General features: G+C 43.9%; 119 protein-coding genes, 1 tRNA gene, 2 rRNA genes and 1 pseudogene (2 of these 123 only partly in view). 104 read left to right on the top strand and 19 right to left on the bottom strand.

The features are described from left to right. Together sdaAA and sdaAB are read right to left on the bottom strand one after the other, a co-directional pair. Positions 1–180, bottom strand: partial view of an L-serine ammonia-lyase, iron-sulfur-dependent, subunit alpha gene (sdaAA, locus tag J1C86_RS11480; RefSeq protein ID WP_002899542.1) — the start only. Its footprint begins 693 nt before the window's first position; 180 of the gene's 873 nt are visible here — the first part of the coding sequence; its start codon is at positions 178–180; the stop codon falls past the left edge of the window. 8 nt (positions 181–188) lie between these two features. Further along, on the bottom strand, positions 189–860 hold the full coding sequence (gene sdaAB / locus J1C86_RS11475) for an L-serine ammonia-lyase, iron-sulfur-dependent subunit beta (protein ID WP_002908339.1): 672 nt from the start codon (positions 858–860) through the stop codon (positions 189–191). Between the two features lie 274 nt (positions 861–1,134). Here sdaAB and mnmA point away from each other — a divergent pair, with 274 nt between their 5' ends. The 15 genes from mnmA to J1C86_RS11400 all read left to right on the top strand — a co-directional run bounded on the left by mnmA (position 1,135) and on the right by J1C86_RS11400 (position 17,335). Further along, positions 1,135–2,280, top strand: a complete 1,146-nt coding sequence (mnmA, locus tag J1C86_RS11470) for a tRNA 2-thiouridine(34) synthase MnmA (protein WP_260468042.1) — start codon at positions 1,135–1,137, stop codon at positions 2,278–2,280. 139 nt (positions 2,281–2,419) lie between these two features. Further along, positions 2,420–4,327, top strand: a complete 1,908-nt coding sequence (gene mnmG / locus J1C86_RS11465) for a tRNA uridine-5-carboxymethylaminomethyl(34) synthesis enzyme MnmG (protein ID WP_125408035.1) — start codon at positions 2,420–2,422, stop codon at positions 4,325–4,327. A 157-nt stretch (positions 4,328–4,484) separates the two neighbouring features. Further along, complete coding sequence (locus J1C86_RS11460; protein WP_002908336.1) at positions 4,485–6,506, top strand: DHH family phosphoesterase; 2,022 nt, start codon at positions 4,485–4,487, stop codon at positions 6,504–6,506. Continuing rightward, entirely contained in the window at positions 6,503–6,955 is a 453-nt protein-coding gene (gene rplI, locus J1C86_RS11455; protein WP_002908335.1) for a 50S ribosomal protein L9, read from the top strand. Before J1C86_RS11460 ends, rplI begins: the two co-directional genes overlap by 4 nt. A gap of 26 nt (positions 6,956–6,981) precedes the next feature. Continuing rightward, positions 6,982–8,337, top strand: coding sequence for a replicative DNA helicase (dnaB, locus tag J1C86_RS11450; protein WP_002894241.1), 1,356 nt, complete (start codon positions 6,982–6,984; stop codon positions 8,335–8,337). A 2-nt stretch (positions 8,338–8,339) separates the two neighbouring features. After that, positions 8,340–8,615, top strand: a complete 276-nt coding sequence (locus tag J1C86_RS11445) for a Veg family protein (protein ID WP_002894239.1) — start codon at positions 8,340–8,342, stop codon at positions 8,613–8,615. Positions 8,616–8,711: 96 nt separating this feature from the next. Continuing rightward, positions 8,712–9,335 carry an HAD family hydrolase gene (locus tag J1C86_RS11440; RefSeq protein WP_032912352.1) on the top strand — a complete coding sequence of 208 codons (624 nt, stop codon included), beginning with the start codon at positions 8,712–8,714 and terminating at the stop codon, positions 9,333–9,335. 275 nt (positions 9,336–9,610) lie between these two features. Next, positions 9,611–10,390 (top strand): ABC transporter permease, encoded by a 780-nt coding sequence (locus J1C86_RS11435; protein ID WP_002908332.1) that lies wholly within the window; start codon positions 9,611–9,613, stop codon positions 10,388–10,390. 44 nt (positions 10,391–10,434) lie between these two features. Continuing rightward, complete coding sequence (locus J1C86_RS11430; protein WP_185755807.1) at positions 10,435–11,433, top strand: ABC transporter substrate-binding protein; 999 nt, start codon at positions 10,435–10,437, stop codon at positions 11,431–11,433. Beyond that, on the top strand, positions 11,433–12,155 hold the full coding sequence (locus tag J1C86_RS11425) for an ABC transporter ATP-binding protein (protein ID WP_125408031.1): 723 nt from the start codon (positions 11,433–11,435) through the stop codon (positions 12,153–12,155). The genes J1C86_RS11430 and J1C86_RS11425 overlap by 1 nt, the downstream gene beginning before the upstream one ends. 262 nt (positions 12,156–12,417) lie before the next feature. After that, positions 12,418–13,029, top strand: coding sequence for a 30S ribosomal protein S4 (rpsD, locus tag J1C86_RS11420; RefSeq protein ID WP_002899562.1), 612 nt, complete (start codon positions 12,418–12,420; stop codon positions 13,027–13,029). A gap of 199 nt (positions 13,030–13,228) precedes the next feature. Then, a complete protein-coding gene (locus tag J1C86_RS11415; protein ID WP_002908329.1) occupies positions 13,229–14,260 on the top strand; it encodes an NAD-dependent epimerase/dehydratase family protein in 1,032 nt (343 codons plus the stop codon). Continuing rightward, positions 14,235–15,062: an MBL fold metallo-hydrolase gene (locus tag J1C86_RS11410; protein ID WP_185757503.1), complete on the top strand. Its 828-nt coding sequence runs from the start codon at positions 14,235–14,237 to the stop codon at positions 15,060–15,062. Before J1C86_RS11415 ends, J1C86_RS11410 begins: the two co-directional genes overlap by 26 nt. Continuing rightward, positions 15,031–16,290: a F390 synthetase-related protein gene (locus J1C86_RS11405; RefSeq protein ID WP_185757502.1), complete on the top strand. Its 1,260-nt coding sequence runs from the start codon at positions 15,031–15,033 to the stop codon at positions 16,288–16,290. Before J1C86_RS11410 ends, J1C86_RS11405 begins: the two co-directional genes overlap by 32 nt. 100 nt (positions 16,291–16,390) lie before the next feature. Continuing rightward, the gene (locus J1C86_RS11400; protein ID WP_061591918.1) at positions 16,391–17,335 is read left to right on the top strand and encodes a 3-oxoacyl-[acyl-carrier-protein] synthase III C-terminal domain-containing protein; all 945 of its coding nucleotides are present in this window, start codon (positions 16,391–16,393) and stop codon (positions 17,333–17,335) included. Positions 17,336–17,438: 103 nt separating this feature from the next. On the opposite strand, the gene J1C86_RS11395 is transcribed toward J1C86_RS11400, so the two are convergent. After that, positions 17,439–17,969 (bottom strand): TetR/AcrR family transcriptional regulator, encoded by a 531-nt coding sequence (locus J1C86_RS11395; protein ID WP_125409010.1) that lies wholly within the window; start codon positions 17,967–17,969, stop codon positions 17,439–17,441. Between the two features lie 231 nt (positions 17,970–18,200). Continuing rightward, positions 18,201–18,593: a DUF4947 domain-containing protein gene (locus J1C86_RS11390; protein WP_260468041.1), complete on the bottom strand. Its 393-nt coding sequence runs from the start codon at positions 18,591–18,593 to the stop codon at positions 18,201–18,203. Between the two features lie 241 nt (positions 18,594–18,834). On the opposite strand from J1C86_RS11390, the gene J1C86_RS11385 reads away from it, so the two are divergent. The 3 genes and pseudogenes from J1C86_RS11385 to J1C86_RS11375 all read left to right on the top strand — a co-directional run bounded on the left by J1C86_RS11385 (position 18,835) and on the right by J1C86_RS11375 (position 23,381). Next, positions 18,835–21,258, top strand: a complete 2,424-nt coding sequence (locus tag J1C86_RS11385) for a YhgE/Pip domain-containing protein (RefSeq protein WP_125408021.1) — start codon at positions 18,835–18,837, stop codon at positions 21,256–21,258. A gap of 189 nt (positions 21,259–21,447) precedes the next feature. Further along, positions 21,448–22,102: pseudogene (locus J1C86_RS11380) on the top strand (VTC domain-containing protein). 19 nt (positions 22,103–22,121) lie between these two features. Further along, positions 22,122–23,381, top strand: a complete 1,260-nt coding sequence (locus J1C86_RS11375) for a carbohydrate-binding domain-containing protein (RefSeq protein WP_185757501.1) — start codon at positions 22,122–22,124, stop codon at positions 23,379–23,381. Positions 23,382–23,460: 79 nt separating this feature from the next. On the opposite strand, the gene J1C86_RS11370 is transcribed toward J1C86_RS11375, so the two are convergent. The 4 genes from J1C86_RS11370 to J1C86_RS11355 form a co-directional block, all read right to left on the bottom strand. Beyond that, on the bottom strand, positions 23,461–24,414 hold the full coding sequence (locus J1C86_RS11370; protein WP_125408017.1) for a S66 family peptidase: 954 nt from the start codon (positions 24,412–24,414) through the stop codon (positions 23,461–23,463). A gap of 145 nt (positions 24,415–24,559) precedes the next feature. Then, on the bottom strand, positions 24,560–25,600 hold the full coding sequence (locus J1C86_RS11365) for a DUF4097 family beta strand repeat-containing protein (protein WP_002913904.1): 1,041 nt from the start codon (positions 25,598–25,600) through the stop codon (positions 24,560–24,562). Further along, complete coding sequence (locus J1C86_RS11360; RefSeq protein WP_125408015.1) at positions 25,593–26,192, bottom strand: DUF1700 domain-containing protein; 600 nt, start codon at positions 26,190–26,192, stop codon at positions 25,593–25,595. Before J1C86_RS11360 ends, J1C86_RS11365 begins: the two co-directional genes overlap by 8 nt. Then, on the bottom strand, positions 26,167–26,505 hold the full coding sequence (locus J1C86_RS11355; RefSeq protein ID WP_002899377.1) for a PadR family transcriptional regulator: 339 nt from the start codon (positions 26,503–26,505) through the stop codon (positions 26,167–26,169). Before J1C86_RS11355 ends, J1C86_RS11360 begins: the two co-directional genes overlap by 26 nt. 258 nt (positions 26,506–26,763) lie before the next feature. On the opposite strand from J1C86_RS11355, the gene J1C86_RS11350 reads away from it, so the two are divergent. The 6 genes from J1C86_RS11350 to J1C86_RS11325 are packed head-to-tail and all read left to right on the top strand — an operon-like array spanning position 26,764 to position 31,751. Continuing rightward, the gene (locus J1C86_RS11350) at positions 26,764–26,895 is read left to right on the top strand and encodes a teichoic acid D-Ala incorporation-associated protein DltX (protein WP_125408013.1); all 132 of its coding nucleotides are present in this window, start codon (positions 26,764–26,766) and stop codon (positions 26,893–26,895) included. A 19-nt stretch (positions 26,896–26,914) separates the two neighbouring features. Beyond that, entirely contained in the window at positions 26,915–28,465 is a 1,551-nt protein-coding gene (gene dltA / locus J1C86_RS11345; protein WP_125408011.1) for a D-alanine--poly(phosphoribitol) ligase subunit DltA, read from the top strand. Continuing rightward, complete coding sequence (dltB, locus tag J1C86_RS11340) at positions 28,462–29,706, top strand: D-alanyl-lipoteichoic acid biosynthesis protein DltB (protein ID WP_125408009.1); 1,245 nt, start codon at positions 28,462–28,464, stop codon at positions 29,704–29,706. Before dltA ends, dltB begins: the two co-directional genes overlap by 4 nt. 19 nt (positions 29,707–29,725) lie before the next feature. Next, positions 29,726–29,965, top strand: coding sequence for a D-alanine--poly(phosphoribitol) ligase subunit DltC (gene dltC / locus J1C86_RS11335; protein ID WP_002894204.1), 240 nt, complete (start codon positions 29,726–29,728; stop codon positions 29,963–29,965). Next, positions 29,958–31,226: a D-alanyl-lipoteichoic acid biosynthesis protein DltD gene (dltD, locus tag J1C86_RS11330; RefSeq protein WP_125408007.1), complete on the top strand. Its 1,269-nt coding sequence runs from the start codon at positions 29,958–29,960 to the stop codon at positions 31,224–31,226. The genes dltC and dltD overlap by 8 nt, the downstream gene beginning before the upstream one ends. A gap of 39 nt (positions 31,227–31,265) precedes the next feature. Then, entirely contained in the window at positions 31,266–31,751 is a 486-nt protein-coding gene (locus tag J1C86_RS11325; RefSeq protein ID WP_125408005.1) for an N-acetyltransferase, read from the top strand. A gap of 30 nt (positions 31,752–31,781) precedes the next feature. Here J1C86_RS11325 and J1C86_RS11320 read toward each other — a convergent pair whose 3' ends face one another. From J1C86_RS11320 to J1C86_RS11310, 3 genes are all read right to left on the bottom strand, one after another. After that, positions 31,782–32,609, bottom strand: coding sequence for a Cof-type HAD-IIB family hydrolase (locus J1C86_RS11320; protein ID WP_125408003.1), 828 nt, complete (start codon positions 32,607–32,609; stop codon positions 31,782–31,784). Between the two features lie 32 nt (positions 32,610–32,641). Beyond that, positions 32,642–33,388 (bottom strand): DeoR/GlpR family DNA-binding transcription regulator, encoded by a 747-nt coding sequence (locus tag J1C86_RS11315; protein ID WP_125408001.1) that lies wholly within the window; start codon positions 33,386–33,388, stop codon positions 32,642–32,644. Between the two features lie 161 nt (positions 33,389–33,549). Continuing rightward, positions 33,550–33,945, bottom strand: coding sequence for a hypothetical protein (locus J1C86_RS11310; protein WP_002907568.1), 396 nt, complete (start codon positions 33,943–33,945; stop codon positions 33,550–33,552). 253 nt (positions 33,946–34,198) lie between these two features. Here J1C86_RS11310 and J1C86_RS11305 point away from each other — a divergent pair, with 253 nt between their 5' ends. Then, a complete protein-coding gene (locus J1C86_RS11305; protein ID WP_125407999.1) occupies positions 34,199–34,807 on the top strand; it encodes a DNA-3-methyladenine glycosylase in 609 nt (202 codons plus the stop codon). 148 nt (positions 34,808–34,955) lie between these two features. Here J1C86_RS11305 and J1C86_RS11300 read toward each other — a convergent pair whose 3' ends face one another. Then, positions 34,956–36,122: a CynX/NimT family MFS transporter gene (locus J1C86_RS11300; RefSeq protein ID WP_125408849.1), complete on the bottom strand. Its 1,167-nt coding sequence runs from the start codon at positions 36,120–36,122 to the stop codon at positions 34,956–34,958. 38 nt (positions 36,123–36,160) lie between these two features. Further along, the gene (locus tag J1C86_RS11295; protein WP_002910979.1) at positions 36,161–36,682 is read right to left on the bottom strand and encodes a TetR/AcrR family transcriptional regulator; all 522 of its coding nucleotides are present in this window, start codon (positions 36,680–36,682) and stop codon (positions 36,161–36,163) included. 169 nt (positions 36,683–36,851) lie between these two features. Here J1C86_RS11295 and J1C86_RS11290 point away from each other — a divergent pair, with 169 nt between their 5' ends. The 23 genes from J1C86_RS11290 (at position 36,852) to J1C86_RS11180 (ending at position 61,537) form a co-directional block, all read left to right on the top strand. After that, the gene (locus J1C86_RS11290; protein WP_125408848.1) at positions 36,852–37,739 is read left to right on the top strand and encodes a cation diffusion facilitator family transporter; all 888 of its coding nucleotides are present in this window, start codon (positions 36,852–36,854) and stop codon (positions 37,737–37,739) included. A gap of 1,126 nt (positions 37,740–38,865) precedes the next feature. Next, positions 38,866–40,548 carry a GspE/PulE family protein gene (locus tag J1C86_RS11285; protein ID WP_125408847.1) on the top strand — a complete coding sequence of 561 codons (1,683 nt, stop codon included), beginning with the start codon at positions 38,866–38,868 and terminating at the stop codon, positions 40,546–40,548. A 1-nt stretch (position 40,549) separates the two neighbouring features. Next, a complete protein-coding gene (locus J1C86_RS11280) occupies positions 40,550–41,614 on the top strand; it encodes a type IV pilus twitching motility protein PilT (RefSeq protein ID WP_011837691.1) in 1,065 nt (354 codons plus the stop codon). A gap of 3 nt (positions 41,615–41,617) precedes the next feature. Beyond that, a complete protein-coding gene (locus J1C86_RS11275) occupies positions 41,618–42,844 on the top strand; it encodes a type II secretion system F family protein (protein ID WP_125408846.1) in 1,227 nt (408 codons plus the stop codon). A gap of 169 nt (positions 42,845–43,013) precedes the next feature. Beyond that, complete coding sequence (locus J1C86_RS11270) at positions 43,014–43,493, top strand: prepilin-type N-terminal cleavage/methylation domain-containing protein (RefSeq protein ID WP_125408845.1); 480 nt, start codon at positions 43,014–43,016, stop codon at positions 43,491–43,493. 144 nt (positions 43,494–43,637) lie between these two features. Next, positions 43,638–44,117 carry a prepilin-type N-terminal cleavage/methylation domain-containing protein gene (locus J1C86_RS11265; protein ID WP_125408845.1) on the top strand — a complete coding sequence of 160 codons (480 nt, stop codon included), beginning with the start codon at positions 43,638–43,640 and terminating at the stop codon, positions 44,115–44,117. 145 nt (positions 44,118–44,262) lie between these two features. After that, a complete protein-coding gene (locus J1C86_RS11260; RefSeq protein WP_125407920.1) occupies positions 44,263–44,706 on the top strand; it encodes a prepilin-type N-terminal cleavage/methylation domain-containing protein in 444 nt (147 codons plus the stop codon). Between the two features lie 123 nt (positions 44,707–44,829). Beyond that, complete coding sequence (locus J1C86_RS11255; protein ID WP_125332633.1) at positions 44,830–45,318, top strand: hypothetical protein; 489 nt, start codon at positions 44,830–44,832, stop codon at positions 45,316–45,318. Between the two features lie 26 nt (positions 45,319–45,344). Then, a complete protein-coding gene (locus tag J1C86_RS11250; protein WP_125407918.1) occupies positions 45,345–46,649 on the top strand; it encodes a VWA domain-containing protein in 1,305 nt (434 codons plus the stop codon). A 12-nt stretch (positions 46,650–46,661) separates the two neighbouring features. Further along, entirely contained in the window at positions 46,662–48,149 is a 1,488-nt protein-coding gene (locus J1C86_RS11245) for a type II secretion system protein (RefSeq protein WP_125407916.1), read from the top strand. Between the two features lie 44 nt (positions 48,150–48,193). After that, the gene (gene pilM / locus J1C86_RS11240; RefSeq protein ID WP_111676819.1) at positions 48,194–49,606 is read left to right on the top strand and encodes a pilus assembly protein PilM; all 1,413 of its coding nucleotides are present in this window, start codon (positions 48,194–48,196) and stop codon (positions 49,604–49,606) included. Further along, entirely contained in the window at positions 49,606–50,187 is a 582-nt protein-coding gene (locus tag J1C86_RS11235; RefSeq protein WP_002894178.1) for a PilN domain-containing protein, read from the top strand. The genes pilM and J1C86_RS11235 overlap by 1 nt, the downstream gene beginning before the upstream one ends. Further along, positions 50,171–51,757 (top strand): hypothetical protein, encoded by a 1,587-nt coding sequence (locus J1C86_RS11230; protein WP_002899351.1) that lies wholly within the window; start codon positions 50,171–50,173, stop codon positions 51,755–51,757. Before J1C86_RS11235 ends, J1C86_RS11230 begins: the two co-directional genes overlap by 17 nt. A 289-nt stretch (positions 51,758–52,046) precedes the next feature. Continuing rightward, positions 52,047–53,756 carry an SSA_2305 family type IV pilus system protein gene (locus J1C86_RS11225; protein WP_427150803.1) on the top strand — a complete coding sequence of 570 codons (1,710 nt, stop codon included), beginning with the start codon at positions 52,047–52,049 and terminating at the stop codon, positions 53,754–53,756. 55 nt (positions 53,757–53,811) lie between these two features. Further along, positions 53,812–54,900 carry a hypothetical protein gene (locus tag J1C86_RS11220; protein WP_002922899.1) on the top strand — a complete coding sequence of 363 codons (1,089 nt, stop codon included), beginning with the start codon at positions 53,812–53,814 and terminating at the stop codon, positions 54,898–54,900. 7 nt (positions 54,901–54,907) lie between these two features. Next, on the top strand, positions 54,908–55,972 hold the full coding sequence (locus tag J1C86_RS11215) for a VanW family protein (protein WP_061589442.1): 1,065 nt from the start codon (positions 54,908–54,910) through the stop codon (positions 55,970–55,972). Then, positions 55,969–56,781 carry a prepilin peptidase gene (locus tag J1C86_RS11210; protein ID WP_002922912.1) on the top strand — a complete coding sequence of 271 codons (813 nt, stop codon included), beginning with the start codon at positions 55,969–55,971 and terminating at the stop codon, positions 56,779–56,781. The genes J1C86_RS11215 and J1C86_RS11210 overlap by 4 nt, the downstream gene beginning before the upstream one ends. Positions 56,782–56,816: 35 nt before the next feature. Further along, entirely contained in the window at positions 56,817–57,416 is a 600-nt protein-coding gene (locus J1C86_RS11205) for a glucosaminidase domain-containing protein (protein ID WP_002894168.1), read from the top strand. A 167-nt stretch (positions 57,417–57,583) separates the two neighbouring features. Continuing rightward, positions 57,584–58,498 carry a hypothetical protein gene (locus tag J1C86_RS11200; RefSeq protein WP_125407912.1) on the top strand — a complete coding sequence of 305 codons (915 nt, stop codon included), beginning with the start codon at positions 57,584–57,586 and terminating at the stop codon, positions 58,496–58,498. Positions 58,499–58,546: 48 nt separating this feature from the next. Continuing rightward, the gene (locus tag J1C86_RS11195; RefSeq protein ID WP_002911005.1) at positions 58,547–59,437 is read left to right on the top strand and encodes a hypothetical protein; all 891 of its coding nucleotides are present in this window, start codon (positions 58,547–58,549) and stop codon (positions 59,435–59,437) included. Positions 59,438–59,488: 51 nt separating this feature from the next. Beyond that, positions 59,489–60,523 carry a SepM family pheromone-processing serine protease gene (locus J1C86_RS11190; RefSeq protein WP_002894161.1) on the top strand — a complete coding sequence of 345 codons (1,035 nt, stop codon included), beginning with the start codon at positions 59,489–59,491 and terminating at the stop codon, positions 60,521–60,523. A 196-nt stretch (positions 60,524–60,719) separates the two neighbouring features. Further along, positions 60,720–61,316, top strand: coding sequence for a DUF3796 domain-containing protein (locus J1C86_RS11185; protein ID WP_125407910.1), 597 nt, complete (start codon positions 60,720–60,722; stop codon positions 61,314–61,316). Between the two features lie 2 nt (positions 61,317–61,318). Further along, on the top strand, positions 61,319–61,537 hold the full coding sequence (locus J1C86_RS11180; RefSeq protein ID WP_004189475.1) for a helix-turn-helix transcriptional regulator: 219 nt from the start codon (positions 61,319–61,321) through the stop codon (positions 61,535–61,537). A gap of 109 nt (positions 61,538–61,646) precedes the next feature. Here J1C86_RS11180 and rpmG read toward each other — a convergent pair whose 3' ends face one another. Together rpmG and rpmF are read right to left on the bottom strand one after the other, a co-directional pair. Continuing rightward, positions 61,647–61,796 (bottom strand): 50S ribosomal protein L33, encoded by a 150-nt coding sequence (gene rpmG, locus J1C86_RS11175; RefSeq protein ID WP_001265622.1) that lies wholly within the window; start codon positions 61,794–61,796, stop codon positions 61,647–61,649. Between the two features lie 15 nt (positions 61,797–61,811). Then, positions 61,812–61,994, bottom strand: a complete 183-nt coding sequence (rpmF, locus tag J1C86_RS11170) for a 50S ribosomal protein L32 (RefSeq protein ID WP_002894148.1) — start codon at positions 61,992–61,994, stop codon at positions 61,812–61,814. 288 nt (positions 61,995–62,282) lie between these two features. Here rpmF and ilvD point away from each other — a divergent pair, with 288 nt between their 5' ends. After that, positions 62,283–63,986 (top strand): dihydroxy-acid dehydratase, encoded by a 1,704-nt coding sequence (ilvD, locus tag J1C86_RS11165; protein ID WP_032907459.1) that lies wholly within the window; start codon positions 62,283–62,285, stop codon positions 63,984–63,986. Between the two features lie 82 nt (positions 63,987–64,068). On the opposite strand, the gene J1C86_RS11160 is transcribed toward ilvD, so the two are convergent. Further along, on the bottom strand, positions 64,069–64,410 hold the full coding sequence (locus tag J1C86_RS11160) for a metal-sulfur cluster assembly factor (protein WP_011837671.1): 342 nt from the start codon (positions 64,408–64,410) through the stop codon (positions 64,069–64,071). A gap of 181 nt (positions 64,411–64,591) precedes the next feature. Between J1C86_RS11160 and hisS the strand changes: the two genes are divergently transcribed. The 16 genes from hisS (at position 64,592) to J1C86_RS11080 (ending at position 85,084) form a co-directional block, all read left to right on the top strand. Further along, positions 64,592–65,872, top strand: a complete 1,281-nt coding sequence (gene hisS, locus J1C86_RS11155; protein ID WP_125407908.1) for a histidine--tRNA ligase — start codon at positions 64,592–64,594, stop codon at positions 65,870–65,872. Positions 65,873–66,039: 167 nt separating this feature from the next. Continuing rightward, complete coding sequence (locus tag J1C86_RS11150) at positions 66,040–66,327, top strand: WXG100 family type VII secretion target (protein WP_032909143.1); 288 nt, start codon at positions 66,040–66,042, stop codon at positions 66,325–66,327. A 234-nt stretch (positions 66,328–66,561) separates the two neighbouring features. Then, positions 66,562–69,465 (top strand): type VII secretion protein EsaA, encoded by a 2,904-nt coding sequence (gene esaA, locus J1C86_RS11145; RefSeq protein ID WP_125407906.1) that lies wholly within the window; start codon positions 66,562–66,564, stop codon positions 69,463–69,465. A 6-nt stretch (positions 69,466–69,471) separates the two neighbouring features. Continuing rightward, on the top strand, positions 69,472–69,930 hold the full coding sequence (gene essA, locus J1C86_RS11140; protein WP_002907520.1) for a type VII secretion protein EssA: 459 nt from the start codon (positions 69,472–69,474) through the stop codon (positions 69,928–69,930). Between the two features lies 1 nt (position 69,931). Beyond that, the gene (locus J1C86_RS11135; RefSeq protein WP_002907519.1) at positions 69,932–70,171 is read left to right on the top strand and encodes an EsaB/YukD family protein; all 240 of its coding nucleotides are present in this window, start codon (positions 69,932–69,934) and stop codon (positions 70,169–70,171) included. Position 70,172: 1 nt separating this feature from the next. After that, positions 70,173–71,432, top strand: coding sequence for a type VII secretion protein EssB (gene essB / locus J1C86_RS11130; protein ID WP_075202709.1), 1,260 nt, complete (start codon positions 70,173–70,175; stop codon positions 71,430–71,432). A 2-nt stretch (positions 71,433–71,434) separates the two neighbouring features. Next, complete coding sequence (gene essC, locus J1C86_RS11125) at positions 71,435–75,835, top strand: type VII secretion protein EssC (RefSeq protein ID WP_125407904.1); 4,401 nt, start codon at positions 71,435–71,437, stop codon at positions 75,833–75,835. A gap of 18 nt (positions 75,836–75,853) precedes the next feature. Next, positions 75,854–76,222, top strand: a complete 369-nt coding sequence (locus J1C86_RS11120) for a hypothetical protein (RefSeq protein ID WP_125407902.1) — start codon at positions 75,854–75,856, stop codon at positions 76,220–76,222. A gap of 12 nt (positions 76,223–76,234) precedes the next feature. Beyond that, a complete protein-coding gene (locus J1C86_RS11115) occupies positions 76,235–78,364 on the top strand; it encodes a hypothetical protein (RefSeq protein WP_125407900.1) in 2,130 nt (709 codons plus the stop codon). Positions 78,365–78,374: 10 nt separating this feature from the next. Next, positions 78,375–79,358: a hypothetical protein gene (locus J1C86_RS11110; RefSeq protein ID WP_125407898.1), complete on the top strand. Its 984-nt coding sequence runs from the start codon at positions 78,375–78,377 to the stop codon at positions 79,356–79,358. 14 nt (positions 79,359–79,372) lie between these two features. After that, positions 79,373–79,786, top strand: coding sequence for a hypothetical protein (locus tag J1C86_RS11105; protein ID WP_125407896.1), 414 nt, complete (start codon positions 79,373–79,375; stop codon positions 79,784–79,786). Between the two features lie 168 nt (positions 79,787–79,954). Further along, positions 79,955–80,167, top strand: coding sequence for a hypothetical protein (locus tag J1C86_RS11100; protein ID WP_002901839.1), 213 nt, complete (start codon positions 79,955–79,957; stop codon positions 80,165–80,167). A gap of 169 nt (positions 80,168–80,336) precedes the next feature. Beyond that, positions 80,337–82,091 carry an aspartate--tRNA ligase gene (gene aspS / locus J1C86_RS11095; protein WP_125407894.1) on the top strand — a complete coding sequence of 585 codons (1,755 nt, stop codon included), beginning with the start codon at positions 80,337–80,339 and terminating at the stop codon, positions 82,089–82,091. Next, positions 82,078–83,013, top strand: a complete 936-nt coding sequence (locus tag J1C86_RS11090) for a YitT family protein (RefSeq protein WP_011837659.1) — start codon at positions 82,078–82,080, stop codon at positions 83,011–83,013. The genes aspS and J1C86_RS11090 overlap by 14 nt, the downstream gene beginning before the upstream one ends. A gap of 182 nt (positions 83,014–83,195) precedes the next feature. Next, a complete protein-coding gene (locus tag J1C86_RS11085) occupies positions 83,196–84,473 on the top strand; it encodes an MATE family efflux transporter (RefSeq protein ID WP_125407892.1) in 1,278 nt (425 codons plus the stop codon). Next, entirely contained in the window at positions 84,470–85,084 is a 615-nt protein-coding gene (locus J1C86_RS11080; RefSeq protein WP_125407890.1) for an HAD-IA family hydrolase, read from the top strand. The genes J1C86_RS11085 and J1C86_RS11080 overlap by 4 nt, the downstream gene beginning before the upstream one ends. Before the next feature lie 47 nt (positions 85,085–85,131). On the opposite strand, the gene J1C86_RS11075 is transcribed toward J1C86_RS11080, so the two are convergent. Both J1C86_RS11075 and J1C86_RS11070 read right to left on the bottom strand, forming a co-directional pair. Beyond that, positions 85,132–85,608 carry a YcxB family protein gene (locus J1C86_RS11075; RefSeq protein ID WP_125407888.1) on the bottom strand — a complete coding sequence of 159 codons (477 nt, stop codon included), beginning with the start codon at positions 85,606–85,608 and terminating at the stop codon, positions 85,132–85,134. Positions 85,609–85,685: 77 nt separating this feature from the next. Further along, positions 85,686–86,228: a histidine phosphatase family protein gene (locus tag J1C86_RS11070; RefSeq protein WP_125407886.1), complete on the bottom strand. Its 543-nt coding sequence runs from the start codon at positions 86,226–86,228 to the stop codon at positions 85,686–85,688. 98 nt (positions 86,229–86,326) lie between these two features. Here J1C86_RS11070 and polA point away from each other — a divergent pair, with 98 nt between their 5' ends. From polA to J1C86_RS11055, 3 genes are all read left to right on the top strand, one after another. After that, complete coding sequence (polA, locus tag J1C86_RS11065; protein ID WP_125407884.1) at positions 86,327–88,969, top strand: DNA polymerase I; 2,643 nt, start codon at positions 86,327–86,329, stop codon at positions 88,967–88,969. A 268-nt stretch (positions 88,970–89,237) separates the two neighbouring features. Further along, positions 89,238–89,675: a CoA-binding protein gene (locus J1C86_RS11060; RefSeq protein WP_125407882.1), complete on the top strand. Its 438-nt coding sequence runs from the start codon at positions 89,238–89,240 to the stop codon at positions 89,673–89,675. Position 89,676: 1 nt separating this feature from the next. Beyond that, positions 89,677–90,156 (top strand): kinase, encoded by a 480-nt coding sequence (locus tag J1C86_RS11055; RefSeq protein ID WP_125407880.1) that lies wholly within the window; start codon positions 89,677–89,679, stop codon positions 90,154–90,156. Between the two features lie 17 nt (positions 90,157–90,173). Here the strand turns inward: J1C86_RS11055 and J1C86_RS11050 are convergent, their stop codons facing one another. Then, complete coding sequence (locus J1C86_RS11050; RefSeq protein WP_125407878.1) at positions 90,174–91,049, bottom strand: DUF975 family protein; 876 nt, start codon at positions 91,047–91,049, stop codon at positions 90,174–90,176. A gap of 152 nt (positions 91,050–91,201) precedes the next feature. Between J1C86_RS11050 and tgt the strand changes: the two genes are divergently transcribed. From tgt to J1C86_RS10870, 36 genes are all read left to right on the top strand, one after another. Beyond that, the gene (tgt, locus tag J1C86_RS11045) at positions 91,202–92,344 is read left to right on the top strand and encodes a tRNA guanosine(34) transglycosylase Tgt (RefSeq protein WP_002898736.1); all 1,143 of its coding nucleotides are present in this window, start codon (positions 91,202–91,204) and stop codon (positions 92,342–92,344) included. A 25-nt stretch (positions 92,345–92,369) separates the two neighbouring features. After that, positions 92,370–93,008 carry a uridine kinase family protein gene (locus J1C86_RS11040; protein WP_125407876.1) on the top strand — a complete coding sequence of 213 codons (639 nt, stop codon included), beginning with the start codon at positions 92,370–92,372 and terminating at the stop codon, positions 93,006–93,008. 186 nt (positions 93,009–93,194) lie between these two features. After that, positions 93,195–93,926 (top strand): hypothetical protein, encoded by a 732-nt coding sequence (locus J1C86_RS11035; protein ID WP_125407874.1) that lies wholly within the window; start codon positions 93,195–93,197, stop codon positions 93,924–93,926. Between the two features lie 357 nt (positions 93,927–94,283). Beyond that, positions 94,284–94,592: a 30S ribosomal protein S10 gene (gene rpsJ / locus J1C86_RS11030; RefSeq protein WP_002894478.1), complete on the top strand. Its 309-nt coding sequence runs from the start codon at positions 94,284–94,286 to the stop codon at positions 94,590–94,592. Between the two features lie 84 nt (positions 94,593–94,676). After that, the gene (gene rplC, locus J1C86_RS11025) at positions 94,677–95,303 is read left to right on the top strand and encodes a 50S ribosomal protein L3 (protein WP_002894479.1); all 627 of its coding nucleotides are present in this window, start codon (positions 94,677–94,679) and stop codon (positions 95,301–95,303) included. Positions 95,304–95,327: 24 nt separating this feature from the next. Beyond that, entirely contained in the window at positions 95,328–95,951 is a 624-nt protein-coding gene (gene rplD, locus J1C86_RS11020) for a 50S ribosomal protein L4 (protein WP_002894480.1), read from the top strand. Next, positions 95,951–96,247 (top strand): 50S ribosomal protein L23, encoded by a 297-nt coding sequence (locus J1C86_RS11015; RefSeq protein ID WP_002894481.1) that lies wholly within the window; start codon positions 95,951–95,953, stop codon positions 96,245–96,247. The genes rplD and J1C86_RS11015 overlap by 1 nt, the downstream gene beginning before the upstream one ends. Positions 96,248–96,264: 17 nt before the next feature. Next, a complete protein-coding gene (rplB, locus tag J1C86_RS11010; protein WP_002894482.1) occupies positions 96,265–97,098 on the top strand; it encodes a 50S ribosomal protein L2 in 834 nt (277 codons plus the stop codon). A gap of 85 nt (positions 97,099–97,183) precedes the next feature. Further along, positions 97,184–97,465 (top strand): 30S ribosomal protein S19, encoded by a 282-nt coding sequence (gene rpsS / locus J1C86_RS11005; RefSeq protein WP_000533766.1) that lies wholly within the window; start codon positions 97,184–97,186, stop codon positions 97,463–97,465. A gap of 11 nt (positions 97,466–97,476) precedes the next feature. Further along, positions 97,477–97,821, top strand: coding sequence for a 50S ribosomal protein L22 (gene rplV, locus J1C86_RS11000; protein ID WP_002894484.1), 345 nt, complete (start codon positions 97,477–97,479; stop codon positions 97,819–97,821). 12 nt (positions 97,822–97,833) lie between these two features. Next, on the top strand, positions 97,834–98,487 hold the full coding sequence (gene rpsC / locus J1C86_RS10995) for a 30S ribosomal protein S3 (protein WP_002894486.1): 654 nt from the start codon (positions 97,834–97,836) through the stop codon (positions 98,485–98,487). A 3-nt stretch (positions 98,488–98,490) separates the two neighbouring features. Further along, complete coding sequence (rplP, locus tag J1C86_RS10990; protein ID WP_000960948.1) at positions 98,491–98,904, top strand: 50S ribosomal protein L16; 414 nt, start codon at positions 98,491–98,493, stop codon at positions 98,902–98,904. Between the two features lie 9 nt (positions 98,905–98,913). Then, entirely contained in the window at positions 98,914–99,120 is a 207-nt protein-coding gene (gene rpmC, locus J1C86_RS10985; protein WP_002894488.1) for a 50S ribosomal protein L29, read from the top strand. 23 nt (positions 99,121–99,143) lie between these two features. Further along, a complete protein-coding gene (gene rpsQ, locus J1C86_RS10980) occupies positions 99,144–99,404 on the top strand; it encodes a 30S ribosomal protein S17 (RefSeq protein WP_000440801.1) in 261 nt (86 codons plus the stop codon). A 25-nt stretch (positions 99,405–99,429) separates the two neighbouring features. After that, positions 99,430–99,798: a 50S ribosomal protein L14 gene (rplN, locus tag J1C86_RS10975; RefSeq protein WP_002894494.1), complete on the top strand. Its 369-nt coding sequence runs from the start codon at positions 99,430–99,432 to the stop codon at positions 99,796–99,798. A 75-nt stretch (positions 99,799–99,873) separates the two neighbouring features. Beyond that, positions 99,874–100,179 (top strand): 50S ribosomal protein L24, encoded by a 306-nt coding sequence (gene rplX, locus J1C86_RS10970; RefSeq protein WP_002894497.1) that lies wholly within the window; start codon positions 99,874–99,876, stop codon positions 100,177–100,179. A gap of 23 nt (positions 100,180–100,202) precedes the next feature. Then, positions 100,203–100,745, top strand: a complete 543-nt coding sequence (gene rplE / locus J1C86_RS10965) for a 50S ribosomal protein L5 (protein ID WP_002894499.1) — start codon at positions 100,203–100,205, stop codon at positions 100,743–100,745. 17 nt (positions 100,746–100,762) lie between these two features. Continuing rightward, entirely contained in the window at positions 100,763–100,948 is a 186-nt protein-coding gene (locus J1C86_RS10960; RefSeq protein ID WP_001085697.1) for a type Z 30S ribosomal protein S14, read from the top strand. A gap of 284 nt (positions 100,949–101,232) precedes the next feature. Beyond that, positions 101,233–101,631: a 30S ribosomal protein S8 gene (rpsH, locus tag J1C86_RS10955; protein ID WP_002899666.1), complete on the top strand. Its 399-nt coding sequence runs from the start codon at positions 101,233–101,235 to the stop codon at positions 101,629–101,631. 189 nt (positions 101,632–101,820) lie between these two features. Continuing rightward, positions 101,821–102,357 (top strand): 50S ribosomal protein L6, encoded by a 537-nt coding sequence (rplF, locus tag J1C86_RS10950; RefSeq protein WP_125407872.1) that lies wholly within the window; start codon positions 101,821–101,823, stop codon positions 102,355–102,357. Positions 102,358–102,442: 85 nt separating this feature from the next. After that, the gene (rplR, locus tag J1C86_RS10945) at positions 102,443–102,799 is read left to right on the top strand and encodes a 50S ribosomal protein L18 (protein WP_009659213.1); all 357 of its coding nucleotides are present in this window, start codon (positions 102,443–102,445) and stop codon (positions 102,797–102,799) included. A 17-nt stretch (positions 102,800–102,816) separates the two neighbouring features. Continuing rightward, positions 102,817–103,311, top strand: a complete 495-nt coding sequence (gene rpsE, locus J1C86_RS10940; protein ID WP_002894506.1) for a 30S ribosomal protein S5 — start codon at positions 102,817–102,819, stop codon at positions 103,309–103,311. 13 nt (positions 103,312–103,324) lie between these two features. Then, a complete protein-coding gene (gene rpmD / locus J1C86_RS10935; protein ID WP_002894509.1) occupies positions 103,325–103,507 on the top strand; it encodes a 50S ribosomal protein L30 in 183 nt (60 codons plus the stop codon). 155 nt (positions 103,508–103,662) lie between these two features. Next, positions 103,663–104,103, top strand: coding sequence for a 50S ribosomal protein L15 (gene rplO / locus J1C86_RS10930; RefSeq protein WP_002901833.1), 441 nt, complete (start codon positions 103,663–103,665; stop codon positions 104,101–104,103). Positions 104,104–104,115: 12 nt separating this feature from the next. Next, positions 104,116–105,423 carry a preprotein translocase subunit SecY gene (secY, locus tag J1C86_RS10925; RefSeq protein ID WP_125407870.1) on the top strand — a complete coding sequence of 436 codons (1,308 nt, stop codon included), beginning with the start codon at positions 104,116–104,118 and terminating at the stop codon, positions 105,421–105,423. A gap of 173 nt (positions 105,424–105,596) precedes the next feature. Continuing rightward, on the top strand, positions 105,597–106,235 hold the full coding sequence (locus J1C86_RS10920) for an adenylate kinase (protein WP_125407868.1): 639 nt from the start codon (positions 105,597–105,599) through the stop codon (positions 106,233–106,235). A 117-nt stretch (positions 106,236–106,352) separates the two neighbouring features. Next, positions 106,353–106,571 carry a translation initiation factor IF-1 gene (gene infA, locus J1C86_RS10915; protein ID WP_001029883.1) on the top strand — a complete coding sequence of 73 codons (219 nt, stop codon included), beginning with the start codon at positions 106,353–106,355 and terminating at the stop codon, positions 106,569–106,571. Between the two features lie 22 nt (positions 106,572–106,593). Then, positions 106,594–106,710: a 50S ribosomal protein L36 gene (rpmJ, locus tag J1C86_RS10910; RefSeq protein WP_001808836.1), complete on the top strand. Its 117-nt coding sequence runs from the start codon at positions 106,594–106,596 to the stop codon at positions 106,708–106,710. A 17-nt stretch (positions 106,711–106,727) separates the two neighbouring features. Next, on the top strand, positions 106,728–107,093 hold the full coding sequence (rpsM, locus tag J1C86_RS10905; protein ID WP_002894516.1) for a 30S ribosomal protein S13: 366 nt from the start codon (positions 106,728–106,730) through the stop codon (positions 107,091–107,093). A gap of 19 nt (positions 107,094–107,112) precedes the next feature. Then, a complete protein-coding gene (gene rpsK / locus J1C86_RS10900; RefSeq protein ID WP_001118385.1) occupies positions 107,113–107,496 on the top strand; it encodes a 30S ribosomal protein S11 in 384 nt (127 codons plus the stop codon). Positions 107,497–107,541: 45 nt separating this feature from the next. After that, positions 107,542–108,480, top strand: coding sequence for a DNA-directed RNA polymerase subunit alpha (locus tag J1C86_RS10895; RefSeq protein ID WP_002894519.1), 939 nt, complete (start codon positions 107,542–107,544; stop codon positions 108,478–108,480). An 11-nt stretch (positions 108,481–108,491) separates the two neighbouring features. Then, positions 108,492–108,878: a 50S ribosomal protein L17 gene (rplQ, locus tag J1C86_RS10890; protein ID WP_002894521.1), complete on the top strand. Its 387-nt coding sequence runs from the start codon at positions 108,492–108,494 to the stop codon at positions 108,876–108,878. Positions 108,879–109,125: 247 nt separating this feature from the next. After that, positions 109,126–110,385 (top strand): gamma-glutamylcysteine synthetase, encoded by a 1,260-nt coding sequence (locus tag J1C86_RS10885; protein ID WP_125407866.1) that lies wholly within the window; start codon positions 109,126–109,128, stop codon positions 110,383–110,385. 235 nt (positions 110,386–110,620) lie between these two features. After that, positions 110,621–112,168: ribosomal RNA gene (locus tag J1C86_RS10880) — 16S ribosomal RNA — on the top strand. Positions 112,169–112,232: 64 nt separating this feature from the next. Beyond that, positions 112,233–112,305, top strand: a tRNA-Ala gene (locus J1C86_RS10875). Positions 112,306–112,432: 127 nt separating this feature from the next. Continuing rightward, positions 112,433–113,704 (top strand): 23S ribosomal RNA (locus tag J1C86_RS10870); it runs 1,629 nt beyond the window's last position. Together the 16S and 23S rRNA genes with 1 tRNA gene alongside form the textbook arrangement of a ribosomal RNA operon.

Genomic DNA, 113,704 nt, shown 5'->3' with positions numbered 1-113,704 from the left:
CTCATCGAGTCCAAGAAGGACAGAGGCTTTCATGACTTCCAGATTGCGATGCATCAACCGCAGGACTTCATCTCTTTCACGACCAGTCAATTCATACTCGGTAGCAATCATCAATTCAGCAACATTTCCTTGGTAATCCAAGTCAGCTTGCTCTACCAATTCTTTGATGGAATAAAACATATTTTCTCCTATTTAAAGAAATTCACATTATGCAGATGAGGAATATTGCGAATTTCATCGATGGCTTCCTCACAGCTGCGGCTGTCAACTTCAATAATCATAATCGCCTTTTCCCCAGCTTTCTCACGGGTGACATTCATCTGAGCTATATTGATATTGTAGCGTGACAGAGCTTCGGTGACATGGGCAATCATACCAGGGACATCCTGGTGGACAATAATGATGGTCGGAGTATTCATGCTCAGAGATACTGAAAAGCCATTCAGCTCTGTTACTTGAATGTTGCCGCCACCGATAGAGACTCCAGTCACACTGATTGTTTTATGGTCATTTTTGATTGTAATCTTTGTCGTATTTGGGTGAGGAGCATTGCTATCCTTTTGAATCGTCCAGACAATCTTGATGCCACGTTTATGGGCAATTTCAAGGCTGTTAGGAATCTCTGGATCATCTGTATCCATACCTAAAATCCCTGCTACAAGAGCTAAGTCAGTTCCGTGACCTCGGTAGGTTTTGGCAAAAGAGTTAAAGAGCTGGAATTCTACTTCCGTAGGCTCATCATTAAAAATAGAGGAGACAATTTTTCCAATACGGACTGCGCCTGCCGTATGACTGCTTGATGGCCCTATCATCACAGGTCCGATAATATCAAAAACAGATTGAAATCTTAGTGAAGTCATGATTTCTCCTTGCAGCTAATTTATTATTTTCATTATAACAAAGTTAAGGGCCTTCTGCTGATTTTTTAAATGAATTAAAAGTGGATATTATAAAATTTCGTTAGAGATTAAAGTATATGAGAAAATCAATATATTTACAACATTGTAAACATAATTTACAGTTAATAAATTTAGTTGAATTTCTGATTTGTTTTCCTAGTCCTTTCGTGCTATAATAGGGCTTGCTCAAGCGACCTTCAATCGTTGAAAGCACAGCACGACCTTCAATCGTGAAATAACGAAAAGATGGGAGAACACAATGAGTGATAACTCTAAGACTCGTGTCGTTGTTGGTATGAGCGGAGGTGTTGATTCATCAGTAACTGCCTTGCTCTTGAAAGAGCAAGGTTACGATGTAATTGGCATCTTCATGAAAAACTGGGACGACACAGATGAATTTGGTGTCTGCACAGCCACAGAAGACTACAAGGATGTAGCAGCTGTTGCAGACCAGATTGGCATTCCTTACTACTCTGTCAACTTTGAGAAAGAGTACTGGGAACGTGTTTTTGAATACTTCTTGGTGGAATACCGAGCTGGTAGGACTCCAAATCCAGATGTCATGTGTAACAAGGAAATTAAGTTTAAAGCCTTCCTTGACTATGCCTTGACACTGGGCGCTGATTACGTTGCAACAGGTCACTATGCTCAGGTGAAGAGAGACCAAGATGGTCTAGTACATATGTTACGTGGCAAGGATAACAATAAGGATCAGACTTACTTCCTAAGCCAACTGTCACAGGAACAACTGCAAAAAACCATGTTCCCTCTGGGGCATTTAGAAAAGCCAGAAGTTCGAGCAATTGCTGAAAGAGCTGGTTTAGCTACAGCCAAGAAAAAAGATTCGACAGGTATTTGCTTCATTGGTGAGAAGAATTTTAAAGAATTTCTGAGTCAATATTTACCCGCTCAGCCAGGTCGTATGATGACCTTGGAAGGCCGAGATATGGGCCAGCATGCTGGGTTGATGTATTATACTATTGGCCAGCGAGGTGGTCTTGGAATTGGTGGTCAGCATGGTGGTGATAATGAACCTTGGTTTGTAGTCGGAAAAGATCTCAGCCAAAATATTCTTTATGTCGGTCAGGGCTTTTATCATGACAATTTGATGTCAACCAGTCTTGACGCTAGTCAGGTTCATTTCACAAAAGAAATGCCAGAAGAATTTACTATGGAATGTACAGCTAAGTTCCGTTATCGTCAGCCGGATTCTAAGGTGACAGTTACTGTAAAGGGTGACAAGGCAGTTGTCAACTTCGATCAACCGCAAAGGGCTATTACTCCAGGTCAAGCAGTCGTCTTCTATGATGGAGATGAGTGCTTAGGTGGTGGCTTGATTGACAGAGCTTATAAGAATGGTCAAGTCTTGCAGTACATTTAGATTGACAATTCAACATAATTTGCTAAAATAAGATAAGCAATACCTATGATGGTCAAAGCTCATGGATGTTGCAGGCTTTTTTGTCCTGCACTTCTAGAGATTTGGCTTTTTTTTTGGTGAAAAAATGAAGGAAAAAGAAATGTCACACAATTTTACTGAAAGTTATGATATTATCGTGATTGGAGCAGGGCATGCTGGGGTTGAGGCATCGCTTGCTGCTAGTCGAATGGGTTGTAAGGTTCTTTTGGCAACCATCAATATTGAGATGCTGGCTTTTATGCCCTGTAATCCCTCTATAGGAGGCTCTGCGAAAGGCATTGTCGTCCGTGAAGTAGATGCTTTGGGCGGAGAGATGGCCAAGAATATTGACAAGAGCTATATCCAGATGAAAATGCTCAATACTGGTAAAGGACCCGCTGTTCGGGCTCTTCGGGCGCAGGCGGATAAGGAAGTCTACTCCAAAGAAATGCGGAAGACTGTCGAAAATCAAGAAAATCTGACCTTGCGGCAAACCATGATTAATGAAATCTTGGTAGAAGATGGTAAGGTAATTGGGGTTAAAACGGCAACTCATCAGGAGTATGCAGCTAAAGCTGTCATTGTTACGACTGGAACAGCTTTGCGGGGAGAAATTATCATTGGTGATCTCAAGTATTCATCTGGTCCAAACCATAGTTTAGCAGCCATTCCTTTGGCAGATAATCTGCGTGACCTAGGATTTGAAATTGGTCGTTTTAAAACTGGAACTCCTCCACGTGTTAAGGCGTCATCTATCAATTATGACGTGACCGAGATTCAGCCAGGTGATGAAAAAGCCAATCATTTCTCTTACACTTCTCGTGATGAAGACTATGTGAAAGATCAAGTGCCTTGCTGGTTGACTTATACAAATGCAGAAAGTCATGAAATTATCCAAAATAACCTGCATCGTGCTCCTATGTTTTCAGGTATCGTTAAGGGTGTGGGACCTCGCTATTGCCCGTCAATCGAGGATAAGATTGTCCGTTTTGCGGACAAGGAACGCCACCAGCTTTTCTTAGAACCTGAGGGTCGTGATACAGAAGAAGTTTATGTGCAGGGGTTGTCAACTAGTTTGCCAGAAGATGTGCAGAAGGACTTGGTTCACTCTATCAAGGGTCTAGAAAATGCCGAAATGATGCGGACAGGCTATGCCATTGAGTACGATATGGTTATGCCTCACCAGTTGCGCGCAACCTTGGAAACCAAGAAAATTTCTGGGCTCTTTACAGCAGGTCAGACCAATGGAACTTCTGGTTATGAAGAAGCCGCTGGTCAAGGGATTATTGCTGGGATTAATGCGGCCTTGAAGATCCAAGGTAAGCCAGAGTTGATTTTGAAGCGTAGTGATGGTTACATTGGAGTCATGATTGATGATTTAGTGACCAAGGGAACCGTAGAACCTTATCGCCTCTTGACTAGCCGAGCTGAGTACCGTTTGATTCTCCGCCATGACAATGCAGATATGCGTTTGACAGAGATGGGACGGGAAATTGGTCTTGTAGATGATGAGCGCTGGGCTCGTTTCGAGATTAAAAAGAATCAATTTGACAACGAGATGAAGCGTTTGGAATCGATCAAGCTAAAACCTGTCAAGGAAACAAATGCTAAGGTAGAAGCGCTAGGCTTTAAGCCTCTGACAGATGCAGTAACTGCCAAAGAATTTATGCGGCGTCCTGAAGTGTCTTACCAAGATGTAGTTCAGTTCATTGGTCCGGCGGCAGAGGAGCTTGATGAAAAGATTATCGAGCTGATTGAGACAGAGATTAAGTACGAAGGCTATATTTCCAAAGCTCTTGATCAGGTTGAAAAGATGAAGCGCATGGAAGAGAAGCGGATTCCAGCAAATATTGACTGGGATGATATTGATTCGATTGCGACAGAAGCGCGGCAAAAGTTCAAGAAAATTAATCCAGAAACGATTGGTCAGGCTAGTCGTATTTCTGGTGTCAATCCAGCAGATATTTCTATTTTGATGGTTTACCTAGAAGGCAAATCTAGAAGTATTTCTAAAAATCAAGCGAAGTAACTCTTGTAAAAGGCTGAGTTTCCTTTGGGAAGCAGCCTTTTTGTGTAAATTTACAAGGGGTTGACAAGATTGTAAACTTTGAAAGACTATTTTTCGCTTCCTTTACCATTGTTAAATGCTTTGATTATTGGGAGAAATTCGCTTTTTTCTAGGATTTATGGTAAAATGGCGGAATAAGAGGTCTATGATGAAAAAATTTCGTTTTGCCCCAATTCACTTGGCGATGGCGGGTCTAATTTCCTTTATAATCTTAGCCATCTGTCTGAGGCTTTTTGGTGATAGTTTGGCCATGCTAGCTGCTCTCATGCTTGTGCTGGCTCTTTTGATTGTGCTTTTTATCCAGCAACAGAGAGTATCCGAGCTAGATGAGATTGAGCAGATTCATTATGTCAATCATCAAGCAGAAGGAAGCCTCGCTTCCTTGCTGGATAAGATGCCAGTTGGTGTCATTAAAATCAGTGAAGATAATGGTGATGTAGAGTGGTTTAATCCCTATGCGGAACTGATTTTTACAACCGAAGATGGTGATTTTGATGCTGATATGCTCAAGAATATCATGAAGGCTGCTTATTCAGACTCTGGTCATTATGCTACGGTTGGAGACAAGAAATATTCGGTTTACTTGGACCGTGCATCCAGTGTGTTTTATTTTTTTGATGCATCCAATGAATACGAAGCCACCGTTGGTCTGGTAACAACGCGCCCTGTGATCGGGATTATCTCAGTGGATAATTATGATGATTTGGAAGATGTCGTTTCAGACACGGACATCAGCCATATCAATAGCTTTATAGCCAACTTCGTAGCAGAATTTTCTGAGCAGTTTCACATGTTTTACCGTCGGGTTGGCATGGATCGTTTCTATCTTTTTACGGATTACACGGTGCTGGAACAGCTGATGGAAAATAAATTTTCTATCATTGATCAATTCCGGACGGAAGCTAAAAATCGAGAGCTGTCGCTGACACTCAGTATGGGCTTTTCTTATGGTGATGGCAATCATGATGAAATCGGTCGGGTTGCCCTGCTTAACCTCAACTTAGCTGAAGTTCGGGGCGGGGACCAGGCTGTCGTCAAAGAAAATAACGACAACATGAACCCAATCTTCTTTGGTGGAGGAACGGCGTCAGCTGTTAAGCGCACGCGCACCCGTACTCGGGCTATGATGGCTGCAATCTCTGATAAGATTAAGAGTGTGGATCAGGTCTTTGTAGTCGGACATAAAAATCTGGATATGGATGCCTTGGGTTCTTCTCTTGGTATGCAGCTCTTTGCTAGTAATATCATTGAGAAAGCTTATGTGGTCTATGATCCGTCCCAGATGGCTTCTGACATTGAGCGCTCCATTACAAAGCTCCAGCAGGAAGGGGCTGACTATCTGGTGCCGCTTTCTGAAGCAGTAAATATGGTGACCAATCGTTCGCTCTTGATTATGGTTGACCACTCCAAGATATCTCTGACTCTGTCTAAGGATTTCTTTGATCAATTCAGTCAGATTATCGTAGTGGACCACCATCGTCGTGATGAAGACTTTCCAGAAAATGCTGTGATTGCCTATATCGAAAGTGGGGCTAGCAGTGCCAGTGAGTTGGTAACGGAGCTAATTCAGTTCCAGAATTCTAAAAAGAACCGTCTCAGCAAGATGCAAGCCAGCATTCTCATGGCGGGGATTATGCTTGACACCAAAGGATTTTCATCTCGAGTCACCAGTCGGACCTTTGATGTGGCCAGCTATCTACGAACTCGGGGCAGTGACAGTGTTGTGATTCAGGACATTTCCGCTACGAATTTTGAGGAATATCGTGCGATTAATGAGCTGATTTTAAATGGCAAGAAGATATTGCCTAATGTCATTGTAGCAGCTGGTCCAGAGGAGAACACTTACGATACAGTTGTCATCAGTAAGGCAGCTGATACCATGCTCTCTATGTCAGGAATTGAAGCTACTTTTGTCGTGAGCAAGAATACCAAAGGCTATGTGTCTATTTCGGCTCGCAGTCGAAGCAAAATCAACGTTCAGCGAATTATGGAAAAGCTGGGTGGTGGCGGTCATTTCAATCTGGCTGCAGCTCAAATTGAAGGTAAAACAGTTTCTGAGGTCCTTCAGTCGCTGAATCAAGAAATTATGGATCAAGTCATTAAAGAGGAAGTAATAATAGACGAGGAGAAAAAAGGATGAAAGTAATTTTTTTAGCAGATGTAAAAGGCAAGGGCAAAAAAGGCGAAATCAAGGAAATGCCGACTGGCTATGCTCAAAATTTTCTGATTAAGAAAAATTTAGCCAAGGAAGCAACAGCGCAGGCTATCGGAGAACTGCGCGGCAAGCAAAAGTCCGAAGAAAAAGCCCACGCAGAACTAGTGGCAGAAGCTCAAGCTATTAAAGCTAAGTTAGCAGAAGAAGCTACTCTTGTTGAATTTACTGAAAAAGTTGGTCCGGACGGCCGTACCTTTGGATCTATTACAAGTAAGAAAATATCAGAAGAGCTGCAGAAGCAGTTTGGTATCAAAATTGACAAACGTCATATTAAGGTTGACTCACCGATTCGCTCCATTGGTCTGATAGATGTTCCAGTGAAAATTTATCAGGATATAACTGGGGTGATTCGTTTGCGGGTTAAAGAAGGATAATAGTGATTTGAAGGAAGGATTTACCGATGGCAGAGATTGATGAACTCCGAGCTCAGCCTCAGGATATTTTAGCGGAGCAGTCCGTTTTAGGAGCCATTTTCATTGATGAGAGCAAACTGGTCTTTGTTCGTGAGTATATCGAGCCTGCTGACTTCTTTAAGTATGCCAATCGCTTGATTTTCAAGGCTATGATTGACTTGGCTGACCGCGGCGATGCCATTGATGCAACGACTGTTCGCAATATTTTGGACAGCCAGGGTGACTTGCAGAATATCGGCGGTCTCAGCTATTTGGTGGAAGTGGTCAATTCTGTGCCAACCTCTGCCAATGCTGAATACTATGCTAAAATCGTTGCAGAAAAGGCCATTCTAAGGCGGCTGATTTCGCGTCTGACAGAGTCTATCAATCAAGCCTACGATGGCGACCGGCTGTCAGAGGAAATTATCGCCGGAGCTGAAAAAGCTCTGATTGATGTCAGTGAAACTGCTAACCGCAGTGGCTTTAAAAATATCCGTGATGTGCTGAACCTTAACTTTGGCAATCTGGAGGCTCGGTCTCTGCAGACATCAGATATCACCGGAATTGCGACTGGCTACCGTGAGCTGGACAAGATGACGACTGGTCTCCATGAGGAAGAATTAATCATTTTGGCGGCTCGGCCAGCGGTCGGAAAGACAGCCTTTGCCCTTAATATCGCTCAGAATATCGGAACCAAGCTGGATAAGACTGTAGCTATTTTCTCTCTGGAAATGGGGGCGGAAAGCTTGGTGGACCGGATGCTGGCTTCAGAAGGGGTGATTAATTCTCATTCCATTCGTACGGGGCAACTGACAGATGAAGAGTGGCAAAAATATACCATTGCGACAGCTAATCTGGCCAATGCTAGTATCTATATCGATGATACACCAGGGATTCGGATTACAGAGATTCGCTCGCGGGCTCGAAAGCTTGCCCAAGAAACGGGTAATTTAGGGCTAGTCTTGATTGACTATCTGCAGCTGATTACGGGAACTGGCCGTGAAAACCGCCAGCAAGAGGTTTCGGAAATTTCCCGGCAGTTGAAAATCTTAGCTAAGGAGCTCAAGGTTCCGGTCATTGCGCTGAGTCAGCTCTCGCGTGGCGTGGAACAGCGGCAGGATAAGCGACCAGTGCTGTCTGATATTCGGGAATCTGGTTCCATTGAGCAGGATGCGGATATCGTTGCCTTCCTTTACCGGGATGATTATTATGATCGAGCTGGTGAGGAGGAAGAAGGCATTCCCAACAACAAGGTTGAAGTTATTATCGAGAAAAACCGGAGTGGGGCGCGTGGTACAGTAGAGTTAATTTTCCAGAAAGAGTATAATAAATTCTCAAGTATTTCCAAAAGAGAGGACGAATAAAGATGAGTGATGCATTTACAGATGTGGCAAAAATGAAAAAAATCAAAGAAGATATCAAGGCGCATGAAGGACAAATCGTCGAGATGACGCTGGAAAACGGCCGTAAGCGCCAAAAAAGTAAGCAAGGCCGTCTGATTGAAGTTTATCCGTCTTTGTTTATCGTGGAATATTCCAATGAAGGCGGTCAGCCAGGAGAAATTTCCAATACCTATGTAGAGTCTTATACTTATTCTGACATTTTGACAGAAAAGAACCTCATCCGTTATTTTGATGAATAGAAAGGTCCAGTGGGCCTTTTTACTTATATGTGAAGCAATTCCTCAGTCAAATCGATGTATATAGAGGATGATAAGCAAAGAAAACAGGTGGTCATCATGATTAAAAATTTAGTTTTTGATTTGGGCAATGTTCTGATTGAATGGAATTCTAAGAAAATCCTGACATATTTTGAACCTGAGAAAGAGCGGCGGCAGGTCCTTAGACAGGCCATTTTTGAGTCAGGTGTCTGGCATAAGACAGACAAAGGAGAGCTGAGTTTGAAAGAAGCCTGTGAGGGAGTCCAGACTCAGCTAGATGCTTCCTATCATTCTGTCGTTAAGAATATCTTTTATCATTGGTATGAGGTTGTGCATGTTTACAGTAGTTTACAGGAAAGAATTCGGCTATGGGCTAATCAGGGCTATCGAATCTATATCTTGTCAACCACTTGTGAGATTTTTTATCATATTGAAAAAGCTGGTTTGTTGCCCATTTACTCACTGGTGTCGGGCTATATCCTTTCCTCAGAGGTCGGTGTCGTCAAGCCAGATGCAGAGATTTACCAAAAGCTGTTGAAGAAATATGGTCTGGATCCAGTAGAATCCGTCTTTATTGATGATATTCAGGCTAACTTAAATACGGCAGCTGAATTGGGCTTTGAAACCATTTTATCCACAAGCGAGACAGAGAATATCAGGGCTATGGAGGGTTTGTTGGCTGCGAAGGGGAAGTTTGGCTGATTGATGATCGTTTGCTTCACTTATAGTTGAAAAGGAGTGAGTCCAAGCTCAAACCTTGACATTTGCTGATGATTGCGCTATCATAGTCCTATATATGGGAGTCTGTGTACAGTCTGAGAGGAAGTGTAAGCTTCGACCGCACCTGATCTGGGTAATGCCAGCGTAGGAATCATACCGAAAATAGTGGTATTTGTGCGCCTTTTCCATATACGGAAAAGGCCTTTTCTTTTATCATCTTTATCAATGGTGATATCTTGAAGAATAGCAGCGCTAAAATGCAGGAAGGGAGGAAAATCGTTCTAATGAAAGTACTACAAAGGCTGATGCGGCAGCAAATCGGTCTCTTAGGTATGCTGGGTGTACTTGTCATCTGGCAGGTCATGGGCTGGCTCAAGCTCTTGCCCAAGTTTATCCTGCCGACACCTCTGGAAATCGGTCAGGCCTTTATCAGAGATGCTGGATTTCTAGCAAGTCATAGCTGGGCGACCTTAAAAGTAGCCTTGCTGGGTTTAGTCTTGGGTGTCATCTTGGCCTGTATACTAGCTATACTCATGGACAGCATGAGCTGGCTCAATGATTTAATTTATCCCATGATGGTCGTGGTGCAGACGATTCCGACCATTGCTTTGGCGCCAATCTTGGTTCTCTGGCTGGGTTATGGGATTTTGCCCAAGATTGTGCTCATTATTCTGACGACGACTTTTCCGATTATCGTCAGTATTCTGGATGGTTTTCGGCATTGTGACCGAGATACTATGACTCTCTTTGAGCTTATGCAGGCCAATCGCTGGCAGATTCTTTGGCATTTTAAGATTCCAGCTAGTTTGCCCTATTTCTATGCGGGCTTGCGTGTCAGTGTTTCCTATGCCTTTATCACGACTGTGGTTTCTGAATGGCTGGGCGGTTTCGAAGGCTTGGGTGTTTATATGATTCAGTCCAAGAAACTTTTCCAGTACGATACCATGTTTGCCATTATCATATTGGTTTCGGTCATCAGTCTTCTGGGGATGAAGCTGGTGGCTGTCAGTGAAAAATATGTTATTAAGTGGAAATAGGAGCTCAGCTCTGCTATTTTTCAAAGAAAGAAAAGAGGATAATGATGAAAAAAAGTTATAAAGTCTTGTTGGCAGGTTTGGCTGCCGTATCAATCATTGGCCTAGCGGCCTGCAGCCAGTCGAAATCTACGTCTGAAAGCAAGGATAAAAAGATTGATTTTATCCTAGACTGGTCACCTAACACCAACCATACCGGCCTTTATGTGGCTCAGGAAAAGGGCTACTTCAAGGAAGCAGGCGTGGATGTGGATATCAAGTTGCCGCCTGAAGATAGCAGTTCGGATCTGATTATCAACGGCAAGGCGCCTTTTGGTATTTACTTCCAGGACTCCATGGCTAAAAAACTGGATAAGGGCGCAGAAATTACAGCAGTGGCGGCCATTGTAGAGCATAATACTTCGGGCATTATTTCCAAGAAGTCTGCAGGGATTAATGGGCCTAAGGACCTGACTGGGAAGAAATATGGTACCTGGAATGATCCAGTGGAGTTGGGCATGCTCAAAACCTTGGTTGAAAGTCAAGGCGGTCAGTTTGATGAGGTAGAAAAGGTTCCTAACAACGATTCTAACTCAATTACGCCGATTGAAAATGGCTTGTTTGATGCAGCCTGGATTTATCATGGCTGGGACGGCATCATGGCTCAAACTCAGGGCATGGACACTAATTTCTTTTATATGAAGGACTATGTCAAGGAGTTTGACTATTATTCTCCAGTGATTATTGCTAATAATGACTATCTGAAGCAGAATCCGGACGAAGCGAAAAAGGTCCTGCAGGCTATCAAGAAGGGATATCAATATGCCATGGAGCACCCTGAAGAAGCGGCGGATATTTTAATCAAGCATGCGCCAGAGTTGAAAAATAAGCGTGACTTTGTCTTGGCTTCCCAAAAATATTTGTCCGAGCAATATGCATCGGATAAGGATAAGTGGGGTCAGTTTGAGGCTAGCCGCTGGAATGCCTTTTACAAATGGGCCAAGGATAAGGGTATCGTGGACAATGACTTGAGTGACAAGGGATTTAGCAACGATTATATAAAATAATGACAGAAATTAAACTTGAAAATATAAGCTATGCTTACGATGAACAGCAGATTTTGAAAGATATCAGCCTACAGGTAGAAGCAGGCCAGATTGTAGCGATTTTGGGGCCTAGTGGAGTCGGGAAAACGACCCTCTTTAATCTAATTGCTGGGATTTTGGAGGTCCAGTCGGGCAGGATTGTCCTAGATGGGCAGGAAAATCCCAAGGGCCGGGTGAGTTATATGCTGCAGAAGGACTTACTGCTGGAGCACAAGACGGTGTTGGGCAATGTCATCTTACCCCTGCTAATCCAAAAAGTATCCAAAAAGGAAGCGACGGAGCAGGCAACTCAGATTTTGAAGGAGTTCGGGCTCTTTGATGTGGCAGATAAGTATCCACATGAGCTGAGTGGGGGGATGCGGCAGCGTGTGGCTCTGCTGCGGACCTACATGTTCGGTCACAAGCTATTTCTTCTGGACGAGGCCTTTAGTGCTCTGGATGAGCTGACAAAGATGGAGCTACACACTTGGTATCTGGATATTCACCGTAGGCTGGGTCTGACGACTCTTCTCATTACTCATAGCATCGAGGAAGCTCTGGCTCTCAGTGACCGTATCTATGTTCTGAAAAATCGGCCTGGGCAAATCGTCGCAAATCTCCAGCTGACCTGGTCAGACAGCGAGGATAAGGAACTACAGAAGCTGCGATACAAGCAAGAGATTTTGAGGATTTTGGGAGTGTGAAGCAACTGTTGGAATTCCTTTGCTTTAAAGAAACAACTTTAATCAAGCCTTTTGGCTTGATTTTTTGGATGAGGCCCTTTACTTTTGACTGTATTCATGGTACAATAGCCTTTGTGTGAAATAGCAGCAGGAAAGCATGGAGCTCGTCAACAGAACATCAGCTATAAAAGTAGCCTTAGCTGTTTGGGCGAAAATGTTCTGCACGAATCAGGGCTTTCTAAGTGACTATTTCCTCGAAAATATTTTACAGGAGGACATTTTTATGTCACGTTATACAGGACCATCTTGGAAACAAGCTCGTCGTTTGGGTCTTTCTCTTACTGGTACAGGTAAAGAATTGGCTCGCCGTAACTATGTACCTGGTCAACATGGACCAAACAACCGCAGCAAATTGTCAGAATACGGTTTGCAATTGGCTGAAAAGCAAAAACTTCGTTTCACTTACGGTGTAGGTGAAAAACAATTCCGTAACTTGTTTGTTCAAGCTTCAAAAATCAAAGAAGGAATCCTTGGTTTCAACTTCATGCTTCTCTTGGAGCGTCGCTTGGATAACGTTGTTTACCGTCTTGGTCTTGCGACTACTCGTCGTCAAGCTCGTCAATTCGTAAACCACGGTCACATCCTTGTTGACGGCAAACGCGTTGATATCCCATCATACCGCGTAACTCCAGGTCAAGTAATCTCAGTTCGTGAGAAATCATTGAAAGTGCCTGCAATCCTTGAAGCTGTTGAAGCAACTCTTGGACGTCCAGCATTCGTATCATTCGATGCTGAAAAATTAGAAGGTTCATTGACTCGCCTTCCAGAGCGCGATGAAATCAACCCAGAAATCAACGAAGCACTTATCGTTGAATTCTACAACAAAATGCTTTAATTTGTATTTGTTCAGAAGTCGGTTTCCCGGCTTCTTTTTTATATTTTCAATGAAATAATAGAGCTAATTCCTACAAAAAAATGTCAATGGCTTGAGATAGCTGTATTTGGAAATTATCTGATTTCTTTCTGCTCCTATCCAATCAGGTGAGACACTCTGTAAAGATTTTTTCCAGCTTTTTTACGGAAGATTTGCTGAAATGGTGTATAATGGGGACAAGACAGAAACAGAAAATTGTATGAAAGGAGTAGCGATGAAGGTTCTAGTGACAGGAGCGACTGGCTTTCTAGGAAAGTATGTTGTTGAAGAGCTAGCTGAACAAGGCTATCAGGTGCGGTCTTTTGGTCGTAATCTGAAGGCTGGTCGGCAGTTAGAAGGTCCTTTAGTAGAGTTTTTTGCTGGAGATTTTACCAGAGAAGAAGAAATTTTTGCAGCCTGCGAAGGAGTGGATGCAGTGGTACATGCTGGTGCCCTCTCAACGATTTGGGGACCCTGGGAGCAGTTTTATCAGACCAATGTGGTAGGAACCAAACTGGTTATGGAAGCCTGCCGACATTTTGGAGTGAAAAGACTGGTCTATATTTCCTCACCTAGTGTTTATGCTGCGGCGCGTGATCAACTTGCTATTAAAGAAGAGGCTGCTCCTCAGGAAAATGAGCTGAATTTTTATATCAAAAGTAAGCTCATGGCTGAGCGGATTGTCCGAAGCTACCCTCAAGTTCCATCAGTTATCTTGCGCCCTAGAGGGCTTTTTGGTATTGGAGATACCAGTATCTTTCCTAGGATTCTGCGCTTGAGCCAAAAACTGGCGATTCCACTCATAAGAAATGGTCAGCAAATGATGGACATGACCTGTGTGGAAAATGTGGCCTTGGCTGTTCGTCTGGCTTTGGAAATTCCAGAAGCTCAAGGACAAGTTTACAACATTACCAACGGAGAATCCCGTAGTTTCAAGGATATGCTGGATGAAGCTTTGGAAGGTTTACAGGTTCGTAAACGTTATGTTAAGTTGCCTGCTGCTTTTCTAGGTCTTCTGGCACAGGGCTTTGAAAGCTTTTATCGCTTTTTTAACATTGAAAAAGAGCCTCCTCTGACTCTTTACACTTATTACTTAATGCGTTACAGTCAAACGCTGGATATATCAGCAGCAGTAAGAGATTTGGGCTATCAACCCAAGTTGACAATCAGTGAAGGGATTGCAAAATATGTCCAACATTATCGAAAAAATTGAGTATCTTCACCCTGGGCGCTGCAGCAGTCACTTGCAGCAGATGTTTAAGGGAGTTGCCAAGAAAAAAATGATTTTTCCAGCTGGTGTTTTCCTCTTGAAGCATCGTGAGAAAGGCTATATTCTCTACGACACTGGCTATTCTCCAGCTATTCTGAAGCCCAATTTTAAATACTGGCTTTATGGTCTGGGAACGCCTGTTGATATGTCAGAAGAGGAGCGTGTAGATCGTCTGCTTGAGCAAAAAGGAATTGCGCCAGAAGATATTTCTTATGTCATCTTGTCGCACTTGCATCCAGATCACATCGGCGGAGCCGCTTTCTTTCCCAAGGCTCGCTTCATTCTGACCAAGACCGTCTTCAAAACGTATCAACATGCCAAGCTTAAGGATTTGATTTTCAAGGAATTTCTTCCGCAGGATTTTGAGAGTCGGTTGGAAGTGGTGGAACCTCAGCAGGTCCAAGCAGCATTCCTCTATCGCAAGACAGTCGACTTGTTTGGGGATGGCAGTATATATCTGGCCTCAGTTGATGGCCATGCCGCTGGTCAAGCTTGTCTCTTTTTGCCAGATTATCATCTGTTTATCGGAGCTGATTTGTGCTGGGGCGTGGATCTGTTGCCGTACACGGAGCAGATGCGTTTCTTGCCGTCACTGATCCAAGATAGCAAGGAAGAATACATAGCCGGTGTGGCACTGCTTCGGCAGTTACTTGCTGTTGGCTATCAGGTGCTAGTCAGTCATGATCCGGCTGAGAGAGCGGAGCAGATTTTGTATGAAACTAGGAACATTTCTAAAAACCTTTAGCGTCATGCGCTGGGGGTATCGATTTAAGGATCGACAGGCATTGGAACGCTATCAAGTCAAGGCTTTAGCAGCTTATCGGGAATTTTTACAGCAGGAATCGCCTTATTTTAAATCAGGCATTCCAGCAGATTTTAAGATGAGTAAGGCCTTTATGATGGAGCATTTCAATGAGCTCAATACTCAGGGACTGGATCGAGATGAGTTGCTAGCCTTGGCACTGGAGAGCGAGAGGACACGTGATTTCAGTCCCATGATAGGAGAAATTGCTGTCGGCTTGTCTTCGGGGACATCCGGTCACCGAGGCTTGTTTTTCACCACTGAAAAGGAGCGCAGTATGTGGGCGGCAGCCATCTTGGGCAAGATGCTGCCTAAAGGCAAACTCTTTGGGCACAAAATTGCCTTCTTTCTTCGGGCAGATAACCAACTCTATCAGACTGTCAATTCAGGCTTGATTTCTCTGGAGTATTTTGATACTTTTCAGGGAGCCGAAGAGCATGTAGAGCGCTTGAATGCTTACCAGCCAACAATTTTGGTAGCGCCAGCGTCAATGCTCTTGGAGTTGGCTAAACAAGTCCAGGCTGGAAATTTACAGATTGCCCCTAGCAAAGTCGTATCAGTGGCAGAAATTTTGGAAGAGCCGGATCGGCAGAGGATTCAAGCAGGATTTGGTCTGAAAAAGGTGGACCAGGTCTACCAAGCGACCGAGGGCTTTCTAGCTTGCACTTGTGTCCATGGGAATCTTCATCTAAACGAAGATATTGTCCATGTAAATAAGTGCTACTTGGACGATAGACGCTTTTATCCAATAATTACGGATTTCAAGCGGACTTCTCAGCCAATTTTTCAATATGAGCTGAATGATATCTTGGTGGAAAATCCTGAACCTTGCCCCTGCGGTTCGGTCTTTACACGGATTGATAGGATTGAGGGGCGCTCGGATGATATTTTCATTTTTGAAAATGCCGCAGGTCAGTCGGTAGAGGTCTTTCCAGACTTTATCCGCCGTTGTCTGCTCTTAGTTGATGGGATTGGAGAATATCAAGTCGCTCAGAAAAAGGACTATTCGCTGACCATTGCTATTGAACATCGCAGTCAGCAGCGAGAAGACGAGATTGTCCAGCAGTTTCAGAACTTAGCGAATGCTAAAGACTTTCTTATGCCGGCTGTTTCTTTTGAAAATTATCAGCGGGACAGAAGCCGTAAGTTGAAACGTATCTATCGGGCTTAAGAATGCTCCAAGTGGAAAAACATATGAATCAGAGGCTGAAGCGCTTTGGCAGTTTACCCAACTGCCGAGCAGCCCCAAGTCTGACTAGAAGGAGTTTAATATGACAGCAGTAAAGAATCATATAAAGATAGTTGGTTACGGTACGCATCTACCTAGAAATACCGTGACTTTTAAGGATCAGACTCGATATCGGGTGGTGGAAAATGAAGAAACCCAGCTTTCTATGGCTGTTAAGGCGATTGAAAAAGCCCTGCAGCAAGCGGGCTTGACTATCAAAGACATCGATTGTATCGTGTCAGCCAGTGCAGTGGGCGTTCAGCCTATTCCTTGTACCGCTGCCCTGATTCATGAGTTGGTAGCTAAGGGGCTGTCCATTCCAGCCATGGATATCAATACGACCTGCACCAGTTTTATCTCTGCTTTGAGCCTCATGTCTCATTTGTTGGAGGCTGGTGAGTATCAAAGGATCCTCATCGTGTCCAGTGAGGTTGGTAGTTTAGGGCTTAATCCCAATCAGAAAGAAAGTTTTGAGTTGTTCAGTGATGGTGCGGCTGCTTTGATTTTTGAAGCAACAGAGGAAGAGAGAGGGGTCATCTCCAGCCTGCAGCGGACCTGGTCTGAAGGAGCTCACGATACAGAGATTCGCGGTGGATTGACATCATTTCAGCCTAAGGAGTATTCGGACGCTACCAAGACTCACTACATGTTTGACATGAATGGTAAGAAGATTCTCTTACTCTCTGCTAGAAAAATTCCAGAAATGTTTAAAGAATTTAAAGAAAAGAGTGGCCTCAGTCTATCTGACTTGGATTATATCATTCCGCATCAGGCGAGTCGTGCCCTGCCAATGGTCATGCGCAGCTTGGGTATTCCTGATGATAAATACCTCAATATTGTGCAAGACTATGGGAATATGGTATCAGTAGCAGTGCCCTTTTCTCTCTGCTATGCTCTGGAGCGTAATCTAGTCAAGGAAGGGGACACCATCGCTCTGATGGGAACAGCAGCTGGTATGACGGTCAATATGCTGGCTATGAAACTATAATATAAGAAAAATAGGGTGTACAGAACCAAAAGAGGTTTTGTACACTCTGTTTAATTTTTCAAAATATGAAAAGAGCTGGAACCCATTGGGTTCCAACAGCTTCTTACAGCATTTTCAAAAGAAATTCTGCTATTTGTTCAGGACTTTCTTTTTTTCCTCTGGCAATCCACATCTGGCAGACTCCGAAGAAGGCATTAGCGAGAAAGACCCGGCTGTATTCTTTTTCAAAATGATTGTAAATGCGATTGCTAAAGCGTTCCTGAAGGCTATCAGCTAGCATCATCTGCAGTTTATGGCGCAGGAAATTTTGAATTTCTTTCGTTCCGTTTTCCGTCAGAAGAGCAGCTAAAAGTGGCTCTAGCTGGAGGAACTGAAAGACCTCCGTAATCGCAGTTTGAATATCCTCCTGATTGTTATCAAAAATATACCCCAGTTGATAAAAGAGGTTTTGCTGATAACGTTCAATCATATCGTACTTGTCCTTGTAGTGAGTATAGAAACTACTACGGCTGATGCCAGCAGCTTGAGCTAGCTGGACAGTAGTGATATGGTCGAAGGACTGCTGATGCAGTAGTGTAACCATGGCTCTCTCAATAATAGCCTTGGTTTTTCGGCGTTTATTGCTTTCTAACATAAAATCTCCCTTTGAGGCTAAGCCTCAGTCTGCTCTTCAAACTAATAGCTATCATAGCAAACTACTTTTTCTTTTTCTCCATGTACTATTATATCAAATGTTTTTCAAGTGGAAAAGAGTTAAATTCTGAAAATAGGCATAGATAGGCAAAATTTTATTTTATTAGGCTTCTTAGACTGGTAAAATAATAAAGCCAAGACTTAAAATAAAGTCTCGCCTTCATTTTGAGCATTATTTAAAGTAGAGGTAGTCGGGGTCAGGAGTGACGTAAAGCAACTCACCCTCTTGCGAGAAGATAATAGAAATTTGCTCATTTTTATAAGAGTAAATTGTGTAGGTGTTTTGTAATCTTGATGCTTGAGCAATGTCAACTGCACCCGCTAAGAAAGCACGCGCTTGTTCTTTGCTTATTTTTTGCTCCTGAACCAGCCTCTTCAGATTTTCTAATTCTTTGTCTTGGAATGCCTCATATTCAGAAGCGAGATCAGTGCTTACTTTCTCTGGTTCTCCCAAAATACTTTTGACTTTTTCTTGGGTATATCCTTTAAATTCAGGAATTTGAGCTTCAAAGCCGCCAGATTCATAGGATTGGTAATAAACCTTGGCATTGCCAGTCGCATAAATCTTATCATTCTAATATAATACTGATTTTCTGTGTACCTACCTATGGGAAAATACCTTTTATTTACAGATTGTTCAGAGATTAAAGACAGTAGGGCTAACTTATTCCGCTTCTCTACAATCTTTTTAAACAAAATTAGACACGGTGTCCAATTTTTAAAGAATAAACTTGTAATAATTTTCGATTGGTGTATAATCAATTTTATCGAAATTTGGACACTGTGTATAATTTTAGGAGGTAGACATGTTAAGAGAATGGAAAGCTATTTTAAAAAAGCCGACTTTTATCATTGTGATGTTAGGAGTCTCTTTGATTCCTGCCTTGTATAATGTTATTTTCCTGAGCTCCATGTGGGATCCGTATGGAAAGGTATCGGACTTGCCAGTGGCGGTCGTCAATCAGGATAAAGCTGTAACTGCTAGTGGTAAGACTTTGTCTATAGGCGAGGATGTTGTTTCCAGCCTCAAGGAAAATAAAAATCTGGATTTTCACTTTGTCAGTAAAGAAGATGCTCAAAATGGTCTGGAAAAGGGTGATTACTACATGGTTGTGACGCTTCCAAGTGATTTATCTGAACGTGCAGCCAGTATTTTGACCGATAATCCTCAGCAAATGAAGATTGACTATCAAACGTCTAGCGGCCACAGTTTTATTGCTGGTAAGATGAGTGATTCAGCAATGGCTTCTTTGAAGCAGACGGTGGCGCAAAATGTGACGGATACTTATACAAGCGCTTTATTTAAGAATATGGGAGATCTAAAGACTGGCTTGGTGAAGGCATCTGATGGTGCTCAGCAATTAGCATCTGGCAGCCAACAACTAGGTTCAGGCAGTCAGACAATTGCAGATAACTTAAGAACTCTGAATCAAGCTACGAGCAAATTATCGTCCGGTGCAGCTCAATTTAATACAGGACTACAGACTTATACTGGGAGTGTTGCACAAGTATCGTCTGGACTGGGTAGTTTGTCAAATGGGATAAACACTTATGCTAATGGTGTAAGTACTGTGGCCGCAGGTGCAAATCAGCTGTCGGGTCGATCAGCAGACTTATTGGGTGGAGTCCAACAGCTTACTCAGTCAGGAGATGGAGTTCAGGCCTTATCGACAGGTGTGACAAATCTGAATACTGGCTTGGCTACATTAAAGTCCTCGGTAGATACAACCTTAGCTAACAACCAGCAAAATGTGAATGATTTGGAAACTGGTTTGACACAGTTGAATGCTAGTATTCAAGCTGCAGCAAGTGACTCAGCTGTTTCGACAGACAGCATTGAGGCTTCACTGACTAGCATAGCAGCATCCGCTCAGGCCATTATCAATAATAATCAAGACGCCAAGGCTGCAGCTTTAGCAAGTGTCCAAGGGACCAGTGCTTATCAAGGCCTTTCTAGTGAGGCTAAGGCTGAGATTGATGCAGCAGTCGGTGCTAGTCAAGCGGGAAGTGATCAATCTGCTCAGGCAATTTTATCAGAAGTTGATACAATGAGGACTTCTCTTGAAACGATAAAAGGCGCTAGTCAAACAAAACTTAGTCAGTTAGAAGGTGCATCAAATCAAGTTCTGCCACAGGCAGCTAACATGATTAATAGCCTTTATAATGGCTTATCAACGGTGAGTACTGGCCTCGGTTCAGCAAGCGGAGGAGCCAATCAACTAGTCGCAGGTGTAGACACCCTAAATGAGAAACTAGCGACTGGCGCGACACAATTGGAACAAGGGGTGACAAGTTATACCAATGCAGTCGGTCAGCTATCTGAGGGGACATCAACTTTGGCAAGTAAGAATCCTGATTTGCTAGCAAATACAACAAAATTAGCAAACGGGGCAGCCCAATTAACAGACAAATCTCCAGAATTGACCTCTAGTTTCGGGAAATTAGCAGATGGAACCAATCAATTAGCGAGTGGCACAGAGAAGCTGACTGATGGCAGCAGTGCTTTAACAGATAATCTCTCTAAACTTACTGTGGGGACGAGCGATTTGTCCAATGGACTCGCGGATGCAGGCGATAAATTGTCGGCTGTTTCAACCAAGGAAGACAATGCAAAAACTCTGGCAGATCCTCTGACACTGAGCAAGACAGATGAGAATAAGGTAGAAAAAAACGGCATTGGGATGGCGCCTTATATGATTTCAGTAGCTTTATTTGTGGCAGCTATTTCAACTAATATCATCTTTAGTACACTTCCATCGGGTCAAGAACCTAGGACGAAACGAGATTGGCTGAAGGCCCGTATAGAGGTAAATGGAGTCATTTCTGTCGTAGCGGGTGTTTTGGTCTATGGTGCTGTGCACTTGATAGGCCTATCTGCTAACCATGAGTGGGCAACCCTTGGTTTGATTGTCCTAGCCAGCATGACCTTTATGGCTCTTGTGACGGCTTTGGTTACTTGGGATAGCAAGCTCGGCGCCTTTGCTTCTCTGATTCTTTTGCTTTTACAGCTGGCTTCTAGTGCAGGAACCTATCCATTGGAGCTGACTAGTAAGATTTTCCAAGTTATCAATCCTTGGTTGCCAATGAGCTATTCTGTATCGGGCTTACGTCAAACGATTTCCATGAATGGTCAAATTGGTAGTCAGGTACTCTTCCTTGCTTTTGTTTTAGTTCTTTTCATGGCACTTGGTACTCTGGTCTATCGAACAGATAAAAAACAGCTAGCTTAGGGTTCTTAAACTTATGAATCTGTAAAAATGTAGATGAAAAGTCTATCTGTAATTCTTTTAGTTTTTATCTCATCAACATCTCCTGAAAAGGGAGATGTTTTGTTTTCTTTAAGTTTTCTTTATCTTTCTTTTAAGTTTTCATCTTTAAAATTGCATTACATTCAAGAAAGATAGAGAGGTGAGAAGCCCATGGCAGAAAAAATTTTTCAACATCATTTTCAGCGCTTTGAAACCAAATACATCATTTCCAAGGAAACCTTGCTGGATTTATTGCTAGAGTTTGAAGGCTATCTGGTGGAGGATGAGCGAGCTTATTCGACCATTAACAATCTCTACTATGATACGCCATCTTATCAGCTTATTCGTGAGTCCTTGGAAAATCCTTGCTTTGACGAGAAAGTTCGCTTGCGAACCTATCAAGAGCATCCGACCGAGGATAGTCAAGTCTTTTTGGAAATTAAGAAAAAGACAGAGAATCTGGTCACCAAACGCCGGCTTGCAGCAGATAGATAAGGAAATGGCCTGGCTGACCCAGCATTTTGGCAACATTCAGCCCATGATGTATATCGGCTACAATCGTTATGCGATGAAGGGGATTGAGGACGAGCGAATTCGGATTACCTTTGATCACGAGCTGACCTACCGTCCTTATGATCTGAGTCTCTTGGCCGGTCGCCATGGAGATCATCTCCTGCCAGCCAATCACGTTATCATGGAAGTTAAGGTTCCAGAAGCTTGTCCGCTATGGTTGAGCGAGATCATGGATCGCTACCAGCTGTCTCCAAGATCTTTCTCCAAATATGGCTTTGCCTATAAAAAAGCAAACTGTATCAGCAGTAAATAAAATAGATAGGAAAAGAAAAATGAAACAATCAAAATCAACTCTTAAAAAAATTAAATTGATGATTCCACTGGTCTTGATGACAGCAGTGCTAGGAGCATGCAGCTCAAACGCCAGCAGTTTTACAACTTCAAGCACTACCCAGGCTGCTAACGCTACAAGCACCAGTCAGACTAAGACCAATCCTTCTGATTACTTTGCCTCAGAGGATTCGGACGCTTCTTATGATGAGTCCAAGGCGACAACCATCAGCCTGAGTGGATCTAGTGCTAAGACCTCTGGTGACGGAGCTAGTGTCTCCGGCTCGACTGTTACAATCTCAAAGGCTGGAACTTATGTCGTTTCCGGAACGAGTGAAAATGTGCAGATTGTTGTCAAAGCAGGTGATAGCGACAAGGTCCAAATCGTCCTAAATGGTGTAACCATGAGCGGGACAGACGCAGCTATTCTAGTAGAAAATGCGGGTAAAACAAGCCTAACTCTGGCTGACGGCAGCCAAAACACAATCTCAGATTCATCAAATCACAGTAATACGGATGCAGATGCAGCTATCTATAGTAACTCCGACCTGACTCTCAAGGGATCTGGAAGTCTGACAGTTGACGGCAAGTATGAAACAGCGATTAAGTCTGAGCAGACCTTGCGGGTAACAGGTGGAAATTATACACTCAAGGCAGCTAAGAATGGTCTGTCTGCAGCTTCAGCCATTAATATCAAGGACGCTACTATTGATATCACAGCGACAGAAGATGCCATCCATGCAGACAATGATGAAGATACTTCTCTGGGGAATCTCTATATCCAGTCCGGCACCATCACGATTAGTGCTGGTGATGATGGTCTACACGCTAGCAATATCGCTTTGATTGATGGTGGGACGATTACAGTTTCCAAGAGTGTAGAAGCTCTGGAGGGAACCAATGTCACCATTAACGGCGGTAAGCTGGACCTTTATGCGACAGATGATGGTATCAATGCAGCTAGTGATGTAACCGGAGCTGATATCTTTATCAAGATTACTGGTGGCGATATCAAGGTCGAGGTCGGTGAAGGTGATACAGACGCTATCGACTCCAACGGCGATGTCATTATGTCAGGAGGAAATTTAGACATTACTTCTACGGTATCTGCCTTTGACTTTGATGGAACGGCTACCTATACTGGCGGTACCATCACGGTCAATGGTGAAAGCCGAACAGAAATCACAGCAGACGGACCTGGCGCTGGTGGACCTGGTGGCGGCGGTGCCCCAGGCGGAAAAGGTGGTTTTGGTGGACGATAAGAAAGCCAGCAAGATAACAATGAAATAGTGTCTAATGAAAAAGAAGAATCCTCATTCCAGCTGGAATGAGGATTTCTTGCTATTCATCAATTCTGATAGATAATTTCTCCGTATCCACGGTCACTTGAGCACCGATGGTAATGGTAAAAAGTGGCTGAGTATGGGCAAAGTCCAAGTCATAGAGGACGGGAATCGTCTTTAGAATTGGATGTTTGTCCAAGATATAAAGGAGCAACTCCTCTGTCATCTGGCATTCTTTTGGAAAGCGGCCGATGAGCAGGGCCTGCGGGTTAGGATAGGCCTGAAGGAGGGCAGCTAGATTGCGGTCAAACTCCACATAATCATCTTCCTCCGCCTCTTCAACAAAGAGGACATAGTTTTCATCTGTTGGGGCATAGGGGGTGCCACGTAGGAGTGAGAAAGTGGAAAGATTGCCGCCGATAACAGTGGCTTGGGCTTTACCATGGTTGTAGACTTTCCACTCTGTCTTATGAAAGGTCAGTGGGGCATCGGGCAGATACCAAGCATTGTCGCCCCATTTTTCACTAGGAGTCAATTCATAAGAAGTCTGGCTGATGGCCTTGAGCCAGCTCTCGGTCTGATATTCCTGCAGGGCTTCCATCTTAAAGCTGGAGTAGGAAGGTCCCATGTAGGTTTTCATTCCGGTCTTGCTATAGATAGCGTTGAGCAAGGCTGTTGTGTCTGAGTAGCCGCAGAAAATCTTAGGATTTCTAGCAATCAACTCAAAGTCCAGATAGGGCAGGAGTTCATTGCAGTTGAAACCGCCGATAGTGGCCAGAATAGCATCAACGGAGTCATCCGAAAAGGCAGCATGGATGTCTGCCACCCGGCTTTCGATGGCGGCAGAGCCTAGAATATCATTTTCCAGATAATGCTCCGAAAAAGACACGATAAAACCCAGCTTTTCCAAGCGCTCCTTGGCGGCTAGATTGGCCTCAAAGCCACCGATGTGTTCGATTGATGCCGAAGGGCTGACGACCCGAATGTGCATACCAGGTGCGAGTTTTTTCATAGGGACCTCCTTATGATAAATTTTTATAGAATATCATAGCACAAAGGCCAAGACCTGTAAAGCAATCTTAGGGCATTGCGGGAATTTTTATCAAAAAAAGGGAGCCGCTGAAGACTCCCTAATTGTATATATTCTTTTCTATGATTTATTCGCTGAGCTTAATGCTACCGCTTTCGACGCTGGCAGTAAGTGTAGTTGTCGGATTTTCGACTTTACGGATGGCAGAGCCGCCAAGTTCATGGCCTTTGGAGTGCTCTACACTTATACTACTAGGGATGTCAATTTCACCTAGATCCGTTTTCAGATCAAAGGATAGCTGCGACAAACTGCCAGAAACCAGATGCAGATTAATATCGCCCAGTTGGTTAGTGATAGAGATTGTACCAGCTAATTCCAACTGTTCAGAGTTCAGTGAGCCGCTTGAGATTTTCAGAGTGCTGTCGGAGATTTTGCTCGAGTTTAGATTGACCTCTCCCAGAGAGTTTGATATTTCGCCAGATGCGAACTGGCTGTTGCTCAGAGTGATGGTACCCGAAGAATCAATGATTTTTCCAGAGCTAATCTGACTGTTATTGATGGTAATCTCTCCCAGAGAGTTCTTAAATTTACCAGATGCGAATTGGCCATCATTCACAGTCAACGAGCCCTGAGATAGAGAGAAGTCAGCATTTTTGGCTGATAGATTGGACAGCGTAACATCTCCTAATGACGAACTGCCGCTGAATGTCTCAAGCTTGGTCCCCTTGGGCAGGGAAAGCTCCACAGTACGCTTCTCCTGAGATTCTTGGTCAAATAAGCTGAGTAAGGAGCGGATGCCAGTGCTTATGTGGAAGGAGTCTGCACCATCTTCCTTGATGTTTAAGTTTCCATTTTCAGAACTTGTTGTTATTTTTCCAAGCATGCTGCCGCCAATCTGATAGTTGCCGTCTCTTTGGTAATAGGTCAAGTGAGCCTTGTCATCAGGAGATTCGCTGATGACGAGGTTTCTAGCTGCTAAGTTGATATTTAGGGAAGAAAGATCAGAGAAACTTTCTTCTTTTTTCGTTAGTTTTACCTTGCTTTTGGTAGAATTGACCAAGTCATTGACACCGCCTGTAATGGAGCCGATAGTTGTCAGGGCTCCACCAAAGAGGCAGGCTAAAATAGCTGCAGATAAAAGAGGTTTTTTCAATTTGATGTTAGCCATGACGTGTTCCTTTCTTTGCGAAAAGTTGAGCTAGTTTGACAAAGCCAGCCTTGCCAAACTGAGTAACAGGAGAAATGCCTGCGTAGAAGATGCCAGACAGTCCCAGAGCTAGAACACTGAGCCCCAGAGTGAACAGGAAGGCCGGGATAGATGTCGTCAGTCCCACTGTCAAAGTGTCCCAGATCAGGCTGATACCAAAGATAAAGAAGGCAAAGGCACCTATAGCCATGACGAGAGCAAAGATAAAGACTAAGAGGAAGAAAACAAAAGTCAAAAGGGCTGCTACTATAAAGAGCGGAATAGCCAAGGGTGCTGCCAAAATGGATAGGATAGCAATCTGGACGATGTTCTTAGTGTTTTTTGATGAACTGCTGTCTTGATTATCTTCCTCGACTTTTTTGTCCAAAAGATTCAACATAATCTCGTGGGCCGCTTCCTTAGGGCTGCCCAAATCAGCAATAGCGGCTGCCTCGCCCTCTGGGCCTACCTCGTCGAAGTACTCAGTGAAGTAATCCATAGTTTCCTCATAGTCCTTGCGTGGCAGTTTTTTTAGATATTTTTCTAGCTCAGCTAGATACTCGGTTCTTGTCATGACGGATGCTCCCTTCTATGATACCGCTGATGGTCATGGTATAAGTTTGCCACTCTTCTTTGAGAGTGAGTAGATGTTCATGCCCGTAGGCAGTGAGTGAATAGTATTTTCGTTTTCGTCCTTGGTACTCCTGCGAATAAGTCGTGAGGCAGTCATTTTGCTCCAGCTTCTTCAGAATAGGGTAAAGTGTTGATTCTTTGATATTGGCAATCAGCTTGATTGTCTGGCTGATTTCATAACCGTAGGAATCGTCTTTTTCAAGGATGGCTAAGATGAGAAACTCAATCAAAGCCGATGATGTGGGGAAAGACATAGGACCACCTCCTTGTGTAAAATATTTATATATAATCTTTCTATATATAGTCTACAACCTCTTAGTGAAAAAGTCAAGCAAAATATATAAAATTTTTATATATTTTTTGAAAAAGTCTTTTAATGGCTGTTTATAAGGCACATCAAAGTACCTTTCTTCCTTACAAGAACTTTACATCTTCCTTAGCTTTTGTGTTGAAAACATCTTCCATAAAATGGTAAAATGGTGTAAGTCTAACTAAAAATATAAGAGAGATCAATGAAAAAACATCAAACCCTATATAAGTTTTTGGGCCAAACCCTACTATATTTTGTTATCTTTCTGGCCTTGCTTTATTTCTTTAGCTATCTGGGTCAGGGTCAGGGTAGCTTTATCTATAATGAATTTTAATGTGAGAGAGTAGGAAACAATGTCAAATAAAGTGATACATGATATGATTGAAGCGATTGAGCATTTTGCTCAGGTGCAGCCGGATTTTCCGGTTTATGATATTTTAGGTCAAGTTCATACTTATGGCGATTTAAAGAAGGATTCCGATTCGTTGGCGGCTCATATTGACCGTTTGGAACTTCCTGACAAGTCTCCGGTTGTGGTCTTTGGCGGTCAGGAATACGAAATGCTGGCTACTTTTGTGGCCTTGACCAAGTCTGGTCATGCCTACATTCCTATCGACAGCCACTCAGCCTTGGAGCGCGTGGCAGCGATTGTAGAAGTTGCTGAGCCAAGCTTGATTATTGCCATCAATGATTTTCCGCTGGCAGATGTAGCTGCTCCTATTTTCAGTGCGGAGCAAGTTCAGACAGCCTTCAGAGAGGGAGCGTCCTATGAGCTTAGCCATCCGGTGCAGGGAGATGACAACTATTACATCATTTTCACATCGGGAACGACTGGCAAACCTAAGGGAGTGCAGATTTCCCACAATAATTTGCTCAGCTTTACGAATTGGATGATTACGGATAAGGAGTTTGAGACTCCGGAGCGTCCTCAAATGTTGGCTCAGCCTCCATATTCTTTTGACTTGTCAGTCATGTATTGGGCGCCGACTTTGGCCTTGGGAGGGACTCTTTTTGCCCTGCCTTCGGCTGTGACTCAGGATTTCAAGCAGCTGTTTGAGACGATTCTTAGTCTGCCTATTGCTATCTGGACTTCGACGCCTTCCTTCGCGGATATGGCCTTGCTGTCGGATGACTTTAACAGCCAGAAGCTGCCTCAGCTGACGCATTTCTACTTTGACGGCGAGGAGTTGACGGTCAAGACAGCTCAGAAGCTTCGCGATCGCTTCCCTCAAGCTCGCATTATCAATGCTTACGGTCCGACTGAGGCAACAGTGGCCCTGTCTGCGGTAGCAGTGACAGACGAGATGCTGCAGAATTGCAAGCGCCTGCCGATTGGCTATACCAAGGCGGACTCTCCGACCTTTGTCATTGACGAAGAAGGGCAGAAGGTGCCGAATGGCCAGCAGGGAGAAATCATCGTCTGCGGTCCAGCCGTATCCAAAGGCTATCTGAATAATCCTGAGAAGACAGCGGAGGCCTTCTTTGAATTTGAAGGTCTGCCAGCCTATCATACAGGAGATGTCGGCTCGATGACAGATGAAGGCTTGCTGCTCTACGGCGGCCGGATGGACTTCCAGATCAAGTTTAATGGTTTCCGTATTGAGCTGGAGGATGTGTCTCAGAATCTGAACAAATCGAAATACATTGATTCTGCAGTGGCTGTGCCCCGCTACAATAAGGACCACAAGGTCCAAAATCTGCTAGCCTATGTCATTCTCAAAGACGGTGTGGCTGAGCAGTTTGAGCGGGAAATCGATATTACCAAGGCAATCAAGGAAGATCTGCAGGATATTATGATGTCCTATATGATGCCGTCCAAGTTCCTCTATCGAGAGACCCTGCCTCTGACTCCAAATGGCAAGATTGACATCAAGGGGCTGATTAGCGAGGTCAATAAGCGATGATGGATTTCTTGAAACAGCTGCCTCACTTGGAACCCTACGGCAATCCAGTTTACTTTGTTTATATCGTTCTGGCAGTTCTGCCAATCTTTGTCGGACTTTTCTTTAAGAAACGCTTCCCCCTTTATGAAGCCTTGGTCAGCTTGGTCTTTATCGTCCTGATGCTGACAGGTCCCAGTCTGGCGCAGCTTTGTGCTTTACTGGGCTATGTCATCTGGCAGATAGTTTGGGTTTATTCATACAAGCTCTATCGCCGGTCGCGGGACAGCAAGTGGATCTTTTATCTGCATACCTTGCTGGCAGTTCTGCCGCTTGTGCTTGTCAAGGTAGAACCCGCAATCAGCGGTCATCAGTCTCTCTTTGGCTTTTTGGGGATTTCCTATCTGACCTTTCGTTCGGTAGGGATGATGATTGAGATGCGCGATGGAGTTCTGACAGAATTCACGCTCTGGGAGTTCCTGCGTTTCCTGCTCTTCATGCCGACCTTTTCGAGTGGCCCTATTGATCGTTTCAAGCGTTTCAATGAAGACTATTTGAACATTCCTGAGAGAGATGAGCTGCTGGATATGCTGGAGCAGTCTGTCAAGTATATCATGCTAGGCTTCCTTTATAAGTTTATCCTAGCACATATCTTTGGACATCTCTTGCTGGGGCATGTCAAGACCTACGCTCTCTATACCGGCGGTTTCTTTAATCTGGGAACTCTGGGCGTCATGTATGTCTTTGGTCTGGATCTCTTCTTTGACTTTGCCGGTTATTCGATGTTTGCGCTAGCTATTTCTAATCTCATGGGAATCAAGAGCCCTATCAACTTTGATAAGCCTTTTCTCTCTCGTGATTTGAAAGAATTCTGGAATCGCTGGCACATGAGTCTGTCCTTTTGGTTCCGTGATTTTGTCTTTATGCGGCTGGTCATGGTCCTGATGCGCAATAAGGTCTTTAAAAACCGCAACACGACCTCTAGTGTGGCCTATCTGATCAACATGCTGATTATGGGCTTCTGGCATGGTGTAACCTGGTATTATATCGCCTACGGTCTCTTTCATGGAGCTGGTCTAGTCGTCAATGATGCCTGGCTGCGCAAGAAGAAAACGCTAAACAAAGAGCGCAAGGCTAAGGGGCTTCCGCCTCTGCCAGACAATAAATGGAGCCAAGCGTTGGGGATTGTGGTGACCTTTCACGCAGTCATGTTCTCATTTTTGATCTTTTCTGGATTTTTAAATGAGCTTTGGTTTAAAAAATAAAAATGAATGAGGAAGAAAAATGGATATAAAAGCAGAAGTAATTGAAATTATCGAAGAACTATTTATGGAAGATGTGTCAGACATGATGGACGAGGATTTGTTTGACGCTGGTGTACTAGACAGTATGGGAACGGTCGAGCTGATTGTTGAGTTGGAAAACCGTTTTGATATCCGCGTGCCAGTGTCAGAGTTTGGCCGCGATGACTGGAACACAGCCAACAAAATCGTTGAAGGCGTAACGGAGCTTCGCAATGCTTAAACGACTCTGGCTGATTCTGGGGCCAGTTTTCTGCGCTATGGTCATGGTTGCCCTGCTCTTTTTCTTCTATCCGCTTGATAAAAAGCATGATATAGAAGCAGAGAAGCGCTCGGCAGTGACCCTGACAGCAGAAAACTTCAAGAGCCGCAGCAAGAAGGTGACAGCCTTGACCGATAAGAAGATGCGCTTTGTTCCCTTCTTTGGCTCTAGTGAATGGCTGCGCTTTGATAGCATGCATCCGGCAGTGCTGGCTGAGAAATACAACCGCTCCTATCGGCCTTATTTTCTAGGCCAGCGCGGGGCAGCATCATTTAATCAGTACTTTGGTATGCAGCAGATGTCCTCTGAGTTGGAGGGGCAAACGGCGGTCTATGTAGTGTCGCCCCAGTGGTTTACCAAGACTGGCTATGATGCTTCGGCCTTTCAGCAGTACTTCAACAGTGATCAGCTGACGGCTTATCTGTCTCAGCAGCAAGGAGATGCGGCGGCGCAATATGCAGCCCAGCGCCTTCTGCAGCTTTATCCAGATGTTGCTATGGCAGAGAGCGTGCAGAAGCTGTCGGAAGGTAAGAAGCTGAGCAGCTTTGAAGAGCGCCATATTGAGATGATGGCTCATCTTAATGAGCGACAAGATGCTTTTTTTAGCAACTTTGCTGCCCTCAATAATGAAAATTATGACCAGCGAATTTTGCCTTATATGGCTGATTTGCCAGACACCTTCTCCTATCAGGCTTTGGAAGAGATTGCTACAGCAGAGGCCAAGAAGAAGACCAATAACAATCAATTCGGCATAGACAATCAATTTTACAAGACCCGTCTGGCCGGCAAGGTTGCCAAGCTCAGAGGTTTTCAAACCAAGCAATCTTATGAAAAATCTCCTGAGTACAACGACTTGCAGCTGGTTCTGGACCAGTTCGCCAAGTCAAAGACTAATGTCATCTTCATCATTCCACCGGTCAATTCTAAGTGGATGGAGTATACAGGACTCAGTCCTGAAATGTACCAGCGGACAGTGGCTAAGATTCGCTACCAGCTGAAAAGTCAGGGCTTTACCAACATTGCTGATTTTTCTAAGGACGGCGACAAGCCTTACTTCATGCAGGACACTATCCACATGGGCTGGAATGGCTGGCTGGCCTTTGATAAGGCGGTTGATCCTTTTGTAGCCAATCCACAGCCGGCGCCAAACTACCAGATCAATGACCGCTTCTTCAGCAAGGAATGGTCTCAGTATACTGGCAAACCAGAAGAATTCAAATAAGGTTGGGACTTTCCAGCCTTATTTTTATAAGGAGGAAAGATGAAGATTCGTTTGTCCCAAACAGAAGATATCCCAGCCATAATGGCGATTTATGATGTGGCCCGTCAGTTCATGAAAGACCAGGGCAATCCGACTCAGTGGGATGGAGGCTATCCCAGCGCGAGCTTGATTGAGGATGACATTGCGGCTGGCCACTCTTTTGTTATAGAGGTAGAAGGGCGACTGGTTGGCACCTTTGCCTTTATCATCGGAGAAGATCCGACCTATCAGGTCATCGAAAAGGGTAGCTGGCATTTTGCGGAGCCTTACGGCACCATTCACCGCATCGCTTCAAATGGCCAAGTCAGAGGCCTGTCCCGTCAGGTCTTTGATTTTTGCCGCCAGCAGCTTCCCTACTTGCGAATCGATACCCATGCGGACAATCAGCCTATGCAGGCAGCTGTGCTGAACTACGGCTTTAGGGAGTGTGGCATTATTTATGTAGCTGACGGCAGTCCTCGCCTAGCTTATGACTATCATCAATAAAAAAATCTGCCCTTGAGCAGATTTTTTGCGTTATATCAAAACATACTTTTCTACAGCTTTTGCAACTCCGTGCTCATTGTTGCTTTTGGTGACGGCTTTTGCCTCGGTTTTGACTGCTTCGGGGGCATTGCCCATAGCGACTCCAAGTCCAGCCAGGCGGAGCATAGGAAGGTCATTGAAGTTGTCTCCGATTGTCATAACCTGCTCTAGAGGCACTTGATAGTGCTGGGCAATTTCGTATAAGGCTTGCTCCTTGGAGACATGCTTGGCCGTGACTTCCATGTAGTTGTCCTTAGAGAGATAGAAGGCTGTCTTGGCAAAGTCTAAGGTCTGTAGGTAGTCATGGAGTTTCTGGATGATAGGCGCTTCATCAATGAGGAGTAATTTGTGAGCAGGCATTAGAACATCCAGCACCGGCATTAACACATTCTGAATTATCGGCTGCTCACCTGTAATCTCAGCCTCTATCTGCACCCATTTATCTAGATGATCAGCGATCCAATCCTTACCAGAGTAGAGATTGATGGACACGCTAGGAAATTCAGCCTTAACCAGCTCCAGAAAAGTGCGGATTTCTTTCTTGTCCAGAGGATGCTCGATAATAGTTTCATAAGCTTGCGGTTCACCCTTGATGACCAGAGCGCCATTGTAGCAGGCCAGCGGATTATCTCCCAGCCCCAGCTCACGGGCAATGGGCTCCATGCCCAGAGGAGAGCGGGCAGAAGCCAGAACGAAAGGGATTTTTTCTCGGCTTAGCAGGGGAATCATGTCCTTGAGTTTAGAATCTACTTGGTGCTGGTCGTCCAAAATGGTACCGTCAATATCGCTGATAATCAGACGAATCGCTTGTTTTATCATAGCTCATCCTCCTATGTGTCTAATGGATCGATTTAATAAATTATTTTAACCTTGTCTCCAAGCAGTTTTTGGACTTCAGGGCTGGGCGCTTGGTCCGTAATCCAGTAGTCAAAGTCGCTGACAGGTCCCAGGATGTACTTAGACTCTTTCTGCCACTTGTCTTGCTCGGCCAGCAGAATCTTAGTCTTAGCGTGTTTCAAAGCCAGTTTTTTAAGGTGAGCATCGGCCTTGTCTTCAAAGCTGACTAGGCCATCAGAGACACTGGCTGCCCCGATAAAGGCAATGTCAAAGGAAATCTGCTCCAGCAGCTCTGCTTCATTGAGCGCGTAGTAGAATCGGTTTTTTGGATAAAATTTTCCGCCTAAGAGGTGAAAGTCCACTTTGTCCTGACTGCTCAGCATGATTGCATTATCCAGAGAATGGGAGTAGATTGTCATAGGCTCCTTGATGCGCTGAGCCAGATGGAGAACGATGGTTGAGACATCAAAGAAAGCAATCTGCCCCGGCTTGAGAAAGTCATGGGCCTTCTGGGCAATAGCCTTTTTTTCTTGACTTAGTTGGTTGATACGGTCGTTAAAGGAGGGGATTTGCCGGCTAGTATCCAGCGGGATAATACCTCCGTGAGTGCGCTGCACAAGCTTACGCTCGCTCAAAATCGAGAAATCTCGCCGAATAGTATCTTTAGAGACCTGAAAATGCTCAATCATATCCTTGGCTGACAGCTGTTTTTTCTCAGCCAAGAGCTCTAAGATTTCAGCTAAGCGTTGTTCTTGGTACATGCTTGTTTCTCCTTACTTTTCTAAATAGAGTATAACATAGCAAATAAGTTTTTGCAAGTCTTTTTAATGCTTTTTAAGTTTTTGAAATACATTGGAGAAAATCAAAAAACCGAGCGAAACTCGGTTTTTATGAATTATAATAATCGAAACATGTTTTTCAATTAAGGTGTTTGGATATTGACAGATCCATCGCTGCCGACCTTAACATCAACACCGCCGCCTTGAACATGAACGCCATCTTCATTTACGCTAACACCAGCGTTATCAGTTTGTACATTAGCACTACCGTCTCCGTTAGTTTCAACAGAAGCATCGCCGCTTTCGTCATCGCCATTTACATTAACGCTAGTATCACCGCCGTTTACGTTGACTTTGGCACTGCCGCTTTCTTCAGATGTGCTGCTAGAGCTTGTCTTAGCTTTAGATGAAGAAGATACGCTTGAGCTGGAACTTGAGCTTTCTTCAGTCTTCTTATCTGCAGAATTTCCGCAAGCTGCTAAAAAGAAAAGTGCAATTAGTGGTAATAAAAATAAAGAAATTTTAGATAATTTTTTCATCTTACCCCTCCTTCTAGTATAATATTAAACAAATATTTCATTTGAAGCAATGAAAAACCGGATTGATACATAAATAACATACTCTGTTAATAAAGATGTTACAAAATATATGCAAAACAAGTAGACAAAATATAGATTTTATAAGCTTTTTCACGATTTTCCGCTTATTTAGTGCGTAATTGTTTTGTAACAAAATTCTTGTCCATGAGAAGGAGAAAAATAACATTTTTGCAACATTTCTTTTCCTCTGTAAATGGAGAAATCATGCTATAATCAACCTATGTTATCAAGAAACTTTCAGAATCTCATCAAGACAGACACAGTTGCAGCAGCTCGAGCTTTGCTAGGTATGCAATTGATTCTAAATGGCCAGAAGCTAGGCCGAATTGTCGAAACAGAAGCCTACCTGGGAAGTCAAGACAGTGCCTGCCATTCGGCTGGAGGGCGCCGCTCCCCTAAGAATGAATCCATGTATCTGCCAGCTGGTCACTGGTATGTTTATCAGATTTATGGTCATCAGATGCTGAATTTGGTGACCAAGGGTGAAAATGTGGCTGAAGCCGTACTGATTCGAGCTTTGGAGCTACCGGATGGCCGACTTTTAGCTAACGGTCCTGGCAAGCTAACCAAGTATGCTGGGATTGATAAGCGCTTTGATGGACAGAGTTTAGCGACCTCCAGTTTGCAACTAGCCCATGACCTGACTCCCAATCAGATTGCCAGCCGTCCGCGGATTGGCGTGACCTGCACAGATGCCTGGAGGGAAGAGCCCTTGGGTTTTTATGTGGCCGGCAATCGTCATGTTTCAAAAATGCCCAAACGAGGCCTGCTGGACGATGAGGACACCTGGAAGAAGGAATAAAAGATGAAGAAAACAGATATTTTTGAGCAAGTCGTAGAAATTATGCGAGAGCGTAGGCACCAGAGCACTTAGAGCGGGATGTGGACCTGGAAGAGTGTCTCAACTATTGCAAAAACGCTTAGGATTTCTAAGCATTTTTTCGTCTTTATTATATCTTGTCAAACTTCTCAATGTAAAAGAGAGTTAGCGTCACAATGGCAGCCAGACCAATGAGAATGAGGATAGCTGGAGTCCAGGAATGGAATAAATCAAAGCTGTATCCAAAGAGGCTAGGACCAAAGGCGGCCAGAATATAACCACCAGTCTGGGCTAAGCCAGATAGCTGAGCGGTTTGCTCAGGAGTACTGGTTTTGAGCGAGAAAGTAACCATAAGGTAAGGGAAGAGGGCGCTGACGGACATACCAATTAGCAGATTGAGAATGAGCCAGTAGATAAAGGAATCTGTCTTGACCAGCAGCATGCCCAGACCAACCATACCAGTTACAGAAAAGAGAGCAATCATCCCCAAGCGTTTTTTAGCGGATAGACGCGTTGTCAGACTAGGTATCGTCATAGCCAAAGGAAGGCTGATAATTGAAAAGATAGAGGCTAAGAATCCAGTAGCATCATCGGAAAGTCCTGCCAACTGGCCAAGAGTCGGCAGCCAAGTGATAGCCGTATAAAAGAGTAAGGACTGCAGGCCACCGAAAACAATCAGAGCCCATACTCTAGGATTTGTTAGCAGGGAGCCCATTTGCTGTTCACGATTTTTACTAGTCAGCTTGTGATTGTGACGGCTGTTAGGAAGCCAAATCAAGCAGGCTAGTAAGCAGATGAGGGTCAGGACGAGAATCAATCCTTGCCAGCCAGCTAAGCGGACAATAGGCGCAGCCAAGGGAGACATGACTGAGATGGCCAGTCCCATAGAAGTAATATAGAGCGTGGTTAGAAATCCAATTTTCTCTGGCTGATTTGCCTGAATGACATTAGGCAGGAGCACATTTAAGACAGCGATGGAAGCCCCTAGCATGATTGTACCTGCGTAGAGTAGAGGCAGGTTAAAGATACGAATAAAAGAGCCCAGAGTCAGCACAATCATGGCTATTGTAAAGAGCTTTTCCAGACCGACCTTTTGAGCCAGGCGTGGGGAAAAGGCTGAGCAGAGGGCAAACATGATCAAGGGCAGGCTAGTCAGCAGTCCCAGAGAGTTGACGGGAACTTGCAGTCCCTTAGCAATATCGCCCAGCACAACAGGCAGCACTGCAAAAGGTGCCCGTAGGACAACCCCCACCATCAGAATACCTGGAAGTAAAAATTTCGAATGTGTCTTTTTCATAAAGTTAAGTTTCCTCCTATATAAGTATCAAAATAAAATCAGTCCATCAAATCCAGAAAATACTGGCTGATAACTGTTTCTGGCAATGTTTTCTTCTGCTGGAGCCACCAGCTGACCGTCTCCACAAAAGTAGAAGTCACATAATTTCTTAGAAAGGGCTCTGGCAGCTGAGATTTTTTCTGCAGGAGCTGTTCCTGAATCATCGGAAAGAGATAATTTTCCAGCTCAATCTTTAAGCGATTGGTGAAATAGATATTTTTCGAAAGCAGCAAGGTCGCAATCTTGTCCTGATTCTTTTGGAAATGCTTGAAAATATGGGCGGTTGCTTCAAAGAGATCCTTGCCGTCGTCACGTTCAAGAAAGGTATGCTGAAAGAGGTCTTGGCAAACCTCCTCTAGCAAGGCTTCCTTGGTATCGAAATGGGCATAAAAAGTCGACCGGCCAACGTCTGCCAGGTCGATGATTTCTTGCACGGTGATGCTTTCATAACTTTTTTGATGCAGCAGGCTGATAAAAGCTTGGTAAATAGCTGCGCGTGATTTCTTGACTCGTCTGTCCATAGTGTTTCGGAACAAAAGAGCAGGATTGTTCAATAACAGACAAAGCCCCTCAATTGCTTCTTGTTTCCTTTCTGAGAATAAGGGATAATAAAGATGAAGAAAACTGAACAAGGTGTTCCGTTTTGATTACATTATACTATAAATTTAGCCAAACTGAAAGGAGGCTGCCGTGAAATCTAGTAAAAATATGACTATTGCCTTTCTGTTAAACTTTTCCTTTGCCATTCTTGAGTTTATCTTTGGCTTCATGTTCAATTCCAGCGCTGTATTAGCCGACGCTGTGCACGACACAGGAGACGCGATGGCTATCGGACTCTCTACCCTTTTTGAAAAAATTTCTAATAAAAAAGAAGACAAGAAATACACTCTGGGCTACAAGCGCTACAGCCTTTTGGGAGCCTTGCTGACCTCGGTCATCTTGCTGGTCGGCTCGACCTTGGTGATTATCGAAAATGTACCCAAGGTCTTTGCGCCTGAAAAGGTCAATTATGACGGCATGCTGGTGCTGGGTATCTTTGCCATTATAGTCAATCTAGCAGCCAGCAAGGTAGTCGGCCATGGTCATGGACACAGTCATAATGAGTCTATTCTCAGTCTCCATTTCTTAGAGGACATTTTGGGTTGGGTAGCTGTTATCCTAGTCTCCATCGTTCTGCGCTTTACTGACTGGTATTTTCTTGACCCACTGCTCTCCCTGCTCATTGCGGGCTTCATCCTCAGCAAGGCCCTGCCTAAGTTCTGGGAAAACATCAAGATTTTTCTGGATCACATCCCAAGCGATATTGATTTGAGTCAGCTTTATCAGGAAATTCTAGCAGTTGAAAACGTTCAGGCTATTACCCAGCTCAATGTCTGGACCACAGACGGTTTAGAAAAATTTGCCATGATCCATATCTGTCTTGAAAATCCAGACCTGCTGGCCGAGACCCAAGCTACTATGCGTCAAGAACTGCAAGCTTACGGTATCACCAAAATCACTATCCAGACGGATAGTAGCTTGGAAGAGCATGAAGAGTGGTGTTTAGGTGGAGAGGGCGATTTAAAACCTCATACTTAAATTGTACCACTGTAAACTATACCTCTACAGTCCGATATTTCGGGCTGTTTTTTCGTTTTACAGTCTAATTTCCATCGCTTAACTGGTTCTATTTTTATGATTTTCTTCTTATTTAACATGTCTTTTTCCCTGTCTGAAAATTCTAGCCTTTTTGATTTTGTAGTTTTTCTATAAAAAAATAGACAAGCCGCGCACAATGTGCATTTTTAGATAGGTTTTACATCTAATAAAATGCAAATGCATTGACAAAGCTTTTTCTTTAGCATATACTATTGGGTAGGAAGAAACAGGCAAAGCTTGCTAAGCCTTGTCCTGAAGCGCCTTTCCTAAGCATATCGACTACCGATTAGAAGAGGACAGATGCTGTCACACTGTCCATCTGAAGGTTGAAAAAGAAGCAGTAAAGGGGAAATTTCCTCAAAAAAATTTGCTTTTTTTATCCTCGAAGTAAAAAAAACGCTTTAAAAAAGTGTCAAAAAGCTTGATATAACAAGGTTTTGTCAAAATTAAACATTTTTTTAAATGCAGTCATTTTTTTCGAGGCAAACCTGTTGACAAGTTGTCAATTATATCATATACTGTGATAGGTAAATGTTTTTTAAAGCAAATAAAGCTTTTGTTCCTAGCATTTCCTACCAAAATATGCATATCGGTAAAAAGAAAAGCCATAAGACAAGAATTCTTATCTTATGGCACTGGCTGCTTGATGATTAGGGTTAAACCAACTTCACACACACACACGGTTTAACCTGCATCTAAAAGCATGAGAAATTTTGCAAGAGAACTTGCTTTGTATAGTATTTAAGAACGCAAGAACAAATGTTTTTGGCATCTGCTTTTTTGCGCCCCTTTTGACAAATATAAAACTTTCTTTAACAATCCTGTGATTGTTTTAGAGCTCGTTTTCTAGGTTTATCAAATAGAGATACTGCTCAAAGCATCTAACTTAAAACATTAAGTTTGGTTCTATTGGTAAATTTTCCATGTACTAGCCTAACTTAAAAAGCTTAAAGAAACCTTAAAGGAATCTTTAAGCGAGGGAGATTTTTTTAAGAAAGCTGTTATCTAATAACGCATAGAAAGAATTGAAGGATTTTTACAAAAAAATCACAGACAGGAGAAACAAATGGCACTAATCGCTATATTGGTTCAATTCAATCTGATAACGGCAGCTCAAAAAGAAGAAATTCTTCAAGATATGCCACAATCAAACATGCAGTTAGAGAGATATCTAATCAGCAAGGGCTATGTGACAGAAGAAGATATGCTGAAAGTCATGAGTTACTACTACCGTGTACCTCATGTCAATCTATCACAGTTTGTGATAGAAAAGGAAGCTGTCGAGAAGGTTTCAGAAAAAGTTGCTAAACGTCATGGATTGATTCCGATTGCCTTCACCGATGGAGAAGCGGATGAAGAACCGAAATTAATAGTTGCAATGGCAGACCCAAGCAACTATATCGCCCTAGATGACGTTAAAATCGTCTCTAAGATGGCGGTAGAACCTTATGTAACTTTTCGGGATGATATTGAGAAGTATATCGATCAATACTATTCTAAAGGAGAAGAAGCCCAACAGGCAGCGACCGAAATCGAAGGTTTTAATGTGGATGAAGAGATCGTCGAAGAAGATCTCGAAATCAAAAATGCTCCGGTTGTACGTTTGATTGACTCGATTATCAGTCAGGCAATCAAGACGCGGACCAGCGATATCCATATTGAGCCCTTTGAAAAAGTTGTTCGTGTTCGTTTCCGGGTTGACGGGACTTTGGTGGAAAACATGCAGTTGAAAGCCAATGCTCACTCAGCCATTGCGACACGGATTAAGATCATGAGTGGTCTGGACATTGCCGAGCGACGGATTCCTCAGGATGGACGGATTGAAACAACCATTGACGGCAAAGAAGTCGACATGCGGGTTTCAGTCTTGCCTACTGTATTCGGTGAAAAAATCGTTATTCGGATTTTGAGCCGGAATGCAACTCTCCTCAGTAAAGAGGAGCTAGGATTCTCGCCAACCAATCAGAAGCTCTTTGAAGATATTCTTAAGGCGCCAGAAGGCATCATCTTGCTGACTGGTCCGACAGGAAGCGGAAAGACAACCACTCTCTACACAGCGCTCCGTGAGCTCAATGATGTAGGAAAAAATATCATCACTGTTGAAGATCCGGTTGAGTACCGATTGGAAGGGGTCAACCAAGTTCAGGTAAATAACAAAGCTGGACTGACCTTCGCTAGTGGTTTGAGAAGTATCCTGCGTCAGGACCCGGACATCGTTCTCTTGGGGGAAATTCGGGACGAAGAGACAGCTAGTATCGCGGTTCGTGCCGCTATCACTGGTCACGTCGTTCTCTCGACTATCCACACCAATGACACAGCTAGTACAGTCAACCGTTTGGTCGATATGGGCATCAAGCCTTATCTGGTCTCAACGGCGACTGTCGGTATTATCGCACAGCGCTTGATTAAGCGTATCTGTCCTAAGTGTAAGACTGAGTATACTGTAGAAACAAATGAACATGCAGGTATCGGTATTCACAAGGGAGACACCTTGTATCGCGGACGCGGCTGCAACTACTGCAGCGGTACGGGATACTATGGACGTATAGCTATCCACGAAATCATGGCAGTGACAAGGGAGATTAAATCACTAATTAATGATGGTGGAACAACGTCACAGCTTCGAGCAGAAGCTAAGAAAAATGGTATGCGAGACTTGGCGGAGGAGGCCATTGATATCGCAAAACAGGGGACTACAACGATTGAAGAAGCAATGAAGATTGCCTTCAGTCTAGAAGGGGAAGTTTAGGATGAATTTGGATGAGTTAATTAAGCAGGCGATTGAAGCGGGTGCATCAGATATCCACTTCACGGTTGGCGCTGAGCCAAGCATGCGTCTGCACGGGAGGTTAACACAACTCAACAATACAATTTTGACCAACGAAGACACGGTTCGCTTCACCAAGCATATTTTAAATGAGAAGCAGATTGCTCATCTTTTAGAAGTCGGTGAAGTGGACTGTGCCTACGAGGTCGATAATGGTTATCGCTTGCGGGTCAATATCTTTAAGCAGAAAAACAACTGCGGGATTGCCTTGCGGGTCATTCCCAAGGATATTCCATCTATGGAATCTCTGGGATTGCCACCAGTTATCAAAAAGCTAGCTGAGAAACGCCGGGGGTTGATATTGGTTACCGGACCAACAGGAAGCGGAAAGTCAACGACCCTGGCAACCATGATCAACTACATGAACAGCTTGCGGGACGAGCACATCATCACGATTGAAGATCCGATTGAGTACATGCACACGCATAATAAGTGCTTGGTCAACCAGCGTGAGCTGGGAGCGGATACGCAAAGCTTCGGCAATGCTCTCCGCGGTGCCCTTCGTCAGGACCCGGATGTCATCCTAGTCGGTGAGATGCGGGATAAGGAAACGATTGAAATCGCTCTGCGTGCGGCGGAAACAGGTCACTTAGTCCTGTCAACTCTCCACACGGTCGGTGCCGTAAACACCATGGACCGGATTATCGACGTATTTCCAGCCGAGCAGCAGGAACAAATCCGTGTACAGCTTTCCGCCGTTATGGAAGGGGTTGTATCGCAGCAGCTCATGCGTACAGCGACCGGCAAGGGTCGTGTGGCCGCCTTTGAAATCATGCTGGGAACACCCGCTATTCGCAACCTCATTCGCGAAGGGAAGACCCACCAGCTGCTGACGCCAATCCAAACAGGGGCTCAGCTAGGCATGATTACTATGGACACTTCGCTCATGGGACTCTACCGTCGCAATGTCATCGATCAAAGAACACTGCTGTCCTACTCAGTAGACCGCGCTCAAGTTGAAAAATCCCTAGGAATAGTGGGGTACTAGAGCATGACAGTATATGTTTGTAAATACTTAGACACTCGGCAAGGGGTCGTCACACTAGAGGTAGATGCTCCTAACCGGACTGACGCCGTCAATCGGATCCGTCTCAAAGGGAAGCCAATCAGTGTCGAAGAAAAGGTCATGGGCTCTAAGGAAATCACCCTTTTCCAAAGCAAGAAGATCAAGCTCAAGGATATATCACTCTTCTGTAAGCAGATGTCGGTTATGCTAAACTCGGGTATCCCGCTCAACAATGCAGTAGATATCTTAGAGCAGCAGACAGATGCCAAAAACTTGAAGGCAAGTCTGAAGGTTATCAGTAAAGGCCTGAAGGAAGGGAATCAGCTTTCCAAGGCTCTAATCGAGCAAAACGGTCTCTTTCCCGACCTCTTAATCCGTATGGTGCAGGCCGGTGAAAAGACTGGTAAGCTGGACGAGGTACTGGAAAGAATGTCTGAGCACTATAATAAGGAGCTCAAGACCAGTCGCCAGATTCGCGGAGCTATGATCTATCCAGCGGTCCTTGCCTTTTTGGCAGTAGCTGCCACCTTGGTCTTGCTCTATGTCGTTATCCCTAACTTCTCGGGAATCTTTGAGCAGAGTGGTGTAGCATTACCTTTGCCAACACGTATCGTCTTGGCAGCTAGTAACTTTGTCCAGTCTTACTGGTATATCCTCTTTGGTGGGGTTGGGCTTCTAGTCTTCCTATTCCTGCGTTATCGCAGTACTGAAGCAGGACGCTATCAACTGGACCAGCTCAAGCTCAAGATGCCAGTCGTCAAAGGACCGATGCAGAAGATTGTCACTGCTCGTTTCGCCAGTACCTTAGCTACTCTTACCAGTGCGGGTATCCCTCTGGTAGAGGCCATTGATTCAGCTGCTGCAACGACTAATAACGCTGTTGTTATTGACAAGCTGAGAATCGCCAATGAAGGTCTGCAAAAAGGGGAACGCCTAACGGGTATGCTGACCTCGACAGGTCTCTTCCCGCCTATGATGCTCTCGATGGTAAAGATCGGTGAGGAGTCTGGCTCTCTGGAGTCCATGCTCAATAAAACATCGGATTTTTATGAAGAAGAGCTTGAAGCAGCTATCAAGCAATTGCTCTCACTCTTGGAACCAGCCATGATCATCGTCATGGGCGTCATCATCGGGGGAATCGTTGCCTCTGTTATGCTGCCAATGTTTGAAATTGCTAATGCTGTTCAACAGGGCGCTGAAGCAAATCAATAAAGATTATTTACAGAAAAAGTTAGAATTCGCAGAGTAATTGCTCTGCACAAAAAGTTAGGAAAACCGTTCTGATGCTGGGAGTTTGTGGGGTCTCCCAGCTAGGAACAAAACGAATGCCCCTGTGGGCGGAAATAGTAAAAATTATGAAAAAATAGGAGATCTATTCAAAATGTTAAACAAATTGCAAAAGTTCCGTCAGGACTTGAAGAAAAAAGGTAAAGGTTTTACCTTGGTTGAGTTGATTGTCGTAATCATCATCATCGCTGTTTTGGCAGCAGTAGCTATCCCAGCTATCACAGGGTTCCAAGACAGTGCGCGTAAGAGCCGTATTGAAACAGAACACCGTCAGTTGGTATCAGCTATTCAGTCTTATCTTGGTTCACAAGTAGATCCTGAGAATGCTACAGCTCCGACACTTAATGATTTGAAGCCTTATATCTCTAAGAGCTCACAAGGCAGTGCAGAACTTGCTGATACTCTTGCTAAAGATGGAGCAAATAACGGCTCAGCTCACGTAATTACTGGTAATAAGTTGATTTCTACTTACACTCCAAAAGGCGGCGGGAAAGCGAAAACTTGGACTTATGACTGGAAAGAAAATAGTAGTGCAAAAGCGGCTACACCAGCAGCAGGAAATCCATCGCCTTAATTTATCTAGAAACAATTTCCTAGATAATTAGGAACTACAGTTTCCATTGAGGGTGTCATCTCAAAGTCTAGTAAAACCCTGCCTTTGGGATACTTATAACGAAATTGAATACATTAAGAAAAAAGAAATAGGAGAACTATTCAAATGTTAAACAAATTGCAAAAGTTCCGTCAGGACTTGAAGAAAAAAGGTAAAGGTTTTACCTTGGTTGAGTTGATTGTCGTAATCATCATCATCGCTGTTTTGGCAGCAGTAGCTATCCCAGCTATCACAGGGTTCCAAGACAGTGCGCGTAAGAGCCGTATTGAAACAGAACACCGTCAGTTGGTATCAGCTATTCAGTCTTATCTTGGTTCACAAGTAGATCCTGAGAATGCTACAGCTCCGACACTTAATGATTTGAAGCCTTATATCTCTAAGAGCTCACAAGGCAGTGCAGAACTTGCTGATACTCTTGCTAAAGATGGAGCAAATAACGGCTCAGCTCACGTAATTACTGGTAATAAGTTGATTTCTACTTACACTCCAAAAGGCGGCGGGAAAGCGAAAACTTGGACTTATGACTGGAAAGAAAATAGTAGTGCAAAAGCGGCTACACCAGCAGCAGGAAATCCATCGCCTTAATTTATCTAGAAACAATTTCCTAGATAATTAGGAACTACAGTTTCCATTGAGGGTGTCATCTCAAAGTCTAGTAAAACCCTGCCTTTGGGATACTTATAACGAAATTGAATACATTAAGAAAAAAGAAATAGGAGAACATCAACGAATGCTGAATAGGCTTAAAAAGTTCCGTCAGGACTTGAAGAAAAAAGGTAAAGGCTTTACCTTGGTTGAGCTGATTGTGGTGATTATTATTATCGCAGTTCTCGCAGCAGTCGCTATTCCTTCTCTTGTTTCTTTCCAGGACACGGCCCGCAAGGCACGTATCCAGTCGGAACATCGTCAGCTGGTTCAAGCTGTACAGTCCTATATTGGCTCGCAAGTCGAACCAGAAACGGCTGATGTACCAGACCTTGATGCGCTCAAGCCTTATATAGCCAAAGAATCTCAGGGTTCAGGAGAGCTTTCTAAGACCCTCGCAGCAGATAATGGCAAGATAGCCCATGAGGTTAATAAGACAAGTCATAAGCTGATTTCGACTTATACGCCTGCTAGTGGCGGGAAGCCTATTACTTGGGAATTTGACTGGAGATCTAATAGCGCTAGCTAATAATAGAAAATTAGAGAAAATCTCTATTCCGACTGCCTTGGCAGTCGGATATTACCAAAGTAGTTGTCAGATGATGACAACTATTTTGGCAATATCAAAAGAGAAAATTAGGAGATATCATCCATGAAAGGAAAAAAAAGACAAGGCTCAACCCTGCCTATGGTTATTGTGGCTATTGTGCTGCTGGTGGCCATGCTGGGGATTATGGCTTCTATAGTAGATACGGGACAGATGCAAACCCAACGTATGTATAGCTACCTTAAAGCCAAATATATAGCGACATCTGGCTCTCAGCTTGCTTGGGGGGCTTTAGGTGAGGGAGCGTCTTCTCCTCTCTATGCAGAGTTTAGTAGGCGGGCACAAGATAAGGAAGGAAGAATCCCTAAAGATCCTATTATCTCGACCCATACCTTCAAAGATGGAGGTAAAGCTGAGATTGAGATGAATGGATCCTTTGAGGGTGATGATCGTAGCCCTAGAAATTATGTTATAACCATTAAATCAAAGTCAACCTTGGCTAATAGTAAAGATTATTATGAGCATGTTGTAATCTTTAACTGGGAAACGCAAGGTATCCGTTCCGAAGAGGGCCACTTAATCTCAGCCAAGTAGATGGATAAAAAATTAAATAGGAAAGAATGATGAAAAAAATACAAAAAGGTTTTACACTGACTGAAATCATTATTGCCATTATCCTTACAAGTATGGTGGGACTTCTGATAGGTCTTGTATTTAATACAATGTTTTCAGGCCGCAATATAATCGAGCGGGAAGCTAGTATCCAATCAGAAATGCGAACTTCTATGCAGTATGTGGATCGTACCATTGGTAAGGCGACCTCTGTTTTCGTTCTTGACGAGAGCAAATACGGCAAGGATGTCAGAAAAACTGAGGGCTGGAATTATATCGGCTTATCCCCTGATGGGAAGAAAGTTATAAATTATATTTGGAATAAGTCAACTAAAAGCTGGAACGAGTCAGTGTTAGGGACTAATTCTCTCTATGATATGCAACTGGACCTGGAATTTAAGGCAGATGAATCTTATCAGGATAATCGGTTGATTAACTACAATCTGACTGGTCAATATAAAAACTCTAAGAATAAACTCTCCATCGATACAGCAATTTCAGCTCTTAATACCAAGCAGGTTATATCGAAAGTAGCCAAGGGCAAGAAAGGAATTGCCCTTGCTTATCGGAACGATCCTATTGAAGGTCAGGTAAATACTGCTGTTTCCTTCGTTTTTGATACATCAGGCTCTATGGCTTATGGCCTGTGGAATCAGAAATTGGAACCAACAGATAGTAGAACCCGGATGAATATTTTGAAGACCAAAGCAAATCTTTTGGTTGATGACCTCAAGGAAATAGGGAACGTTAGTGTTAATTTGGTTCGGTTTTCTGGTGATGCAAGTTATATTCAAGAAGATTTTGTAGAGCTAGATAAGGACACAGATACAATTAAAACTAAGATTAAAGCCCTTCCTACAAGTTGGATTACTAACCCTGGAGATGGGCTTCGCTATGGCTTGGTAAGTCTTCAGAGAAATCCAGCCCAGCTAAAATATGTTGTCTTGCTGACTGACGGTATTCCAAATGCCTATACAGCCTCTCCTGACGGGATTGGGAAGTATGATCTGACAGCAAATTTCCCAACAAATGGTAAGCAAATTAAAGCTGATCAACCTGTTTCATTGACTACGGAATATGTGGGACAAGTGGCAAAGACCTTCGGCTCTGGTGTTAAGCGTATTAGTGTCATCGGCTTTTCAGGGAATGTAAAAGAAATAAAAGACGGACAAAAAATAGCTGATCAAATCAAAACAGTCGGAAAGGTAGAGTCTACCTTTGTCATTGCGACTAATGAAGCTGCTTTGGAACAGACGTTTGCTGACATTAAAAAGCAAATTCAACAGGATCTTTGGTTTGTGTCTGGTCCGTAGAAAGGAAGAGCGATGGAAAAAATGCGAAGAACCAGAGGTTTTACTCTAGTTGAGGTTTTGATAGCCCTCATTTTGATAGGTGTCATTGCAGCAGGATTATTGACTTTCTTTTCTACTGGTTACCAGAATATTCTGGGCCAGCGTAATCAAAATGCTTTGAACTTTGACATTCAGGAAGATTTTGAAACCCGGTTAGCAAAAATTAAAAAAGATGGTGGAAGTGGCAACGATGTTGAAACTTTCACCTATCGTATAGGTAAAAACGGCCGGAGCAACAGCGTTAGCGTCAAGGGTACGACCCTGTCTTATAAGGATAATAAAGTCAAGAATATCCATCTCTTTGCCGCAAATAAAAAGGAAATCCCCTTGGATATTCCTGAGGATTTGGTCGTTTCATTAAAAGACACAAGTCGTTACTATTATTATGCTGGTGAGACTAGTCCGACAGGTCAAGCAGGCTTCAAAGATAACAAACAGTCTACAAAGGCTAAGATTCATACCAGTTCTGCTTGGTTTCTCAGCGAGTCCAGTATTAATTATAATAATAGTAAGATTGTTCCGGTAGGAACGTTGGGGCCTAATATAGAGAATACTGGTTTTGGTATAGTATTACCTAAGATGCCAGATGATTTTCAACAAATAAGTAGTAATGAGAAACCGATTACTATCACAGATGAGATGCGCGGACGTTATCTCACCTTTGCTGCAAGAGGAATTAACTCATTTGGACGTGTTGGAAAATACCAAGAAGCTACACAGCGAATTTGGGTTATGGGTCTTCCTAATCGTGGGATGAGACCTAATCTAGTGCTTCATACAGATGCTGATTTAGCTCTGATGCGGAACTCTGATAACACAATTTCAGCGATACCAGCTGATGGGGTAGCGCACACTAATACTGTTGTGGCAAACTATGCGGAAACTAAAAAGAATGGAGTCTATGGAGTTGTTATTCCTGTTATCAACTATAAGGAACCAGCTATCAATCAGACCAGACAGCTAATCGCTCTTAACGACTCCAAAATTCAGTTTAGTAATCACGATTTCAATAAGGGTTATACGACCTCAATTTTAATTGGGAATCGTCAGCAGACAGGCTCGCTGTTAACTTATAAGCTAGATAATTCCTTGAACTGGACAGTTAGCTTGGAAGCTAATGGTAAAATTGCTATCGAGACAGTTGATAACACTAATGCTAATAATGGTGGTCGACAATATGCAAATGTTGTACTAGATTATACAAAGGATAATTCCATTCAGGTTCGCGCCTCTGTGACAAACAAGATTTTAAAACTTGAAGTCTTCGTCAATGGTGCTTTAGCTCACACACACGAACTCTTCATGGAGCGCAATGGTGTGACTCATGATATTAGGAGAAGTCAGATTATATTTGGCGGAAAAACTTTTATAAATGAGTTTGCTGTCTATAACAAGAAGTTGACAGACAGCGAGATTAATATTCTTGCTGAGTATTTCAGCGACAAATACAGAGCGAAATAATTAGGGAAATAGTTTTTAGGAAAAATAAGGGAGATTAGGAGATTATGGCAAAAAATATGTTTTCGTCCAAGGGGCGCAGAAGAGCTTTGGACGAAGAAGATAATGAGAAAAAAGGCTCATTTTTAGGAAAATTAAATAAACCGCTCTTCTCATCAAAAGGGAAACATAAAGAACACTTATCTATTCAAGGAGTTCAGATCAAGTCAGATCGTCAAGAAGACTTTGACGATGAGGAAAAATCAACAGCAAAAGGGAGCTTCTTAACCAAGCTCAACAAGCCGCTCTTTTCTAAGAATAGTGGCAGTGATGACATGCCTGCTAAGTCTGGAAATCGTTCGCTCTTTGCTAAGAAAGGCAGTGGTGCGGCGAGCCAACCGGTCACTAGAATGCATGCACCTTACACGATGTTTGGCAAGCCAATCAAGGGCAATCTGATGGCCATTGACTTCACTGACGAATCAGTCTATTTGGTTGTTGCTAGACAGAAGCGCAATGAGCTGGAGATTATCAAAATGGCATCTGCTAATCTGCCAGAAGGTGTTGTACTGAATAGTGAGATTATCGACCCGATTACTCTCAAAAATATTATCAGCGACTTGATGGAGCAGCATGCGATCACTGCTAAGTACGCTTTCTTTGCTCTGGGCAATACCAATATCATCGCCCGTTCGGTTGATGTGGCAGCTAGTGTGCAGAATGATGAGGATATTGAGGGCTTGGTATCTTACGAGCTTCAGCAATATCTGGATATTGATCCGACTTCTTATGTTATTCAATTCCAAGAGCAAGAGTCTAATTCAGCCTTTCCGCTTGATGAAGATACTCGCTCACTCATGGTCTATGCTGTGCCAAAAGGCGTGGTAGAGCAATATCTGGGCTTGGCTGAGAATTTGAAGCTGACACCTTATGTCTTTGACCTTCAGTCTAATACCTTTGAAAAATGGCTGGAACGCGTTCAGGCGATTAACAATCGCGCTAAGAAGCTGACCAAGGAAAATGTCGGCATGGTACATCTGAGCAAGAGCTTCATCGGTGTTTATCTCTACTCAGAAGGCAAGTTTGTGACTAGCAACTATCTCAACCGTGGCTACAAGGACATCCTGAGCTATGCAGACGACGCTAGTCTTTTGCAAAAGCTTCCGGCAGTGGCTTCAGATGATCTGGATACAGGTCTCTTGAAGAGGGCCTTGGATGAGTGGGTGGCTGATGCTAAGAACCACATTCTCAATACTGAAAACTTCTTTAGCGGATCAACCGGTCTTAACATTGACAGTTTCTACGTCTTTGGTGACCAAGATATCTGTTGGCAGTTGGCAGCTATTCTGAAGCAGAGCATGAATCGGGAATTTATCTCAATTGATAATGTAGATTATGAGAATGTACTGTGGGAAGGTTCTGCCGAGTTTAATGCGGAGTTCATTCCGGCTACAGCCATGTTGATTAGGAGAGCGAACTAATGCGGAGAGATTTAAACTACTTTTCAAAATATCATGTGGCACCGGCCAAGGCCAGTCCACTGAAACTTGCTGCTATTTCCGCTTTTGCTGGTATTGCAGCGATTATGATTGTGCTGATTGGCTTCTTCCAGTTTAGCGCTATGCACCTCCAAGGCGAGATTGACCGAGCGGAGCAGACACTCAAGAGTCCAGAGATGGCTCAAGAGCTGAAGGCAGTCTCTGAGACTGAAGATAAGATTGTTACGGTCAAGAATGACGAACTTCTCTTTACCAGCCTAGAAGGCGACTTCCGCCGCCTGCACCGAGTAAACAAAGCCTTTATGGACTTCCTTAATAAAAACGTGACAAGAAACTTGGTCTTTGACGATATCAAGATTAATAACGACAATGTAGAAATCAATGGTTCGTCTCAAGAGCATCTTTCTATCGCTAAGTTTGAGGAAGAGCTTCGTAAGTCTGAGAAGTTTAACCATATTTTTGTGGATAACATTACTCGCGAGGAAAAGGATAACAATACAGTGTACAAGTTTAACATTAAAATTTTGACGAAGGATGTAGATTTCAATGAAGAGCAAAAATGAGAAAGAAAAGAAAAAAATCCTGAGTAATTTAAATGAGCGTGACAAGAAATTGTTGGCCTGTGTTGGAGGAGTAGCGGTACTTGCTGGTGGTGGGTATCTGGTAACAAATTCTTATACACGGATGGCGCAGTTAGCTGAAGAGCATGCAACTATCTCGACAGAGTTGGAAGGCAAGAATGCCAAGATTAGTCAGAGGAAGTCTCTTACCAAACAGCTCCAAACTTTGAATGCTAAGACTCTGGATCAGGCTAAGAAATACTATGGTACGACCAATCAAGGGGAGTTTATCTTCTTGATTGACAAGCTAGTCAACGAAAGCGGTATTAAATTCAAGTCTGTCAACTACACTGAGAGCACAGAGTTGGAACTCCAGCAGGAGGGATTGGCTGCGACTTCGTCCAAAGGGCAAAACTCCAACTCTTCTGGTACGACTAGCAGTTCAAGCTCGAGTGAGACGTCTTCTTCATCCAGTACGACCTCTAGCTCGTCTGGTACATCGTCCTCATCTTCATCTAGCAGCAGTTCTTCATCTGATGCGAATACTGCAACAACAACTGCAGCTAATACAGCGACACCAGGGAACGGAACGACCAATAATACCAACATCACGCAGATGACAGCGGACATTGAGTTCGAAGGAACTTATACACAGGTTCTGAAATTGTTGGAATTGATTGATGGCAATCAACAAAAAATCGTTTCCAGCGAGCTGGAATTAGGCGGAAAGAAAAGCCTGTCTAGCACGGAGGAAAACAAAAATCCTGATCTAACCAGCGGTAAAATCAAGCTACGTTTCTATCAGGTTAAAGACGTCGAGCGCTATGTGACTCTAGAGAGCAATGTCGATAAGACACCGATTCAGTTTGCCAATTGGGAATCTCCATTTGCGATTCCGACTTGGCAGGCGGGCTCTATATCTGTAACGACAGCTGGTGGCGGCACTGATGCAACTGGCAATAAGGGCAGTTTGGGGGCCGCAACAACCAATACAACTAGCAGCGCGAATGCTAACAGCAGTACCAATCTGGCTCCATCTTATCTGGAGCAGCTTAGCACTCAGTCGAGTCGGAACGATGGTCTGTCAGCTTATTACAATTCATCAACCATCTACCGCTTCGAGTCACCTCTTAAGCTGACTCAGTCAGGCGGCAGCAATCAGTATGATGTGACGGTTGACAATACGGACTTCCTTGAGGGTTCAGGTTCCAATGTGGTTAAGATTCCAGCAACCAAGTCTTCTACTATGTATGAAATGGAATTTGCAGCACCGTATGTATCCTTGAATAATAAGCCTGATGCTATCAGCTTCTCTCTTTCTCTGTCTAATCAATGGCAGGGCAAGATTGGCTTGATTGTCAAGAATGCCAGTGGTCAGAAGATTTACCTTCATGTCATTCGTCCAAACAGCTGGACTGGCTGGCGCGAAGTTAGCTTCGATCCTGAAAACATTCCAGGATTCAGCTATCCAATGACTATTGTGGGTTACTACTTTGAAACTCCGAGCGGAGAAAGCCCTGAAACGACTATGAAGCTGGATAACCTATCTGTGAATAACTTGGTAGTGAGCTAAAATACTTTGAAAAAATACCAAATAAGTCTATGGTTTAAAATTTCAAGAGCATGACTAAATTTTTTCTTAAAAAAATGCTAAAAACCAAGTTATTAGACTAGTATTCACGGTGCATTTATAGTAAACTAAAACATAGAGATATTTGAAGTATAATACAAGCAAACTCAGAATAGACGCCCGAGTCTATTTTGGGTTTTAATGGAGTTTATGGAAAAACAAAATCAAGACTGGTTTTGCATTGAAAAAGTTTAATATCATTTAGAAAGTGGGGGGTGTCGAAAATATTCAAATGGCATATTTTTTACCTTTTGGAGCAGGGCTTATAGCGCTGCATACGATTAGCATTTTATTTGTTTCTAGGATTTCATTAATAAAGCGCCTTTTTCTCGTAGTATGGGTCATGCTATTTGCGATTGGTGCTCCATTCCTCTTTCAACAAGTTCCCGGCATAGCCTTTGTTGGACTCTGTGCTTTGGCCTTGGCTGTCTATATGGTGCTGCTCTTTTCACAGGAGCTAGCTCCAGTCAAGAAGAGAGCAACTGCTTCAGCGCGAAGCAGAAGCCAGAAGCATGCCAAGAGCTCACACAAGAAAGCGGAAGCGACGAGCGCAGGCTTGTCATCTGCTAGAGATTTGAACTTCTCCAATGCTTCAACCGGTAGGATGAGAAAGGAAAGTAAAGAAAGGGTTCAGGCTGAGGAAAGTCCGGCAAGGCAGAGAGCATCTGCTTCTGGTCGCACCCTAGCAGACCGTTCTATCAAAAAGGATATGACAAGATTTGAGAAAGTAAAACCTCTCTACCCTGTTGATAACTTGGCTACAGCTCCTGCATTTGGAGAGTACGAGCCAAACAGTCAGCTAGCGGCAGCTGAGGTCGGTATGGTGGGTATGGATCACAGCGCACAAAAGGCCAATGATGAATTTTTGCAGTCCCTGCTTCATCACCGCAAGGGCTCTACTAAGATTAAGGTGGCCAACTCTCTGATTCAGCCTACGGAAGCAAATGCAGCCGGCAATCAAGGCTATACAGATATAGATGATCCAGCCTTTGAGACAGCTGTTCTGTCTAAGATCAGACCGATGTCCTATACGGAGTCTAGCTATGGTAACTTCAGACCGCAGGCGGTTGAGGTGACAGGTGTTGTTTCTCAAGATGAGGAAGAATTCTTCACTGAGCAAGAACAAGCTCAGCAGCCAGTGGCAGAAGAAGTAAGCAATAGCTTGGAAGATGTTTTTGCTGCTACGGGAGATATCAAGCCAGTTAGAGCGGATGAGTCGAGAGCAGCAAACAGCTTAGAATCTCTCTTCTTTGCTGACTCAGACACTGAGCCACAAGCTAAGATGGATTCCGCCTTCAGTCAAGCAGCTGCAGAGCCAGAATTTTCTGCTGCTGAAGAGTCTATGGTTAGCCGTGATCGTGCTGATATTCAGGGTTATCAAGATATCCTCAGCCAGATTCAGCATGATTTGTTGGGATCTGAAGAGGAAGATTTGACTGCTGAAGAGGCAGAGACTTTGGAGGAAGAAAGTAGCTTCGCACCTGCAGCAGAAACGTTTGAGTTTGAAGCAGCTGCTGAACCAGCTGTTGTTCAATCAGTTTCTGAAGACGCTCTTTGGACACAGGCTGAGCCTGTTCAAGAAGCAGTTGCAGATGAGACAGAAGAAGACTTGCTCAAGGGAATTGCTGACATCCTCAAAGCTGAGGAAGCACAAGTCAAAGCAGCTCCGGCCGTTCCGGCTGCAGATGAGACAGAAGAAGATTTGCTTCAGAAAATCACTGACATCCTCAAGGCTGAGGAAGCAACAGAAGCAAGACCAGCAGCAACTGCGGGAGATAAAGAAGTCTATTTCCAATTCCTCCTACTGGAAAGTCAGGAATTATTGGCTTCTAATGCAGTTCAAGAAGCTGAGAGCTATCTGAAAGAAATTGTCCAAGGCAGCTCAGATCAAAATCTTCGTCAAGAAGCGTTCAACATGCTGGACAAAATCGTGAAAAATTAATACTATATAAACATACAATTGATTGTAATCAATTAGAAGGGTTTTAGGGGAAATTATGAAAAGTTGTAAAACAATCACAGGGACCGTTGTCATTGAGATTGAAAAAGGGATGGGACTGGGTGAAGTCCATGAAGTCTTTGTTGACGAGGGGGTCAATCTGACTTTTGTCATTAAGTCAAAGCAGTCTGAACAGCCTTTTGCCTTGCTGTCTAGCAAGAACATCCAAGGCATCGGTGACTTTGCGGTCATGGTAGAAAACAGCTCAGTTTTTCAAGAGCTGGAAGAGGCCGATCTGAAGGTCTTAAACGACAAGCAGGGTAGTGTCTTTGACGAAATTGTTATCACAATTGATGGAAACAAGGTGGGAACTGTTGTTGACTATCATATTGACGAAAAGAATGAAATTGGTTACTTGGTGGTTAATTCTGAAGATGCCAGCGAGGAAATTCAGATTCCTAAATCACGCATCTTGATGATTGGTAAAGAGTATATCATCCTCAATGATGAAAAAAAGACAGCTCCTCATCTTGAAGCAGATGTAGAAATGGGACGTCTGGCTGCAGCAGATCTGCTCCATGAGACTGAGGCTGCAAAGCCTGCCGAAAAAATTGAGGAAGTAGTTGCTGAAGCTCCTGTATTTGAGCCAGTTGTAGATGAAAAAGCAGATGTAAAAGAAGAAGCTGCGACAGATTTGACAGAGGCCTTGGCAGCTGTAGGTCTGGGAGCCGCTGCTCCTGAGTTGGAGTTTTCTGAAGCAGTCGTAGAGACAGCAGAAGAACCAGAAGTTCAAGACTTGGTACAAGAAACAACAGCTCCAGCTGAAGAAGAAGTTGAAGAAACAGATGCAGCGCTGAGTCTGGATGCTGCTTTGGAAGAAGTGTTGGCAGCCCCTGCTGAGGAAGTAGAAACAACTATCAGCACAGCGCCAGTTGCTGAAGAAGAGTCAGGAGCAAAGAAAGCTGTTAACGACTTTATCGATCGGCAAAAACGTCTTCTGGTAGGCAAAACACTGCAAAAAGATCTTGTTAATGCAGATGGAGGAGTTATCCTGAATGCCGGAGATACTGTTTCAGATGACATCATTGATTTTCTTCGCCGTATCGACCGTAAATTCCTTATCCGCTTAGCTGAATGCGTAGTATAAGGTTGGGATGAGATTCATGTCAAGAAGAAAAAGAAAGGTTTCATCAAAATATCAAAAACTACTTCCAGCAGCGACACTTGCTGCCTTTCTGCTGGGTAGTTTATTTTATGTCATTTTTGTCTTTAATCCAACGATTGACCTGAGTATCAATGGCCGTCCCTCTATGAAGGTACGCTCTCGAAGCGAAGCTGAGATTGAAGTTTACAGGGATCTGCCCTATAAGGCGACTTTTCAGCTGTCTACGGGGCAACACTTCTCTGTAGATATGCGCTTTTTAGGACTGAGCTATTTCACAGAAGAAGAGCTCAAGCGGCTGGATAATATCTCAGCCAAGACAGTTTGGGATAAGTTTACACCGTTTTTCGATACCAAGGAAAACCTGCAGATTTCCATCTATCCCAATCGACTCTTTTGGCTCAGACCTTTAAATGATGTCTTGGCTGCCCATCCTGATGTTCTCAGTCAGCTTCCAACGACCAATCATCTGGTCATGGACGGCGAGTCTAATGTAAAGGTGGGAGACAAGTCTAATGGCTATAAGATTGACCCTGCTGCTTTTATCCAAGCATCTGAGGAGATTGCCAAGACTGGTAAATTTGATGATGTCAAGGTTGAGAGTACGCCTGTTGAAGCAGAAGATCAAAGTGAGCTTCTGAGCCAATATACGCACTTTATAGAGCGTAAGGAAGTACCACTGCCGACTAACGCTGCCCAAGCTCAAAACATGAAGACAGCCTTTTATAAGCTGCAGAATGTTTACTTGGCTCCTGGCGAGACCAAGTCTATCTCAGAGTTGCTGGGCGCTTTGAATGCGGAGTCTGGCTATCTGCCAGTCAAGGACAAGGATAATAAAGAAGTTTACGGTCAGGGTGCTGAGCAGATTATAGATGCCATTCAGCAGCTCGCCTTTTCACGGACCAATGTTATTTCCTATCGAGGACAGTATTTCAACATTGGGACGCCGTCTGAAGGTTTGACCGAATTGACCATTCAAAACAATACAGAAACAGATATGGTGTTTTCATTAAGTTTGGAGGAGGGGCAAGTATCCATCATTCTGGCATCTAAGTGATACTCAAGGGAAGTCGAAGTTTGACATTGTCACCTGAGATTTTCAAAGAGTATAAAAAGGGAAAAATTATGATTGCAAGTTTAGTATTTATATTAGGTGTCGTATTTGGGAGCTTTTTCAATGTCGTCATCTACCGTGTGCCACTGGAAAAGAGCATTGCAAAGGGTCGATCTATGTGTCCGTCCTGCGGTCATGTCTTGACTTCGGTGGAGCTGATTCCGGTTGTGTCGATTATCATGCAGGGCTTTAAATGCAAGCACTGCAAGGAGCCGATTTCACCGCGCTATCTCATTGTGGAGCTCCTGACGGGTCTGCTCTGGCTAGCCTCTTATCTGATCTTTCAAGATCAGGGGCCATGGATGGTTGTTTCAGCCTGCCTCTTGGTGTCGCTTTGTCTCATTATCGGTTATATCGATTTTGATACTCAGTACATCTCGGACTCGGTTCTGCTGGTTTTCTGGCTGGGCCGTATGGCTGTTACGTTTTTTACCAGTGAATTCAATTGGGAACTGCTCTTTTCGCTGCTAGTCGGCGCTGGTCTCTACTCTCTCATTTATTTTGGGGCCAAAGCTTATTACAAGAAAGAGGCTTTCGGGATGGGGGATATTCTCTACTTAGCTGCCCTGAGCAGTTGGTTTAGCCCCTTGAATACGCTGATTTTAGGATATGGTTCTTTCTTTGTAGCTGGAGCGATTCTCTTAATCGCAACCATCTTTAAGAAATTCAAATTTAAGTTGAAAGAAGAAGTCCCTTTTGGTCCTGCTATGAGTATCATGGCGGTCATCCTATATTTCTGGGGAGGAATCTAGGAAACCAAAAGCGACAATAGAAATGGATAGAAAAAATGTTTAGGAAGAAAAAAGTTATCATAGCATTAGCGACAGCTACTGTCCTTTCAGGCAGTGTGCTGCCTGTCAGCCGCCTAGCGGCAAATGAAAAGGCCAGTCTGGATCCATCTTTAGTGCAGGTGTCAGATCAGTTTCAGGCCAAGAAAACAGGAGCAGTCGTCTTTTCAGAAGATGTAACAGTGCCAAGCACAGTGTCAGCTGATTTCATTGATAGTCGTCTGGCTGGCACACCGATGGCTGGATTGGGAAAAGCTTTCAAAAAAGCAGAGAAAGATCATGGAGTTAATGCAATTTTTCTCGTAGGGCTGGCTATTCACGAATCGGATTACGGCCGCAGTCAGATTGCTCAGGCCAAGCACAACCTGTTTGGTTTCATGGCTTATGACTCCAGTCCTTTTTCCAGTGCAGGAAATTTCGCAACATTTGACGACGGTATAGATACAGTTGCCCGCTATCTCAGCGAGCACTATCTCAAGCCTGGCGGTCAGTTCTACAATGGTAAGAGCATGGCTGCTATCAATGTAAGATACGCATCTGACAAAACTTGGTCAAGCAAGATTATGATTCGTATTCGAAATTTTTTGAAAAAAGGTTAAGGAGGCTGGGACAATCGTGTCTCAGCTTGCTTTATTATAGAAAGAATTTCTTTTGGTGAGGCGACTGACGGGGTTTTTCTTGCTCTCTGGGGCTCTAAAAATTCCTAATCATCCTCTCGGGACTAAAAAATCAAAAACTTGCTTCTGCGACATCTACATCGTCTTTTATGGCGAAAAATGACTTAATTAGGGGATTTATGAAAAGAAAGTTTGACGTAAGCGATGTGTTAAAGGAAGCCTGGGGACTGACTGTTGATTACTTTTTTGTATGGACAGCAGGGCTTGCTATCATTCAACTGCCGTTTTTTATTCTGGGACTGTTAATTCTATTTTTTTCTCCATTGACTTCTACGTTTGTTCCAAGTATAATTCTGCTGGGATTTCTATGTTCTTTTGTGATTGCTTATATCCATAAGTTTTCCTTGACCATGGTTCGTAATCCGCAGATGGTGCGAAGAAACTTCTGGAGAGCTGTTGGCTACAGTATTTCTGATGGCTTTTTTGGACGTTTGCTTTCTATGTCTATTTACGTCTTTATATCTTTCTTGGCTATATTACTTCTTTTTGTATACTTCTATAATGCCTTGATGTCAGATGCAAATTTTCAAGAGATTATGAGAAACGGGCTTATTTGGGTTGCAAATAATCAAGAGAAGATGGCTAGTATGCTCTTCCTGGTTTTTTTGATAGCACCAATGTTTAACTTGGTATTCCATTTGTTTTACAGTTATTTTATCGTTTCTCACTTCTTCTTGTTGCCCTATATTATTCAGGATACCAACTCCTCTGATAACCTCTTGCGTCCTCTGTCAGCCTTTGGCAGCTTGGGCAAGTCCTTTTCTCGTATGAATGGTCAGAGGGGGCGTTACTTACTGGTAGAGCTTGTCTTAAAGCTTATTCCTGTAGTATTGGGTCTGATAGAAGTTTTGAGTTTACTTTTTAGTGTTGGTGTGTCTAATATTGTGGGAATGATTGTTAGTATGATAAATGGCTTTTTGCTGATTTATGCCTTGGCAGCCCGCTCGGTTATGGCTGACATCCTGATGTCTTATGATCGGGAAATAGTTAATTTTGGAGATTAATATTTATGAAAAAATTAGAAAGGGTTTTAGGATTTAGGATAATGAACGATGAATGATGTAAAAGTAACAAGGGTTTTCAGAGAAGCTTGGATTTTTGTTACAGAATATTATTTTGTCTGGCTGAAAGGCCTTTTGCTGGTCGGAATCCCGCTTGCAGTGCTGGGCTGGTTTCTTTTTCCGCTGGTTTCGAGTTGGTCTTACCGGTCCATTTTAGTCTTGACTTGTTTGGCATTTATAATTGCCTTCGGTTTTGCTTACGTCAATAAATTTGCCTTGACAGTGATACGAAATCCGCAGATGGTTAAGCTCTATTTTGGCTATGCAGTTTGGTACAGTATCTCAGATGGCTTGCTTACTCGCCTCTTTTATTCCTTCATTGTCAGTGCAGTCCAGGTTCTGATTTTGTACATGGGTTGGTCGGCAATCGGCATCAATCTTGGGGTGGCTAGTCTCTTTGCCTTTTATCGGAGGGCAGTAAGTCCAGAGGCCATTGTGATTTTCCAGTTTCTCTTTCCTTTCTTGTTCATGGTCTTTTACCTGCTCTTCACTTATCTGGTTGATTCGCACTTCTTTTTGCTGTCTTATATCATTCAGGATACTAGCTCCAGAGACAATCTGGCCAAGCCGCTTTCGTTTTATGGCTGTTTGAGAAAGTCAGTCCTACTGATGAAGGAGCGCAGGGGTCGCTATGTTCTGCTCAGCTTTTTTCTAGCTTCTTTTGGTGGGTTGATTGGCTTGGGTACTCATCTCCTGATGGATCTGATAAGGCAGTATATTGCTCCCTTGCTGGGGGAACTGGATGATTTACTTGGCCTGATCCAGATGATTCCTGTTCTGGTTTTCAGTAGCTTTTACTGTGTATTTGTTCTGGTTGTTCGGACAGTTTTTGCTGATACTCTGATGGAAAATGATACAGAAGTGGTGGATTTTGGTGATTAATTTAGGAAGTAGCAAGGCTAGACAATACTTGATAGAAACAAGAGGAAGGATATGAAATCAGTAACAAGAATCTTAATAACAGCTTTGGTGCTAACTGGGATAGGCTTTATTCCTCTCCCTTATGAATTAGAGACCGTGAGGCCGGCTTTGAATGCCAAAGACTTTGTCCAAGTGCAAGGAGGAACTGATAAAGGAAAAGGTAAAATCTATGTCATGGCTGTTGGTGTTTCCAAGGCCCGAGTGTTCAGTCTCTTTTTGACTCTGCTGCCTAATTATAGGCTGGAAACAGAGTATGTCTCTGTTCCTGAAAACTATTTCGATAAGGAAAAGGGGCGGGAAGAGCGAGAGAACAGCACTATGGGGTCTTCCCATCTCAATGCCTTGCAGGTGGCTTATCAGGCTGCTGGTCGTACTGTTGAGATTAGACATAAAGAGATTTATGTAGGTGGCATCAGCAGTGAGACGCCTCTGTCAAAGGAGCTGCAGCGAGGTGATGTGATTTTAAAGATTGACAATCAGACTTACACTAGCCCATACGACATCGTTGATCAGATGGAACAGCGGACAGTCGGAGATGTGGTATCAATTGAGTACAGCCGTAATGGTGTAATCGGTTTGGCTAGCGGTCCTGTGATTGTGGATGAGACAACTGGTAAGCCTGGTTTGGGAATCGAATTGGGTTCTAAAGCTAGTGTTGCCATGAATCCTCTGACGGAGTTTAAGAGCAACGGTGTAGCAGGTCCCTCTGGTGGACTCATGTTCAGTTTGGAGCTTTACAATCAGCTCGTGTCTGAAGACATTACTAAAGGAAAAACTATTGCTGGTACTGGAACGATTGACCACAAGGGAAATGTTGGCCGGATTGGCGGGATAGAGATGAAGGTCATGGCTGCAGATAAGGCAGGCGCTGAGATTTTCTTTGTTCCTGATGATACTATTGACGCCGATATTGCCCAGTACAATCCCAAGCTGCGCTCTAACTACCATGAGGCACTTCGTGCTTCTATCAAAATCAAGAGTAAAATGAAAATCGTCCCTGTCAAAACCTTCAACGAAGCTTTGAACTATCTCAGAGAGATGGAATAAGGGACTTTGCTATTCTTGAATAATCAATAAAAACATAGGACCTTGCTGGTTATTTATCTGGCAAGGGCTTTTATTATAGAATTTTTTCAAATAATTGCCACCTTAGCACATAAATACTTGATTTATAAATCGCTGTGTGATATATTTATAACATAAAGAGTGTTAAATATTTCTAACACCAGGAAAGGAGTCTATCATGAAAAATAGTCAAAAAACGGGTGGTCTCATTGCGATGATTGCCGCAGCTCTCTTTATTGATTTTACTGTTTTATTTGGTTCTAATCTTAGTTGGGGACCCAAGTTAGTTATTGTTGGTATTTCAGTATTAGGTCAGATTATAGCTATTTGGGGCTGGCTACACATGAAACCATGGCCGGGGAAGAGTCAGAAAGGTAAGGAAAAGACTATTTTTGACTTGTCTGCTAAGCTGTACACGATGCTTCTGTTTGCAGCAACCATTTTTTATACAGTAGGGATTTGGGTTGCGACCCCAAGCGTAAGATCTGGCATTAAAGAATGGATTTTGGGAGTTGGTCTCGTTATTGAAGTGATTGTATTTGGTTTTTTCTCTTTGAAAAATGTCAAGGAAACTCCAGATGAACGTTTCTATGCTAATTTAGCTAAGGCAGCTAGCTTAATGTTTGTCTTTATACTAGGCGCACTGATGATCCTAGCAGTTATCATTGGGTACATGGGTTCTCTCACTCTTTACATGGGCCAGATCTTTATTAGCATAGCTGCCTTGATTTGCATCTTTGCGGTTGTCTATCTTATCTTAGAACGGAGAGGATGATCATGGCCAAAGAAAGCAAGATTATCACCAATCTCAAATATATCCGAGAATCCAAGGGCATGACCCAGCAGGAGCTAGCTGACCGCATCGGCATGCGGCGCGAGACAATTCTGCACTTGGAAAATAACCGCTACAATCCTTCGCTGGAAATGGCTCTCAAAATTGCTCAAGTCTTCAATCTGAAAGTAGAAGACCTCTTCGAACTCAGACAGAAAGAGTAGGCATAATTCTTTTCGAGATCTAGTATTGAGTTTGTTGTTCAGCTAGGGCTTGAAGCAAAAAGAAAAAATCCTTTGAAACGTTGATTCCAAAGGATTTTTGTTATATAAATTATTTCACTTCTGTAAACACAACGTGCTTGCGAAGTTTTGGTGAGTATTTCTTCAATTGAAGACGGTCTGGTGTGTTGCGCTTGTTTTTAGAAGTAAGGTACAAGCGTTCACCAGATTCTTTGTGTTCAAGTGTGATATTTACGCGCATGGTAGCTCCCTTCTATTATTCTGCTGCAGCAGCTTTGGCAATCTTACGGCCCTTGTAGTATCCTTTAAGGGATACACGGTGAGAGCGTGAGTAATCACCAGTAGTTTCATCAAAAGTTACAGTTGGAGCTGTCACTTTGTAGTGAGTGCGGCGTTTGTTTTTCTTCGCTTTGGAAGTGCGACGTGCAGGTACTGCCATTGTTTGTTTCTCCTTTTAGATTGTGAATTCGATTCAATTTGATGATTTTCATCAACTTTAATAGTATAACAAAACTTTTTTGTAAAGTAAAGTTACTTGACAGATTTTTTCTTCTTTTTAAGAAAAACCTGAGCTTCTAGTTGTCATCTTTTTGCTTGAGAGGAAAAAGTTTCAAATTCGCCTCCATATTTTCCTAATCTTCTGAAAATTTAAAAATTTTCCTCTGTAAAATACAGCCTAAGTGTGGTATAATAAAGCACAAAGATTACTGCAATGAAAGGGAAAGCTATGACAGATAAGGATATTCGTCACAGAAGTAAGATTTATGACAGTATGGTTAAATCTCCTAACCGTGCCATGCTTCGCGCGACGGGGATGACTGATAAAGATTTTGAAACGCCTATTGTTGGTGTGATTTCCACTTGGGCGGAAAATACACCTTGTAACATCCATTTGCATGACTTGGGCAAGCTGGCCAAGGAAGGCATCAAAGCAGAGGGCGCTTGGCCTGTTCAGTACGGGACTATTACGGTTGCGGACGGGATTGCCATGGGAACACCGGGCATGCGCTTCTCTCTGACCTCACGCGACATCATCGCAGACTCCATCGAAGCTGCCATGGGCGGGCACAATGTGGATGCCTTTGTAGCTATCGGGGGCTGTGATAAAAATATGCCAGGCTCCATGATTGCCATTGCTAACATGGATATTCCTGCTATCTTTGCCTACGGCGGAACGATTGCGCCGGGGAATCTGGACGGCAAGGACATTGACTTGGTTTCTGTCTTTGAAGGAATCGGGAAATGGAATCATGGCGACTTGACAGCTGAGGAAGTGCGCCGCATCGAGTGTAATGCATGTCCTGGACCTGGTGGCTGTGGCGGTATGTACACGGCCAATACTATGGCGACGGCTATTGAAGTTCTGGGCATGAGTCTGCCAGGTTCCTCTTCTCACCCTGCTGAGTCCAAGGACAAGCAAGAGGATATCGAAGCAGCTGGCCGTGCCGTCGTGAAAATGCTGAAGATGGGGCTGAAGCCGTCTGATATTTTGACACGTGAAGCCTTTGAAGATGCAATCACAGTGACTATGGCTCTGGGTGGTTCTACAAATGCTACTCTGCACTTGCTAGCCATGGCTCATGCGGCCAATGTTGAGCTGACGCTAGATGACTTTAATGTCATTCAAGAGAAGGTGCCACATTTGGCTGACTTGAAACCATCCGGTCAGTATGTCTTCCAAGACCTTTACGAGGTTGGGGGAGTGCCGGCTGTGATGAAATACCTTTTGGCGAACGGCTTCCTGCATGGTGATCGCATCACTTGTACAGGTAAGACGGTGGCAGAGAATCTAGCAGAATTTGCTGATCTGACACCAGGTCAAAAGGTCATTATGCCGCTTGAAAATCCAAAACGTGCAGACGGTCCGCTTATCATCTTGCATGGTAATCTAGCTCCAGACGGCGCTGTTGCTAAGGTTTCTGGTGTTAAAGTACGCCGTCACGTCGGACCGGCCAAGGTCTTTGACTCAGAAGAAGCCGCTATTGATGCGGTACTGGCCGATGAAGTGGTCGATGGCGATGTGGTTGTAGTTCGCTACGTTGGACCAAAGGGTGGCCCTGGTATGCCAGAGATGCTGTCACTTTCGTCTATTATCGTAGGGAAGGGGCAAGGAGACAAGGTGGCTCTTCTAACAGATGGTCGCTTCTCAGGTGGTACTTACGGCCTGGTTGTCGGACACATTGCTCCGGAAGCTCAGGATGGTGGCCCGATTGCCTATCTTCGTACAGGCGATATGGTCACGGTTGACCAAGATACCAAGGAAATCTCTATGGCAGTCTCTGACGAAGAGCTGGCGAAACGTAAGGCAGAAACGACTATTCCACCGCTTTATAGTCGCGGGGTACTTGGTAAATATGCTCACATGGTATCGTCTGCCGCTAAAGGTGCTGTTACTGACTTCTGGAAACCAGAAGAAACAGGTAAGAAATAGCCTATATATGACAAAAGAACCCGCTAGTTTTTCTAGCGGGTTTGGTGTTTTTATTTTAAATGTAGATAAACTAAGTTCCTTCTTATCTAGGACTGATTCCCAGAGCAATGCGGCCGAAGCGGCTGATACGGGTGATTTTCCAAGCAGGAGACCAAGTAACCTCGACAGAGGCACTTTCAATCTCTTCAATTTTCTTAAGAGAGTCCATGATGGCGATGGGCAGACTCTCAGCACAATCACAGGCTGTATCGGTAAAGGTCATAACAACCTTGCAGTGGCCGGTTTCGTCTAAGTTGATTTCATAAATCAGCCCTAAGTTATAGACATCCAGCTCTACATCCGGATCGTAAATACGCTCGAGCTTCTCCACCAACTTATCCTGAATGGCAGCTGCTCGGTCGTTGATTTTGATGTCGTCTCTCATAGCTATTCCCTTCTATTCTGAGTTGAATTGTTTTTATTTTCTCACAATTCTGACTTTTTTTCAAGCTATTTTGGAACATGAAAACGGATTTAGTTCTTCCAAATGAAAAATCCCTTTCGGGCTCCTCAAAATGGCGGACTTATGATAGAATATAAGTACTAAAGAAGGCGGAGGTCAGAAGATGAAATTACAAAAACCTAAAGGAACTCAGGATATTCTTCCTCAGGAATCAGCCAAGTGGCAGTATGTAGAAGACTTTGCCCGCAAGACATTTAGAAAATATAATTACGGTGAAATTCGTACGCCAATTTTTGAGCACTATGAAGTCATTAGCCGCTCTGTCGGGGATACGACAGACATTGTGACTAAGGAAATGTATGACTTCTATGATAAGGGCGACCGTCATATCACGCTGCGTCCAGAGGGGACAGCGCCTGTGGTGCGTTCTTATGTAGAGAATAAACTTTTTGCTCCTGAAGTGCAAAAGCCTGTCAAAGTCTATTATATGGGATCTATGTTCCGCTATGAGCGGCCTCAGGCTGGCCGTCTGCGGGAATTTCACCAGATTGGTGCAGAGTGTTTTGGCTCTAGTAATCCTGCTACAGATGTAGAAATGATTGCCATGGCGGCTCAGTTTTTCAAGGATATTGGCATTACCAATGTCAGCTTGGAGCTTAACTCACTGGGGAATCCTGAGAGCAGAGCTGCTTACCGTCAGGCCTTGATTGATTATCTGACCCCATTGAAGGCTAGCCTATCAGCAGATAGCCAACGTCGCTTGGAGGAGAATCCGCTGCGCGTGCTGGATTCTAAAGAGCCCGAGGACAAGGAGGCTGTAAAAGGCGCTCCGTCTATTCTGGATTATCTGGATGAGGAGAGCAGTGCCTACTTTGCGGCCGTTCGCTCCATGCTGGAGACCTTGCAGCTTCCTTATGTCATCAATACCAATATGGTCCGTGGCTTAGACTACTATAATCACACCATTTTCGAGTTTACGACAGAGGTGGCTGGCAGTCAGCTGACTATTTGTGCCGGTGGCCGTTATGATGGGCTGGTGGCTTACTTTGGTGGCCCTGAAACGCCAGGTGTTGGCTTTGGTATGGGCTTAGAACGCCTACTTCTCGTACTTGACAAGCAAGGAGTAGAGCTGCCGATTGAAACCGCTCTGGATGTTTATGTAGCTGTTTTAGGAACTGGTGCCAATGGCAGAGCTTTGGAGTTAGTGCAGGCTCTCCGCGCACAAGGATTTGCGGCAGAAAGGGATTATCTAGACCGCAAGCTCAAGGCTCAGTTTAAGTCGGCTGATATCTTTAAAGCCAAAACTCTTATCACCTTGGGTGAAAGCGAAGTAGAAAGCGGTCAGGTAACTGTTAAGAACAATCATAATCGTGAGGAGATTATTGTTAGCCTAGACCAAATCCAAGAAAACTATCAGCGTATTTTTGAGAAATTGGGGTTTTAAAGGTTTGAATCTAACAGTCAAAAACGCTATAGTATCAGACGTTTAAACGAACTTGGTTGACAACATGTCAATATATTTTCTAAAAAAATATATTTAAAAACTTGAAACATAAAGTGATTATTGATATAATGTACCCGTTATATAAATTTGCTAAAGGAGAAACAACTATGGCACAAATTAAATTAACTCCAGAAGATCTACGCACATCTGCGCAAAGATACACTCAAGGTTCTGAAAATGTAACTCAAGTTCTTAATGAATTGACTCGTGAACAAGGTATTATCTCAGATAACTGGGATGGTTCTGCATTTGATAGCTTTGAAGCACAATTCAATGAATTGACTCCAAAAATCAGAGAATTTGCAACCTTGCTTCAAGATATTAATGCTCAATTGGTTAAAGTTGCTGACATTGTTGAGCAAACTGACCAAGATATCGCTGCACAAATTCACTAATTTTGTTATAACGGCTTTAGGAAGGCAAGAGCCTTCCTATTTTTGTAAAGATTAAAAATGAAAAAATGGCAGTTTCTTTCATGTTTGATAAGAAAATCACTGCAATGTAAAGGCAAGCTCTGACAATCTGAATCAACATCTGAATTAGACTGTTAGAGCTGTTTGTGTCTTTCTGTGTGCTTTTTTATGTAACAGTAAACTAAAAAATTTAAAAAGAAAAAGAAATTTACATCCATGGGAAATAAAAAATTACTTAAGTATATAGGAAACGTTGTTTTAGTCATCGCCTTGCTGGCTGCAGTAGTGACGCTGAATGTCGCAGTGCAGAAGAATACAAGCAGCGCTAGAGACAGCAAAATCAAAACAGATCAAAAGACTAAGCTGAATGTCGCGGTCGTCAATGAAGATCGGGCTGTTAAGGTTGACAAGAAAGAGTATAATCTTGGAGCTAGCTATGTCAAAAATCTAGAACGGGATGACTCTCAAAACTGGTACATCGTGACGCGTGGAGCTGCAGATGCTGGCCTGGAAAGTGGGAAATACCAGCTGGTCGTGACGATTCCAAGTGACTTTTCGGAAAAAGTGCTAGATGTCAATGCTATCAGTGCAGATCGGACAATCGTCACTTATAAAGTTAACGCTGCAGGAAATCAGCAGATTGAAAATGAGGCCAATAGTCTGGCTAAGGATATTATCGCAGATCTAAATAGCCAGTTGGTTGATATGTATATGGCAAGTATCTTGAGCAATCTATATACAGCTCAGCAAAATGTGCAGGCTAGTTCAGAGGTGCAAATTACCAATATTGGCAATTATCGAACCAACTTGTTGGAGTCTGCTATTGGGTCTAAGAATATCTTCCCAACGTTGGTTAGTATGTCTGCCTCATCTGTCGAAGCCAATAACTCTTTGAAGACGACTCTGGAAACTTATGCTAAGGCTTTCGATGACTTGGATAATTCTCAGGCCACTTATGGAAAGAATTTTGATAGTCTTCTCAAACAGCGGGCGGATGACCAAATCAACTATGCCGCATTTATGAAGCAACTGATGGAAATGGATGAAAAAGTTGTCCATGATGATACTCAAAAACTCTACGCTAAGTTAGAAGAAACACAAAAAAATTTCACTAAACAGCTTGGCCCGACAGATGAAGTAAAAGATGTTGATGCTGATAATGTCAGTCAGCAATTACAGGATTTGGAAACTGCTTTGGAAACTGAACGTGGGCAATTAGATGTCCATAAACAACAGATTAAGGACTTTGTTGATAATAAATTAAGGACCTACTATGGTGTTGAAGAAGGCAAGCCTATTACTCTTAGCGCAGTGTTAGGAGATGCTACAACAAGCTACGATGTTTCTTTGAAGGCACAAATAGCTGAAGCAGTAAAAGCTTTGCCAGCTTCTCAACCAACAGAGGTGAAATTCGGATTGCCTGTTCCTGCTCTTGACTATTCAACCATTTCGCAATTTGGAACACCACAAGGAAATGGAGGTGCTGAGTTAGACAATCTGGCAGCAGCTGCAGAGAAAGCGGCTAGCTCTACAGCCAGCCCAGTTAATAGCCAGGTTGGAAAGGCTACTTTGTCAGTCACTCCACCAACAGGTGTAACAATTAAAACTATTACATACAATGGCGAAACAGTAGAAAATGGGCAAGAAATTAATTTAGCTGAGGGGGCTAATTTTAATGTGCAGTTCAGTGTAGCTAATGATGCTGCAGCCACTTCAGTTGACAGCTCAATTGATATTTCTCTGAATGGTATTAAGGTTGCAAGTGCGCCGGTGAATGTAGAGGATGCACAAAAAGCGGCAGCGGCATATGGAGCTAAAGTACAAGAGATTTCTTCTACCTATCAACACGTCATGTCTTTAATCCAAGCTTATAATTCTTTTGATGAGTTAAAAAATAAAGATATGTCTGAATCTTTATCGAAGCTTTTAGTACAAGCGGTTGAATCTAATCTGGGTGCTTATGAAAATAGTTTGTCTGATAGTAAAGATGGTAAGCCAGAGAATAGTGTCAAAGGGAAGTTGAATAATACGATTACCAGTCTGAAAAGTAAGATTGAAGATATCAAAGGAACTAACGCTAAACTCGCAACAGAAATCGGAGAACAGCTCAATCTTTATGATAACCTACAAACTAGAATGTCAGATATTTCAAAAGCTCAGGCTTCTTCTACAGAGGCGTTGGCTAAAACTGACACCGATTTGTCATCTCTGAATTCAGAATTCTCATCCTTGCTGTCTTCAACTTCTGGCGTTAAGTCTTCTTCACAGACCAATGTGCAAGCAGCTGATGGTGTCAACCAGATCTTCAGCAGCTTCAATCGTGAGCTGGAAAATGCACAAGGAACGACAGAGAAACTGTCTGCGAATGCTGAAAGCTTGATGGGACAATTCAATAAGGAATTGGAAGACAATGGCAACTTTGTGGAGTCCTTTGTCAAGGTTCTTAACAATGCCTATGAGAATGGTGTTCCTAATGAAGTATTGCTGGACTTCCTGTCTAATCCAGTTGCTCAGTCTTCTTCATCTGTCAAAGCGACTGTCAATGTTTACCGTCCATTCACATGGATCCTCTTGTTGGAGATTGTCAGTCTCTTTACGGCCTATCTTTTTGCAACGCAAAATATTGTGCGCAAGGTTAAAGACCGCTTTAAGCTTAATAAGCTACAAGATACCGATATTACGACTGTGGGCATCCTAGGCTTCCTGTCTCTGACGATTGGTCTGGTCATTGGGATTGTCTCCAGTATGCAGCTTCACATTGGCAAGGAATATGTTCCATCTTGGGTCTTGTTGATTGTGGTTGCTAGCTTTGTCTTGATTCAGGGGCAGTATTTATTCCTCAAGCATCTGCGCGTGATGGGCATGGGCTTAGCTTTCTTCATGATTATCAGCTTTGTCTACCTATCTAATGCTATTGGTACGACAGCTAGTCTGACTGGCTTCCCAGCCTTTATCAAGAGTTTGAATGCCTTGTCTGTGCTAGAAGGCATGCTGTCAGGTTACTTTGACGGCAAGACCGCTGGCTTCTTTGCCATCTTTGGCCTGATTGTTTTGCTGGCTCTGCTAGTTGCAGCTAATATCTTTATCAAGACTAGAACATTAAAAACTGAGGAAGTTTAAAAGAGTATGAAAAAAATTCTGTTTTTATTCCTACTTCTAAGTTCGTTTGCGGTGACGGCTGTTGCCGCAGATGAGCTTAAGGATAATCGTCTGCAGATAGATAATTCGCGGATTGAAAAAGAGCAAGAACTGAACTTTGGTGCACAATCGGAAGGCACCAAGTCTCTTTTCGTTGCTGAGAATCAGGAAAAAATTCAGGAAATGAAGCAGTATCAAAATAAACAGTTGGCCACAGAAGCGGGACAACTGTTTTCTGCTATACAGGGGCCGACGGATATTTACCATTCCAAGGAGCTTTTTCAGCCGGGAACGGAAAAATTGTCCAAGCTGCAGACGAGTTTGAAAAGCGATGAAGAAAGCAGCTGGGATGATTTTCTGCCAGGAGTAGTCTACTTTGTAGCAGCCATACTCTTGGTCAGTATGACTGTCTTTGTCAGCTATCGTATCAGTAAGGGAGAAGTATAAAATGGAAGGACATATCAACATCACCCTCCGTTTGCGGGATAAGGACGTGGATATTCGCATTCCTAAGCGGATTGAGGTCCGTCGTTTCATTCGGGAGATTGATCAGATTTTCAATATCGAAGGGAAGCGCCATAAGTATCAGCTGCGGATTGTTAACAAGGGGCTGATACTGGATGAGGGCAAGGTTTTGGCTGATTATCCAGTCACAACAGGAGATTTAGTAGAGATTGAGGAGATTTAAGGTGACTGAGGAAAAATTTGTATTTGCTGAACAAGAGTTTATCTATGAAAAAAATGACAAGAATTGGAGCCTAACACTGAAGCGTTCGGATGTAGCAACGCAAGATTTGCGGGAGCTCTTGCTTTTGGACCTGCACCATCCGCTTTTCTTGGAACAGGAGACTAAGGCCGACCACGATAGTGTCTACTTCACCTATCAGATTGAGCCTTTGGGGCTGTCCAAGGAAGAGATTGAAAAGCGCACGATTTCTGAGCGGATTCGTCTGGCTCTTAATGTTTTTGCTCTAGAAGCGGCACTGGAATTGCCGGTTACTTTTTTGTTGCATCCTAGCAATCTCTTTATTACCAAGGATGCGCAGGCGAAGATTGCTTATCGCGGAGTTCCCGGTATCATGACACCTCAGGCTATTTCTCGGGAGGACTTTTTGCGCCAGGCCAAGTGCTTTGCGGTGACGCTCTTTGCAGATCTGGACTTTATGGAGCTTTACAAGGGTTCGCTAGAGCTAGAAACTCTGCCAGATTTCCTAGTGGAACTGCGTGAGGCTGACAGTCTGGAAGATGCGGTTGCTGTTTTGGAGAAATCTTATCAGGAAAAGGCTGCAGAAGAAGCAGAGAAGCAGACACTGGTCTCCAAGCGCCAGCATAAGATTTTCAAACTGGCGACCATCTGGCTGACAGCAGCTGTTGTGATTTTGACCATTCCTTTGATTTACTTGATTTTCATACAAAATCCTTTCAAGGAAAAGCTGTTACAGGCGGATACTGCCTTCATCAAAGTGGACTATAGCAAGGTCATCGATGAGCTGGAGGGAATCTCTCCTAAGAGCCTGCCGAATACACAGAAATATGAACTGGCCTATTCTTATATTCAGGGGCTGGAATTTTCCGATGATCAGCGTAAGGTCATCCTGAACAATGTCACACTTAAATCAGATGATTTGTATCTCAATTACTGGATTCAAGTTGGACGTAATGATTTTGAAGATGCTTTGGATACAGCCAAACGGATTAATGACTCAGATCTAATCATCTACGCCTTGACGCAGGAGATGAAAAAGGTGCGTGAGGACGATAGTTTGTCTGGTAAGGATCGGGAGACTAAGCTTGAGTCCTTGGAAGGCGAGTATAAGAAATACTGGGATAGCCGCAAGGAGCTTCTAACTGGTGATTCTAGCTCAAGCGCTTCTGGCGAGGAAGGTTCTTCAGGAGCAAGCTCTTCCTCCAGCAGTGAAGCGTCATCTAGCAGTAGCGCGAAGGAGTAAGTATGAGCAAGACAATCATCATCTATACAGACCATCTGCGCTATGAGCTGCAGCTGACAGAGGACAAGAAAGTTCTCTTAGCAGCGAGTGAGAAGGCCCAGCTTTACCTGCCTCATCAGGAGACTCCTATCCAGCTTCAGCTAGCTAAAGGGCAAGTCTTTTATCAGATGGGGGAAGAAACGGGTGTCGTAACTGACGGCCTGGCCTTGGATAATCTGACCTTGTATCAATCTGATTCAGAACCGGCCGTTTATGACCTGCTGGACAGAAAAGAGTTGCTCATCAGCGACCAGAAGGGGGCAGCCATCAGTCTGGAAGTGCCTTTGGAGTTGCTCTTGAAGCGAACAAATGATTCTTGGCTTTTGACCAAGATGCGAGGTCAAGTTTTTCTCAATCATGTTGAGTGGACGGGAGACCAAATCCAGCTGGAAGCCGGCGACGAGCTAAGCTTGGAGGGTATCTGCCTCAAGGTCTATCCAGAAGAAATCTGGGTGACGGGTCCAGCTAAGGTCAGCTCTAACCTGACCTTGCGAGGGGCTTCTCGCCATGGTTTCTATCCAGACTATCCAGACTATCACCGTTCACCGCGGATTATCTATCGGAGTTCAGAGGACAAGATTCAGATTGCTCCGCCAAGCAAGGAGCCTCAAAAGCCCAATGATGAGCTCTTGAGACTGATTGTGCCGCCGCTCCTTATGGTTGGGGTGACGGTGCTGATTACACTGGTTCAGCCGCGGGGGATTTATATCCTCGTTACAGTTACTATGTCAATCGCCAGTGCTATCTTTTCGGTGCGCGGTTTCTTCAAAAACCGCAAGAAGTTCAAGGAAGACAAGAAGGAACGCATCGATCTTTATCACCTCTATCTGAAAGACAAGGCTATTGAGCTGAACAAGCTGGAACGTGAGCAGCGTGATGGCATGCTCTACCATTTCCCAAACATTAACGAACTGACAGGTCTGGTGACAGACTACAGCCACCGCATCTACGAGAAGACACCGCTTCACTTTGACTTTCTTTACTATCGCTTGGGACTTGGCCAGGTGCCAACCTCCTATAAGCTGACCTACGGTCAAGAGGAGCGGAGCGGAAAGAAAGATGCGCTGGAAGAGGAGGGCTATGCTCTCTACACTCGGCATAAGAAAATCCCCGACCTTCCTATCGTGGCTAATCTTAGCCATGGACCGGTCGGCTATATCGGTCCGCGCAATCTTGTTCTGGAACAGCTCCAGCTCTTGGTCATGCAGCTGGCGGTCTTTCACTCCTACCACGATGTGCAGGTGATTACCATCATGCCAGAGGAGGAGCGCGACCAGTGGGATTGGCTGCGCTGGCTGCCGCATGCGACTCTGCAAGAGCTGAACGTCCGTGGCTTTGTCTATAACCAACGGACGCACGATCAGGTCCTAAACAGTCTCAACCAAATACTGAAACTGCGCAAGGCACAGAAGGAAGAAGCGACCCGGCAGGAGACGACACTCTACAGTCCTCACTATGTGGTATTGGTCACAGATGAAAAGCTGATTCTCGACCATATCATCATGGAGTTCTTCACAGAGGATCCAACACATCTAGGCTGCTCACTCATCTTCGTGCAGGATGTGATGAGCTCGCTGTCTGAGAATATCAAGACAGTTATCAATATCAAAGACCGCAACACTGGTCAGCTAGTCATGGAAGAGGGAATCCTCAGAGAGATTGACTTCCGCTTGGATCATTTCCCAGAAGGCTATGACAAGGAACGAATCGCTCGGACCTTGGCGCCACTCAATCACCTGCAGAATCTCAAGAGCTCAATCCCTGATACGGTGACCTTTATGGAGATGTATGGGGCAGAGACCTTCTCGGACCTGCAAGTCTTGCAAAAGTGGCAACAGAATGCGCCGTATAAGAGTTTGGCAGTACCTATCGGCCTGCGGGGCAAGGAAGACCTGGTCTACCTCAACCTGCATGAAAAAGCTCACGGACCACATGGGCTCATTGCCGGGACAACGGGATCTGGGAAGTCAGAGACCATCCAATCCTATATCCTGAGTCTGGCCGTCAACTTCCACCCGCACGATGTGGCCTTCCTGCTCATCGACTACAAGGGTGGAGGAATGGCCAATCTCTTCAAGAACCTGCCTCATCTCTTGGGAACCATTACCAACTTGGACGGGGCCCAATCTATGCGGGCGCTGGCTTCCATCAATGCGGAGATTCATCGCCGGGAGCGGCTCTTCAGAGAGTTTGAAGTCAATCATATCAACCAATATCAAAAGAAATTTAAGAACGGGGAAGCAACTGAACCCCTGCCCCATCTCTTCCTCATCTCGGATGAGTTCGCAGAGCTCAAGGTCAACCAGCCTGACTTTATCAAGGAGCTGGTATCCATCGCTCGGGTCGGACGTTCCCTTGGGGTCCACTTGATCCTGGCTACTCAGAAGCCCTCTGGGGTGGTGGATGACCAGATCTGGTCCAACTCCCGCTTTAAGCTGGCGCTCAAGGTGGCAGACCGGACAGACTCGATGGAAATGCTTAAGACGCCAGATGCGGCGGAGATTACCCAGACTGGCCGGGCCTATCTGCAGGTCGGCAATAATGAAGTCTATGAACTCTTCCAGTCAGCCTGGTCAGGGGCAGACTACCAGCCGGATAAGGATGAGCTGGGTATCGAAGACCATACCATCTACCTGATTAACGACCTAGGCCAATACGAAGTGCTCAATCAAGACCTGTCAGGTCTTGACTTAGCCGAGGATATCAAGGAAGTACCGACAGAGCTGGAGGCCATTGTCAGTCAGATCCAACTATTGACAGAGAGCCAGCAGATTCCTCCAGTACCACAGCCATGGCTGCCACCGCTTAAAGAGCGGATGACTCTGCAAGAGTTGGAACCGATCCAGCCGCAGGAAGCCTGGGAGCAAAAGAAGCCGGTCTCTGTCCTTCTGGGAATGGCGGATATCCCGCAGGCACAGAAGCAAGAGCCTGTCTCAGTCAACTTGTCCAAGGATGGGCATATCCTGCTCTACGGAAGTCCTGGTACGGGGAAGACAACCTTCCTGCAGAGTGCGGCCATGGACTTGGCTCGCAAGTTCAGTCCCAAAGATGTCATGCTCTACCTGATGGACTTCGGGACCAATGGTCTAGCACCGCTAGGCCAATTACCGCAGGTGGCTGATACTCTGCTTTTGGATCAGACGGAGAAGATTGCCAAGTTTGTACGAATCATGGAGCGAGAGCTCAACCGGCGTAAGAAGCTCTTGTCTGACTACGGTGTTGGGACCTTGGAACTCTACCGTCATGCTAGCGGTCAGCAAGAGCCGGCTATCGTCATCCTGCTGGACAGCTATGAGTCCGTGAAGGAAGAGGCCTATGAAGCGGATCTCTTCAAGCTCTTGGTGCGGATCTCTCGTGAAGGTCTCAGCATCGGCGTTCACCTCTTGGTGACAGCGGGCCGTCAGTCCAACCTTCGAGCGCAGTTCTACGCCAACTTCAAGCACCAGCTGAGTCTGCCACAGAATGATGTGGGAGAAGTTCGCTCGATTGTAGGCTCTACCCCGCTTGCGAAAATGATGGAAGACATCAAGGGCCGGGCACTTATGAAGCGTGATGAAGTCGATGTCATCCAGCTGGCTTTGCCAGTAGCGGGTGCTAATGATGCGCAAGTCCTTAACAACCTGCGTCAAGAAGTCGCTTCTCTCCAAGAAGCATGGACCGGACAGCGACCAAGTGCCATTCCGATGGTACCAGAGGAGCTGACGGAGGCGGACTTCTATAGCCGGGCTAGTGTCCAAGCAGCTTATAAGCAGGGCTTGGTACCACTAGGATTGGACATGGAGACGGTTGAACCAATTACTTGGAACCTATCCAAAGGCAATATTCTCTACTTGACAGACAAGGAAGAGCAGATGGGTGCCTTTACTGAGCAGATTGCACGAGGCAAGCAGAAGGTGATTGTGCTAGCGCCGAAGTATCACTCCATTCCAGAGATGGAGGGCGTCCTGCTAGTTAGCAGCGAGGAGGATCAAGTGGATATGATTCAAGCAGTAAAATCAAAAGTTACAGAGCGACTTGAAGCAGGCTCCAGAGAACATGTTGTGACAATTATTGTTTATAATCTATCTGAACTGGTTCAGACTTTAACGATTGATATGCAAGAACAACTTGAGTTTATTCTCGAAAAAGGATTAAAAGCTGGTTATGCATCAATAATCATGAGTTCTGCAAACCTCAGTCGTAATATTGACCCAGTATCTAGGATAGCGAAAAATTATAAACAGGCCTTACTTGCTATGAGAGTAAGTGACCAAAGTATCTTGACAGTTACTAATAGGATTGTTCGTGAGCCACAGTTGGAAGAGCAAGAACATTATTACATTGCAGATAATCAAGCAAATAAAGTAAAAGTAATCATGCAGTAAAAGAGAAAAGGAGAAAAAATGGGAACAGCAGCCATCGTTACAGGTGCAGCATCAATCGCAGGTTTACAAGCCGCTGTTGCACAGAATAATGCCAAAAAAGCGGAATTGGAAGCATTGTTGTCTTCCTTGAGAGCATTTGATGCGACTATAGAATATGTTTTAAAAAATCATAGTCATATCAAATGGACATACTTTTTAGCAGGTACCAAGTATGCGGAAGAGACTCAGGCAGAACAGGATTCAGTAAAAAATGAGCAGCGGAATCTAATGACACATGTTGATAATGCATGCGACGCTGTAGAAGCCGAGATAAAAAACGTTGAAGCTCGGATTTCAAGCTTAAACGCTTCTATTAAAGTGCTAGAAGCAAGTAAGAAAAAGAGATAAAGGAGCGGTAAAATGTCAGAAGTTATTAAGATTCATAATTTACCTGGACTGGCGAACTATGGGAAAGCTTTGAATGATTATGGTAATAATATTGAAGCTGCGGCAAAGGAAACGGAGCGGCAATTTTTGACAAAAACAGACGATTCTGTTTCAGATGCTGTCCTTGCCTTTTTTGAAGAACTAAATATCCTTCAAGCGCAAGTATTTTACCAAGCGCCGGCAGCAATAAAACAATATGGAAGTTATGTACAGTTTTTTGAAGATACGGTCACTGGACTGGGATTTGATATAAAGGCTTGGACTTGGGGCGAGGGGAAGGATACCGTTGTTCAAAAGCTAAAAGTGGAGCAGGTGGACAAAATCAAAGAAGTGATGGACGGGTTGCAGCCCCTGTTAGACAGTGCAACAGAAAAAGCCTCATTTCCAGCGGTGAATCTTGCTGCTCGTCACTTGGGAACTGCTCAGTCTAATTTGGACTCTCTAGCGGAAAATAGAACAGCAACTCATGTAGGTATTGAAGCGGCTCATAATTTATTTAATTCCAACTTGTCAGAAGTAATTGCAAACTTAGATGCTCTGACGACTGTCATTACTCATGCTAAAGCAGCAGTATTAGTTCCGCCAGCAACAATATTTAGAGCTATTCAGTCTGGAATGTTGACAAGGGAAACGATGTTTTATATTGAAAATATTGAAAACGTGACAGACGCAAAAGCGATTGACGCAGCATTGAGTGGTCATCCAGAGTTGCTTATACAAATGGATACAAATAGTATCTCTGAAGGGACCTATCCTTCTTTGGCTAGTATCATGTCAGACTGGTGGGAACGAGAAGACGTTGGAGTGTTAAATCGCTATCTAGACTCTTTCACTAATGTTGATTCTGTTAAAGTTGGGGATTTCTCTCAAAAAATGATGATAGGTGGCATGAAAGCTTCCTTAGTCCTTGAAGGGAAAATGCAGACGATGTTTTATGAGGGCAAAACTTTGGACTCTCCAGAGTTAACCGCCAAGCAGAAGCGTTTAGATGCTTTAAATGGTTTTAATGGATTGATGAAATCAGTTCAGATTTTAGAGGTTGGTGTTAGCAGAGAATCTCTAAAAAATCCAGGAAACGCTGAAGGACAAGAATACCGTTATAGATATCATAAGAGAAATCTAAGTCTGGCTTTTGATAATGGTCTTGGGAAGTTGACGTTAAAGACAATATCTTTTGATGCTATACAGCCTGTGAGTGATGCTCAACGAGACCGCACTTTTGATCTTGTTAAAAATGCACCTAAAGGTCCATTGCTGGGAATGTACAGAAAAGAAGAAACCTTTACTTCTGGTACAGAATCAGCTACGTTTGGAGTGAGAGGGATAGAATATAACGAAGCAATGCAAGCTTATGAAAAAGAACGCAAAGAAGCTACAAAGAAGTTTATTGCGAATATGGTTGTTATGACGACGGATGCCGTCACAACAATAATGGGGCCGGAGGCGTATCTGGCAAATAAAGTCTTCCAGTCAGTTGCTCGTTTAGAAGGTATTAAAGCAGCTCATAATAGCTATAGATTATATAAGCGAGTGGATGGATCAGATTCTTCAGCACTGAAAGAGAAAGTTAAAATGGGAGTGGCTGGTGCAGGGGCTGATAGTTTGAATGCTTTCTTTGATTGGAGGAAGAACCTTGACGAAATAGATGTCAAAGAAGAAACAGAAAAAAATAAGCGTCTTCAAGATTACACAAGTCAGGGGCAATCGTATCTTAAAAAAGGAGGGAATACCATCGATCATGATTCAACTATCTACCGGGATTTCAATGCTGGTTTACGACAGAGAGAACTAGATGAAAATGGCGTTACAGGTTTTATGAATTCTGGCTATTCTGGCTATGACGGAAACAAGGATGAAATACAACAAAAGATTGATACTAAAATTGACTCATATAATGCTGGTGTAAAGGAAGAAGATAAAATATCAGACCAAGTGAGAAAATATGCCAAGGGTGAGACAGTCTTTACTGAAGATGGGCAAAAGCTTACTTTGGAAAAGATGACTTCAAAACAGCTTAAACAGTTTGAGAATGTGATTGGAAATCTTGGAGATAACAGCACTAGTCACTTTGGTGAGTACTTGGATGAGACATTTGGTAAATAGGAGACCGATTATGAAATGGACTAAAACAAAAATAGTTATTACCTTGGGAGTAGTATTACTATCATCTTTGCTGGCTTGGATCCTCTACCTTTACTACAATGAACAATATTACGGACAGTTCTTTCAGTATTCGGGTAAAGCAAAGATTGATAATTATGAAATTATTGCGGATGGTGCAGGCGCTATTGTCCATTGGACTTCAATAACCCCAGAAGAAGATAAAAAGATGGCTGAGTTCGGTAGTCATTTTCGTGACAAAATTGACCAAAAAAGTTCTCGCTATATTCTGCGGCAGAACATTAAACTGAAAGAGCTTCCCTATCGTCTGATGGAAAGACCATCTGACGGTGCCTATTGGACTCTTAGTGTCTATCATATCAATGATAAAAAAATTGAAGAAGAAAAGGAGATAGATCTTTACAAAGTTGTAGAGAGTTACAATTCTAATTATTTACCAGCAGAACTAGGAGGAATTTACACTTGGCAAGGTCAAGACTATTTATGGATAGAAATACGAGATTTAGAGAATCCTCAAGAAACAAGACCGCTTTTCCTTAATCTAAAGAGTAGAAAATTGGAAGAAAACGAAATCTTAGCTCAAGATGACATGAGAAAACCTTTTATAAGGCTAGCGACTAATTGGGACCAAAAAGCAAGTGGCATTTATACCACTACTCCCGGTGGAGAAGTTCGAATAGATAAATCCGTTTTAGGACAGACTCAGTTTGATAGTAGTTCGAAGGCTTACAAGCTTTTAGAAAAAAAAGGAACGACTGTGTTTTTATTAAACTCGAAGAACAGTGCAGAAAGTTTTAGTCGGGAAGCAGCTGTCTATAGTCTACTTATGCCGGATACTGTGAATGTATATGAAGCTGTGACCATTCCTCCAGAGGTGTCTGTCGACAGTCAGGAGCATATCGTCAACTCTAAAGAAGAGTTTGACAGATACTATGATATTGAAAAGGCTAAAAAGCTGTATCATGAAACAGAGTAAGAAAGGAGAAAAATATGGCAGGTAACAAAGAGGGTGAAAAACGAATCAGCGCCCAAACGATTAAAGGTGTTGAAGCTTCCTTTAAAGCTTATACAGATACAATTCCAACAAGTACGGAAAACAGCTTGATTGAAGCACCAGTGACCGCAAATTTTCAGGCCGCAACGGAAAAAGTTAAAAGTTCAATGGAATCTTTGACAGAAACAGTGCAGTCTTTGGATGTTTACCTCAATAGTGTAGCGGACACATTTGTAGAGATGGATGCGGATATCGCGACAGGGATTGGAGAAAGATTAAATCAATCATTCAAACCGATTGGTAAAGATAAGATGTATGACAAGCCACCAATGGAACCCAGTGCTGGAAATGACGCGTCAAGTAAACCAAGCAAATATGATAATGCACTTCCTGGTGCTGATAAAAAATAAGCAGGAAAAGTCAAGATCAAATGACTTTGTGCTATTCCACCTGAATATCAATTCAGGTGGTTTTCTTTTGAAACCGTGTTTAGATGCTCTGCTATCGCTCAAAAAACAACAAACTTCCTCCCCCATACATCCCCCTTATGCTATAATAGTCTATAGAAAGTCGAGGGAATGATGAAGAAAATATTATTGGTGGTTGTGGTGCAGGGCTTGGCTATCTTTGTGATTACTGGTCTGCTTTGTTTATTTATGCGGGGGGATTTTTTCTTCCGTGCTTTGGCGCCGATTTTTGGTCTGGCAGCGGGAGGTTTTCGCTTCGTGACGGCCATGGTGACAAAAGCGTTTGCGCCTAGTCTTTATGAGGACAGCAAGAAAAAGGAATAATCTATAGAGTAGACAGTAGGTCTGGGGTCTTTGCCTCAGGCCTTTTGTCATAAATATTAGCATTAGTCATGTGAAGCTTTAATATTTTTCAGAAAAAGAACGGACAGAAGGGCTTTCTTAGGCGCTTTGTGGTAAAATAGTAACAGAATTAAAAATTTGGAGAGTAAAGATGAAACGTTCTATGTATGCTGGGCGTGTTCGCAAGGAGCATGTTGGTCAGGAAGTCACTTTGAAGGGCTGGGTAGCCCGCCGTCGGGATTTGGGCGGTCTGATTTTCATTGATTTGCGCGACCGCGAAGGCATTATGCAGCTGGTCATCAATCCTGAGACTGTGGCTGCTGAGGTCATGGCGACCGCAGAAAGTTTGCGCAGTGAGTATGTTCTGGAGGTGACAGGTAAGGTAGCTGCGCGTGAGCAGGCCAATGACAAGCTGGCGACAGGAAGCGTGGAGCTACATGTGGAAAGCCTGACTGTCTTAAATACAGCCAAGACGACGCCTTTTGAAATCAAAGACGGCATCGAGGTGAATGACGATACGCGTTTGCGCTACCGTTATCTGGACTTGCGCCGGCCAGAGATGCTGGAAAACTTCAAGCTCCGTGCCAAGGTGACTCACTCTATCCGCAATTATCTAGATGAGCTGGAGTTCCTTGATGTGGAAACGCCTTTCCTATCTAAGTCAACGCCGGAAGGAGCGCGTGATTACTTAGTGCCTAGCCGGGTTCATCAGGGGCATTTTTACGCTCTGCCACAGAGTCCGCAGATTACCAAGCAGCTCTTGATGAACGCTGGTTTTGACCGTTATTACCAGATTGTTAAATGCTTCCGTGACGAGGACTTGCGTGGTGACCGTCAGCCAGAGTTTACTCAGGTGGACTTGGAGACTTCTTTCTTGTCTGATCAGGAGATTCAGGACATTACAGAAGGCTTGATTGCTCGTGTCATGAAAGAGACCAAAGGTATTGATGTTTCTCTGCCTTTCCCTCGTATGAAGTATGATGATGCCATGGCTCTTTATGGGGTTGATAAGCCTGATACTCGTTTTGAGATGTTGTTGCAGGACTTGACAGAGCTTGTCAAGGGAGTTGACTTCAAGGTCTTTTCAGAAGCTCCAGCTGTCAAAGCTATCGTGGTGGAAAATGCTGCAGATAAATACTCTCGCAAGGATATAGACAAGCTGACAGAGCAAGCAAAACAGCATGGTGCTAAAGGTCTTGCTTGGGTGAAAGTAGCTGATGGTGAACTGTCTGGGCCAGTTGCTAAGTTCTTGACAGACTTGACAAGTCAGTTGACAGAAGCTTTACAGCTTGAAAATAATGACCTAGTTCTCTTTGTAGCTGATACTTTGGAAGTGGCAAACGCTGCTTTGGGAGCTCTTCGTGTACGCTTGGCCAAAGAGTTGGACTTGATTGACCCTGATACATTTAACTACCTTTGGGTGGTCGATTGGCCCATGTTTGAATGGTCAGAAGAAGAGGGCCGCTACATGAGTGCCCACCATCCTTTCACCCTGCCTCAGAAAGAGTCTGAGCAAGAGCTGGAAGGCGACCTGAGCAAGGTAAGGGCTGTGGCTTATGATATCGTCCTCAATGGTTATGAGTTAGGTGGCGGCAGTCTTCGGATCAACCAGAAAGACTTGCAGGAGCGGATGTTCAAGGCACTTGGCTTCTCAGCTCAAGAAGCTACCGAGCAGTTTGGCTTCCTTTTGGAGGCTATGGACTATGGTTTTCCACCGCATGGCGGCTTAGCTCTGGGCTTGGACCGCTTTGTGATGCTCTTGGCTGGTGAAGAAAATATCCGCGAAGTCATCGCCTTTCCGAAAAATAACAAGGCTTCTGATCCAATGACACAGGCACCTAGCCCAGTGTCGGTCGCTCAACTAGAGGAATTAAGTTTACAAGTGGAAGCACATGAAGAAGACTAATTTTTACAAACTCTTTCGCTATTATGTCCGCAGGTTTGCTTATAATTTTAAGATTTTGCGGTCTTTAAAGAGTATCTCGCGTGAGAAGTACGATGAGAAGATTTCTGCCTCGCTTGTCTATGCCTTTTTGTCGGCTGTTGCAGTTAATTTCTTCTTTCAGCCGGGGCATGTTTATTCCAGCGGGGCGACTGGTCTGGCGCAGGTTATTACTGCTCTCAGTACTCGCTTCTTTGGTTTTACCATTCCGGTTTCTGTGACTTTTTACGCTATCAATATTCCGCTGATGATCCTGGCTTGGTACCAGATTGGGCATAAGTTTACCATTTTCACCTTTATCACGGTTACGATGAGCTCGCTCTTTATCCAGTTTGTGCCAGAAGTGACCTTGACTGATAATCCTATTATCAACGCCCTTTTCGGCGGTGTGGTCATGGGAACGGGGATTGGCTTTGCCCTTAAGTCCAGCATTTCCAGCGGTGGGACTGATATTGTCAGTCTGACTGTTCGGAAAAAAACGGGCCGAAATGTCGGGAATATTTCCTTGATTGTTAATGGAATTATTATGCTGATTGCGGGTCTGACCTTTGGCTGGGAGTATGCGCTGTACTCCATGATTACTATTTTTGTGTCTAGCCGAGTGACGGATGCGGTCTTTACCAAGCAGAAGCGTATGCAAGCCATGATTATCACCAGCCATCCAGACAGAGTGATTGATAAGATTCACAACAAGCTGCATCGTGGGGCGACAGTTATTCATGGCGCCGAGGGAACTTATAATCATGAGAAAAAAGCTGTTCTGGTGACAGTTATCACCCGAGCTGAGTTTAATGAATTTAAGCAAATCATGAAGCATACAGATCCAGCTGCCTTCGTTTCCGTCGCAGATAATGTCCATATCTTGGGACTCTTTGTGGAGGAGTGAAGATATCCATTAAGTTTGGGAATGCGAAGTAGTATAGTGTGGGAGTTTGTGCTTAAAACGAGGTTTTGTGATAGGAGATTCATATGCGGTAGGACAATAGTCCCACCGCTTTCTATTCTCTATTGTGGAGGGTGGAAATCTCAAGTAAGAAAGGATATGCAAATGCAGGAGATTATCAGAAAATGACGACGTATAAAAAAATCATGAATATCGCCTTGCCGGCTATGGCGGAGAACTTTTTACAGATGCTCATGGGAATGGTCGACAGCTATCTGGTGGCCAGTCTTGGGCTGATTGCGATTTCTGGTGTCTCGGTGGCCGGCAACATCATTACGATTTATCAGGCAATTTTTATCGCGCTGGGGGCTGCTATTTCCAGTCTCATCTCCAAGACTCTGGCTCAGGGAGACAAAGAGCGTCTGGCCTATCATACAGCTGAGGCTATCAAGCTAACCTTGCTTCTGAGTCTTCTGTTGGGGCTGATTTCCCTGCTCTTTGGCAGGCAGATGCTGGATCTTCTAGGGACGGAAAAAGCGGTAGCTGAAGCAGGTGGTCTTTATCTGGCTCTGGTTGGTGGGACTATTGTTCTGCTAGGCTTGATGACTTCTTTTGGAGCTTTAGTGCGGGTCACACGCAATCCTAGATTTCCCATGTATGTCAGTCTTCTGACCAATGTCCTCAATGCTCTCTTTTCCGGTCTGGGGATTTACGTCTTTCGGCTTGGTATTGTCGGTGTAGCGCTGGGAACGGTGCTGGCTCGTTTGGTGGGTGTGCTGATTCTTTGGCGGGAGCTGGATTTGTCCACAATCCGCTGGCGCTGGGGCTTAGATGGAGAGCTCTTGCGCCTGTCTCTGCCAGCTGCTGGAGAGCGGCTCATGATGCGGGCGGGTGATGTAGTGATTATCGCCATTGTGGTCGTCTTTGGGACGGATGCAGTAGCGGGGAATGCCATCGGCGAAGTCCTGACTCAGTTTAACTATATGCCAATCTTCGGGGTCGCAACAGCAACAGTCATGCTGGTAGGCCATGCAGTAGGTGAGGGAGATATGAAAGAGGTCGGTCTGATTCGTCAGCGGACCTTCTGGCTGTCTTTTGCTTGCATGCTGCCCGTGGCTCTAGGAATTTTTGCTTTTGGTCGGCCACTGACCTTGCTCTATACGGACAATAGCGGAGCTATCACAGCCAGTCTTTCAGTCATGCTTTTCTCCCTGCTGGGAACTCCCATGGCAGTCGGAACCGTGATTTACACAGCTATCTGGCAGGGTCTGGGCAATTCCAGACTGCCCTTTTATGCCACGACTGTTGGCATGTGGCTGATTCGCATTATTGCCGGTTACTTGCTGGGTGTGACCTTTGGCTTGGGTCTGCCAGGGGTCTGGACTGGGATGCTCTTGGACAATGGCTTCCGCTGGCTATTTTTAAAGGTTTTATTTGACAGAAAAATGAGGGAATTCACATGACAAAAGCGTTTATTTGGGATTTGGACGGCACCTTGCTGGACTCCTACGATGCTATTTTGGCAGGAATTGAAGAAACCTATGCTCACTATGGTCTAGACTTCGACAGGGCGAGTATTCACAGCTATATCCTAAAGCACTCTGTCCAGAAACTCTTGGAAAAAGTGGCATCTGAGAAAGGGCTGGACGCTGCTGAGATGAATGCCTTCCGTGGGGCAAGCCTAAAGGAGAAAAATGCTCAGGTCCATCTGATGGAAGGAGCTGCGGAGATACTGGCCTGGGCTGAAGAGCAGGGCATTGCCCAGTTCGTCTATACCCATAAAGGAATCAATGCCCATCAAATTTTGCAAGACTTGGACATTCATGACTATTTTACAGAAATCATCACAACAGCCAACGGCTTTGAGCGCAAGCCCCACCCAGAAGGGGTTGACTATCTGCTCGAGAAATATGGTCTGGATAAGCAGAAGACCTACTATATCGGCGATCGGACGCTGGACGTGGATGTTGCAGTCAACAGTGGCATCCAGAGCATTAACTTCTGTGACTACCGACCGGAAATCAATCAGAAAATAGAGAAGTTGGTGGATATCAAGCAACTATTTACAAGATAAAAAGCAGACTAGAACTGATCTACTGTCAGTCTAGCCTGCTTTTTCTTTTACATATGCTCAATGTGAAGTTCTAGCAAGAACTCAAGAGCCTCGGGAGAACAGTTTTCTTTTTCAATTGCGAAACCAGTGCTCTCCCCTATCAAGATATAAAAATCTTGCTTTGTCATAATGATCTTGACAATATCATCATAGGTATAGCGAAATTCTCCGCGTTTACTCTGAGCTACAAAAGCCTCTCTGTCAAATATCAGAGTGACCTCCATGTTCTGAAATAAAGGATTTTTTTGATAGGCTCTCTTTATCTGATAATTCATGCCAAAATAGTACATAGAGGCGAAAATAGGGGGAAACAATATGACAGACATTATCTTTTCCTCTAATGGACTGAGCATTACGTAGGTGAACAGCCCGACTATCAGTATGATTATGTATAATACAAATCCTTTTCGTCGTATGAGAATAGCCCATGAAAATCTTTTATAAACTTCTTCAGTCAGAAGAGTTGTGATACGGATTGGAAACATCTTTTACCTCCAGTTTTTATATTATAACATATAAGAGCGATAAGATTTAGCCGAGCCTTGCTAGGCGATACCATCTTTTATGGGAGGTGAGTGATTCTTTCGTCTTTATCTAAAACTAGCACATCTGGCATGGAAAGATTATGCCAGAAGTTATAATCAATGCTGGAGTCGAATGCGCTTAGTAAAATGCAGATAAGGTTACCATGGGAGCTAATGATAATCTCTTTGTTTTGATGTTTGCTTTCCAGTTCTTGAAGAAGAGCTAAGGCTCGCTGTTGAGCTTGTTGATTAGACTCGCCACCAACAAATGAAAAAGTCGGCTGTGACCAAAGTTGCATGAGGGCTTCTTCAAAGTCTTGGTCGGCAATCGCTTGACTGCTTAGCTTTCGCTCTATTAGCCGTTTGTCGGTTTGAATAGCGAGTTTAAGGCTTTGAGCCAAAGGCTCGACCGTTTGAATGGCTCTGCAGTAGGGGCTAGAATAAATGGCGGTAATGAATTTGTCTGCTAAAAATTCAAGCTGTGCCAAGGATTCTCGCCCTTTGTCTGATAATGGTCGGTTGATTTCATCAGGTGTATAGTTAGAATGCGCATGACGGATAAAATAGTAGGTGTTGTTCATAAAATGATTATAGCAAAATTTAAATCTCCATTCATTTTCTACCTATTTTCCACGCCGCCTTTTCTGTCTTTGTCCGCCTTTCGTGTTATAATAAACCTATGGAAAAAAAGAATAAGTTATTATTAATTGACGGTTCGTCCGTTGCTTTTCGCGCTTTTTTTGCGCTTTATAATCAAATTGACCGTTTCAAGAGTCCATCGGGCCTGCATACCAATGCCATTTATGGCTTCCACCTCATGCTCAATCATCTCTTGGAGCGCGTGCAGCCGACTCATGTCCTGGTAGCTTTTGATGCCGGTAAGACGACCTTTCGGACCGAGATGTACGCCGACTATAAGGCTGGCCGGGCCAAGACACCGGATGAATTTCGTGAGCAACTGCCCTTTATCCGAGAAATGCTGCAGCACCTAGGCATTCACTTCTATGACTTGGCTCAATACGAGGCGGATGACATCATCGGAACCTTGGACAAGATGGCTGAAAAGACAGCTGTGCCTTATGATGTGACCATTGTCAGTGGCGATAAAGACTTGATTCAGCTGACGGATGATAATACCGTGGTGGAGATCTCTAAGAAAGGCGTGGCCGAGTTTGAGGAATTTACCCCAGCCTACCTCATGGAGAAGATGGGCATCACGCCAGAGCAGTTCATTGACCTTAAGGCGCTGATGGGCGACCAGTCGGATAACATCCCCGGCGTGACCAAGATCGGCGAGAAGACTGGTCTCAAGCTCCTTTTGGAGTATGGCTCTTTGGAAAATCTCTATGAAAACATCGACCAGCTCAAGGCTTCCAAGATGAAGGAAAATCTGATCAAAGACAAGGACAAGGCTTTCTTATCTAAAACTCTAGCTACCATCAATACTCAGGCTCCGATTGAAATCGGGCTGGATGATTTGGTTTACAACGGTCCGCAGGTAGAGGCTCTGAGCAAGTTCTATGACGAGATGGGCTTCAAGCAGCTTAAGGCTCAGCTAGGAACTGGTCAAGAGCCGGTAGAAGTCAAACCAATTGAATTTACTAAAGTGACTGAGGTGACAGCGGATATGCTGGCACCAGAGCAATTCTTCTATTTTGAAATCTTGGGTGACAACTACCACAAGGAAGAGATTGTCGGCCTTGCTTGGGGAGATAGTCGTCAGATTTATGTCGGCTCCAGCGATTTACTACAGCAACCTCTCTTTCAGGAGTTTTTGACAAAAACAGCTCTGAAAACCTACGACCTCAAGCGGACCAAGGTACTGCTCAGTCATTACGGCATTGAACTACCAGCAGCCTCCTTTGATGCGCGCCTAGCCAAGTATCTGCTTTCGACGGTCGAGGATAATGAGCTGGCGACTATTGCTCGCCTCTACGGCCAAACAATCCTGCCGACTGATGACGAGGTGTATGGCAAGGGGGCCAAGCGTGCTCTGCCGGAGCAAGAGCAACTCTTTGAGCATCTAGCCCGTAAGATCCAAGTGCTGCTGGAAACAGAAGAACCTATGCAAGAACAGCTTCGCGCCCACGATCAGCTGGATTTGTTGCTTGAAATGGAGCAACCGCTGGCCTTTGTCCTAGCTAAGATGGAGATTGCGGGGATTAAGGTTGAGCGGGAAACCCTGCAGGGCATGCAGGCGGAAAATGAAAAGACGCTGGAAAGTCTGACTCAGGAGATTTATGATCTGGCTGGTCAGGAGTTTAATATTAACTCGCCGAAACAGTTGGGAACCATTCTCTTTGAGGATATGGGGTTGCCGCTGGAGTACACCAAAAAGACCAAGACGGGTTACTCGACAGCGGTTGATGTGCTGGAGCGCCTAGCTCCCATTGCACCGATTGTGTCTAATATTCTGGAATACCGTCAAATCAGCAAGCTCCAGTCCACTTATATCATCGGACTGCAGGAGGCCATTGCTGCTGACGGCAAGATTCACACTCGCTATGTTCAGGATTTGACTCAGACGGGCCGCCTATCCTCGGTTGACCCGAACCTGCAGAACATCCCCGTTCGTTTGGAGCAGGGGCGCCTCATTCGCAAGGCCTTTGTGCCAGAGTGGGCAGACAGTGTACTACTCAGCTCGGATTATTCCCAGATTGAGCTGCGGGTGCTGGCTCACATTTCTCAGGACGAGCATTTGATTGCTGCCTTTCAGCATGGAGAAGACATTCACACGGCTACAGCCATGCGGGTCTTTGGTATTGAAAAGGCAGAGGATGTGACGCCTAATGACCGTCGCAATGCCAAGGCCGTCAACTTTGGAGTGGTCTATGGCATTTCCGACTTTGGCCTAGCCAATAATCTGGGCATTTCCCGTAAGGCTGCTAAAGACTATATTCAGACTTATTTTGAGCGTTTCCCAGGCATCAAGAATTATATGGAAACTATCGTTCGCGAAGCGCGTGATAAAGGCTATGTAGAGACCATTTACCATCGTCGTCGTTCTTTGCCGGACATCAATTCCCGCAACTTTAACATCCGAAATTTTGCGGAGCGCACAGCCATTAACAGCCCGATCCAAGGATCGGCCGCAGACATTCTCAAAGTCGCTATGATTAATCTGGACCGAGCTCTGACAGAGAAGAATTTTAAATCTCGCATGCTCTTGCAGGTTCACGATGAAATCGTACTGGAAGTGCCAAACGGCGAGTTAACAGCCGTCCGCCAACTAGTCAAAGAAACCATGGAGGCTGCGATTGAGCTGGCCGTTCCACTAGTGGCTGATGAAAATGCCGGCCAAACTTGGTACGAGGCGAAGTAAGATACAAAGAGCGTCAAAACCGACTGAAAATTAGGCAGCCGGACGAAGGAGCGATGCTCCTAGAACGGATGATCTATTTTCCAAGGTTTTAGCTCGTGTTCAGTTTAAGATATCGAGGGCGTAAAACACAAAGTGAAAATAGAAAGCTGACACAGCTTTCAATGAATGCGAGGAAGCTTGTCTTTTTCACACGGTACTTAGACTAGATTCTGTTAAAACATGAATACTACAAAACTATCCAGCTTTATTATGAATGAGGAGGAAGCACATGACTTATCATTTTCAAAATCCCAGCGATGCCATCGTCAAGCATTATCTGAAAAACAGCAAGGTAATTGCTGTTGTTGGCTTGTCTGACCGCGAAGAAACGACCAGCAACCGTGTGTCCAAGGAGATGCAGGAGCGAGGTTATCGCATTATCCCAGTTAATCCGCGGGCAGCGGGCAGTCAGATTTTTGGTGAGACTGTTTATGCCAGTCTTAAAGACATTCCTTTCCCGGTGGATATTGTCGATGTATACCGTCGCAGTGAGTTTTTGCCAGATGTGGCACTGGATTTTCTGCAGTCGGATGCCAAGATTTTCTGGGCTCAGTTGGGCTTGGAGAGCGAGGAGGCTGAGCAGATTTTGCGGACAGCCGGTCGGGATGATATTGTCATGGATCGCTGCATTAAGCGCGAGCATACACGCTTGATTCTGGGCGAATAAGATGGCCAAGTTAGTTATCATTCGTGGAAATTCCGGCTCTGGCAAGTCTAGCCTGGCCAGAAAACTGCAGACTCACTACGGCCGAGGGACTCTCTTGATATCGCAGGATACGGTTAGACGGGACATGCTCAAGGAAAAAGTCGAGCCTGGAAATTTGTCTATTGACCTGACGGAGACACTGGCTCGCTTTGGCTACGAGCATGATTTGCTGGTTCTGGTAGAAGGATTTTATGAGACAGACATTTACGGACAGATGCTAGAGCGGCTGAAAAAACTTTTTGCTCCACAGGTCTTTGCTTACTACTATGACCTATCCTTTGAAGAAACAGTCCGCCGCCATCAGACTAGAGCGAAGCAAGAAGAATTTACCCCAGCCGACATGAAGCGCTGGTGGAAAGACCGAGACTTCTTGGGCTGGGAAGAGGAAGCCTTTGACAAAATCTGCGCCACCCTTGACAAGACAGTCTATAATAGCAAATAAAAAAACAACTCACAAGCTTAGGACAAGGAGTCCTGTGCCTGTGGGTTGTTTTCAGGTGAGATTGCTTTTTCTTTTTTCAATTCCTCGTAAAAGAGAATGTAAGCAGTCGCCGTATAAGGGAGAACTATACAATTCAGCAAACCGTAAGTTAATCTGGCCAATAAATTCCAGCCGATGAAGCTCAGATTAAGCATAAAAAGCTTTCCTTTATAGCCTTTCATTAGCTTCCGGCTTTGACGGATAGCATAGAAAGGTCCCTGGTAACTCCCAGCCTCAAGCTGGTCATAGAGGATGAACTCTGCTTGAGCATAAGCATAGTACTGAGGGATGGCAATACCTAAGCCAGTGAATATCAAGAGGGTTCCCAGTAACATACCAGGGGTGTATTGAAGAATCTGCTGGCCTGCAGCACTTTGAGCCGTCACTACTGTATGGGCTGGGATTTTTTCAGAAATAGAGAGAATTTTATAAGCATTAAAGATTGCTAGGAGACTCCCGCAGAACATAGGAATATTCCAAAGGAAAATCAGCAGTTGTTTGAGCAAAATCGTCTTGAAGACAGGTGTAAAATTCTTGCTCGTGAAAAGCTGGCCAATATCTGAAAAGCTAACGTCATCCTTTGTATTATGAAGGACCTTTATCATGGTATAGCTGGCAGAAAGCAGCAGGAGAGTCGTGATAAACTGGATGGTCGTCGGGAAAAGATTTTTACTAATGAGAAGATAGATGGCCTGGCTAAAAGTTAGGCTGGGAATGGAATCTCTTAGATTATCATTAAGGGAAAGTAAGATGCTGAGGATGCTGACAAGAGTTGGGGCCGCAAACAAAAGAAAAATCCCTCTCGTTTGGCTGCGGACGGTACGAGCCTGAGCTCTGATGTTACTTAGATTCATAATTCCTCCATTTGGATTTGTCTGTTACATTATATCATACCCCGTGACAGATAGAAGTTTTTTTGGTAAAATCATACGGTATCTTATGAGCCCTTGCTGCTCATTATATAGAAGAAAAATCGCTGGGACTGTTTTTCCCAGCAGGAGGAAACATGTCAACATCACCGATTCAGTATCGTTTGATCAAAAAAGAAAAGCACACAGGTGCTCGTTTGGGAGAAATTATCACGCCTCACGGGACTTTTCCAACACCTATGTTTATGCCGGTTGGAACCCAGGCGACGGTCAAGACCCAGTCACCTGAAGAGCTCAAGCAAATGGGTTCAGGTATCATCTTGTCCAATACTTACCACCTCTGGCTGCGGCCAGGCGATGAACTGATTGCCCGTGCAGGTGGCCTGCACAAGTTCATGAACTGGGACCAGCCTATTCTGACGGATAGCGGAGGTTTTCAGGTCTATTCTCTAGCTGACAGCCGCAATATCACAGAAGAAGGAGTAACCTTTAAGAACCACCTCAATGGTTCCAAAATGTTCCTGTCGCCAGAAAAGGCCATCTCCATCCAGAACAATCTAGGCAGTGACATTATGATGTCCTTTGATGAATGCCCGCAGTTCTACCAGCCTTATGATTATGTCAAGAAGTCCATTGAGCGGACTAGCCGTTGGGCAGAGCGTGGACTCAAGGCCCACAGCCGTCCACACGACCAAGGTCTCTTTGGGATTGTTCAGGGTGCTGGCTTTGAAGATTTGCGTCGTCAGTCTGCTCAAGACTTGGTCAGCATGGATTTTCCGGGCTACTCTATTGGAGGACTGGCTGTTGGAGAGTCTCACGAAGAGATGAATGCTGTGCTGGACTTCACAACGCCTATGCTGCCTGAAAACAAGCCTCGCTATCTCATGGGAGTTGGAGCGCCAGATAGCTTGATTGACGGGGTTATCCGTGGTGTGGATATGTTTGACTGCGTCCTGCCGACTCGGATTGCCCGAAACGGTACCTGTATGACCAGCGAAGGGCGTCTGGTTGTTAAAAACGCTCAGTTTGAGGAAGATTTCACGCCGTTGGACCATGACTGCGACTGCTACACTTGCAGCAACTACACGCGGGCTTATATCCGCCACTTGCTCAAAGCGGATGAAACCTTTGGCATCCGCCTGACCAGCTATCACAACCTCTACTTCTTGGTAAACCTTATGAAGAAGGTCCGCCAAGCTATCATGGATGACAACTTGCTGGAATTCCGTGAAGACTTTATTGAGCGCTACGGCTACAATAAATCCAGCCGAAATTTCTAAGAATCTCCATTTGAAAGGAGAAGCTATGTCTGATGAAGAGAAATTGCTGAAAAGATTGACAGCGTATCTGTCAGGCGACCAAAACCATACCCTGCGTATTTACGGTCACGGTGCTTCGGGGAAGTCAACTTTTGCTCGAAAACTCCAGCTAGCCTTGGGTGAGGACCGAGCCAATCTGTTGGAAACAGATCCTTATGTAATTACTGGAGAGTATCGAGATTTGCTCAGTTCCAAAGATTTTCCTCATCAAAAAGTCACAGCCTGCCTCCCAGCCGTTCATGAACTCGGGAGTCTGGAGCGAGATATTTGTGCCTTGCAGTCTGGTCTGGATATTCTGACCATTGGCACAGCTTGGTCGCCTAGCTTGCGATTATCAGCCCAAAAGCCTATTCTGATAGTAGAAGGTATGTCGGCTGCCTTTTTGCCTGAAAGTTTGTTTGATTTGTCGCTTTGCTTTTACACGGACGATCAGACTGAGTTAGAACGACGCTTGGCACGGGATGTGGCTGTGCGAGAGCGCAGGCCAGAGTGGATAGAGCAGACGCATCTGGCTCGACGAGAGCAATATAGGCACTTTTATCAACCCTATCTAGCAGTTGCAGACCTTGTCATCTGCCAGTCGGGCAATAGCTTTCGCATTGAAAAGAACAGTCCCTTGTTATAAAACAAAGTAGCCAAGGGTAAATTTTCGTTTCTAATCTCACTGATGTGCGTCAGTGAGATTTTTCTTTTTCTTTCTATTCAGGGCAGAGTCTATATGGTAAAATAGATAGAGTGTTTTGTTATTTTGCCAGAAACATCATTTTTTTGAGTTAATTACGTTGAATATATAAAAATCAAGGAGTATAACATGAAAAGAATAAGTGCAAAGGCTATTTTGGCAACTGCTCTAGTTTTGATTCTGCAAGGTTGCAGTCAGCAAAAGGCAGTAGAAAAGCCTAAAACTTCTGCTAGCCAAAGCCAATCTGTATCATCTAGCCAAGCTAGTTCTTCTAGTGAAGCAAGCTCTTCCAGCAGCCAAGAAAAACCGGTAAAGTCTGATGAGGAATCTTACCAAAAGGTTTTTGAAGACTATCGTTTGCTTTTGTCGAGCAACAGCTCTGATACTCAAGTGGCAGAAAATCTTCGAAATCAGCTGCACTTCCCTCTAGAATACTGGACGGTAGATAATATATTAGCGCAGCCAGATGCTCTTGCCTATAGTTTTCACGACCTCAATGGTGATGGGCAAAAGGAGCTCTTGGTTGGAGCTAAGTTTGGAGAAAAACCTTACCACTTAGTATCTCTTTATTACCTCAAAAGTCAGGAGCCAGCCTTGTTGGGAGAGTCGCATGCAGCTAGTGTCGGAGGTTCTAGGGTAACTCTCTTTGTTTACCGAGATGGCCGTGTCTTAAGCTCTCACTGGCATTCCGGAAGCGGAAACGGTCAAGCAACTCTATATCAGCTGTCTAACCAGAATCAGGAACTCGAAACCCTTCAGCAAATTGATTTCACAAAGACTGCCGATGCTGGGGAAAGCCAATTTGGTCTTAGCCAAGCTGACCGTTTAGATATGGATAGTTTAACTTGGAAGAAATTCTAAGAGAAATCAATCTGGAATAAAATCTATAAAGTTGCTTTCAAAGCAGCTTTTTTCTATATCTTAACCGTGATTACTTCCATTATAAGCTGAACTTTTCGAGTTGAATTGAAGAACAAAGTATAGTTATTAATAAAGAAAACTCTTTCATAAAAAATTATCCTAAAAATCTTTAAAAAATTACTCAAATCCCTTGCAATGACTGGTTCTTTGTGTTAAGATACTATGGTGCTGTAAAAATACAGTGTGTAGCTTTGATGCAAGAGGTTGCGACACGCTCGGTTGCATTGCCACGCAATCGCCTGTCGGTTTTCTTGTGGAGCTAGCCTATTATCTTAAATAGACGAAAAGGAGAAAAAGATGGCAAACAAAAAAATCCGCATCCGTTTGAAAGCTTACGAACATCGTACACTTGACACAGCGGCTGCAAAAATCGTAGAAACTGCTACTCGTACTGGTGCTGAAGTTGCGGGTCCAATCCCACTTCCAACTGAGCGCAGCCTCTACACAATCATTCGTGCGACTCACAAATACAAAGACTCTCGCGAACAATTTGAAATGCGTACTCACAAACGCTTGATCGATATCATCAACCCAACTCAAAAAACAGTTGACGCTTTGATGAAATTGGATCTTCCAAGTGGTGTGAACGTAGAGATTAAACTTTAATCTAAAGTTTGATCTAAACCAGAGCATGAAAAACGCTCGTTAAAAACTTTTTGAAAAAAATTATAGAAAAGGAAACATTTTCTCATGACAAAAGGAATCTTAGGGAAAAAAGTGGGAATGACTCAAATCTTCACTGAAGCTGGCGAATTAATCCCTGTAACTGTTGTTGAAGCAGCTCCAAACGTTGTTCTTCAAGTTAAAACAGTTGAAACAGATGGTTACAACGCAGTTCAAGTTGGTTTTGATGACCTTCGTGACGTATTGAGCAACAAACCTGCCAAAGGCCATGTAGCGAAAGCTAACACAGCTCCTAAGCGCTTCATTCGTGAATTCAAAAACATTGAAGGCTTGGAAGTAGGAGCAGAAATCACTGTCGATACATTCGAAGCTGGTGATGTTGTTGATGTAACAGGAACCTCAAAAGGTAAAGGTTTCCAAGGTGTTATCAAGCGCCACGGCCAATCTCGTGGTCCAATGGCTCACGGTTCACGCTACCACCGTCGTCCTGGTTCAATGGGACCAGTTGCGCCAAACCGCGTGTTCAAAAACAAACGCTTGGCTGGACGTATGGGTGGCAACCGTGTAACGATTCAAAACCTTGAAATCGTACAGGTTGTTCCAGAGAAGAACGTTATCCTGATTAAAGGTAACGTACCAGGTGCTAAGAAATCTCTTATCACTATCAAGTCAGCAGTTAAAGCTGGTAAATAATAAAGAAAGGGGAAATCAGTCACAATGGCAAACGTAAAATTATTTGACCAAACTGGTAAAGAAGCTGGTGAAGTAGTTCTGAACGATGCGGTCTTTGGTATTGAACCAAATGAATCAGTTGTCTTTGATGTTATCATCAGCCAACGCGCTAGCCTTCGTCAAGGAACTCACGCTGTTAAAAACCGTTCTGCAGTATCAGGCGGCGGACGCAAACCATGGCGTCAAAAAGGAACTGGACGTGCTCGTCAAGGTTCTATCCGCTCTCCACAATGGCGTGGTGGTGGTATCGTATTCGGTCCAACTCCTCGTTCATATGCTTACAAACTTCCACGTAAAGTTCGTAGATTGGCATTGAAATCAGTTTACTCTGAAAAAGTTGCTGAAAACAAATTCGTAGCTGTAGACAGCCTTTCATTTACAGCTCCAAAAACTGCTGAGTTTGCAAAAGTGCTTGCTGCACTGAGCATCGATACGAAAGTCCTTGTTATCCTTGAAGAAGGAAACGAATTCGCTGCACTTTCAGCTCGCAACCTTCCAAACGTGAAAGTTGCAACTGCAACAACTGCAAGCGTTCTGGACATCGTAAACAGCGATAAACTTCTGGTTACTCAGGCAGCTATCTCTAAAATTGAGGAGGTTCTTGCATAATGAATTTGTACGACGTAATCAAAAAACCTGTTATCACTGAAGGCTCAATGGCTCAGTACGAAGCAGGCAAATACGTATTTGAAGTGGACACTCGCGCTCACAAGCTCTTGATCAAGCAAGCTGTTGAAGCTGCTTTTGAAGGAGTTAAGGTTGCTAACGTTAACACTATCAATGTAAAACCAAAAGCAAAACGCGTTGGACGTTACACTGGTTTTACAAACAAAACTAAAAAAGCTATCGTAACACTGACAGCTGATTCTAAAGCAATCGAGTTGTTCGGTGCAGAAGAAGAATAATCTAAGGAGGAAATATCGTGGGAATTCGTGTTTATAAACCAACAACAAACGGTCGCCGTAATATGACTTCTTTGGATTTCGCTGAAATCACTACCAGCACTCCAGAAAAATCTTTGCTTGTTTCTTTGAAGAGCAAGGCTGGTCGTAATAACAACGGTCGCATCACTGTTCGTCACCAAGGTGGCGGTCACAAGCGTCACTACCGTTTGATTGACTTCAAGCGTAACAAAGACGCTGTTGAAGCAGTTGTAAAAACAATTGAGTATGATCCAAATCGTTCAGCAAACATCGCTTTGGTTCACTACACTGACGGTGTGAAGGCTTATATCATCGCTCCTAAAGGTCTTGAAGTTGGTCAACGTATCGTTTCAGGTCCTGAAGCAGATATCAAAGTCGGAAACGCTCTTCCGCTTGCTAACATCCCAGTTGGTACTTTGGTTCACAACATTGAGTTGAAACCAGGCCGCGGTGGAGAATTGGTTCGTGCTGCTGGAGCTTCTGCTCAAGTATTGGGTCAAGAAGGTAAGTACACTCTTGTTCGTCTTCAATCAGGCGAAGTTCGTATGATTCTTGGTACTTGCCGCGCTACAGTTGGTGTTGTCGGAAACGAACAACATGGACTTGTAAACCTTGGTAAAGCAGGACGTAGCCGTTGGAAAGGTATCCGCCCAACAGTTCGCGGTTCTGTAATGAACCCTAACGATCACCCACACGGTGGTGGTGAAGGTAAAGCACCAGTTGGTCGTAAAGCGCCATCTACTCCATGGGGCAAACCTGCTCTTGGACTTAAAACTCGTAATAAAAAAGCGAAATCTGACAAACTTATCGTTCGTCGTCGCAACGAGAAATAATTTAAAACAATCTATCCGCCAGCTCGGTAGCGCTGCTTAGTCAGCGCAGGCCGCTGTGGTACTTATTTAAAGGAGAAAATATAAAATGGGACGCAGTCTTAAAAAAGGACCTTTCGTCGATGAGCATCTGATGAAGAAAGTTGAAGCTCAAGCTAACGACGAAAAGAAAAAAGTCATCAAAACTTGGTCACGTCGTTCAACGATCTTCCCAAGTTTCATTGGTTACACAATCGCAGTTTATGACGGACGTAAACACGTGCCTGTTTACATCCAGGAAGACATGGTAGGTCACAAGCTTGGTGAATTTGCGCCAACTCGTACTTACAAGGGTCACGCTGCAGACGACAAGAAAACACGTAGAAAATAAGGAGAACATAAATGGCAGAAATTACTTCAGCTAAAGCAATGGCTCGTACAGTGCGTGTTTCACCTCGTAAATCTCGTCTGGTTCTTGACAATATTCGTGGTAAAAACGTCGCTGACGCAATCGCAATCTTGAAATTCACTCCAAACAAAGCTGCTGGCATTATCGAAAAAGTTTTGAACTCTGCAATCGCTAATGCTGAAAACAACTTTGGTTTGGAAAAAGCAAACTTGGTAGTATCTGAAGCTTTCGCAAACGAAGGACCAACTATGAAACGTTTCCGTCCGCGCGCTAAAGGTTCAGCTTCACCAATCAACAAACGCACAAGCCACATCACTGTGGTCGTTGCAGAAAAATAAGGAGGTAACATCGTGGGTCAAAAAGTACATCCAATTGGTATGCGTGTCGGCATCATCCGTGATTGGGATGCCAAATGGTATGCTGAAAAAGAATACGCGGATTACCTTCATGAAGATCTTGCAATCCGTAAATTCGTTCAAAAAGAATTGGCTGACGCAGCGATTTCAACTATTGAAATTGAACGCGCAGTAAACAAAGTAAACGTTTCTCTTCACACTGCTAAACCAGGTATGGTTATCGGTAAAGGCGGAGCAAACGTTGATGCACTTCGTGCAAAACTCAACAAATTGACTGGAAAACAAGTCCACATCAACATCATCGAAATCAAGCGTCCTGACTTGGATGCGCATCTGGTTGGTGAAGGAATTGCTCGCCAGCTTGAGCAGCGTGTTGCTTTCCGTCGTGCTCAAAAACAAGCTATCCAACGTACAATGCGTGCAGGAGCTAAAGGAATCAAAACTCAAGTATCAGGTCGTTTGAATGGTGCGGATATTGCCCGCAGCGAAGGTTACTCTGAGGGAACTGTTCCGCTTCACACTCTTCGTGCGGATATCGATTACGCTTGGGAAGAAGCTGATACTACTTACGGTAAACTGGGTGTTAAAGTCTGGATCTACCGTGGAGAAGTCCTTCCAGCTCGTAAAAACACTAAAGGAGGTAAATAACCAATGTTAGTACCTAAACGTGTTAAACACCGTCGCGAATTCCGTGGAAAAATGCGCGGTGAAGCTAAAGGCGGAAAAGAAGTAGCATTTGGAGAATACGGTCTTCAAGCAACTACTAGCCACTGGATCACTAACCGCCAAATCGAAGCTGCCCGTATCGCTATGACTCGTTACATGAAACGTGGTGGTAAAGTTTGGATTAAAATCTTCCCACACAAATCATACACTGCAAAAGCTATCGGTGTACGGATGGGATCTGGTAAAGGTGCTCCAGAAGGATGGGTTGCACCAGTTAAGCGTGGCAAAGTCATGTTTGAAGTTGCTGGCGTTTCAGAAGAAATCGCTCGCGAAGCGCTTCGCCTTGCAAGCCACAAACTTCCAGTTAAATGTAAATTCGTAAAACGTGAAGCAGAATAAGGAGAAGGCATGAAACTTAATGAAGTAAAAGAATTTGTTAAAGAACTTCGTGGTCTTTCTCAAGAAGAACTCGCGAAGCGTGAAAATGAATTGAAGAAAGAATTGTTTGATCTTCGTTTCCAAGCAGCTGCTGGCCAATTGGAGCAGACAGCTCGCCTGAAAGAAGTGAAAAAACAAATCGCTCGTATCAAAACTGTTCAATCAGAAGTTAAATAATAGACTAGGGAAGGAGAATTTCAATGGAACGCAATAATCGTAAAGTTCTTGTCGGACGCGTTGTTTCTGACAAAATGGACAAAACAATCACAGTTGTAGTTGAAACTAAACGTAACCACCCAGTCTATGGTAAACGTATTAACTACTCTAAGAAGTACAAAGCACATGACGAAAACAATGTTGCCAAAGAAGGCGATATCGTTCGTATCATGGAAACTCGTCCGCTTTCAGCTACAAAACGCTTCCGTCTTGTAGAAGTCGTTGAAGAAGCGGTTATCATCTAATCAAACCAGAAAGGAGAAAACTTAAATGATTCAAACAGAAACTCGTTTGAAAGTTGCCGACAACAGCGGCGCTCGCGAAATCTTGACAATCAAAGTTCTTGGTGGCTCAGGACGTAAGTTCGCTAACATCGGTGATGTAATCGTTGCGTCTGTAAAACAAGCTACTCCTGGTGGTGCGGTTAAGAAAGGTGACGTTGTAAAAGCTGTTATCGTTCGTACTAAATCAGGTGCTCGTCGTAAAGATGGTTCATACATCAAATTTGACGAAAACGCTGCAGTCATCATCCGTGAAGACAAAACTCCTCGCGGAACTCGTATCTTCGGCCCAGTTGCTCGCGAATTGCGTGACGGTGGCTTTATGAAGATCGTATCATTGGCTCCAGAAGTACTTTAATCGAAATTAACAAACACAGTCCCCTGGCAAAAGTCAGGGTGCCCCTATGGGCGTAAGAATTAAGAGGAGAAATAAATGTTTGTAAAAAAAGGCGACAAAGTTCGCGTAATTGCTGGTAAAGACAAGGGTGTTGAAGCACTTGTTGTTACAGCTCTTCCAAAAGTAAACAAAGTTGTTGTTGAAGGTGTAAACATCGTTAAGAAACACCAAAAGCCAAATAACGAAAACCCTCAAGGTGCTATCGTGGAAAAAGAAGCACCAATCCATGTGTCAAACGTTCAAGTGCTTGACAAGAATGGTGTTGCAGGACGTGTTGGCTACAAGTTTGTAGACGGCAAAAAAGTTCGTTACAATAAAAAATCAGGCGAAGTGCTTGACTAATCACGAAGGAAAGGAGAAGTATAATGGCAAATCGTTTAAAAGAAAAATATCTTAAAGAAGTAGTTCCTGCTTTGACTGAAAAGTTCAACTACTCATCTGTTATGGCTGTGCCAAAAGTGGATAAAATCGTTTTGAACATGGGTGTCGGTGACGCTGTATCAAACGCTAAAAACCTTGAAAAAGCTGCTGAAGAATTGGCTCTTATCTCAGGTCAAAAACCACTTATCACTAAAGCTAAAAAATCAATCGCCGGCTTCCGTCTTCGTGAAGGTGTAGCGATCGGTGCTAAAGTAACCCTTCGTGGCGAACGTATGTATGAATTCTTGGATAAATTGGTTTCAGTTTCTCTTCCACGTGTTCGTGACTTCCACGGTGTTCCAACAAAATCTTTTGATGGACGCGGAAACTACACGCTTGGTGTGAAAGAACAATTGATCTTCCCAGAAATCAACTTTGATGACGTTGATAAGACTCGCGGTCTTGACATCGTTATCGTAACAACTGCTAACACTGACGAAGAGTCACGCGAATTGCTTACAGGCCTTGGAATGCCTTTTGCAAAATAATATAGGAGGTAAAACAAATGGCTAAAAAATCAATGATTGCTAAGAACAAACGCCCAGCTAAGTTCTCTACGCAAGCTTATACTCGTTGTGAAAAATGTGGCCGTCCACATTCCGTTTACCGCAAGTTTAAACTTTGCCGTGTTTGCTTCCGTGAATTAGCATACAAAGGACAAATCCCTGGCGTTACCAAAGCATCTTGGTAATTTAAGATATCAAGGGCGTCAAAACTCCAAGTGAAAATAGGAAACTTGACGAAGAAACTACAGTTTCTAGGAAAGTTTGTCTTTTTCACACAGAGTTTAGCCCGGGTTCAGTTGGGCTTACCAATTTGAACACGAGCTACAGCTTTGGCAAAAAAGACCAATTTGCTTTGGAGCATCGCTCCTACATTAAATTGTCTATTTTTGCTTGTGCTGTTACGCTCTTTGTATCATGTATTAACTAGCAAGTGCAGCTTGCAAACTACTAGTAAGAGGAGAAATATAAAATGGTTATGACTGACCCAATTGCAGACTTTCTGACACGTATCCGTAATGCTAACCAAGCAAACCACGAAGTGCTTGAAGTGCCTGCATCAAACATCAAAAAAGGGATTGCTGAAATCCTGAAGCGTGAAGGTTTTGTAAAAAACGTTGAAATCATCGAAGATGACAAACAAGGCATCATCCGTGTATTCCTTAAATACGGACAAAATGGTGAAAAAGTTATCACTGGTTTGAAACGCGTTTCAAAACCAGGTCTGCGTGTTTACAAGAAACGCGAAGATCTTCCAAAAGTTCTGAACGGACTTGGAATTGCTATCCTTTCAACATCTGAAGGCTTGCTGACTGATAAAGAAGCACGCCAAAAGAATGTTGGTGGTGAGGTTATCGCTTACGTTTGGTAATATTTAGCTCCCAATTTCTTTGTGACTCTTCGTTATCGTCTCTTGCCTAACTCAGAGTTGTGCCCGCGAGACGATGCCTTGATTCACTTTGAAATTGAGACCTAAATTTTCCTTTAAATTGAGAAATCGATTTACCCCCCGTGAAAACTGGTCGCTTGCGGCCTGACAATCTAACAGGAGAATATATACATGTCACGTATTGGTAATAAAGTTATTGTGTTGCCTGCTGGTGTTGAACTTAGCAACAAAGACAACGTTGTAACTGTAAAAGGACCTAAAGGAGAACTGACTCGTGAGTTCTCAAAAGATATTGAAATCCGTGTGGAAGGGACTGAAGTTACTCTTCACCGTCCAAACGATTCAAAAGAAATGAAAACAATCCACGGAACTACTCGTGCCCTTTTGAACAACATGGTTGTTGGTGTATCAGAAGGATTCAAGAAAGAACTTGAAATGCGTGGTGTTGGTTACCGTGCTCAACTTCAAGGCAAAAAGCTTGTACTTTCAGTTGGTAAATCTCATCCAGACGAAGTAGAAGCACCAGAAGGCATCACTTTTGAACTTCCAAACCCAACGACTATCGTTGTCAGCGGAATTTCAAAAGAAGTAGTTGGACAAACTGCAGCTTACGTACGTAGCCTGCGTGCTCCAGAACCATACAAAGGTAAAGGTATCCGCTACGTTGGTGAATTCGTTCGCCGTAAAGAAGGTAAAACTGGTAAATAATCTTGTCTGGCTGATTTTTTCAGCCAAACAAGCTGTTTCCCAACGTTGTGCATAAGCACAAGATTAAAATTAAGAGGTGAAAATTGTGATTACGAAACCAGATAAAAATAAAATCCGCCAAAAACGCCACCGTCGCGTTCGCGGAAAACTCTCTGGAACTGCTGATCGCCCACGTTTGAACGTATTCCGTTCTAATACAGGCATCTACGCTCAAGTGATTGATGACGTAGCGGGTGTAACGCTCGCAAGCGCTTCAACTCTTGACAAAGAAGTTTCAAAAGGAACTAAAACAGAACAAGCCGTTGTTGTTGGTAAGCTCGTTGCTGAACGTGCAGTTGCTAAAGGTATTTCTGAAGTCGTCTTCGACCGCGGTGGATATCTCTATCACGGACGTGTAAAAGCTTTGGCTGATGCAGCTCGTGAAAACGGATTGAAATTCTAAGAGGAGGACACTAGAAAATGGCATTTAAAGACAACGCAGTTGAACTTGAAGAACGTTTAGTTGCCATCAACCGTGTTACAAAAGTTGTTAAAGGTGGACGTCGTCTTCGCTTTGCAGCTCTTGTAGTTGTTGGTGATCGCAATGGTCGTGTTGGCTTCGGTACTGGTAAAGCTCAAGAAGTACCAGAAGCAATCCGCAAGGCAGTTGAAGATGCGAAGAAGAATTTGATTGAAGTACCAATGGTTGGCACAACAATTCCTCACGAAGTTCTTTCAGAATTTGGCGGAGCGAAAGTATTGCTTAAGCCAGCTGTTGAGGGTTCTGGAGTTGCTGCTGGTGGTGCGGTTCGTGCCGTCATCGAGTTGGCAGGTGTAGCAGATGTTACATCTAAATCTCTTGGCTCTAACACTCCAATCAACATCGTTCGCGCAACTGTTGAAGGTTTGAAACAATTAAAACGCGCTGAAGAAGTTGCTGCCCTTCGTGGTATTTCAGTTTCTGACTTGGCATAAGAAAGGGGATAACATGGCTCAAATTAAAATTACTTTGACTAAGTCTCCAATCGGACGCATTCCGTCACAACGTAAAACTGTTGTAGCACTTGGACTTGGCAAATTGAACAGCTCAGTTATCAAAGAAGATAATCCAGCAGTACGCGGTATGATTACTGCAGTATCACACTTGGTAACTGTTGAAGAAGTTAAATAAGCTTTGCTGGTTTAACAACTTTAAATTCAAAATACATTAGGGGATGGGATTTTCTCAGCCCCTAAAACTAAATATATGTATAGGCGAGTTTATATAGGAGACACCTTTTCTCCTATATGAGCGCTAGCATTTTACAAAAGAGGAGAAATAATATAATGAAACTTCATGAATTACAACCTGCTGCAGGTTCTCGTAAAGTCCGCAACCGTGTTGGTCGTGGTACATCATCTGGTAACGGTAAAACATCTGGCCGTGGTCAAAAAGGTCAAAAAGCTCGTAGCGGTGGCGGCGTTCGCCTTGGTTTTGAAGGTGGACAAACTCCATTGTTCCGTCGTCTTCCAAAACGTGGCTTCCTGAACATCAACCGCAAAGAATATGCAATTGTTAACCTTGACCAACTGAACGCCTTTGAAGATGGCGCTGAAGTAACACCAGTTGTTCTCATCGAAGCAGGTATTGTAAAAGCTGAAAAATCAGGTATCAAGATTCTTGGTAACGGAGAATTGACAAAGAAATTGACTGTTAAGGCAGCTAAATTCTCTAAATCAGCTGAAGAAGCTATCACTGCTAAAGGTGGTTCAGTGGAAGTCATCTAAGCGAGGTGACCTATGTTTTTCAAACTATTAAAAGACGCATTTAAAATCAAACAGGTACGGTCTAAGATTCTGTTCACGATTTTTATCATCTTAGTTTTCCGTATCGGTACAACCATAACGGTTCCAGGGATTAATGCCAAAGCCTTAAGCAATTTGAATGATTTGCCATTCCTGAATATGCTGAGCTTGGTCTCTGGTAACGCCATGCGCAACTTCTCAGTCTTTGCTCTGGGAGTCAGTCCATACATCACAGCTTCTATCGTTGTTCAGTTGCTGCAAATGGACTTGCTTCCGAAGTTTGTAGAGTGGGGCAAGCAAGGGGAAGTAGGACGGAGGAAGCTGAATCAAGCGACCCGTTATATTGCCCTCGTGTTGGCCTTTGTGCAGGCGATTGGGATTACCGCTGGTTTCGATACTCTCTCAAGAGCTAATCTGGTTGCCAATCCTAATGTGCAGACCTACGCTTTGATTTGCGTTCTTCTAGCAACGGGTTCTATGATTGTGACCTGGCTGGGAGAGCAGATTACGGATAAGGGTTACGGAAATGGCGTTTCCATGATTATCTTTGCGGGTATCGTCTCTGCAATCCCTGATATGATTAAAGGCATCTATGAAGATTATTTTGTCAATATCCCTAGTGATCGTTTGACTTCATCTTTCATTTTTGTAGGGATTCTGATTGTGGCAGTCCTGCTTATCATTTACTTTACAACCTTTGTACAGCAGGCTGAATATAAAATTCCAATTCAGTATACGAAAGTAGCTAAGGGTGCACCTTCTAGCTCATATCTGCCATTGAAAGTCAATCCGGCTGGGGTTATTCCTGTAATCTTTGCCAGCTCCATTACAGCTGCACCGGCAGCGATTTTCCAAGTTGTCAGTGCCATGGGCTATGACGCAGATTGGGTTAAGACAGCTCAATCACTTTTGGCAACAACGACCATTAGTGGTATGTTCATGTACGCATTCTTGATTGTCCTCTTTACATTCTTCTATACTTTTGTACAGATTAATCCAGAGAAGACAGCAGAAAATCTGCAAAAGAGCGGAGCCTACATTCCAGGTGTTCGTCCTGGTAAAGGAACAGAAGACTACATGTCTAAGCTTTTACGTCGTTTGGCTACAGTGGGATCTCTCTTCCTAGGTTTCATTTCTATCCTGCCTATCTTGGCTAAAGATGTATTTGGATTGACAGATGCCGTTGCTCTTGGAGGAACCAGTCTCTTGATCATCATCTCAACTGGTATTGAGGGAATGAAACAGCTAGAAGGCTACCTGCTGAAGAGAAAGTATGTCGGCTTTATGGATACTTCAGAGTAAGGGAATTTTTGAATAGCTTTTCTAATGAGAAGCCTGTTTAGATAACCTTTCTTGAACCGAAAATAAACAAAATAAAAGGGGACAGAGTAGACTCACCCCCTTCTATTTTGTTTTTAAACGAGTTTATTAATCGGTTTAATAGATTGCTTTAAAAACAAAAAAGGAGACCAATCATGAATCTTTTGATTATGGGCTTACCAGGTGCTGGTAAAGGAACTCAAGCTGCTAAAATCGTTGAGCATTTCAATGTTGCGCATATTTCGACTGGAGATATGTTCCGTGCGGCGATTGCTAACCAAACAGAGATGGGCGTTTTAGCCAAGTCATATATTGACAAGGGCGAGTTGGTCCCAGACCAAGTGACAAACGGTATTGTCAAAGAGCGTTTGAGTCAAGACGATATTAAGCAAACAGGCTTCCTCTTGGATGGCTATCCTCGCACGATTGAGCAAGCACATGCCTTGGACAAAACATTGGCTGAACTTGGTATCGAACTTGAAGGTGTAATCAATATTGAAGTGAATCCAGACTGTCTCTTGGAGCGTTTGAGCGGTCGGATTATCCATCGTCAAACAGGCGAAACCTTCCACAAGGTCTTCAATCCGCCAGCAGACTATAAGGAAGAGGATTATTACCAGCGCGAAGATGACAAGCCTGAGACAGTTAAGCGTCGTTTGGATGTCAACATCGCTCAAGGTCAGCCAATCATTGATCACTATCGCAGCAAAGGTTTGGTCCATGATATTCAAGGGAATCAAGATATTGATGATGTCTTCTCTGACATTGAAAAAGTGCTGACAAATTTGAAATAAAAGCGTTTTTCCTGCTTGCAATATTTGACAAGTAGTGATACAATGAATTAGTCTGACTTATAATTGTTACCTCTGTGCTCAGAGGGATCAAATCGAAATTTATGGAGGTACTTTTGCGTGGCAAAAGACGATGTGATTGAGGTTGAAGGCAAGGTAGTTGATACAATGCCGAATGCAATGTTTACGGTTGAACTTGAAAATGGACATCAGATTTTAGCAACAGTTTCTGGTAAAATTCGTAAAAACTATATTCGTATTTTAGCGGGAGACCGTGTGACTGTAGAAATGAGTCCTTATGATTTGACACGTGGACGGATCACATACCGCTTTAAATAATCGAAAAACTTGGAGGGAAAAAATGAAAGTAAGACCATCGGTCAAACCAATTTGCGAATACTGCAAAGTTATTCGTCGTAATGGTCGTGTTATGGTAATTTGCCCAGCAAATCCAAAACACAAACAACGTCAAGGATAAGATAGAAAGGAGAAAAAATGGCTCGTATTGCTGGAGTTGACATTCCAAATGACAAACGTGTAGTCGTTTCACTGACTTATGTGTACGGTATCGGACTTCCAACTTCTAAGAAAATCTTGGCAGCTGCTGGAGTTTCAGAAGACATCCGTGTAAAAGATCTTACAATCGAACAAGAAGACGCTATCCGTCGTGAAGTAGATGCGATTAAAGTTGAAGGTGACCTTCGTCGTGAAGTAAACTTGAACATCAAACGTTTGATGGAAATCGGTTCATACCGTGGAATCCGTCACCGTCGTGGACTTCCTGTCCGTGGACAAAACACTAAAAATAACGCCCGCACTCGTAAAGGTAAAGCTGTTGCGATTGCAGGTAAGAAAAAATAATATAAGGAGGTAAAAAGTCTTGGCTAAACCAACACGTAAACGTCGTGTGAAGAAAAATATCGAATCCGGTATTGCTCATATTCACGCTACATTTAATAACACTATTGTTATGATTACTGATGTGCATGGTAACGCGATTGCTTGGTCATCTGCTGGAGCTCTTGGATTTAAAGGTTCTCGTAAATCTACACCATTTGCTGCCCAAATGGCATCTGAAGCAGCTGCTAAATCTGCACAGGAACACGGTCTGAAATCAGTTGAAGTTACTGTAAAAGGTCCAGGTTCTGGTCGTGAGTCTGCTATTCGTGCTCTTGCTGCCGCTGGTCTTGAAGTAACAGCTATTCGTGATGTGACTCCTGTACCACACAATGGTGCTCGTCCTCCAAAACGTCGCCGTGTATAATCACCAACCGTTACACTGCTTTTCGTTTAAGAGGGAGTATAGCAAATGATTGAGTTTGAAAAACCAAATATAACAAAAATTGATGAAAATAAAGATTATGGCAAGTTTGTAGTAGAGCCGCTTGAGCGTGGCTATGGTACAACACTGGGAAATTCTCTTCGCCGTGTGCTTTTGGCTTCACTTCCAGGTGCTGCTGTTACTTCAATTAATATTGAAGGTGTTTTGCACGAGTTTGATACAATTTCCGGTGTCCGTGAAGACGTGATGCAAATTATTCTGAACGTCAAAGGGATTGCTGTAAAATCTTACGTCCAAGACGAAAAGATTATTGAACTGGATGTTGAAGGACCAGCAGAAGTAACTGCCGGAGATATTTTGACAGACAGTGATATTGAAATTATAAACCCTGATCATTATCTCTTTACAATCGGAGAAGGCGCAAGCTTTAAGGCAACGATGACTGTCAACAGCGGTCGTGGTTATGTGCCTGCAGATGAAAATAAGAAAGATGATGCACCAGTGGGAACACTTGCGGTGGATTCTATCTATACGCCAGTGACAAAAGTTAATTACCAGGTTGAACCAGCTCGTGTTGGTAGCAACGATGGTTTTGACAAACTAACCCTTGAAATTTTAACGAATGGAACAATTATTCCTGAAGATGCTTTGGGACTTTCAGCCCGCATCCTTACGGAACATTTGAATCTCTTCACTAACTTGACAGAAGTAGCTATCGCTGCAGACGTTATGAAGGAAGCAGAAAAAACTTCTGATGACCGCATTTTGGAACGGACCATCGAAGAATTAGATTTGTCAGTTCGCTCATACAACTGTTTGAAACGTGCAGGTATCAATACTGTATTTGATTTGACAGAAAAATCTGAGCCTGAAATGATGAAAGTTCGTAACTTGGGACGCAAGAGTCTGGAAGAAGTAAAAGTTAAACTTGCTGATCTCGGTCTGGGGTTAAAAAACGATAAATAAAGGAGGAATACATGGCTTACCGTAAACTAGGACGCACTAGCTCACAACGTAAAGCAATGCTTCGCGATTTGACTACTGATTTGCTAATCAACGAATCAATCGTGACAACTGAAGCTCGTGCTAAAGAAATCCGTAAAACAGTTGAAAAAATGATTACATTGGGCAAACGTGGAGACTTGCACGCTCGTCGTCAAGCAGCAGCTTTTGTACGCAATGAAATCGCATCAGAAAACTATGATGAAGCAACAGAAAAGTATACTACAACTACTGCTCTTCAAAAATTGTTCTCTGAGATTGCACCACGCTATGCAGAGCGCAACGGTGGATATACTCGTATCCTGAAAACTGAACCGCGCCGCGGAGATGCTGCGCCAATGGCAATCATCGAATTAGTATAAGATCATCAATCTTTGTTGAGTGTTATGATGATGGAATAGAAGCTCTATTCTTAGTCTAGCTCTGGTCTACCGCTAGGATTTTTTCCTAGCGGGAACACTCATCATATAGGTGATAATAGGTAGACGCTTGTTTACGAAATTGCTTTTAAGGCAAAAACAATTTCGTAAGCAGGCGTTTTTGCATGAGGCTAGGAAAATACCTTAAATTTTGTTATAATACTCTAACACTATCAAAAATTTATAGGAAATGAAAATGACTGATTCAATCCAAATTTTAAAAGAACGCTATTTAAAGAATATCAAAGAAAATCCAACTGTCTACATTGGCATTGAGTTAGAATTTCCTATTGTCAATAGCCAGGGCGGAGCAACGGATCCAAATGTTGCCAAGAATCTCTTGAAGCGTCTGTTGGAAGAGTATGATTTTGAGGCAGAACGATTTGATAGAGACGGGAACCCCATCCAACTGAAATCGACTAAAAATGAAGACAGAATTCTTTTTGAGGTCTCTTACAATACTTTAGAATTTGCTTTTGCCAAGGCTAGCAGAATTCAAGAAGTTGAAGAACGTTTTAAGGACTATCTGAACATTATTCAGCCAATTCTTCGCACAGAAAACCATGAAATTCAAGGTAAAGGTATTCATCCTTTCTGGTCAGAAAATGATAATAGTCCAGTTAAGTATCCAAGATATGAAATGCTGATGCAGTATTTAGCTATGGGAAAGAACATGGAAGGTTTGCACAATTATCCAGAATATGGTGCTTTTATCTGTGGGAGTCAAGTTCAGCTGGATGTTTCAAGAGAAAATTATTTAACTGTTATCAATGTCTTCAATCAAATTGAAGCTGCTAAGGCATACCTTTTTGCCAATTCAGAGTTTTCAGATTCTTCTTGGAATACAAAAATCGCTCGAGATATTTTCTGGGAGCAATCGATGCATGGCATTTTACAGGAAAATGCGGGTGTTAATTCGAAAGATTTTCAAACTGAAGATGAATTTTTTGCATATCTTGATAGATCAGCACTTTTTACTGCCGAACGAAATGGTCAATCCTACTATTTCTATCCGATAGCTGCTAATGAATACTTGAGCCAGAAAACTATTGAGGCTTATGACCTTTCAGGCGAAAAAACAAACTTGACTCCAAGGGAAGCAGACTTCAAGAATCACAGAAGTTACCAGTATCAAGATTTGACGACACGGGGGACAGTAGAGTTTCGGAGTGTCTGTACTCAGCCTTTTGATAGAACCTTTTCTTCTGCTGCTTTTCATCTTGGTATTTTAGAAAATTTGGAAAGTGTAAAAGCCTATTTACAAAACGCTCCCTTCTTTCAGGAGGAAAGTCGGGATTACAAAGCTTTAAGAAGAAAGTTTTCTAAAAAAGAGTTGACCGCAAGTGAAACAGATCATATTTATGAATTCACAAAGACTTTGCTTCAGCTGGCGAGAGCTGGTTTATTAGCTCGTCAACTAGGTGAGGAAGCTTATCTTCCCACTCTTTAATAGAGGCTAGCCTCTGATGAATAAAAAATTCTAGAAAACTTTTAATTTTTTTCAAAAAAGGTATTGACAGGTAGTAGGTATAGGTGATATACTAATATAGTTGTCGCGAAAGACAAAGCCCTTTGAAAACTGAACAAGACGAACCAAGTGCAGGGTGACATAGAGATATGTAACCTGTCAAAAAAACGAGAAAATAAATCTGTCAGTGGACAGTAATGAGTGCGAACTCAAACTTTTTAATGAGAGTTTGATCCTGGCTCAGGACGAACGCTGGCGGCGTGCCTAATACATGCAAGTAGAACGCTGAAGAGAGGAGCTTGCTCTTCTTGGATGAGTTGCGAACGGGTGAGTAACGCGTAGGTAACCTGCCTGGTAGCGGGGGATAACTATTGGAAACGATAGCTAATACCGCATAAAATTGATTATTGCATGATAATTAATTGAAAGATGCAATTGCATCACTACCAGATGGACCTGCGTTGTATTAGCTAGTTGGTGAGGTAACGGCTCACCAAGGCGACGATACATAGCCGACCTGAGAGGGTGATCGGCCACACTGGGACTGAGACACGGCCCAGACTCCTACGGGAGGCAGCAGTAGGGAATCTTCGGCAATGGGGGGAACCCTGACCGAGCAACGCCGCGTGAGTGAAGAAGGTTTTCGGATCGTAAAGCTCTGTTGTAAGAGAAGAACGGGTGTGAGAGTGGAAAGTTCACACTGTGACGGTATCTTACCAGAAAGGGACGGCTAACTACGTGCCAGCAGCCGCGGTAATACGTAGGTCCCGAGCGTTGTCCGGATTTATTGGGCGTAAAGCGAGCGCAGGCGGTTAGATAAGTCTGAAGTTAAAGGCTGTGGCTTAACCATAGTATGCTTTGGAAACTGTTTAACTTGAGTGCAGAAGGGGAGAGTGGAATTCCATGTGTAGCGGTGAAATGCGTAGATATATGGAGGAACACCGGTGGCGAAAGCGGCTCTCTGGTCTGTAACTGACGCTGAGGCTCGAAAGCGTGGGGAGCAAACAGGATTAGATACCCTGGTAGTCCACGCCGTAAACGATGAGTGCTAGGTGTTAGGCCCTTTCCGGGGCTTAGTGCCGCAGCTAACGCATTAAGCACTCCGCCTGGGGAGTACGACCGCAAGGTTGAAACTCAAAGGAATTGACGGGGGCCCGCACAAGCGGTGGAGCATGTGGTTTAATTCGAAGCAACGCGAAGAACCTTACCAGGTCTTGACATCCCTCTGACCGCTCTAGAGATAGAGTTTTCCTTCGGGACAGAGGTGACAGGTGGTGCATGGTTGTCGTCAGCTCGTGTCGTGAGATGTTGGGTTAAGTCCCGCAACGAGCGCAACCCCTATTGTTAGTTGCCATCATTGAGTTGGGCACTCTAGCGAGACTGCCGGTAATAAACCGGAGGAAGGTGGGGATGACGTCAAATCATCATGCCCCTTATGACCTGGGCTACACACGTGCTACAATGGCTGGTACAACGAGTCGCAAGCCGGTGACGGCAAGCTAATCTCTGAAAGCCAGTCTCAGTTCGGATTGTAGGCTGCAACTCGCCTACATGAAGTCGGAATCGCTAGTAATCGCGGATCAGCACGCCGCGGTGAATACGTTCCCGGGCCTTGTACACACCGCCCGTCACACCACGAGAGTTTGTAACACCCGAAGTCGGTGAGGTAACCGTAAGGAGCCAGCCGCCTAAGGTGGGATAGATGATTGGGGTGAAGTCGTAACAAGGTAGCCGTATCGGAAGGTGCGGCTGGATCACCTCCTTTCTAAGGAGTCCGTAAGGACACACGGAATGCACTTGAGTCTTGTTTAGTTTTGAGAGGGCTATGTGGGGCCTTAGCTCAGCTGGGAGAGCGCCTGCTTTGCACGCAGGAGGTCAGCGGTTCGATCCCGCTAGGCTCCATTATCTAGTTTGACTAGATAAAGAACTTGTCCATTGAAAATTGAATACCGATATCAAATAGTAACAAGAAAATAAACCGAAAACGCTGTAAAAATTAATGAGTTTAAGACTGAAAGGTCAAAAATAAGGTTAAGTTAGTAAGGGCGCACGGTGGATGCCTTGGCACTAGGAGCCGATGAAGGACGTGACAAACGACGAAATGCCTCGGGGAGCTGTAAGTAAGCACTTGATCCGGGGGTGTCCGAATGGGGGAACCCAACAGGTTGATGCCTGTTACCCATTTCTGTTAAGGGAATGAGGAGGAAGACGCAGTGAACTGAAACATCTAAGTAGCTGCAGGAAGAGAAAGCAAAAGCGATTGCCTTAGTAGCGGCGAGCGAAGAGGCAGGAGGGCAAACCGAAGAGTTTACTCTTCGGGGTTGTAGGACTGCAATGTGGACTCAGAATTTATAGAAGAATGACTTGGGAAAGTCAGCCAAAGAGAGTAAGAGCCTCGTATTTTAAATAGATTCTGTACCTAGCAGTATCCTGAGTACGGCGGGACACGTGAAATCCCGTCGGAATCTGGGAGGACCATCTCCCAACCCTAAATACTCCCTAGTGACCGATAGTGAACCAGTACCGTGAGGGAAAGGTGAAAAGCACCCCGGGAGGGGAGTGAAATAGAACCTGAAACCGTGTGCCTACAACAAGTTCGAGCCCGTTAATGGGTGAGAGCGTGCCTTTTGTAGAATGAACCGGCGAGTTACGTTATGATGCGAGGTTAAGTTGAAGAGACGGAGCCGTAGGGAAACCGAGTCTGAATAGGGCGCTTTAGTATCATGATGTAGACCCGAAACCATGTGACCTACCCATGAGCAGGTTGAAGGTGCGGTAAAACGCACTGGAGGACCGAACCAGGGCACGTTGAAAAGTGCTTGGATGACTTGTGGGTAGCGGAGAAATTCCAAACGAACTTGGAGATAGCTGGTTCTCTCCGAAATAGCTTTAGGGCTAGCGTCGACATAAAGATTCTTGGAGGTAGAGCACTGTTTGGGTGAGGGGTCCATCCCGGATTACCAATCTCAGATAAACTCCGAATGCCAATGAATTATGGTCGGCAGTCAGACTGCGAGTGCTAAGATCCGTAGTCGAAAGGGAAACAGCCCAGACCACCAGCTAAGGTCCCAAAATAATTGTTAAGTGGAAAAGGATGTGGGGTTGCACAGACAACTAGGATGTTAGCTTAGAAGCAGCTATTCATTCAAAGAGTGCGTAATAGCTCACTAGTCGAGTGACCCTGCGCCGAAAATGTACCGGGGCTAAAACAATTTACCGAAGCTGTGGATACCTTTTATAGGTATGGTAGGAGAGCGTTCTATGTGTGGAGAAGGTGTACCGTGAGGAGTGCTGGAACGCA

It is taken from the genome of Streptococcus sanguinis (assembly GCF_050220005.1).
Classification (GTDB): Bacteria; Bacillota; Bacilli; order Lactobacillales; family Streptococcaceae; genus Streptococcus; species Streptococcus sanguinis_Z.
Note: the sequence above shows the minus strand (reverse complement) of the source record. Positions and strands in the feature narration are given on the sequence as shown.

What these genes read in the sequence shown, in the direction of transcription:
- J1C86_RS11185 (WP_125407910.1), top strand. Translation starts at nt 60,720, where the DNA reads ATGAAAAATAGTCAAAAAACGGGTGGTCTCATTGCGATGATTGCCGCA.
- rpmJ (WP_001808836.1), top strand. Translation starts at nt 106,594, where the DNA reads ATGAAAGTAAGACCATCGGTCAAACCAATTTGCGAATACTGCAAAGTT.
- J1C86_RS11325 (WP_125408005.1), top strand. Translation starts at nt 31,266, where the DNA reads ATGAAGATTCGTTTGTCCCAAACAGAAGATATCCCAGCCATAATGGCG.
- J1C86_RS11250 (WP_125407918.1), top strand. Translation starts at nt 45,345, where the DNA reads ATGATGAAAAAAATACAAAAAGGTTTTACACTGACTGAAATCATTATT.
- hisS (WP_125407908.1), top strand. Translation starts at nt 64,592, where the DNA reads ATGAAATTACAAAAACCTAAAGGAACTCAGGATATTCTTCCTCAGGAA.
- J1C86_RS11280 (WP_011837691.1), top strand. Translation starts at nt 40,550, where the DNA reads ATGAATTTGGATGAGTTAATTAAGCAGGCGATTGAAGCGGGTGCATCA.
- J1C86_RS11015 (WP_002894481.1), top strand. Translation starts at nt 95,951, where the DNA reads ATGAATTTGTACGACGTAATCAAAAAACCTGTTATCACTGAAGGCTCA.
- J1C86_RS10960 (WP_001085697.1), top strand. Translation starts at nt 100,763, where the DNA reads ATGGCTAAAAAATCAATGATTGCTAAGAACAAACGCCCAGCTAAGTTC.
- J1C86_RS11460 (WP_002908336.1), top strand. Translation starts at nt 4,485, where the DNA reads ATGGTAAAATGGCGGAATAAGAGGTCTATGATGAAAAAATTTCGTTTT.
- dltA (WP_125408011.1), top strand. Translation starts at nt 26,915, where the DNA reads ATGTCAAATAAAGTGATACATGATATGATTGAAGCGATTGAGCATTTT.
- J1C86_RS11320 (WP_125408003.1), bottom strand. Translation starts at nt 32,609, where the DNA reads ATGATAAAACAAGCGATTCGTCTGATTATCAGCGATATTGACGGTACC.
- rpmG (WP_001265622.1), bottom strand. Translation starts at nt 61,796, where the DNA reads ATGCGCGTAAATATCACACTTGAACACAAAGAATCTGGTGAACGCTTG.
- rplN (WP_002894494.1), top strand. Translation starts at nt 99,430, where the DNA reads ATGATTCAAACAGAAACTCGTTTGAAAGTTGCCGACAACAGCGGCGCT.
- J1C86_RS11440 (WP_032912352.1), top strand. Translation starts at nt 8,712, where the DNA reads ATGATTAAAAATTTAGTTTTTGATTTGGGCAATGTTCTGATTGAATGG.
- J1C86_RS11105 (WP_125407896.1), top strand. Translation starts at nt 79,373, where the DNA reads ATGGCAGGTAACAAAGAGGGTGAAAAACGAATCAGCGCCCAAACGATT.
- J1C86_RS10895 (WP_002894519.1), top strand. Translation starts at nt 107,542, where the DNA reads ATGATTGAGTTTGAAAAACCAAATATAACAAAAATTGATGAAAATAAA.
- mnmG (WP_125408035.1), top strand. Translation starts at nt 2,420, where the DNA reads ATGTCACACAATTTTACTGAAAGTTATGATATTATCGTGATTGGAGCA.
- ilvD (WP_032907459.1), top strand. Translation starts at nt 62,283, where the DNA reads ATGACAGATAAGGATATTCGTCACAGAAGTAAGATTTATGACAGTATG.
- secY (WP_125407870.1), top strand. Translation starts at nt 104,116, where the DNA reads ATGTTTTTCAAACTATTAAAAGACGCATTTAAAATCAAACAGGTACGG.
- J1C86_RS11220 (WP_002922899.1), top strand. Translation starts at nt 53,812, where the DNA reads ATGAAAAGTTGTAAAACAATCACAGGGACCGTTGTCATTGAGATTGAA.
- rpsQ (WP_000440801.1), top strand. Translation starts at nt 99,144, where the DNA reads ATGGAACGCAATAATCGTAAAGTTCTTGTCGGACGCGTTGTTTCTGAC.
- J1C86_RS11415 (WP_002908329.1), top strand. Translation starts at nt 13,229, where the DNA reads ATGGTGTATAATGGGGACAAGACAGAAACAGAAAATTGTATGAAAGGA.
- rplC (WP_002894479.1), top strand. Translation starts at nt 94,677, where the DNA reads ATGACAAAAGGAATCTTAGGGAAAAAAGTGGGAATGACTCAAATCTTC.
- J1C86_RS11200 (WP_125407912.1), top strand. Translation starts at nt 57,584, where the DNA reads ATGGCGAAAAATGACTTAATTAGGGGATTTATGAAAAGAAAGTTTGAC.
- essA (WP_002907520.1), top strand. Translation starts at nt 69,472, where the DNA reads ATGAAAAAAATTCTGTTTTTATTCCTACTTCTAAGTTCGTTTGCGGTG.
- J1C86_RS11295 (WP_002910979.1), bottom strand. Translation starts at nt 36,682, where the DNA reads ATGGACAGACGAGTCAAGAAATCACGCGCAGCTATTTACCAAGCTTTT.
- rplV (WP_002894484.1), top strand. Translation starts at nt 97,477, where the DNA reads ATGGCAGAAATTACTTCAGCTAAAGCAATGGCTCGTACAGTGCGTGTT.
- J1C86_RS11180 (WP_004189475.1), top strand. Translation starts at nt 61,319, where the DNA reads ATGGCCAAAGAAAGCAAGATTATCACCAATCTCAAATATATCCGAGAA.
- J1C86_RS11070 (WP_125407886.1), bottom strand. Translation starts at nt 86,228, where the DNA reads ATGAACAACACCTACTATTTTATCCGTCATGCGCATTCTAACTATACA.
- J1C86_RS11315 (WP_125408001.1), bottom strand. Translation starts at nt 33,388, where the DNA reads ATGTACCAAGAACAACGCTTAGCTGAAATCTTAGAGCTCTTGGCTGAG.
- rplD (WP_002894480.1), top strand. Translation starts at nt 95,328, where the DNA reads ATGGCAAACGTAAAATTATTTGACCAAACTGGTAAAGAAGCTGGTGAA.
- J1C86_RS11285 (WP_125408847.1), top strand. Translation starts at nt 38,866, where the DNA reads ATGGCACTAATCGCTATATTGGTTCAATTCAATCTGATAACGGCAGCT.
- rpsM (WP_002894516.1), top strand. Translation starts at nt 106,728, where the DNA reads ATGGCTCGTATTGCTGGAGTTGACATTCCAAATGACAAACGTGTAGTC.
- J1C86_RS11230 (WP_002899351.1), top strand. Translation starts at nt 50,171, where the DNA reads ATGAAGAGCAAAAATGAGAAAGAAAAGAAAAAAATCCTGAGTAATTTA.
- rpsH (WP_002899666.1), top strand. Translation starts at nt 101,233, where the DNA reads ATGGTTATGACTGACCCAATTGCAGACTTTCTGACACGTATCCGTAAT.
- rpmD (WP_002894509.1), top strand. Translation starts at nt 103,325, where the DNA reads ATGGCTCAAATTAAAATTACTTTGACTAAGTCTCCAATCGGACGCATT.
- dltB (WP_125408009.1), top strand. Translation starts at nt 28,462, where the DNA reads ATGATGGATTTCTTGAAACAGCTGCCTCACTTGGAACCCTACGGCAAT.
- rplI (WP_002908335.1), top strand. Translation starts at nt 6,503, where the DNA reads ATGAAAGTAATTTTTTTAGCAGATGTAAAAGGCAAGGGCAAAAAAGGC.
- J1C86_RS11120 (WP_125407902.1), top strand. Translation starts at nt 75,854, where the DNA reads ATGGGAACAGCAGCCATCGTTACAGGTGCAGCATCAATCGCAGGTTTA.
- J1C86_RS11395 (WP_125409010.1), bottom strand. Translation starts at nt 17,969, where the DNA reads ATGTTAGAAAGCAATAAACGCCGAAAAACCAAGGCTATTATTGAGAGA.
- rpsJ (WP_002894478.1), top strand. Translation starts at nt 94,284, where the DNA reads ATGGCAAACAAAAAAATCCGCATCCGTTTGAAAGCTTACGAACATCGT.
- rplO (WP_002901833.1), top strand. Translation starts at nt 103,663, where the DNA reads ATGAAACTTCATGAATTACAACCTGCTGCAGGTTCTCGTAAAGTCCGC.
- J1C86_RS11110 (WP_125407898.1), top strand. Translation starts at nt 78,375, where the DNA reads ATGAAATGGACTAAAACAAAAATAGTTATTACCTTGGGAGTAGTATTA.
- J1C86_RS11235 (WP_002894178.1), top strand. Translation starts at nt 49,606, where the DNA reads ATGCGGAGAGATTTAAACTACTTTTCAAAATATCATGTGGCACCGGCC.
- J1C86_RS11060 (WP_125407882.1), top strand. Translation starts at nt 89,238, where the DNA reads ATGACTTATCATTTTCAAAATCCCAGCGATGCCATCGTCAAGCATTAT.
- J1C86_RS11050 (WP_125407878.1), bottom strand. Translation starts at nt 91,049, where the DNA reads ATGAATCTAAGTAACATCAGAGCTCAGGCTCGTACCGTCCGCAGCCAA.
- rplP (WP_000960948.1), top strand. Translation starts at nt 98,491, where the DNA reads ATGTTAGTACCTAAACGTGTTAAACACCGTCGCGAATTCCGTGGAAAA.
- J1C86_RS11150 (WP_032909143.1), top strand. Translation starts at nt 66,040, where the DNA reads ATGGCACAAATTAAATTAACTCCAGAAGATCTACGCACATCTGCGCAA.
- J1C86_RS11055 (WP_125407880.1), top strand. Translation starts at nt 89,677, where the DNA reads ATGGCCAAGTTAGTTATCATTCGTGGAAATTCCGGCTCTGGCAAGTCT.
- pilM (WP_111676819.1), top strand. Translation starts at nt 48,194, where the DNA reads ATGGCAAAAAATATGTTTTCGTCCAAGGGGCGCAGAAGAGCTTTGGAC.
- rplE (WP_002894499.1), top strand. Translation starts at nt 100,203, where the DNA reads ATGGCAAATCGTTTAAAAGAAAAATATCTTAAAGAAGTAGTTCCTGCT.
- J1C86_RS11360 (WP_125408015.1), bottom strand. Translation starts at nt 26,192, where the DNA reads ATGACAAGAACCGAGTATCTAGCTGAGCTAGAAAAATATCTAAAAAAA.
- J1C86_RS11245 (WP_125407916.1), top strand. Translation starts at nt 46,662, where the DNA reads ATGGAAAAAATGCGAAGAACCAGAGGTTTTACTCTAGTTGAGGTTTTG.
- J1C86_RS11310 (WP_002907568.1), bottom strand. Translation starts at nt 33,945, where the DNA reads ATGAAAAAATTATCTAAAATTTCTTTATTTTTATTACCACTAATTGCA.
- J1C86_RS11355 (WP_002899377.1), bottom strand. Translation starts at nt 26,505, where the DNA reads ATGTCTTTCCCCACATCATCGGCTTTGATTGAGTTTCTCATCTTAGCC.
- J1C86_RS11085 (WP_125407892.1), top strand. Translation starts at nt 83,196, where the DNA reads ATGACGACGTATAAAAAAATCATGAATATCGCCTTGCCGGCTATGGCG.
- rpmF (WP_002894148.1), bottom strand. Translation starts at nt 61,994, where the DNA reads ATGGCAGTACCTGCACGTCGCACTTCCAAAGCGAAGAAAAACAAACGC.
- J1C86_RS11400 (WP_061591918.1), top strand. Translation starts at nt 16,391, where the DNA reads ATGACAGCAGTAAAGAATCATATAAAGATAGTTGGTTACGGTACGCAT.
- J1C86_RS11370 (WP_125408017.1), bottom strand. Translation starts at nt 24,414, where the DNA reads ATGAAAAAACTCGCACCTGGTATGCACATTCGGGTCGTCAGCCCTTCG.
- J1C86_RS11035 (WP_125407874.1), top strand. Translation starts at nt 93,195, where the DNA reads ATGAAAAGAATAAGTGCAAAGGCTATTTTGGCAACTGCTCTAGTTTTG.
- J1C86_RS11410 (WP_185757503.1), top strand. Translation starts at nt 14,235, where the DNA reads ATGTCCAACATTATCGAAAAAATTGAGTATCTTCACCCTGGGCGCTGC.
- J1C86_RS11270 (WP_125408845.1), top strand. Translation starts at nt 43,014, where the DNA reads ATGTTAAACAAATTGCAAAAGTTCCGTCAGGACTTGAAGAAAAAAGGT.
- J1C86_RS11265 (WP_125408845.1), top strand. Translation starts at nt 43,638, where the DNA reads ATGTTAAACAAATTGCAAAAGTTCCGTCAGGACTTGAAGAAAAAAGGT.
- rplX (WP_002894497.1), top strand. Translation starts at nt 99,874, where the DNA reads ATGTTTGTAAAAAAAGGCGACAAAGTTCGCGTAATTGCTGGTAAAGAC.
- esaA (WP_125407906.1), top strand. Translation starts at nt 66,562, where the DNA reads ATGGGAAATAAAAAATTACTTAAGTATATAGGAAACGTTGTTTTAGTC.
- rpsD (WP_002899562.1), top strand. Translation starts at nt 12,418, where the DNA reads ATGTCACGTTATACAGGACCATCTTGGAAACAAGCTCGTCGTTTGGGT.
- J1C86_RS11160 (WP_011837671.1), bottom strand. Translation starts at nt 64,410, where the DNA reads ATGAGAGACGACATCAAAATCAACGACCGAGCAGCTGCCATTCAGGAT.
- rplQ (WP_002894521.1), top strand. Translation starts at nt 108,492, where the DNA reads ATGGCTTACCGTAAACTAGGACGCACTAGCTCACAACGTAAAGCAATG.
- J1C86_RS11435 (WP_002908332.1), top strand. Translation starts at nt 9,611, where the DNA reads ATGCAGGAAGGGAGGAAAATCGTTCTAATGAAAGTACTACAAAGGCTG.
- dltD (WP_125408007.1), top strand. Translation starts at nt 29,958, where the DNA reads ATGCTTAAACGACTCTGGCTGATTCTGGGGCCAGTTTTCTGCGCTATG.
- J1C86_RS11445 (WP_002894239.1), top strand. Translation starts at nt 8,340, where the DNA reads ATGAGTGATGCATTTACAGATGTGGCAAAAATGAAAAAAATCAAAGAA.
- J1C86_RS11195 (WP_002911005.1), top strand. Translation starts at nt 58,547, where the DNA reads ATGAATGATGTAAAAGTAACAAGGGTTTTCAGAGAAGCTTGGATTTTT.
- J1C86_RS11090 (WP_011837659.1), top strand. Translation starts at nt 82,078, where the DNA reads ATGAAGAAGACTAATTTTTACAAACTCTTTCGCTATTATGTCCGCAGG.
- rpmC (WP_002894488.1), top strand. Translation starts at nt 98,914, where the DNA reads ATGAAACTTAATGAAGTAAAAGAATTTGTTAAAGAACTTCGTGGTCTT.
- tgt (WP_002898736.1), top strand. Translation starts at nt 91,202, where the DNA reads ATGTCAACATCACCGATTCAGTATCGTTTGATCAAAAAAGAAAAGCAC.
- J1C86_RS11405 (WP_185757502.1), top strand. Translation starts at nt 15,031, where the DNA reads ATGAAACTAGGAACATTTCTAAAAACCTTTAGCGTCATGCGCTGGGGG.
- J1C86_RS11375 (WP_185757501.1), top strand. Translation starts at nt 22,122, where the DNA reads ATGAAACAATCAAAATCAACTCTTAAAAAAATTAAATTGATGATTCCA.
- J1C86_RS11275 (WP_125408846.1), top strand. Translation starts at nt 41,618, where the DNA reads ATGACAGTATATGTTTGTAAATACTTAGACACTCGGCAAGGGGTCGTC.
- J1C86_RS11225 (WP_427150803.1), top strand. Translation starts at nt 52,047, where the DNA reads ATGGCATATTTTTTACCTTTTGGAGCAGGGCTTATAGCGCTGCATACG.
- rpsS (WP_000533766.1), top strand. Translation starts at nt 97,184, where the DNA reads ATGGGACGCAGTCTTAAAAAAGGACCTTTCGTCGATGAGCATCTGATG.
- J1C86_RS11215 (WP_061589442.1), top strand. Translation starts at nt 54,908, where the DNA reads ATGAGATTCATGTCAAGAAGAAAAAGAAAGGTTTCATCAAAATATCAA.
- J1C86_RS11365 (WP_002913904.1), bottom strand. Translation starts at nt 25,600, where the DNA reads ATGGCTAACATCAAATTGAAAAAACCTCTTTTATCTGCAGCTATTTTA.
- J1C86_RS11350 (WP_125408013.1), top strand. Translation starts at nt 26,764, where the DNA reads ATGAAAAAACATCAAACCCTATATAAGTTTTTGGGCCAAACCCTACTA.
- J1C86_RS11430 (WP_185755807.1), top strand. Translation starts at nt 10,435, where the DNA reads ATGAAAAAAAGTTATAAAGTCTTGTTGGCAGGTTTGGCTGCCGTATCA.
- J1C86_RS10885 (WP_125407866.1), top strand. Translation starts at nt 109,126, where the DNA reads ATGAAAATGACTGATTCAATCCAAATTTTAAAAGAACGCTATTTAAAG.
- J1C86_RS10920 (WP_125407868.1), top strand. Translation starts at nt 105,597, where the DNA reads ATGAATCTTTTGATTATGGGCTTACCAGGTGCTGGTAAAGGAACTCAA.
- rplF (WP_125407872.1), top strand. Translation starts at nt 101,821, where the DNA reads ATGTCACGTATTGGTAATAAAGTTATTGTGTTGCCTGCTGGTGTTGAA.
- J1C86_RS11425 (WP_125408031.1), top strand. Translation starts at nt 11,433, where the DNA reads ATGACAGAAATTAAACTTGAAAATATAAGCTATGCTTACGATGAACAG.
- J1C86_RS11300 (WP_125408849.1), bottom strand. Translation starts at nt 36,122, where the DNA reads ATGAAAAAGACACATTCGAAATTTTTACTTCCAGGTATTCTGATGGTG.
- J1C86_RS11205 (WP_002894168.1), top strand. Translation starts at nt 56,817, where the DNA reads ATGTTTAGGAAGAAAAAAGTTATCATAGCATTAGCGACAGCTACTGTC.
- J1C86_RS11135 (WP_002907519.1), top strand. Translation starts at nt 69,932, where the DNA reads ATGGAAGGACATATCAACATCACCCTCCGTTTGCGGGATAAGGACGTG.
- polA (WP_125407884.1), top strand. Translation starts at nt 86,327, where the DNA reads ATGGAAAAAAAGAATAAGTTATTATTAATTGACGGTTCGTCCGTTGCT.
- dltC (WP_002894204.1), top strand. Translation starts at nt 29,726, where the DNA reads ATGGATATAAAAGCAGAAGTAATTGAAATTATCGAAGAACTATTTATG.
- aspS (WP_125407894.1), top strand. Translation starts at nt 80,337, where the DNA reads ATGAAACGTTCTATGTATGCTGGGCGTGTTCGCAAGGAGCATGTTGGT.
- J1C86_RS11190 (WP_002894161.1), top strand. Translation starts at nt 59,489, where the DNA reads ATGAAATCAGTAACAAGAATCTTAATAACAGCTTTGGTGCTAACTGGG.
- J1C86_RS11255 (WP_125332633.1), top strand. Translation starts at nt 44,830, where the DNA reads ATGAAAGGAAAAAAAAGACAAGGCTCAACCCTGCCTATGGTTATTGTG.
- essC (WP_125407904.1), top strand. Translation starts at nt 71,435, where the DNA reads ATGAGCAAGACAATCATCATCTATACAGACCATCTGCGCTATGAGCTG.
- dnaB (WP_002894241.1), top strand. Translation starts at nt 6,982, where the DNA reads ATGGCAGAGATTGATGAACTCCGAGCTCAGCCTCAGGATATTTTAGCG.
- rpsE (WP_002894506.1), top strand. Translation starts at nt 102,817, where the DNA reads ATGGCATTTAAAGACAACGCAGTTGAACTTGAAGAACGTTTAGTTGCC.
- J1C86_RS11080 (WP_125407890.1), top strand. Translation starts at nt 84,470, where the DNA reads ATGACAAAAGCGTTTATTTGGGATTTGGACGGCACCTTGCTGGACTCC.
- J1C86_RS11115 (WP_125407900.1), top strand. Translation starts at nt 76,235, where the DNA reads ATGTCAGAAGTTATTAAGATTCATAATTTACCTGGACTGGCGAACTAT.
- J1C86_RS11075 (WP_125407888.1), bottom strand. Translation starts at nt 85,608, where the DNA reads ATGTTTCCAATCCGTATCACAACTCTTCTGACTGAAGAAGTTTATAAA.
- J1C86_RS11040 (WP_125407876.1), top strand. Translation starts at nt 92,370, where the DNA reads ATGTCTGATGAAGAGAAATTGCTGAAAAGATTGACAGCGTATCTGTCA.
- J1C86_RS11100 (WP_002901839.1), top strand. Translation starts at nt 79,955, where the DNA reads ATGATGAAGAAAATATTATTGGTGGTTGTGGTGCAGGGCTTGGCTATC.
- J1C86_RS11260 (WP_125407920.1), top strand. Translation starts at nt 44,263, where the DNA reads ATGCTGAATAGGCTTAAAAAGTTCCGTCAGGACTTGAAGAAAAAAGGT.
- J1C86_RS11305 (WP_125407999.1), top strand. Translation starts at nt 34,199, where the DNA reads ATGGAGAAATCATGCTATAATCAACCTATGTTATCAAGAAACTTTCAG.
- J1C86_RS11385 (WP_125408021.1), top strand. Translation starts at nt 18,835, where the DNA reads ATGTTAAGAGAATGGAAAGCTATTTTAAAAAAGCCGACTTTTATCATT.
- sdaAB (WP_002908339.1), bottom strand. Translation starts at nt 860, where the DNA reads ATGACTTCACTAAGATTTCAATCTGTTTTTGATATTATCGGACCTGTG.